At 37.9% G+C, this 115,343-nt stretch carries 78 protein-coding genes (1 of these 78 running past the window's edge); 48 read left to right on the top strand and 30 right to left on the bottom strand.

Translation table 11 applies throughout. From position 1 onward, the window contains the following. Positions 1–1,183, top strand: the 3' portion of a protein-coding gene (sstT, locus tag C0T34_RS07835; RefSeq protein WP_098941179.1) for a serine/threonine transporter SstT. The gene continues 71 nt to the left of window position 1, outside the view; 1,183 of the gene's 1,254 nt are visible here — the last part of the coding sequence; its start codon lies beyond the left edge, outside the window; the stop codon is at positions 1,181–1,183. Positions 1,184–1,297: 114 nt separating this feature from the next. Here sstT and C0T34_RS07830 read toward each other — a convergent pair whose 3' ends face one another. Beyond that, positions 1,298–3,316 carry an NADPH-dependent 2,4-dienoyl-CoA reductase gene (locus tag C0T34_RS07830; protein ID WP_109849980.1) on the bottom strand — a complete coding sequence of 673 codons (2,019 nt, stop codon included), beginning with the start codon at positions 3,314–3,316 and terminating at the stop codon, positions 1,298–1,300. Positions 3,317–3,585: 269 nt separating this feature from the next. On the opposite strand from C0T34_RS07830, the gene C0T34_RS07825 reads away from it, so the two are divergent. Then, complete coding sequence (locus tag C0T34_RS07825; RefSeq protein ID WP_109849979.1) at positions 3,586–4,002, top strand: DoxX family protein; 417 nt, start codon at positions 3,586–3,588, stop codon at positions 4,000–4,002. Positions 4,003–4,152: 150 nt separating this feature from the next. Here the strand turns inward: C0T34_RS07825 and C0T34_RS07820 are convergent, their stop codons facing one another. The 5 genes from C0T34_RS07820 to C0T34_RS07800 all read right to left on the bottom strand — a co-directional run bounded on the left by C0T34_RS07820 (position 4,153) and on the right by C0T34_RS07800 (position 13,131). Then, the gene (locus tag C0T34_RS07820; RefSeq protein ID WP_109849978.1) at positions 4,153–6,951 is read right to left on the bottom strand and encodes an insulinase family protein; all 2,799 of its coding nucleotides are present in this window, start codon (positions 6,949–6,951) and stop codon (positions 4,153–4,155) included. Beyond that, positions 6,941–8,650, bottom strand: coding sequence for an ABC transporter ATP-binding protein/permease (locus C0T34_RS07815; protein ID WP_109849977.1), 1,710 nt, complete (start codon positions 8,648–8,650; stop codon positions 6,941–6,943). The genes C0T34_RS07820 and C0T34_RS07815 overlap by 11 nt, the downstream gene beginning before the upstream one ends. 63 nt (positions 8,651–8,713) lie before the next feature. Continuing rightward, positions 8,714–11,461, bottom strand: coding sequence for a TonB-dependent receptor (locus tag C0T34_RS07810; protein ID WP_109849976.1), 2,748 nt, complete (start codon positions 11,459–11,461; stop codon positions 8,714–8,716). 103 nt (positions 11,462–11,564) lie between these two features. Next, complete coding sequence (locus tag C0T34_RS07805; RefSeq protein ID WP_231039449.1) at positions 11,565–12,593, bottom strand: FecR domain-containing protein; 1,029 nt, start codon at positions 12,591–12,593, stop codon at positions 11,565–11,567. Continuing rightward, entirely contained in the window at positions 12,583–13,131 is a 549-nt protein-coding gene (locus tag C0T34_RS07800; RefSeq protein WP_109849975.1) for an RNA polymerase sigma factor, read from the bottom strand. The genes C0T34_RS07805 and C0T34_RS07800 overlap by 11 nt, the downstream gene beginning before the upstream one ends. 171 nt (positions 13,132–13,302) lie before the next feature. Here C0T34_RS07800 and C0T34_RS07795 point away from each other — a divergent pair, with 171 nt between their 5' ends. Further along, entirely contained in the window at positions 13,303–14,100 is a 798-nt protein-coding gene (locus C0T34_RS07795; protein ID WP_075671363.1) for an energy transducer TonB, read from the top strand. Between the two features lie 89 nt (positions 14,101–14,189). Here the strand turns inward: C0T34_RS07795 and ettA are convergent, their stop codons facing one another. Continuing rightward, positions 14,190–15,857 (bottom strand): energy-dependent translational throttle protein EttA, encoded by a 1,668-nt coding sequence (gene ettA, locus C0T34_RS07790; protein ID WP_109849974.1) that lies wholly within the window; start codon positions 15,855–15,857, stop codon positions 14,190–14,192. Positions 15,858–16,198: 341 nt separating this feature from the next. Between ettA and sltY the strand changes: the two genes are divergently transcribed. After that, the gene (gene sltY, locus C0T34_RS07785; protein ID WP_098941171.1) at positions 16,199–18,118 is read left to right on the top strand and encodes a murein transglycosylase; all 1,920 of its coding nucleotides are present in this window, start codon (positions 16,199–16,201) and stop codon (positions 18,116–18,118) included. A gap of 101 nt (positions 18,119–18,219) precedes the next feature. Continuing rightward, positions 18,220–18,531 carry a trp operon repressor gene (trpR, locus tag C0T34_RS07780; RefSeq protein ID WP_075671359.1) on the top strand — a complete coding sequence of 104 codons (312 nt, stop codon included), beginning with the start codon at positions 18,220–18,222 and terminating at the stop codon, positions 18,529–18,531. Positions 18,532–18,653: 122 nt separating this feature from the next. On the opposite strand, the gene yjjX is transcribed toward trpR, so the two are convergent. Beyond that, positions 18,654–19,190 carry an inosine/xanthosine triphosphatase gene (gene yjjX, locus C0T34_RS07775; RefSeq protein ID WP_098941170.1) on the bottom strand — a complete coding sequence of 179 codons (537 nt, stop codon included), beginning with the start codon at positions 19,188–19,190 and terminating at the stop codon, positions 18,654–18,656. Positions 19,191–19,241: 51 nt separating this feature from the next. On the opposite strand from yjjX, the gene gpmB reads away from it, so the two are divergent. Further along, on the top strand, positions 19,242–19,889 hold the full coding sequence (gpmB, locus tag C0T34_RS07770; protein ID WP_088493770.1) for a 2,3-diphosphoglycerate-dependent phosphoglycerate mutase GpmB: 648 nt from the start codon (positions 19,242–19,244) through the stop codon (positions 19,887–19,889). 43 nt (positions 19,890–19,932) lie between these two features. Here gpmB and robA read toward each other — a convergent pair whose 3' ends face one another. Further along, positions 19,933–20,841 (bottom strand): MDR efflux pump AcrAB transcriptional activator RobA, encoded by a 909-nt coding sequence (gene robA / locus C0T34_RS07765; RefSeq protein ID WP_109849973.1) that lies wholly within the window; start codon positions 20,839–20,841, stop codon positions 19,933–19,935. 203 nt (positions 20,842–21,044) lie between these two features. Here robA and creA point away from each other — a divergent pair, with 203 nt between their 5' ends. After that, on the top strand, positions 21,045–21,521 hold the full coding sequence (gene creA / locus C0T34_RS07760; RefSeq protein WP_023580951.1) for a protein CreA: 477 nt from the start codon (positions 21,045–21,047) through the stop codon (positions 21,519–21,521). 211 nt (positions 21,522–21,732) lie between these two features. Here creA and arcA read toward each other — a convergent pair whose 3' ends face one another. Continuing rightward, complete coding sequence (gene arcA, locus C0T34_RS07755; RefSeq protein WP_006535263.1) at positions 21,733–22,449, bottom strand: two-component system response regulator ArcA; 717 nt, start codon at positions 22,447–22,449, stop codon at positions 21,733–21,735. Between the two features lie 806 nt (positions 22,450–23,255). Here arcA and thrA point away from each other — a divergent pair. From thrA to C0T34_RS07735, 4 genes are all read left to right on the top strand, one after another. Then, on the top strand, positions 23,256–25,715 hold the full coding sequence (gene thrA / locus C0T34_RS07750; protein WP_098941168.1) for a bifunctional aspartate kinase/homoserine dehydrogenase I: 2,460 nt from the start codon (positions 23,256–23,258) through the stop codon (positions 25,713–25,715). Next, complete coding sequence (thrB, locus tag C0T34_RS07745) at positions 25,697–26,647, top strand: homoserine kinase (RefSeq protein WP_109849972.1); 951 nt, start codon at positions 25,697–25,699, stop codon at positions 26,645–26,647. Before thrA ends, thrB begins: the two co-directional genes overlap by 19 nt. A gap of 3 nt (positions 26,648–26,650) precedes the next feature. Continuing rightward, positions 26,651–27,943, top strand: a complete 1,293-nt coding sequence (gene thrC / locus C0T34_RS07740) for a threonine synthase (RefSeq protein ID WP_109849971.1) — start codon at positions 26,651–26,653, stop codon at positions 27,941–27,943. Between the two features lie 163 nt (positions 27,944–28,106). Continuing rightward, the gene (locus C0T34_RS07735; protein ID WP_109849970.1) at positions 28,107–36,296 is read left to right on the top strand and encodes an RTX toxin; all 8,190 of its coding nucleotides are present in this window, start codon (positions 28,107–28,109) and stop codon (positions 36,294–36,296) included. A 62-nt stretch (positions 36,297–36,358) separates the two neighbouring features. Here the strand turns inward: C0T34_RS07735 and yaaA are convergent, their stop codons facing one another. Further along, on the bottom strand, positions 36,359–37,141 hold the full coding sequence (yaaA, locus tag C0T34_RS07730; protein WP_109849969.1) for a peroxide stress protein YaaA: 783 nt from the start codon (positions 37,139–37,141) through the stop codon (positions 36,359–36,361). A gap of 304 nt (positions 37,142–37,445) precedes the next feature. On the opposite strand from yaaA, the gene tal reads away from it, so the two are divergent. The 5 genes from tal (at position 37,446) to dnaJ (ending at position 44,022) form a co-directional block, all read left to right on the top strand. Then, a complete protein-coding gene (tal, locus tag C0T34_RS07725; RefSeq protein ID WP_098941163.1) occupies positions 37,446–38,399 on the top strand; it encodes a transaldolase in 954 nt (317 codons plus the stop codon). Positions 38,400–38,582: 183 nt separating this feature from the next. Continuing rightward, on the top strand, positions 38,583–39,566 hold the full coding sequence (locus C0T34_RS07720) for an SEL1-like repeat protein (RefSeq protein WP_109849968.1): 984 nt from the start codon (positions 38,583–38,585) through the stop codon (positions 39,564–39,566). A gap of 214 nt (positions 39,567–39,780) precedes the next feature. Then, on the top strand, positions 39,781–40,368 hold the full coding sequence (gene mog, locus C0T34_RS07715) for a molybdopterin adenylyltransferase (RefSeq protein WP_088493762.1): 588 nt from the start codon (positions 39,781–39,783) through the stop codon (positions 40,366–40,368). Between the two features lie 483 nt (positions 40,369–40,851). Further along, positions 40,852–42,777, top strand: coding sequence for a molecular chaperone DnaK (gene dnaK / locus C0T34_RS07710; protein ID WP_098941161.1), 1,926 nt, complete (start codon positions 40,852–40,854; stop codon positions 42,775–42,777). 105 nt (positions 42,778–42,882) lie between these two features. Then, the gene (gene dnaJ / locus C0T34_RS07705) at positions 42,883–44,022 is read left to right on the top strand and encodes a molecular chaperone DnaJ (protein ID WP_109849967.1); all 1,140 of its coding nucleotides are present in this window, start codon (positions 42,883–42,885) and stop codon (positions 44,020–44,022) included. A 76-nt stretch (positions 44,023–44,098) separates the two neighbouring features. Here the strand turns inward: dnaJ and C0T34_RS07700 are convergent, their stop codons facing one another. Then, a complete protein-coding gene (locus C0T34_RS07700) occupies positions 44,099–44,944 on the bottom strand; it encodes a DMT family transporter (protein ID WP_109849966.1) in 846 nt (281 codons plus the stop codon). A 440-nt stretch (positions 44,945–45,384) separates the two neighbouring features. On the opposite strand from C0T34_RS07700, the gene nhaA reads away from it, so the two are divergent. After that, positions 45,385–46,563, top strand: a complete 1,179-nt coding sequence (gene nhaA, locus C0T34_RS07695) for a Na+/H+ antiporter NhaA (RefSeq protein WP_098941159.1) — start codon at positions 45,385–45,387, stop codon at positions 46,561–46,563. A 190-nt stretch (positions 46,564–46,753) separates the two neighbouring features. Continuing rightward, positions 46,754–47,674, top strand: a complete 921-nt coding sequence (nhaR, locus tag C0T34_RS07690; RefSeq protein WP_098941158.1) for a transcriptional activator NhaR — start codon at positions 46,754–46,756, stop codon at positions 47,672–47,674. Between the two features lie 72 nt (positions 47,675–47,746). Here the strand turns inward: nhaR and rpsT are convergent, their stop codons facing one another. Then, complete coding sequence (gene rpsT, locus C0T34_RS07685; protein ID WP_004248964.1) at positions 47,747–48,007, bottom strand: 30S ribosomal protein S20; 261 nt, start codon at positions 48,005–48,007, stop codon at positions 47,747–47,749. 431 nt (positions 48,008–48,438) lie between these two features. On the opposite strand from rpsT, the gene ribF reads away from it, so the two are divergent. From ribF to carB, 8 genes are all read left to right on the top strand, one after another. Then, complete coding sequence (ribF, locus tag C0T34_RS07675; protein WP_109849965.1) at positions 48,439–49,380, top strand: bifunctional riboflavin kinase/FAD synthetase; 942 nt, start codon at positions 48,439–48,441, stop codon at positions 49,378–49,380. Between the two features lie 29 nt (positions 49,381–49,409). Next, on the top strand, positions 49,410–52,220 hold the full coding sequence (ileS, locus tag C0T34_RS07670; protein WP_109849964.1) for an isoleucine--tRNA ligase: 2,811 nt from the start codon (positions 49,410–49,412) through the stop codon (positions 52,218–52,220). A 3-nt stretch (positions 52,221–52,223) separates the two neighbouring features. Beyond that, positions 52,224–52,739, top strand: a complete 516-nt coding sequence (gene lspA, locus C0T34_RS07665) for a signal peptidase II (RefSeq protein ID WP_098941155.1) — start codon at positions 52,224–52,226, stop codon at positions 52,737–52,739. Between the two features lie 69 nt (positions 52,740–52,808). After that, on the top strand, positions 52,809–53,279 hold the full coding sequence (gene fkpB, locus C0T34_RS07660; protein WP_098941154.1) for an FKBP-type peptidyl-prolyl cis-trans isomerase: 471 nt from the start codon (positions 52,809–52,811) through the stop codon (positions 53,277–53,279). After that, positions 53,260–54,213, top strand: a complete 954-nt coding sequence (ispH, locus tag C0T34_RS07655) for a 4-hydroxy-3-methylbut-2-enyl diphosphate reductase (RefSeq protein ID WP_098941153.1) — start codon at positions 53,260–53,262, stop codon at positions 54,211–54,213. The genes fkpB and ispH overlap by 20 nt, the downstream gene beginning before the upstream one ends. Positions 54,214–54,438: 225 nt before the next feature. Next, complete coding sequence (dapB, locus tag C0T34_RS07650) at positions 54,439–55,260, top strand: 4-hydroxy-tetrahydrodipicolinate reductase (protein ID WP_109849963.1); 822 nt, start codon at positions 54,439–54,441, stop codon at positions 55,258–55,260. Positions 55,261–55,694: 434 nt separating this feature from the next. Continuing rightward, entirely contained in the window at positions 55,695–56,858 is a 1,164-nt protein-coding gene (gene carA / locus C0T34_RS07645; protein ID WP_098941151.1) for a glutamine-hydrolyzing carbamoyl-phosphate synthase small subunit, read from the top strand. 17 nt (positions 56,859–56,875) lie between these two features. Further along, positions 56,876–60,103, top strand: a complete 3,228-nt coding sequence (gene carB / locus C0T34_RS07640) for a carbamoyl-phosphate synthase large subunit (protein ID WP_098941150.1) — start codon at positions 56,876–56,878, stop codon at positions 60,101–60,103. Between the two features lie 148 nt (positions 60,104–60,251). On the opposite strand, the gene C0T34_RS07635 is transcribed toward carB, so the two are convergent. The 3 genes from C0T34_RS07635 to C0T34_RS07625 all read right to left on the bottom strand — a co-directional run bounded on the left by C0T34_RS07635 (position 60,252) and on the right by C0T34_RS07625 (position 69,552). Then, positions 60,252–67,328, bottom strand: a complete 7,077-nt coding sequence (locus C0T34_RS07635; protein ID WP_109849962.1) for an Ig-like domain-containing protein — start codon at positions 67,326–67,328, stop codon at positions 60,252–60,254. A gap of 208 nt (positions 67,329–67,536) precedes the next feature. Then, on the bottom strand, positions 67,537–68,367 hold the full coding sequence (dkgA, locus tag C0T34_RS07630; RefSeq protein ID WP_109849961.1) for a 2,5-didehydrogluconate reductase DkgA: 831 nt from the start codon (positions 68,365–68,367) through the stop codon (positions 67,537–67,539). Positions 68,368–68,394: 27 nt separating this feature from the next. Continuing rightward, positions 68,395–69,552, bottom strand: a complete 1,158-nt coding sequence (locus C0T34_RS07625; protein WP_109849960.1) for an iron-containing alcohol dehydrogenase — start codon at positions 69,550–69,552, stop codon at positions 68,395–68,397. 179 nt (positions 69,553–69,731) lie between these two features. Here C0T34_RS07625 and C0T34_RS07620 point away from each other — a divergent pair, with 179 nt between their 5' ends. Further along, complete coding sequence (locus C0T34_RS07620) at positions 69,732–70,514, top strand: class I SAM-dependent methyltransferase (RefSeq protein ID WP_098941147.1); 783 nt, start codon at positions 69,732–69,734, stop codon at positions 70,512–70,514. Between the two features lie 167 nt (positions 70,515–70,681). Here the strand turns inward: C0T34_RS07620 and C0T34_RS07615 are convergent, their stop codons facing one another. Next, entirely contained in the window at positions 70,682–71,350 is a 669-nt protein-coding gene (locus C0T34_RS07615; protein WP_109849959.1) for a DedA family protein, read from the bottom strand. Positions 71,351–71,475: 125 nt separating this feature from the next. After that, entirely contained in the window at positions 71,476–72,666 is a 1,191-nt protein-coding gene (gene metC, locus C0T34_RS07610; protein WP_098941145.1) for a cystathionine beta-lyase, read from the bottom strand. A 329-nt stretch (positions 72,667–72,995) separates the two neighbouring features. On the opposite strand from metC, the gene exbB reads away from it, so the two are divergent. The 14 genes from exbB to yedF all read left to right on the top strand — a co-directional run bounded on the left by exbB (position 72,996) and on the right by yedF (position 87,744). After that, entirely contained in the window at positions 72,996–74,015 is a 1,020-nt protein-coding gene (gene exbB, locus C0T34_RS07605; protein WP_109849958.1) for a tonB-system energizer ExbB, read from the top strand. A gap of 6 nt (positions 74,016–74,021) precedes the next feature. Then, the gene (exbD, locus tag C0T34_RS07600; RefSeq protein WP_075674386.1) at positions 74,022–74,450 is read left to right on the top strand and encodes a TonB system transport protein ExbD; all 429 of its coding nucleotides are present in this window, start codon (positions 74,022–74,024) and stop codon (positions 74,448–74,450) included. A 1,944-nt stretch (positions 74,451–76,394) separates the two neighbouring features. After that, a complete protein-coding gene (hybO, locus tag C0T34_RS07595) occupies positions 76,395–77,519 on the top strand; it encodes a hydrogenase 2 small subunit (RefSeq protein ID WP_109397119.1) in 1,125 nt (374 codons plus the stop codon). Continuing rightward, positions 77,516–78,529: a hydrogenase 2 operon protein HybA gene (gene hybA / locus C0T34_RS07590; RefSeq protein WP_036911746.1), complete on the top strand. Its 1,014-nt coding sequence runs from the start codon at positions 77,516–77,518 to the stop codon at positions 78,527–78,529. Before hybO ends, hybA begins: the two co-directional genes overlap by 4 nt. Continuing rightward, entirely contained in the window at positions 78,516–79,697 is a 1,182-nt protein-coding gene (hybB, locus tag C0T34_RS07585; RefSeq protein ID WP_075674247.1) for a Ni/Fe-hydrogenase cytochrome b subunit, read from the top strand. The genes hybA and hybB overlap by 14 nt, the downstream gene beginning before the upstream one ends. Then, positions 79,694–81,397 (top strand): hydrogenase 2 large subunit, encoded by a 1,704-nt coding sequence (gene hybC, locus C0T34_RS07580; RefSeq protein WP_064718974.1) that lies wholly within the window; start codon positions 79,694–79,696, stop codon positions 81,395–81,397. Before hybB ends, hybC begins: the two co-directional genes overlap by 4 nt. Continuing rightward, positions 81,397–81,885: a HyaD/HybD family hydrogenase maturation endopeptidase gene (locus C0T34_RS07575; protein ID WP_006535184.1), complete on the top strand. Its 489-nt coding sequence runs from the start codon at positions 81,397–81,399 to the stop codon at positions 81,883–81,885. The genes hybC and C0T34_RS07575 overlap by 1 nt, the downstream gene beginning before the upstream one ends. After that, a complete protein-coding gene (gene hybE / locus C0T34_RS07570) occupies positions 81,882–82,376 on the top strand; it encodes a hydrogenase-2 assembly chaperone (RefSeq protein WP_075674245.1) in 495 nt (164 codons plus the stop codon). The genes C0T34_RS07575 and hybE overlap by 4 nt, the downstream gene beginning before the upstream one ends. Before the next feature lie 62 nt (positions 82,377–82,438). Continuing rightward, on the top strand, positions 82,439–83,674 hold the full coding sequence (gene hypB / locus C0T34_RS07565) for a hydrogenase nickel incorporation protein HypB (protein WP_098941142.1): 1,236 nt from the start codon (positions 82,439–82,441) through the stop codon (positions 83,672–83,674). After that, complete coding sequence (gene hybG, locus C0T34_RS07560; RefSeq protein ID WP_006535180.1) at positions 83,665–83,931, top strand: hydrogenase maturation factor HybG; 267 nt, start codon at positions 83,665–83,667, stop codon at positions 83,929–83,931. The genes hypB and hybG overlap by 10 nt, the downstream gene beginning before the upstream one ends. Continuing rightward, the gene (hypD, locus tag C0T34_RS07555) at positions 83,918–85,054 is read left to right on the top strand and encodes a hydrogenase formation protein HypD (protein ID WP_098941140.1); all 1,137 of its coding nucleotides are present in this window, start codon (positions 83,918–83,920) and stop codon (positions 85,052–85,054) included. The genes hybG and hypD overlap by 14 nt, the downstream gene beginning before the upstream one ends. Beyond that, positions 85,051–86,070 carry a hydrogenase expression/formation protein HypE gene (gene hypE, locus C0T34_RS07550; protein ID WP_098941139.1) on the top strand — a complete coding sequence of 340 codons (1,020 nt, stop codon included), beginning with the start codon at positions 85,051–85,053 and terminating at the stop codon, positions 86,068–86,070. Before hypD ends, hypE begins: the two co-directional genes overlap by 4 nt. 208 nt (positions 86,071–86,278) lie before the next feature. Then, entirely contained in the window at positions 86,279–87,505 is a 1,227-nt protein-coding gene (gene yedE / locus C0T34_RS07545) for a selenium metabolism membrane protein YedE/FdhT (RefSeq protein ID WP_098941138.1), read from the top strand. Beyond that, positions 87,502–87,744: a sulfurtransferase-like selenium metabolism protein YedF gene (gene yedF, locus C0T34_RS07540; RefSeq protein ID WP_006535172.1), complete on the top strand. Its 243-nt coding sequence runs from the start codon at positions 87,502–87,504 to the stop codon at positions 87,742–87,744. The genes yedE and yedF overlap by 4 nt, the downstream gene beginning before the upstream one ends. A gap of 66 nt (positions 87,745–87,810) precedes the next feature. On the opposite strand, the gene rdgC is transcribed toward yedF, so the two are convergent. Next, positions 87,811–88,719, bottom strand: coding sequence for a recombination-associated protein RdgC (rdgC, locus tag C0T34_RS07535; RefSeq protein WP_109849957.1), 909 nt, complete (start codon positions 88,717–88,719; stop codon positions 87,811–87,813). Positions 88,720–90,047: 1,328 nt separating this feature from the next. Here rdgC and C0T34_RS07530 point away from each other — a divergent pair. The 4 genes from C0T34_RS07530 (at position 90,048) to C0T34_RS07515 (ending at position 95,792) form a co-directional block, all read left to right on the top strand. Beyond that, complete coding sequence (locus C0T34_RS07530) at positions 90,048–91,247, top strand: porin (protein WP_223672539.1); 1,200 nt, start codon at positions 90,048–90,050, stop codon at positions 91,245–91,247. Between the two features lie 83 nt (positions 91,248–91,330). Next, entirely contained in the window at positions 91,331–93,286 is a 1,956-nt protein-coding gene (locus tag C0T34_RS07525; RefSeq protein ID WP_098941137.1) for a bifunctional 2',3'-cyclic-nucleotide 2'-phosphodiesterase/3'-nucleotidase, read from the top strand. Positions 93,287–93,373: 87 nt separating this feature from the next. Then, positions 93,374–94,150 (top strand): ribonuclease, encoded by a 777-nt coding sequence (locus C0T34_RS07520; RefSeq protein WP_069368615.1) that lies wholly within the window; start codon positions 93,374–93,376, stop codon positions 94,148–94,150. Between the two features lie 19 nt (positions 94,151–94,169). Continuing rightward, complete coding sequence (locus tag C0T34_RS07515) at positions 94,170–95,792, top strand: bifunctional metallophosphatase/5'-nucleotidase (protein ID WP_098941136.1); 1,623 nt, start codon at positions 94,170–94,172, stop codon at positions 95,790–95,792. A 264-nt stretch (positions 95,793–96,056) separates the two neighbouring features. On the opposite strand, the gene C0T34_RS07510 is transcribed toward C0T34_RS07515, so the two are convergent. From C0T34_RS07510 to sbcD, 3 genes are all read right to left on the bottom strand, one after another. Next, the gene (locus C0T34_RS07510) at positions 96,057–96,656 is read right to left on the bottom strand and encodes a nitroreductase family protein (RefSeq protein WP_072069426.1); all 600 of its coding nucleotides are present in this window, start codon (positions 96,654–96,656) and stop codon (positions 96,057–96,059) included. A gap of 131 nt (positions 96,657–96,787) precedes the next feature. Then, complete coding sequence (locus C0T34_RS07505) at positions 96,788–100,516, bottom strand: AAA family ATPase (protein ID WP_109849956.1); 3,729 nt, start codon at positions 100,514–100,516, stop codon at positions 96,788–96,790. Next, positions 100,516–101,745, bottom strand: coding sequence for an exonuclease subunit SbcD (gene sbcD, locus C0T34_RS07500; RefSeq protein ID WP_098941134.1), 1,230 nt, complete (start codon positions 101,743–101,745; stop codon positions 100,516–100,518). The genes C0T34_RS07505 and sbcD overlap by 1 nt, the downstream gene beginning before the upstream one ends. Positions 101,746–101,966: 221 nt before the next feature. Here sbcD and phoB point away from each other — a divergent pair, with 221 nt between their 5' ends. The 3 genes from phoB (at position 101,967) to brnQ (ending at position 105,802) form a co-directional block, all read left to right on the top strand. Next, positions 101,967–102,656 (top strand): phosphate regulon transcriptional regulator PhoB, encoded by a 690-nt coding sequence (phoB, locus tag C0T34_RS07495; RefSeq protein ID WP_098941133.1) that lies wholly within the window; start codon positions 101,967–101,969, stop codon positions 102,654–102,656. A 23-nt stretch (positions 102,657–102,679) separates the two neighbouring features. Further along, on the top strand, positions 102,680–103,981 hold the full coding sequence (phoR, locus tag C0T34_RS07490) for a phosphate regulon sensor histidine kinase PhoR (protein ID WP_098941132.1): 1,302 nt from the start codon (positions 102,680–102,682) through the stop codon (positions 103,979–103,981). A gap of 477 nt (positions 103,982–104,458) precedes the next feature. After that, positions 104,459–105,802: a branched-chain amino acid transport system II carrier protein gene (gene brnQ / locus C0T34_RS07485; protein WP_109849955.1), complete on the top strand. Its 1,344-nt coding sequence runs from the start codon at positions 104,459–104,461 to the stop codon at positions 105,800–105,802. 69 nt (positions 105,803–105,871) lie between these two features. On the opposite strand, the gene ydhT is transcribed toward brnQ, so the two are convergent. From ydhT to C0T34_RS07445, 8 genes are all read right to left on the bottom strand, one after another. Beyond that, positions 105,872–106,843, bottom strand: coding sequence for a protein YdhT (ydhT, locus tag C0T34_RS07480; RefSeq protein WP_109849954.1), 972 nt, complete (start codon positions 106,841–106,843; stop codon positions 105,872–105,874). 25 nt (positions 106,844–106,868) lie between these two features. Next, entirely contained in the window at positions 106,869–107,666 is a 798-nt protein-coding gene (phsC, locus tag C0T34_RS07475) for a thiosulfate reductase cytochrome B subunit (protein WP_088493716.1), read from the bottom strand. After that, positions 107,663–108,334, bottom strand: a complete 672-nt coding sequence (locus C0T34_RS07470; protein WP_098941129.1) for a 4Fe-4S dicluster domain-containing protein — start codon at positions 108,332–108,334, stop codon at positions 107,663–107,665. The genes phsC and C0T34_RS07470 overlap by 4 nt, the downstream gene beginning before the upstream one ends. Positions 108,335–108,400: 66 nt before the next feature. Beyond that, the gene (locus tag C0T34_RS07465) at positions 108,401–109,114 is read right to left on the bottom strand and encodes a YdhW family putative oxidoreductase system protein (protein WP_231040178.1); all 714 of its coding nucleotides are present in this window, start codon (positions 109,112–109,114) and stop codon (positions 108,401–108,403) included. 22 nt (positions 109,115–109,136) lie between these two features. After that, positions 109,137–111,239, bottom strand: a complete 2,103-nt coding sequence (locus C0T34_RS07460) for an aldehyde ferredoxin oxidoreductase (protein WP_109849953.1) — start codon at positions 111,237–111,239, stop codon at positions 109,137–109,139. Between the two features lie 52 nt (positions 111,240–111,291). Continuing rightward, on the bottom strand, positions 111,292–111,921 hold the full coding sequence (locus C0T34_RS07455; protein WP_006535141.1) for a ferredoxin-like protein: 630 nt from the start codon (positions 111,919–111,921) through the stop codon (positions 111,292–111,294). A gap of 611 nt (positions 111,922–112,532) precedes the next feature. Continuing rightward, complete coding sequence (ggt, locus tag C0T34_RS07450) at positions 112,533–114,293, bottom strand: gamma-glutamyltransferase (RefSeq protein WP_109849952.1); 1,761 nt, start codon at positions 114,291–114,293, stop codon at positions 112,533–112,535. A gap of 297 nt (positions 114,294–114,590) precedes the next feature. After that, positions 114,591–115,193, bottom strand: coding sequence for a peroxiredoxin C (locus C0T34_RS07445; protein ID WP_072069413.1), 603 nt, complete (start codon positions 115,191–115,193; stop codon positions 114,591–114,593). Positions 115,194–115,343: the final 150 nt, after the last annotated feature.

The raw sequence follows: 115,343 nt of genomic DNA, 5'->3' as shown, positions 1-115,343 counted from the left end.
TTTAGTCGCAGGGATCTTACTTGCTTGGTTAGCGCCAGAAGCTGCTAAGATGATGAGCTTACTAGGTACCCTATTTATTAGTGCACTGAAAGCTGTAGCACCTATCTTAGTATGGGTACTGGTTATGGCTTCGATTGCTAATCACCGTCAAGGGCAAAAATCGAATATTCGCCCAGTATTAATTTTATATCTGCTAGCAACGTTCTTTGCTGCGTTAACCGCAGTTGTTGCAAGCTTTATGTTCCCATCCGTTTTAACGCTGGTTGTTAATGAATCACAACTGTCACCACCTGAAAATATTGCTGAAGTTCTTAAAGGCGTATTAATTAATGTGGTTGCAAACCCTGTTGATGCACTTATCAATGGTAACTATATGGGTATTCTAGCGTGGTCTATTGGGCTGGGCTTAGCATTACGCCACGCAAGTGATACCACTAAGGCCTTAACGCAAGATCTAGCTGATGCAGTAACAAACGTAGTACGTGTTGTTATTCGCTTAGCGCCTATCGGTATTTTTGGTTTAGTGTCGTCAACTATCGCAACAACAGGCTTTGAAGTTTTAGCGGGTTATTTACAGGTTTTGGTTGTACTGATTGGCTGTATGCTATTTGTTGCTTTAGTCGTGAATCCGTTGATTGTATTTTGGAAAATTCGTAGTAATCCATATCCATTAGTATGGGCATGTCTGCGTGAAAGTGGTGTAACTGCCTTCTTTACACGTAGCTCAGCAGCAAACATCCCTGTGAATATGGCAATGTGTCGTCGTATGAATTTAAACGAAGATACTTATTCTGTTTCAATTCCATTAGGTGCAACCATCAATATGGGTGGTGCGGCAATTACTATCACTATTTTGACATTAGCCGCAGTAAATACATTGGGTATGCCTGTTGATGTGCCAACTGCATTGTTATTAAGCCTTGTTGCTGCAATTTGTGCTTGTGGTGCATCGGGTGTTGCTGGGGGGTCTTTACTGTTAATTCCACTGGCTTGTAGCATGTTTGGTATTAGCAATGATATCGCTATGCAAGTAGTTGCAGTAGGTGTGATGATTGGTGTGTTACAAGATTCAGCAGAAACGGCACTTAACTCATCAACAGACGTTCTCTTTACTGCAACAGTCTGTATTGCTGAAGATAATCGTATTTCAGATAACCCATTAACTGAAAAAAATAATGGGTAAAAAGGGTAGGTAGTAAGACAGGAAGATGTTGTAAAAATAATAATCAATAATAAAAAATAGAACCCCACATTTATGTGGGGTTTCTTTTTGTCATTTTATCATCATGTTAACGGTTTAAATGGCAAGTGCTAGCTCAGTTCCTTGTCTAATAGCGCGTTTTGCATCTAATGTACTGGCATCTTTTGCTCCACCAATAAGATGAACTGTTTTGTTTTCTTTTTCTAAGGGGACAAATAAAGGGTGATAAGCGCGTTGTCCTGTACACAATATAATATTATCAGCCATAAGAAGTTGTTGTTTTCCATCTTGTTCAATAACAAGACCTTCTGGCGTAATTTTTTGATAATGACAATGTGTTAAGAATTTAACGCCTTTTTTCTCTAATGTTAGTCTGTGTATCCAACCTGTTGTTTTGCCCAAACTTAAACCTATCTTTCCAGCTTTACGCTGTGTCATCACAATATGTTTGGTATTGTCTTTAAGGTGATTAGTGGGCTTGATACCACCACGAGATGAAAGCGTCGGATCAATGCCCCATTCTTTATTAAAAGCACAAGGGCTTAGGCTACTGCATTGCCCTTTTTGCGTAAGATAAAGGCCAGTATCAAAGCCAATACCTCCGCTACCAATAATTACTACATTTTTACCTACAGGTTGATGGTGCTTTAAAACGTCCAAATAAGTTTTAACAATCGTATTATCTCGGCCCTCTATATCAGGAAGGTGCGGAGTAACACCACTGGCTAAAATAACCTCGTCAAAGTTTTTAAGGTGATGAGGAGTGGCTTCGGTATTATTTTTAACAATGACGCCCGTAAGTTGTAATTGCCGTTTAAAGTAACGCAGGGTTTCTTGAAACTCTTCTTTTCCGGGAATTTGGCTAGCAATGTTCAGTTGCCCACCAATAATATCTTCTTTTTCAAATAGTGTGACATGATGACCACGTTTCGCAGCGGTTACCGCAAAAGATAATCCTGCAGGCCCAGCACCAACAACCGCTAACTTTTTAGGTTGTTGGGTTGGGATAACCAGAAGTTCGGTTTCTCGGCAAGCAAAAGGGTTAACCAAACAAGAGGCGGTTTGACCTGAAAATATTTCATCAAGACATGCTTGATTACAAGCAATACAAGTATTGATTTCATCTTCACGTCCTTGTTGTGCTTTAAGTACGAATTCAGGATCAGCAAGAAAAGGGCGAGCCATTGAAACCATATCAGCACAGCCTTCAGCTAAAATAGCTTCTGCGGTTTGTGGTGTATTAATACGATTTGATGTAATAAGAGGGATATTCACTTTTCCCATTAATTCGCGTGTTACATTCGCAAATTGGCCTCTTGGCACCATAGTGGCAATGGTCGGAATTCGGGCTTCATGCCAACCGATCCCTGTATTGATCATTGTCGCACCCGCTTTCTCTACGGCTTTGGCAAGATAAAGCACTTCAGAAGCATCCGAGCCATCTTTAATTAAATCCAACATAGAAAGACGGTAAATAATAATAAACTGCTCACCAACTGCTTTTTTTATGCCTTCAAGAATACGTAAAGCGAAACGACAACGATTTTCAATATTTCCACCCCATTGATCGTTTCGCTGATTAGTATGGCTGACTAAAAACTGATTAATTAAATAGCCTTCAGATCCCATTATCTCAACACCATCATAGCCCGCCTTTTGGGCTAATTGAGCACAGTGAATGTAGTCATCGATAGTTTTTTCGATTTGTTCATGACTTATTTCTGTGGGCATAAAAGGGGTTATTGGAGATTGAATAGCAGAAGGGGCAACTAAGTTTGGTTGGTAACTATAACGACCTGTATGCAAGATCTGTAAAGCAATTTTACCACCTTGTTGATGTACTGCATCCGTAACAAGTTGATGAGTCGTTAATTGGTTTTCAGACATCAATGTCGCAGCATGAGGCAATAAGACACCTTGTTTATTGGGAGAGATCCCTCCAGTTACTATTAATGCAACACCAGCAGCCGCACGTTGGGCATAAAACTGTGCAAGTTTTGGGGCATCATTCGGATTTTCTTCAAGCCCAGTATGCATAGAGCCCATAAGAATACGGTTTTTAAGTACAGTAAACCCTAAATCAAGTGGCGAAAATAGATGAGGATAATGTGCCATCAGATACCCTTTTTAGACTGGTCAGATGAGATATCTATAGCATAACGAGAAGTGAGTGATTAAGAGTTCATTATGTTAACAAGTTGTGATCTTAATCATGGAAAAGGTGAATAGCACGTTATAAAGCAATAATAATCTAAGTGATTACTTAATGAGAACAAATAGTGATAATAAAAATCACACTCATTCATAATATTTCATCATATAATGTAGTGTACCTATTAATACGTATTAAAAACACACATCACTATTTTCAATTTGGAGACGTTATGATTAATAAATTTAATCAACTTGTTGACTGTTCTGACTTGGGTAAACTTGTATTACGTGTTTCTCTTGGCGTTTTAATGTTATTACATGGACTTCATAAAATGGAATCGGGTGGATTAGCCGGTATTCAGGGGATGTTGGCTAATTTTAATCTACCCGCCTTTATTGCTTACGGTACCGTGATTGGGGAAGTGGTTGCACCTATCTTACTGATTATCGGTCTATTTACTCGTGTATCAGCACTTGTTTTAGCAGGTACAATGTTTGTTGCTATCTTGATGGTTCACTCTGGTGATTTATTTGCATTAAACCCTAAAACAGGGGGATGGGCACCAGAAAGCGCTGGTTTTTACCTATTTGCTGCGATAGCGGTAATGTTTTTAGGTAGTGGTCGTTTTGCAGTTAAAAAAGATTAATAAATTTAATAGTCAATAAAATTGAATATTATTGCTGTAACTTGATTAAAATAGATGAATAAACGCCCAGATCTCACGCTATATGCAGTCTCGATCTGGGCGTTTTATTTTAAGTGATTTTATGGCTTATCGGTTTAACCTAAGTCATTTTTATTTTTGAGTTGCTGGCGTTAACTTAAAGACCTTTTCATTTTCACCTAACCACAGGCGAGCAACTTGGTTTATATCGTTAACACTTAATGTTTTTATAATGGCAGGATCAGTGAGTAAACGCTGATACTGTTGGTCATCCGTTGCTACTTGAGCAAGAGCCTCAGTCCAATAACTTGCACTGTCGTTCAGCTGTGAATTTTCAGTTAGCCAGATATTTTTAGCCTCTTGTAACTCTTTCTCTGTAATACCTGACTGCTTAACTTCATTCACGACTTTACGGGCGAGAGCGATTAATTCATCTGCGCGCTCAGGTGATGCTGTAAAATTTAAACGACCGGTATAGTAGCTTGTAGGCACTTTCGTTAACATTTCAGAGAACCCAAGTGAATAAATTCCGCCTGCTCTTTCACGTAGGTTGAGTCTTAAACGTTGACTGATCACGGTATCCAGTAAATTTAGCGTAAGTACTTGTTGTTGTGACCATTGAGCTGGTGCTGCATATTGAATACTTACCATACTCTTATCACTGCTTGCGATAGGGTATGTTTTGCTAAATGAAGTCAGCTTTGGATTAATGGCAGGATCTGCCCAGAATAGACGTTGTTCAGAGCGTGTCGGAAGACTTGCAACCCAGCGTTCAATCAGAGGTTTTACCTGATTAATATTGACAGGGCCACTGATAACTAATGTCATATCAGCAGGTTGTCCTAAGATCATTTGGTTTGTTTGCTGTAATTGTTGAGCAGTAAACTGTTTCCAAGCACCTTGCGGAGAAACCACTAAGCGATCGCCATTTTGATAGCTTTCTTTATTGATATTATCCAAGAAAGTGCGTTCAACGGGTGTTTTTGAAATACCTAATACCATGGCTTGCTTCTGTTGCTCTAACTTTTCACCATTAAACTGTGGAGACGTAATTTTTAGATGCATTAAGGTTAGCAAGGTTTCTAGTTCATCAATTGGCGCTTCGCCACGGAAACCATGGAATAACAATTCACTGTAAGGGCGCAAACTAATTTGGTGTTGCTTAGTAAATAGCGCTAACTCACGCGCATTATAATTACCGTATCCACTCACTTCAGGTAATTTTAATGCCCATTGTACCATGCCTAAGCTTTGATTTGTTTCAAGCGAAGAGCCGCCCGGAATACGCAGTGAAACTTGAATATTATCTTTGAGATAACTGTCATTTTTCACAATCACTTTTACATTATTGCTCAGTGTCCATTCTTGTGTTTTTTCAATCGGAAGTGATTGCGTTGAAACAACTGAACCTGTGAGATCAGGTTTAATATCGAGTACAACAGCTTGAGTTTTTAGGGTAAATGCTCCCGGGTTTGATTGTCTAATTTCTTGCCAACGTTGCGTAGCTTTAGTTGCATTAAATAAATTAGCATCATTATCAGGGCCAATCACCGCAACTCGTGGTGATGATTGTTTTAGATATTGAGAAAAATAAGCTGACAATGTTTCAGGGGTCACTTTATTGATTAATTGATAGCTTAAATTCAGTGCCTGTTTTTTCGTTTGAATTGGCATATCCAATTCAATAGCTGTTGTGATTTGGTTGGCCAAATAATCGTGCTCATAACGCTCTTCACCCGCAGCTTGTTGGCTTAGGCGCTTTAGCATTGCGTTACGGGCATTATCTAGCTCTTCTTGAGTCACTGGAACAGAGGCGAGGCGTTGAACTTCTGTAAATAAGATATCTAGTGCGCCTTGGTAATCATTACCTTTAGGGTGCGCAATCATCAATTGTTGTGAACGACGAGAGTCTAACATTGCGCCTTGTGCATTAGCGCTAATAGAAGCCATTAAGCCATTATCAACAATAGTGGAAAAACGTTGATTTAAAATTGATAGCCATAATGAATCCATTAAATCTTCATATTGACCTTGGCGACTATTTAAAGGTGCTGGCAAAGTACGTTGCAAGGTGAACTGTAAAATACGCGAACCTTGCTCTTTGTCGAAAATTGTTTTGACCAGTAGATCTTTATGATCAATAAAATTGTGCCAAGAAGGATCATCAATTCCTTTATTTTCGCTATTTTTAGCGTTAAACAGCTGCTTAATATCAGCAATAGCGTCGCCCTGATTAAAGTTACCAACCAGTACTAATGCCATTCTTTCTGGTTGATACCAAGTATCGTAATAGCGTTTTGCATCTTTCACATCGCCATGTTTAACGATTTCTAAATCGCCAATAGGATCACGGTCTAGATAACGGCTACCGTAATAACGCAATTCTTCTAACTGGCGGTTAATACGAAAACCGATACCTTGGCGTAAACGCCACTCTTCAACAATAACCGGACGCTCTTTATCAAACTCAATAGGGTCAAATGTCATTTCAAATGCCCAGTCAGATAAGATCTTTAACCCCGTTTTAATTTGGATCGGGTTTGCATTCGGTAATGACAGTTTATAAGTCGTCGCATTTAAACTTGTCGCGGCATTAACATGGCTGCCTAATTTCATGCCAAGGCTTTCAAGTTGTTTAAAGCCCGTTGTTCCCGGAAAATGAGTTGTACCTTTAAATGCCATATGTTCAGTAAAGTGTGAAAAACCGAGCTGTTTTTCATCTTCTTGAACAGAACCACTTTTTACCAAAAGACGCATTTCAACACCGGTTTGTGGGCGTTGCAGTAAGTAGACGTCTAAACCATTATATAGGGTAAAATGGCGAACATCAGGCCGTAGTAATAGCGTACTTTTGTCATTTTGATTAGGGGTGCTTGCCGCACACCCTAAAAGTGAAAGACTGACTGAAACAATCAGTAATTTACGATACATATTCGGTAACTCCAGCAGGTTGAGAGGAGGACACGGTAGGGGCTTTGAGTGAAATCACATTATCTGCAATCACATGTGTAAAGCGCTGGTGGCTGACTAACGCAATACCCGCGGTTGGCAGATGTTGTTTTAGTAACTGCAACATGTTTAATGCATTTTGTTCATCAAGTGCAGAGGTGGTTTCATCTAATAAAATAAGATCAGGTTTATTGAGCAATAAACGAGCAAAAATAAGACGTTGTTGCTCACCGCCTGATAGACGTGTTGTCCAATCCGTTTCAAGTGAAAGTTGATTTTTTATTTTGTCTAAACCCACCAAATGAAGTGCTTCTTCATACTCTTTAGTGGAGAATTGATTAGGCTGACGAGGATAAGCGAGCAAACTGTCTAAACGAGCAAAAGGCAGATACATACGCTGTGGGATCCAACACACATTTGGTGAACGTTGAATTTCCCCTTTAAAATAAGGCCAATGCCCACTTAGTGCTCTAAGCAGTGTTGATTTACCTAAACCAGAGCAACCTTCAATAACGGTTAACTCACCGGCTTTTACAGAGAAGTTAATATCTTGGATTAACAGGCTGTCATCTTGCATAAACAGAGAAAGATTAGCTTTTAATTTAGTCTGTTTATCGTTTAAATCAGCGACTTCTGGTTCATGATCGTGCTCTAAAAGCACCACAAAATTATAAAGACGTGTCACTGTTGCTTGCCATGCGGCAATCTCTTTATACGAGAAAATAAACCAGCTTAATGCACCTGCAACACTAGAGAATGCTTGTCTCAATTGCATTAACCCCCCTAGCATTAATTCGCCAGCAAGGAATTTAGGTAAGGCAAAAATAATCGGTGCCATTGCAGTGGCTTGTTGATAGCCGACAGTGAAGAATGCAAGATTTCTCTCGTAGCGGATAAGGTTATTCCAGTTACGAATAACCCCTAAGAAGCGGTCCATTAATTCGTTGCGATCACTGATTTCACCACGCTGACCTGCAATCGCATCGCCATGTTGTTTACGGGTGATGAGAGCAGTACGGTAATCAGCCTCTTTGCGCTGTTTATCCATATTAATTTTACGCAAGGGTGAGCCAATAAACTGCGTAATGGTTATCCCGATAATGGTATAGATAATACAAGCCCAGAACATATACCCTGGAATTGTCCACTCGCTACCCCCTAATGTGAAAGAGATAGCGCCAGACAGTGACCAAAGAATAGTGGCAAAAGAGATAAGCGTGAGTAACGAGTGCAAAAATGTGACAGTTAAACGCATTGTTGATTCGATCAGTAAACGAATATCTTCTGCAATACGCTGATCGGGGTTATCAGGCTCTTGAGATGTCAGCCTTAACATATAGTGTTTACTGTTTTTTGATAACCAGCGATCGAGCACTTGTTCAGTCATGCCTTCGCGCCAGCGAATAACCATTTTTTGGCGTAAGAAATCGCCCATTACTACGACAGTAATTAATCCTGCAATAATAATGACAAATTGTTGAAGAAGCTTGTAGAGCGCTTGTCCATCAAGTTGTTGTAATGCGTTATAGAAGCTACCATTCCATTCATTCATTTTGACGTTAAACCAGACGGATGACAGGGTTAAGGTCAAAGAGACTATCAATAGAAACCAGCAGTAAAGAGCGGCACGCCGCCCCCAAAAAGGTGAAACTAAATAGAAAAATTGTTTTATTGTTTTCATTGCTTATTGGTCATATTTTTATTGTATATCGACTTGGTTGCTCACATTAACTTCGTCAATTTATTAATAGTCGTAGCTAACTTGTAACCAGAACTGACGACCTGGTTCATACGATTTGTAATCTTTATCTTGATAAGTGAAGTAGTCAGTCACATTTTTAGTGTTAAGGACGTTATTCACTTCAACAGAGATACCTACACCATAAGCAAATTCAGGTTTCCAACCCAATTTTGTATCCCAAGAAAAGCGACTACTGTAATTACGTTTTTTGTATTCGAATAATGGGCCATATTCACTTGGTCTTGGGGAGCCATTATTGGCTTTCTCTGCTTGTGAACGAGCGCCATTCCATTGAAGACGGTTATACCAAGTCAAATCCAAATCATCCCAAACACTGGTAAGTTCAGCGGTAATTTTTAATGGTGAGTTAAAATTGCCTGAAGGTAAGTCTTTGGCATTGATGATTTTTCCGCCATACCATACTTTGTCGTAGTTCATCCCTTGTGAACTAGGATCGAAGTTGGCATAACCAGAGTCTTTAGGCGTATTTGTTTTACTTTTTTGCCAGCTAATAGAGGCATTAAAAATATGATCGGCGTGTGCTAATTCCCAAGGCTGACTGTTTCTCACAGAAAGCGTTAAGGTATCGTGAGTACTGCGTCCATTATTATTAAAATGGCGAATTCTTATTTTATCTTTGTCATTTGGATATTTGGTGTCACTACGAACTTCATCACGCCCTTCACGATGAACGTATTGTAAACGCCAAGTGGTTGATGCAATTTCTTGTTGCAAGCCTAGTGTCAGCTCATCGTTATAAGGTGTTTTTAGTGAATCAACACCTTCAAAGTCGGTGCGGTTTTCCCAATCGCTTGGATTATCGTTATCACAAGAGAAGTAGCAGTGTTGTAAGCCTGCGTTTTGTGCACCATAAAGCGCATAAGTCAGCATTGAACGACCATAATAACGGTTTACACCACCAATAATTAAGGTATTCCCTGTACCCCAAATATCATAAGTACCACTTAAACGTGGAGAGATATTATTTTTTTGAACAAAATCATCTCTATCTAAACGAATGCCCGGACGTAATGTCAGGCGTTTATATTGAATATTATCATCAACATAAATCGCATAGTTGGTATATGAAGCATCATGTGTACCGGCTAAGAAACGGGTTGTTTGTTGTAATGAACCCATCCACTCATCGCCCCATGTAGAGCCAGTATAGGTGTGGTTGTAATAGGTTTTGTCCCGAATATAAGAGCCTTTAGTACGACTAACTTCAAACCCTGTTGTTGGCTGATGGCTAACTGAGCCCCATTCAATTGGGTTAAATCGCAGGATACTTTTAGCATTGTAGGTTTCTTGTTTGCTCTTCAAATCGCCTTGACCACCACTGCTTATCTGCTGTGGGTTTTGCCAATCGGTATAGTCTTTTATGGTGACGAAGTAGTCTTGATCATTAGAACGCTTGTCTTCAAGATTTTGATAACCTGCAGTTAATTCTAATGAACCAAGATCAAGCTGATGCTTATAAAGTGCAGTAAAACTTAAACCATTATGCTCATTATCATAGCCTGAGTTATAGACTGAACCTGAGAATAAATAGCTTTTGTATCGTGCAATATTTGTTGATAAATCAAAGGTTTGTTTTTCTGAAATATCCCACGAATATTTAATAAAATAGTTATCTGAAGTGCGGGTCTGGTCACGATAGTGTGGCGTTTGTTCGACTTGTTCTAACTGGCCATCTGGCGTAAGGATAATTCCGCCCTCAGCACTAATCATCATCGGAATTGTTGATTCACGACGTGATGCAGAGAAAATTAACCCCGTATTGTCAGTTAGACTCGTTTCAAACCAACCACCAAAGTTTTGTTTATCGTATTTTTTCTGGAAGCGAGCAGGGTTACTGAAATCATTATTGGCTGTATCAAAATTCAGTTTTGGATCAGTAAAAATATTGTTCCAGCTTGAGCGCGTTGTGCGGTAATAGGCATTGGCATGAGTTTCGCCTGACCAGCGACGGCTTTGTACTTCGACAGTCCCGCCAGTAAAACCACCAAACTCAACAGGAATATTATTATCGTAAACTGCGACGCTATCAATTAATCGACTATCAAGATACATACCTTGTTCGTCACTGCTAACACGGGTGTTGGTTTCACCATTACCTGAGTTCGCTGGGTCAAAGTCATTATTAAAGCTGACGCCATCAAGCTTATAGGAGTTTTGATAACTGCTAGAGCCATGAATAGAAATGCGTGAAGGTTTAATTTCACCCTGATTCATTGATGTGCTGTCATTATTGGAAAATTGAACAGCAGGGTTACTTTTCAGTAAGTCAGTTACGTTTCCATCACCGGTATTACGCTGTTTTATCTCTTCTGCGGTGATGTATTGTGGTGCGGAAACGACATCGGTAGCTGGGTGATAAGTACTACCAACACCTGTGACTTTAACTTCAGGAATAACAATCGCGTTAGTTGTGGCGAGAGGACGAATAACAAATCCACTTCCTTGTGGAATAATTTCTAACCCACTACCAATTAAGACTTTTTGTAATGCAGTTTGGGTTTCAAATTGACCTGAAAGTGCTGGAGCACGCAGGTTTTTAACCGAATTTGCATCAAATAAAATTTGTACTTGCCCTTGTTTTGCAATGGCACTTAATGAATCAGCCAAAGACTGTTCTGGTAAAGCCACTGAAACGGTAGATGCATAAGCGCAAGGTGCGACAATAGTGGTACTTATTAGCAACGCTAGCAGAGACCTCTTAAGGGTCCCTTTTTTGTTATTCATTTTCATTTCACCAATCCCATTCACTAACTTAATAATTGTTGTTACTAGGGAAGAGGGTGAAATGAGAATTATCCTCACCTGTAAAAAAGAATATTTTTCATGTTTCTTTTTACTTGTTGATAATTAACGCATTATTTTTATCAGTAAAAACGACATTAACCGGCAATATAAGTGGAATTGCGGTAATAAAGTCTTTGGCATCATTAATGTTAGCTATTCCCGAGACTTTCATGTTGGCAATTTCGGGTGAGGAAATTTGAATATTGATATCAAGATAAGGTTTGAGTTTGGCTATCACTTCATTTAATGGACGCTCAAAGAAATGCAGTTGGCCAAAACGCCAACTTCCCACGGAATCAATGTTGACTGAAGAGATAACAAAATTGTCATTTGCTAATGTGCTGGTGGCTTGAGAGCCTGCATACAAATAGGCTGGGGACGATTTTGGTGTTGCTTTTACTTCAACAATCCCTTCATGGACAGCAACGTTAATTTGGTGGTTATCATAGCGACTAACTTCAAATTCAGTGCCGACAACTTTAATTAATCGAGTATCTGCATGAACATAAAAGGGGCGATAATGATTTGATTTGACCTTGAAATAGGCTTGTCCTTTATCTAACCATAGCTGTCTTTCTGCTTGCACATAAGCCACTCTTACCTGTGTGTTTCTGTCTAAATAGACTTTAGAGCCATCAGCTAAGGTCATTTCTTTCGGTAAGTCGCTGGTTGCAAGCGTCATATTATCCATCAGTAATGCAGGTAAATGACTATAAGGAAGATATAAAACAGTGAGTAAACAAAGAGTAGCAGTGGTGTGGATCACTGGACGCCAAGGAGAGCGTTTTTTCTTTTCAACTGTGGCTATTGTTGGTCGTGGTAATGCATCGCATTGACGCCAGATCCTCGCAATATCTTGATACGCTTGCCGGTTTACATCATTTTCTATCCATATTTTAAATGCTTGGCGTTGTTTGGGCGTCATCCTTTGGCTGTGTTGTCGGGTGAACCAAAGGGCTGCTTGCTCATCAGTCGATTCATTGAGTAATTCATCATTAGTCTCCAAAAAAAGGGAGTCTAGCTCCTCATCTGTGTGAGGTTTAGTTTCCGGTATATTTTTCTCCGGCTTACTCATCATTCGTGCATTTCTCCTGTCCTGCATCGACATATCTTTTGCAATGTAATAGGGCAGCAGCAATATGTTTTTCCACCATGCTGATTGAGATTTCCATTTGCTCTGCAATTTCGCTTTGTGATAGTCCATCAAAACGATAAAGAACAAATGCTTCTCGACGGCGTGGAGGTAATGTTTCAATTGCTTCGCTAAGTAGATCTAAACGCTGTTGATGCTCAAGGACATATCCCGGATCAAGCTCAGTAGTATAATTTTGAGCGGCGTCATCTAGTTCATAATCATCCTGATAGATATCTTTTTGCTTTTGATTTTTTCTCCAATGGTCAATCAAAACGTGGTTCGCTATTTTAAACAGAAAAGCACGCTGTTCTTGTACAGGTGTTTGTTCTTTTCTGTTTAGCCATAGTGTAAACACATCTTGAGACAAATCATCTGCATCATGGTAATTACCCGTACGTTTGTAGAAAAAACGCACAAGTTGTCCATAGGTTGATTGATAGGCACAACTAATTTTTTGTGCCAATGATTTATCGCTAGCCATAATCTCTGGTGTCTAAAAAAGAGTGAAATAATAAGCTCTTACTGCTTCTCATGCGAACAAGTTATGATAATTATCAAGCTAATTTTTTATTGTATTATTAATAATAAGCAATATCATTTGTGTTTGTATTATGCCTATAATTCATCAGAAAGAAAATCAGAGGCAAGAATTATGAGTAGTATGTCGGCGACTTTTTCACGCCGTGGATCATTTTCTATTGGTGGGTTCACTGCCAGTATTTTATTTCATGCAACGTTAGTTGTTGTCGCTATTGGCTGGATAACATCTAAAGATGAACGCCATGGCGTTTTACCACCCGCAATGACAATGGATTTAGGTATCTATCAATTAGCTCAGGCAGAAACAAAAGATGTTCCTGTTGGGCCTGAGAAAGTGATGTCTGTTCCTGAGCCTGCAGAGACAGAGCCTGAACCTATCAAAGAAGTATTGGATTTACCTAAAATGCCAGTTGTAGCGCAAGGCACTTATGAGCGCATTCCAGAAAAACCGAAAGTAAAGCCAGTGGTTAAACCTAAACCGGTTGCAGTAAAAGTCCCTGATGATCTTCCTGTCTCAGAAGCGCCATCAGATGTAACAAGCGCACCAGTTTCAGGCTCTAATACAAGCAGTAGTGCTCAGTTTAATAGTTTATCTTCCTCTTCTGTAAGTGGACAGATAGGATGGGAAAGCTTGATCCATAGCCATATTAATGCCTATAAACGCTATCCTCGAACAGCACTGCGCTTTAAAGCAACGGGCGTGACACAAGTTTCTATTGTGTTAAATGCAAAAGGTGAGTTATTAGATGTGAAAGTGGAAACATCATCAGGTAATCGCATTCTTGATAAAGAGGCTTTAAATACAATTAAACGCGCTTCGCCATTTCCCGCACCTGAAAGCTATCGTTTAGAAAATGGTAATGTTTCGTTTACTGCGCCTTTAAGTTTTGATTATAAACAGAACAGTTAACCAAAACGTTATGTGCTAGATCTGAAAATATAAAAAAAGCAGAGAATAATCTCTGCTTTTTTATTATCGAATACCGTAAATAAATTCGATTATTTACTCATACGTTTGTACTTCATGCGACGAGGCTGAATAGCATCGTTACCTAATGTACGTTTTTTGTATTCTTCATATTCGGTAAAGTTACCTTCGAAGAATTCTACTTTACCTTCATCTTGGTAATCGATGATATGTGTGGCAATACGGTCAAGGAACCAACGGTCATGGGAAATAACCATCGCACAACCTGGGAACTCTAACAGGGCATTTTCTAATGCACGTAAAGTTTCAACGTCGAGGTCGTTGGTTGGTTCATCGAGCAGTAACATGTTACCGCCAACTTGTAGCAGTTTAGCAAGGTGTAAACGACCACGCTCACCACCAGATAGTTCGCCAACACGTTTACCTTGGTCAACGCCTTTAAAGTTAAAGCGGCCAACATAGGCACGGCTTGGAATTTCAAAGTTACCAATACGCATAATGTCTTGGCCACCTGACACTTCTTCCCAAACCGTTTTACTGTCGTCCATACTATCGCGGAACTGATCAACTGATGCCAGTTTAACAGTATCACCAAGTGTTAAGGTGCCTGAATCAGGTTGTTCTTGACCTGAGATCATACGAAATAGTGTTGATTTACCCGCACCGTTAGGGCCGATAATACCGACAATAGCTCCTTTAGGAATAGAGAAGCTTAAATCATCAATCAGAACGCGATCACCATAGGATTTTGTTAGGTTATTAATTTCTAACACTTTATCCCCTAAACGTGGTCCAGGTGGAATAAAGAGTTCGCTGGTTTCATTACGTTTTTGATAATCAACGCTATTCAGTTCTTCAAAGCGAGCCAGACGAGCCTTACCTTTTGCTTGACGACCTTTAGGGTTTTGGCGGATCCACTCAAGTTCTTTCTGAATAGATTTATGGCGAGCCACTTCGGTTGCTGCTTCTTGCTCAAGGCGTGCGTCTTTTTGCTCTAACCATGAAGAGTAGTTACCTTCCCACGGAATACCTTCACCGCGGTCAAGTTCTAAGATCCAACCTGCTACGTTATCAAGGAAGTAACGGTCGTGCGTGATCGCCACAACGGTGCCTTCATAATCGTGTAAGAAGCGTTCTAACCAAGCCACAGATTCTGCGTCTAAGTGGTTAGTGGGTTCATCTAATAACAGCATATCTGGTTTTTCTAACAGAAGACGACAGATAGCAACACGACGGCGTTCACCCCCTGAAAGTTTCTCAATTTTAGCGTCCCATTCAGGTAAACGCAGTGCTTCTGCTGCACGCTCTAATTGGTTTTCAAGGTTATGACCATCATGAGATTGAATAATCGCTTCTAGTTGACCTTGTTCTTTTGCTAATTTATCGAAATCAGCATCAGGATCGGCATAAGCCGCATAAACTTCATCAAGGCGGTTTAATGCGTTTTTCAGTTCGCTGACGGCTTCTTCAACGGCTTCACGTACGGTATGTTCAGGGTTTAATTTTGGTTCTTGTGGTAAGTAACCAATTTTAATACCTGGTTGTGGACGTGCTTCACCTTCGATATCAGTATCAATACCTGCCATGATGCGTAGTAATGTTGATTTACCGGCACCATTAAGACCAAGCACACCAATTTTCGCGCCCGGGAAGAAGCTGAGTGAAATGTTTTTAAGGATATGTCGCTTAGGTGGGACAATTTTCCCGACACGCAACATACTATAAACGTATTGAGCCACTATAATTACCCTTTGATTATAAAAGAGATTTTATCTGAGGTGCCACTTTTTGCGCTAAAAACAAATTTTTTGTGATTAAGCCGCGTGTTTATGGCACCAAAATGAACAATAGCAAAGTCAATGTCAGTATTTGCCAAAGACCCGAAAATGATGAAAGTCGCCAGTATACCCGATTTATAAAAGAAAACCTTAGTCAAAAGAGAGGTTTTTATCTACCTTTCGTACTTCCTCTGAAAGTAATGAAAATTTCTCTTAAAGAGGGGAACTTACATTGTTAATGATTATCATATTAGCTAATGTATTCAGTCTTTGGTGGTTCTATTTGAAGTGGGAGAAATTACGTGGTGAAGCAAACATGGTCATTAGCAGTAGCAATAGGCGCATTGTGTTTTTCTACATGGGCACAAGCGGATTCATTAAGTGAACAACGTGTTCGTTATCAAGAAATTAAAGCTGCATGGGATCTTAAAAAAACAGATGAAGTAGAAAAATTACTCCCAACATTGCAAAGTTACCCACTTTATCCCTATTTGGAATACCGTCAAATTACGGACAATCTTGATGTGATTGCACCAGCTGTAGTCACTGAATTTGTAGCTAAATATCCTACATTGCCACCAGCAAAAGCACTTCCCTCTCTATTTGTAAATGAATTGGCAAAACGCCAAGAGTGGCAAAACTTACTGACTTTTAGCCCAAATCCACCTAACCCTAAAGCTGCAAGATGTAATTATTATTATGCAAAATGGGCAACAGGCGATATTCAAACCGCGTGGGTAGGTGCTAAAGAAGCATGGCTAAATGGCACCTCAATGCCATCAAGTTGCGATGCTCTTTTTGATGAATGGCAAAAGGCGAATCAATTAACTCCAGAACTAGTGTTAGAGCGAATTAACTTAGCGATTAAAAATGGTAATACGGGACTTGCTGCTTACTTGGCACGGCGTCTTCCTCAGAATTATCAAACCATTAGCGATGCTTTGGTTGAATTACAAGACTATCCAAACTTAGTGGGGCGCTATGCAACCGCTCTTTCACCAACAGATTTTTCTCGCTCAATCATACAATCTGCATTTTCTCGTTGGGCAAGAAAAGACGCAGATGCTGCTCGAGCACAAATTGATAATATTGCACATGCTCAAAAAATGACGGCGAGTGAACGTCAGCTAATGCGCGATACTGTGGCGTGGCAATATATGCCTTATGCGACACCAGAGCAGGTAAAATGGCGTGATAGCGTTATTCAAGACACTGCATCTGATACATTGCGTGAGCGTCGAGTACGACTAGCATTAAGCCAAAACCAACCAGCTGAATTGGCATTGTGGTTAGAAAGACTCTCACCTGAAAGTAAAAATAAGGAAGAGTGGCGTTATTGGCGTGCAATGGTGTTGCAATCACAAGGTAAAAACAGTGAAGCACAAGCTATTTTAGAAGCGCTGACACAAAATCGTGGTTTTTACCCCATGGTTGCAGCGACCAAATTAGGTAAGCCTTATGTGATGGTGATAGATAAGGCACCCAGTGTTTCACCAAGTATTCCTAATCAGCCAGAAGTACAGCGCGTTCGTGAGCTAATGTATTGGCAAATGGACAACTTAGCGCGATCAGAGTGGGCAAACTATGTTGCTTCACAGCCTGCGCAAATACAGTCTGAATTAGCGCGTTATGCGTATGAGCAAAAATGGGCTGATTTAGCAGTACAGGCCACGATCACAGGTAAAATGTGGGATCATCTAGAAGAACGTTTCCCTCTTGCTTGGAAAAATGAGTTTGAGCAATACACGAAAGATAAATCGATAGACCGCAATTATGCGATGGCAATTGCTCGTCAAGAAAGTGCCTGGAACCCACAAGCACGCTCTTCAGCGGGTGCAACAGGTTTAATGCAGGTAATGCCAAAAACGGCTGAGTTTACGGTAAAACAGGCGGGTATTACGGGCTATGTTAGTAGTGCGCAGTTAACAAATCCTGTGAAGAATATTGAGATTGGTACAGCTTATCTTGATTCTGTCTATCAACGTTTTAACCAGAACCGTATTTTAGCAAGTGCTGCGTATAATGCAGGGCCTGCGCGCGTTGATCGTTGGTTATCTGATGCAAATGGTCAATTAGATGCGATAGCGTTTGTTGAAAGTATCCCTTTTGCTGAAACGCGAGGTTATGTCAAAAATGTACTCTCTTTTGCAGTTTTCTATAGCTACTTTGCGGGTGAACAGCAGCCTGTACTGACTCAAAATGAGTGGAATAGTCGTTATTAAGAGATAATAGCGCGGATTTATCGTCGGAGCCTCTTTGTACATTAGCAAAGTATGTTATATTGTGTACTAGTTAATGAGTGTGGCAAAAAGAGGTTCCCACGATGCAAGATCCTGCATTATCACCTGAAGAGAATGAGCACTGGCTAAGATTTGTTGCGTTATTACAACATGCTTTTGAGCAAGATGTGCAATTTCCTATTTTACAACTTTTAATGACACCTGATGAACGTAGTGCTTTGGCAACGCGAGTCCGTATTGTGCAAGAGCTAATGCGAGGCGATTTAAGTCAACGTGAGTTAAAAGAAGAGTTAGGCGTTGGTATTGCCACCATCACTAGAGGCTCTAATAGTTTAAAAACAGCGCCACATGACGTGAAATTATGGCTTGAAAAAGAGCTAATGACAAAAAAATAGTCGCGTTGTTATGATGTGAACTAGAGTAATAAAAAAGCCATTTAATTATTTGATTAAATGGCTTTTTTTGTTTCTTATTTATCTAAAAGCTGATTTATCTAAAAAACGTATCAGATTAATTATTAATCTTCTTTTTGATTAAGTTCTTTATAGATATCATGAGTGACGGGCACTAATGCCAGCACTAATGCTTGTTGATACACAGAAGTACGACTAAGTAGGCCATCAGTAAAATAACCAATCGCACCACCGCGCTGTTTAATATTATCAATCTTTGTTAAGAAAGCCATTTCATCGCCAAGCTCGCGACCTTCACGGATCCCTTTTAAGATCTGTTCTGGTAGCATAAGGCTTGCAGAGCGTGATTCTCCACGAATTTGAGCATGTTCAACAACAATCCAAGCAAAGGTCATATCATCTTCAATACCGGCTTCGACGCCAACCCAAAAATCAGCTTCAGGGCGAACTTGACGAGCCGCCATCACACGTTGACGTGCGCCAGTTCTCGTTTCTGTATTTCCGATAGGTTGCTGTGGAACACGACTATCGACATTAATATCTTCAATATCAAAGGTATCTTTACCGAATACTTGCTCAAAGGCGAGTTTTATCGCGTTGATTTTTGCTGGATTCGTAGTGGCTGCAATGACATGATACATAATGAATTAATCATCCTTTGAAAAATTAGAGCAGTATAACGGAAAAAATGTATGTTACAGGTCTATCTTGTTCGCCACGGTGAAACTGAATGGAACGTGGCGAGACGTATTCAAGGGCAATCTGATAGCCCACTAACTGCAAATGGTGTGCGTCAAGCACAGCAAGTTGCTGAAAAAGTAAAATCAGCAGGCATTACCCACATTATCTCAAGCGATCTTGGCCGCACTCGTCAAACGGCAGAAATCATTGCACAAGCTTGTGGCTGTGAAGTGATAACTGACCCACGTTTACGTGAACTCAATATGGGCGTTCTTGAACAGCGAGAGATCGCAACATTAAAGACACAAGAAGAGGCTTGGCGCAAGAGTTTGATTGATGGTACACCTGATGGGCGAATTCCCCAAGGAGAATCAATGGCAGAATTAGCAAGTCGTATGCAGGCTGCGCTAAATCAATGTCTAGATTTACCCGAAAATAGCCGTCCTCTCTTAGTCAGTCATGGTATTGCTTTAGGGTGCTTACTGAGCACAGTGTTGGGATTACCTGCATATGCAGAACGTCGTTTAAGATTGCGTAATTGCTCGATTTCACGCGTTGACTATCAAAATAGCCCTTGGCTTGCCAATGGTTGGGTGATTGAAACGGCAGGTGATGTAAGTCATCTTACTGATACTGCACTAGATGAAGTTCAGCGCTAAAAAATAAAAGCTCTCTTTTTCATATCACAAAGAGAGCTTTTTATTATGCGGTTACATCTTCACGTTTAATGGGAATGTAATATTCAAAACGTTCGATATGATCTTGTGGTTCAGTCACCATCTCATTGCTGTAACGCACATTTTTAAGATAGTATTTTTCAACGTCATAGCCTTTACGGCGTGTTAATCCCATATTGGGTAAACAGACACCATAAATTAGGAATAAAAACTCCTGCATTGCGCCTCGTTTTGCCTCACCTTCAAAATCAAAGCGAATATAATCACCGCCAGCGAGAGAGACTTCATTTGCTGCATCATCATCAATAAACGTTGCGTAATCTGGCTCAACGGCAGTTGTATAAAGTACGCGTTGTTCGTCTTCATGCTCATCGCTATGTTGGGCGTGATGAAGCCCATACACTTGATGAGGAACGGCGCTTATCTTACTCATATAGTAGCGCCAGAAGGTTTGACGCATGTTAGAGCAGGCTTCAGCCCATTGCTCAAGGGTATGGCTACAAGTTTGCTCAATACCAATTAATTTCTTCTCAGATAGTGTTACGAATTCCCATTTAGGTAAATTTTGAGGATCTAAGGTAATTGGTGGACAAATTCCTACCGCACACCATTCATCAGAACGGCGATAAAGAGCGGGTGTTCTATCAAATTGCTTTTTAAAAGCGCGGGTAAAAGTCTGTTGAGAATCAAAACGATATTGCAAAGCAATGTCTAAAATAGGGCGGCTCGTTAAACGTAATGCAACGGCTGCTCGGGATAGGCGCCTTGAACGAATATAAGAACCAATCGCTTGTCCTGTAACTTCTTTAAACATGCGTTGTAGATGCCACTTGGAGTAACCTGCTTTAGTTGCGACATTATCGAGGGATAATGGCTTATCTAGGTTACTATCAAGCCAAGCGAGCAAATCACGTATGATGTTGGTTTGATCCATACATCTCCCTTAGTCATATTCGTTTATTTATTGCTGTAGATGGTAAATAGCCTGAACATCTATAACAAGTTATATTGTTAGACAATCGTAAAATATAGTCTTTTTCATCGACTAATGTACACAAATTCTTCTATCAGTTAGTAATGGATTGTTTTATTCTAGACGGAATTATTTTTTCATCTTTTCAATGGAACAAGGTAAATATGTTAAATTTCAAAAAGATGCTAGCAGTATCTATCTTACTCCCTTTTTCTTTGATGGCAAAAGCAGAAGAAATTGGCTACGTGGATACGGTATTTAAGTTTTTTGGCGCTAACCATAAAATTGTGATTGAAGCATTTGATGATCCTGAAGTTAAAAATGTCACATGTTATTTAAGCCGAGCAAAAACTGGGGGCATTTCAGGAAGTTTAGGTCTTGCTGAAGATACTGCTGATGCAGCTATCTCTTGCCAGCAAGTAGGGCCTATTGAACTAAGTGAAAAGGTTATTAAAGGTAAAAATAATGGCGATGTTGTTTTCCAGAAAAGAACATCACTTGTATTTAAAAAGCTTCAAGTTGTACGTTTTTACGATAAACAGCGTCACGCTCTGGTTTACCTGACTTACTCAGATAAAGTCATTGATGGTTCGCCAAAAAATGCGATTAGTGCAGTACCTATTATGCCGTGGAAAGAGTGATTTTTATTTGCTAAAGAAATTAATGGTTAATAAAATTAATACGAATAAGGTTTAAAAGTTTTTTTAAAAATAAGTTATATTTTTTTTCAAAACAATTGCTGAGATCAATTTTCACCTTTTGTGATTTTATTAACCCTTCTTTAGATAAAAGAAAACCCCCGAATATCATTCAGGGGTTTTTTATTAGTTAAGTGTTTGAGGTTGGATCAAATCACTCGTCTAAATCACCACAGAAGCGATAACCTTCACCATGAATTGTTGCAATGATTTCTGGTGTATCTGGTGTTGATTCAAAATGCTTACGAATACGACGGATGGTTACGTCAACAGTACGATCATGAGGCTTCAGTTCACGGCCTGTCATTTTCTTCAGTAATTCTGCACGAGTTTGGATTTTTCCTGGGTTCTCGCAGAAATGTAGCATCGCACGAAATTCACTGCGTGGTAATTTATATTGTTCACCAGCAGGGCTGATTAGTGAGCGACTGTTAATATCAAGCTCCCAACCATTGAATTTATAGCTTTCAACTAAACGACGTTCTTCTGTGCCATTAACTAAATTCATGGTACGTGACAGTAAGTTACGTGCACGAATCGTTAATTCACGAGGGTTAAATGGTTTAGTAATGTAATCATCGGCACCAATTTCTAGACCTAAGATTTTATCTACTTCATTATCACGACCTGTTAGGAACATTAATGCAACACTTGCCTGTTCACGTAATTCACGAGCAAGTAATAGCCCATTTTTACCAGGAAGATTAATGTCCATAATGACCAGATTAATATCATGATCAGATAGAACATTGTGCATTTCGTTGCCATCAGTGGCTTCGTGTACTATATACCCTTCAGCTTCGAATATGCTTTTCAGGGTATTACGAGTAACAACTTCGTCTTCAACAATCAGAATGTGCGGGGTTTGCATATTTGCTACCTAAAATTACCAAAAATAGAAAAAGGGAATCTGTGTTTAACTTCTGTGTGCATTTGTGTGGTTATTCATTTTTGTTATTAGCACGTAAAAACTAGACCCAGATTGAAATTCGATAAATAACCATCACGTTATTACAAAACTTGCAATTTTAATCGACAATGAACGCTAAAATCAGAATGCAAAACGCCCATAGTCTATTAACAGCAATATAACACCAGTTGTATTAAATACCATCTAAAAAGCTAACTTTTGTTGACACATATCAAAATCAAGATAACAGCTTAACCTTGATTTCAATAGTTAACTATATAATTTGATTTATGTAATGTAAAAGAAAAATATATGTTAAATATAGTGGGGTTTATTTTTTTTTCCAGTTTTGTTACACAATTTAAACTAGCATAAAATACCTTATTCCTTATAAAAGTACAAATCCCCAAATAACCCTAAAATGGTAGCTTTATTTTCTTTGTTTATCCCTTTGTGATAGCAATATCTATACTACAATAGAGGTAAGGATCGAATATATTTCATTTAAGTTGAGTTTATTTTTCGGTGAAAAAAAAGAAAAAATTTGACATCTCTCTCGCTTTGCTTTAACCAGTATATAGTCAAACTAATTTTGAGACAGACAGGATAGTTATGCGTATTTACAGCCCAGCTAAAATGACAATTATTACCACCACCACCGGAATCTTATATTGCGGGGCGGGCTGTCGCATATAAAAAACGAAAATCGAAAAAGCCCGCATTGAGAAATGCGGGTTTTTTTTTGGGTGAAAAATCAGGAGAGCTGTATGCGAGTGTTAAAATTTGGGGGAACTTCAGTTGCCAACGCAGAGCGTGTGCTGAATGTTGCTGATATTGCTGAGAAAAAAAGAGAGCAGGGACAAGTCGCTCTTGTATTATCAGCACCAGCCAAGATAACTAACTACTTGGTTGCAATGATTGAAAAAACGGCAGAAGGCGAAGATCCTCTCACTCAAGTACGAGAAGCCGAGCAAATTTTTGCCAACTTATTACAAGGTCTAAGAGAAAAACAGCCTGGTTTTGATTATGAACGCTTAAAAGACAAAGTTGAGCGTGAATTTGCAGAGATCAAACATATTCTTCATGGGATCTCTTTATTAGGACAATGCCCTGATAGCATCAATGCAGCGATGATTTGTCGTGGTGAAAAGCTTTCTATCGCCATTATGGAATCTGTTTTACAGGCTCGTGGCTACAATGTCACTGTAATCGATCCAGTCAAAAATTTGCTCGCGCAAGGTCATTATTTAGAATCTACTGTTGATATTCCTGAATCTACACGCCGCATCTTAGAACTCAATATCGCAAAAGACGATATGATTTTAATGGCAGGTTTTACTGCGGGTAATGAGAAAAATGAACTCGTGGTATTAGGCCGTAATGGTTCTGACTACTCCGCTGCTGTATTAGCTGCTTGCTTACGTGCAGAGTGTTGTGAAATTTGGACAGATGTTGACGGTGTTTATACTTGTGATCCTCGTTTAGTGCCTGATGCTCGCCTGTTAAAAGGCATGTCATATCAAGAAGCGATGGAACTCTCTTACTTTGGTGCTAAAGTACTTCACCCTCGTACAATTGCACCTATCGCCCAATTCCAAATTCCTTGTTTAATAAAAAACACAGGCAATCCAGATGCTCCGGGTACATTAATTGGTGATGGTCAAAAAGACGATAGTACACCCGTTAAAGGGATCACCAACCTTAATAATATGGCGATGATCAACGTATCAGGCCCCGGTATGAAAGGTATGGTGGGAATGGCTGCTCGTGTATTCTCTGTTATGTCGAGAGCGGGTATTTCTGTTGTCCTGATTACACAATCTTCTTCTGAATACAGCATCAGCTTTTGTGTGCCACAAAAAGAACTTATTAGAGCGCAAAAAGCATTATCAGATGAATTTTATTTAGAATTAAAAGATGGTGTACTAGATCCATTAGATATCATGGAAAACGTCGCTATCATCTCTGTTGTCGGTGATGGTATGCGTACTTTAAAAGGGATTTCAGCGCGCTTCTTCTCTGCATTAACTCGTGGCAATATTAATATTGTAGCTATTGCACAAGGTTCTTCAGAACGCTCAATTTCAGCCGTTATTGCTAATGATTCAGCAACCAATGCTGTGCGTTTGTGCCATCAAATGCTTTTCAACACCAATCAAATTGTTGAAGTCTTTATTGTTGGTGTTGGTGGTGTCGGCAGCGCGTTAATTGAACAGATCCATCGCCAACAAGCATGGTTGAAAAATAAGCATATCGATCTTCGAGTATGTGGCATTGCTAACTCAAGAGCCATGCTGACAGATATGCAAGGTATTGATTTAAATAATTGGCAACAAGCTTTAAAAGAAGCCAAAGAGCCTTTTAGCTTTAGCCAACTTATTCGTTTAGAAAAAGAGTACCACTTCTTAAATCCAGTGATCGTTGATTGCACATCAAACGAAGAAATTGCGCAACAATACGCAAATTTCTTACAAAATGGCTTTAACGTGGTTACACCAAACAAAAAAGCGAATACGTTGTCGATGGATTATTACTATCAAATTCGACAGGCTGCGGAAGCTTCACGCCGTAAGTTCTTATATGACACTAACGTAGGTGCAGGTTTACCTGTTATTGAGAACTTACAAAACTTGCTAAATGCAGGCGATGAGTTAGTTCAATTTAATGGTATTCTTTCAGGATCATTATCTTACATTTTTGGTCAATTAGATGAAGGTAAAAGCTTATCTGAAGCAACTCTTTCAGCAAAAGATAAAGGCTTTACTGAGCCAGATCCTCGTGATGACCTTTCAGGTATGGATGTTGCGCGTAAACTGCTTATTTTAGCGCGTGAAGCGGGTTATAAATTAGAACTAAGTGATATCGATGTAGAGCCTGTACTGCCTGTTTCATTTGATAGCTCAGGTGATGTAGCAAGCTTCTTAAATCGTTTACCTCAAGTTGATGTTGAATTTGATGCTAAAGTCGAAGAAGCACAAAAAGCAGGTAAGGTATTACGTTATGTTGGCATCATCAATGAAGGTAAATGCCAAGTTAAGATAATGGCAGTTGATGCAAATGATCCTCTGTTTAAAGTGAAAAATGGTGAAAATGCTTTAGCCTTTTACACTCGCTACTATCAACCTATTCCATTGGTATTACGTGGATATGGTGCTGGTAATGATGTTACTGCTGCTGGGGTATTTGCAGATGTATTACGTACCTTATCATGGAAATTGGGAGTTTAAGCGTGGTTAAAGTTTATGCACCAGCATCAATAGGCAACGTGAGTGTCGGATTCGATGTCCTTGGCGTGGCAGTTTCACCTATTGATGGGCAATTACTGGGTGACTGTGTCACCGTTGAAGCGGCTTCGGCATTTACACTTGAAAGTAAAGGGCACTTTGTTAGCAAATTACCTTCAGATCCTAAGCAAAATATTGTGTATCAATGTTGGCAGTTGTTTTGTGAGAAGTTAGGCAAAGAACTTCCTGTTGCAATGACACTTGAGAAAAATATGCCAATTGGTTCTGGTTTAGGATCAAGTGCTTGTTCTGTTGTTGCGGCATTGGTTGCGCTTAATGAATTTGCTCAAAAGCCTTTTGGTGAAAGGCAATTGTTGCTGATGATGGGGGAGCTTGAAGGACGTATTTCAGGTAGTGTTCACTATGATAATGTTGCGCCTTGTTATTTAGGTGGGTTACAACTTATTTTGGAACAGAATGGCACTATTTGTCAGTCTGTACCAACTTTTGATGATTGGTATTGGGTTATGGCATATCCAGGGATTAAGGTTTCTACGGCAGAAGCTAGAGCGATTTTACCAAAACAATACTCTAAAGCTGACATTATTAACCACGGTCGTTATTTATCTGGCTTTATTCATGCTTGTCATACTCAGCAATCAGGATTAGCCGCTAATTTGATGCAAGATGTGATTGCTGAGCCTTATCGCACTCAACTTCTTCCTGGGTTTGAAAAAGCCAGAGAGGCTTCACAGAAGAAAGGCGCATTAGCTTGTGGCATTTCAGGCTCAGGGCCTACTATTTTTACGATTAGTGATTCGTTAGAAATCGCACAAGAGATGGCCGAATGGCTGAAACAAAACTACGTACAAAACAGTGAAGGCTTTGTACATATCTGCCGTATAGATACGCGTGGCGCAAGACAGATAGGGTAAGTCATGAAATTATATAATTTGAAAGATAATCAAGAGCAAGTCAGTTTTGCTCAAGCAGTAAAACAAGGTTTGGGTAAACAGCAAGGGCTCTTTTTTCCACAAGACTTACCTTCGTTTTCTAAAGCTGAAATTGATGAATTATTAGCACTTGATTTTGCAACACGTAGTAGCCGTATTTTAACGGCCTTTATTGGTGATGAAATTCCTGCTGATATATTAGTAAAACGTATTAGCACAGCATTTACATTCCCAGCACCAGTAACTCAAGTTGAAGATGATGTGAGTTGTTTAGAGCTTTTCCATGGCCCAACACTGGCATTTAAAGACTTTGGTGGTCGCTTTATGGCGCAAATGTTGTCAGAAGTTGCTGGCAACCAACCAGTGACTATTTTAACGGCAACATCAGGTGACACGGGGGCCGCTGTTGCTCATGCTTTCTATAAATTAGAAAATGTACAAGTTGTTATTCTTTATCCTGAAGGCAAAATTAGCCCGTTACAGGAAAAACTGTTCTGTACATTAGGTGAAAATATTCACACTGTTGCAATTAAAGATGACTTTGATGCTTGCCAATCATTAGTAAAACAAGCTTTTGATGATGAGTTCTTAAAGAAAACAATGTATTTGAACTCAGCAAACTCTATTAATATCAGCCGATTACTTGCTCAAATTTGTTATTACTTTGAAGCAGTTGCTCAAATTCCAGCTGAAAAACATGAACAGTTAGTGATTTCAGTGCCAAGCGGTAACTTTGGTGATTTAACGGCTGGTTTATTGGCTAAATCAATGGGATTACCGGTTAAGCGTTTTATTGCAGCAACTAACGTGAATGACACTGTTCCTCGCTATTTAGATAATGGTAAATGGGAGCCTCATCGTACTGTTGCAACACTTTCTAATGCAATGGACGTTAGCCAGCCAAATAACTGGCCACGTATTGAAGAATTGTATCGCCGTAAAGGTTGGGATCTTTCTGATCTTGCTCATGGTTCAGTGAGTGATGAAACAACAGAAGAAACAGTACGTGAACTTGCGAAGAAAGGCTATATTTCAGAACCACACGCTGCAATTGCATATCGTTTACTGCGCGATGAACTTCAAGACGGTGAATATGGTTTATTTTTAGGAACGGCTCATCCAGCGAAGTTTAAAGAAAGCGTTGAACGTATTTTAGGTGGTGAATTACCATTACCTAAAGAGCTTGCTGAGCGTGCAGATAAAGAGTTACTCTCACATTTCTTATCTGCTGATTTTGCTCAATTACGTGCATTTTTACTTGAACGAGCACCCAAATAATAACCGTATTAAATAATTAGATATGTATTTAATTAAATAGCTCAACAAAATGTTGGGCTATTTTTTTATCTAAAATAGGAAAATCAGTATTTAAAAAAGATAAAAATAAATTTATATATTTTATTTCCAGTAGGCAAATTAATTAGAAATAAGGAAATTAAATATGAATGGATTCAAAGAAGTAACGTTTAAAGATAATATTAATAGTATTGTATTGAAAATAGAAAATCATATAAAAGAAAATAGGTCTGAATTATTTTTCAAGATAAATTCTATAAAAAGAATATTAACTGAGAATTATATTTCTATTTTTATTTCTAAAAATGAATATGCTGCAAATGAATTCTTAGAAAAAATAGATAATAATTTTTTGCTGTACTATAAAAATGATTTTACGAAAGATATTGATTTTATTAGGAAAGAAATCAATTCAAGTATAGAAACCTTGTTTTTTAATAGTGCTAAATTAGCAAGTAGAGAACCCAGTAAAATTCAAAAAGAACGATTGAAACTATTAATTCAGAATAATTTATCTGGTGATTACTATTTGGAGTTTGAAAATAATAAGTTATTTATACAAATAGATAGTGAAAATAATGATTTTAAAATTATTAATTTTGATGGATATGCTAAATTTTTTTATAATAAAAATGAATTAATAAATAAAATTTATAATCTTATAAGTGATAATAGTAATAGTGATTTTTTATATTATCGTTTTTATAATAGGAAAGAATATGTTAGCTACTTTAATAATACGGAAAGTTGGAAGGTAAATAATAAAGATATTATTAGGGAGATAATTAATGACATTAAGAAAAAGAAACAAATAAGTGTTAATGAATACATTTCTATTGAACTAAATGAAAGTTATTCATATAAAAATATTTTTATTATCAGAGATAAATTAGAAAATACAGAAAAGGTATTACATATTTATGTTGGTGATATAGAAGAAGCATTTACAATTGCAAAATCTAAATATAATCAGATAATAGAAAGTGGAGAACATTTACTTTACAAAGTGGGTACGGGTTGGTTCATTACTAAAATAAAAAATAATATTATAAAAAAGTTCTCACAATATATTGATTTATTAAAACCTTTAGAAAGAGTAATGAGCAGAGTTAATTTAATTACTTCAACAGAAACTAATTATGATTTTAGCCATATTCATAATTTAGCTGGATTATGTTATGGATTGAGTTTAAATTATTTAGTTGAAGTTAGAAATGGCGGTTTAGAAGGAGGTAATAAATACTTATTCTGGTTAAAAGAAAATATACGTTCTTATCAAAGTGAAAAAGAAACTATAGTTGATAAACTTGATTCTATTTTATTTAGTAGTATACAAGAGTATGAAGTATTAAATCTAATCAAAGAAATAAAAAATATTATATTTTCTCAACATTTCCAAATGGAAAGATTAAATAAAAAAGTACAATATTTTATTTTTGATTCAATAAAATCAATTGAATATAGCCAAATATTAGAGAGTCGAGGATTAAAAGGATCACATGTAGAAAAAATAGTATTTGATAAAAATAAAATTAATGAATACTTAGAATATATTATGAAAAATAATGATGACTATTACGCTATTATTGGGTTTAAAGATCATGCTATTGCTATTTCATATAAAAAATACTCTGAAAATAATTATAAATTTTCTTTGTTTGATTCTAATAGTGAATTGTTAGAATATTCTAGTATTAAACCTATAAATGAAGTATTAGAGAATAAAATGGATTTTTATGGTCCACATGAAGTTAATAATGAAAAATATATTATTTTCGATGAATATAAAAAAAGTGAAATTTCAAATTACCAAAGTGTTTGGGATTATAATAATACAGAGATAAATAAAGGTATTGCTGAAAATATAAAGAAAATAGGTTTTTCATTGCCTTTCAATGACAACATTACAGGACGCATTATTCATTATAATGAGCAGCGAGATCTTATTGTTGAGCTTAACAGAGATAACAAAATTATAGAAGTTATTGTAAAAGATTCAAATGTCGATGAAGGGATTTATTTAATAAAAAATTACCTTTCTCAGATAATAAAAAACGATAAAGCCAGTAAGATTATCTTAAATAAAAGCGATAATGGTGATATTAGTATTCAAGAAGCTACATTTGATTCTTTTCAAGAAATAAGGAAAGATAAGGGTTATATTGAATTTAATGATATATATTACAGTGAGTTGATTAAGATTAATAGTTATTTATTAAAAGGAAATAAAACAAAATTATTAAATGAAATAACTTCTTTAATTGATGTATTAAAAGGAAATATATACTTTGACAAATTAGTAGCAAGTTTTTCTCTTATTAACAAAATAGAGAATTTTAATAAAGAGAATAAAAATATATCAATTGTTAATGTATTAAATAAAGTAAAAGAAAAATTAGAGAATAAACTATTTTATGATGAATTAATCTATGGAAAAGATAATTTAATTGTATTATCTGAAAAAAATAGTTCAGTTGCTGCCAAATTTTATCAATTAATGATTAATGAAATTAATGAAGGGAAAAAGGGTATCAGTAATTTTATTTATAATAATATTATTGAAAGCCCTTATTTATTATTAGATAAAAATAGAAGTGCAGGTATAGATGGGTATGATTATACTATTGAATTTAAAGGAGATTATCAGTACTTGAATGAGGTAATTAAAGGGATTGATATTTCGGAATTAAAAAATACATTACTAATTGAAGATAGAAATAAGTTACATTTAAAAGAGAACTATAAAAAATTATCAGAATATAAAGATCATGAAAATATAAATAAACTACTCGTTTTTATTGAAAATAAAATAGACTTGAAAAGAAAAGAGCATTTAAGTTCTTATCATGATTTGTATTTTGACTTTTTTGCAAATCAGCAATTTACAAATAAAATGATTACTCACGAAATAGCCCAGTTAGAGGATTATTTTCTTAGTAACTATCGTGAAAAAAATTATGATTATCATCCAAATAATTTCTACCTTAATGAAGATGATCCTAGTGCTCTTTTAGATAAATCATTAAATAAAAATAAGAATGAGATAGATTGTAGCTATTTATTATTTGATGATAGCAAGGAAAATTTTAATTTTCTATTTTCTGAGAATGCAATATTTACTGATAAAATGATAGACAATATTATTGCTGATAATATAGATTCATTTTATCAAGATGATATTACAAATTATTTTTATAATGGTATTAAAAGTGAAGAGTTAGCCTTTTATTTAAAGAATAAACCAGAAATAAATAATTTTATAGACTATTGTCTAAAAAATAGAATACGAATTACAGTTGTAGGAAATAGTGATAAATGCTTTTTTAATCAAGATGCTATTAGACAGAAAAATGAAGTGGAAAAATTACATGATATCATTTTAAAAAATCAATTTTTTAATGAAAAAACAATTGTTTTTGCTAAAAAAGAGAAGTTATTAAGTTATCAATATGGTGATTTTTTTATTGAGGGTATTGCTCAGCGACTCAATATACCTATTTATCAAGTAATTGATAATAGATTATCTCTATCAAAGGATAGCGTAATTGTTAAACCTTTTATCGAACGAAAATATATAGATAAACCTTTACTTGCAAATATAGCGTTATCAGATGTAATTACTTCTGTGATGGAATATAATAATATAAAACCTATTTCATTTAATGAAAAAATAAAAGAAGAAAGTAAAAAGTTAACTAAGGAATTATACCAATTCGTTTCTGAAAAATATCCTAATTATCGCAATAATAAAGAGTTTAAACTAGGCTACAAAAAAGATATTAGAACTGTTATTTATGACTGTTCAGATAAAATAACAGTATCAGACATCTTTGATTATATTAAAATTAATCATTATGATATTAATATTTTTCAACTCGGTTCTATCATTAATAAAGTTGATAATATGAATGTCAAACAGCATAGGCAAAAACTAAAGGAACTTAGTGATAAACTTATCAATAATGATATTTCAATAAATAATGCATACAAAAAATATCAATATGAGTTATCTGCTTTTTTTAACGTTTCAGGTAAAACAAAAATAGAGAATAAGTTAACACAAATAATACATGATCCATTGATTAATAAAAAATTTAATCAATATTTAATGGGGGAAATAACATATCAGCAATGGCAATCGTTGGATTCCTTATCAGAAGGAGCACTGACATTAGCTGAAAAAGCAAATAAAACAATTGAAGTGGTTCATGCAATTTATGATAACCCAACCTTGATAAGAAAACTAAGCCTATTTTCAAAGAGTTTACTTAATTCATTTTTCGATGGGAATAAAAAAGGTATTTTATATCGAGTATTACTTGATAATATTTCTACATTTAAAAGCTATAAAAATTTAATTGATAAACTTCAACGTATTATCTATATAGAGACTAATAAAAAGGGACTTAAAGTATCTTCACCAGCTGAAGCACTTAATAAAGTAAGTACTTTAAATATCTTGGATTTCTTCGATAGTAGGAGTAATATTACCTCTAATAAAAATAAAGAAATAGTAAAAATAAATGACATACCTTTTGATAAAAAATTATTAATTAGTCTCGGTGCGAAAATAAACAATAAAAATATAGATTCGATTTCATTAAATACGCTGACTAAATGGAAAGAAAAATTAATATTTGATCCTCATCATCTTAATGATTATTTTTTTTCACTCTCTGGTAGTGAAGAAGATAAGAAAATCATTTCACTTTTTAGAACCTTATTAAATAATAAAAAAAACAAAATTAAGCATCTACTTTCTAATGATACAAGTAGAATTGACTATTTAATGGCATCTAAAAGACTCTCTGAAATCATTAAACTAGGTAGTAAAAATTATGATATTAATGATTGGAGTACGTTGAGGAAAAATTCGTTAAATATTCCTCGGCATATGAAAATAATTAGTAAAATTGGCTACGCTAATATTACGTTTGGTATGTGGCAATCAATCAACGCTACATTTATGCTTGCCGAACAGCTCAATGACCCATTATTAGCCGCAAAAGAACGTAAAGAGATCATTAATAATCTAGTCATTATGTGGTCTGAAATGGCTTACAATGGCCTTTCTGAAATGATTGAAATTACTTTAGCTAAAGGGTTACTAAAATATAGACATAACCCATTGGAATACGTCAATAAAATAAGCACAAGAATTAGCATTGGGCTTAATGTGCTTTCTATTGGATTCGATATTTATAATGCTTACGACAACTTTAGCCGAATTTCAGTTGGTACAAATGAAAAACAACGCATCGATTATATTGTCAATGGCTCTTTAGCGGTTGTTTCGGGATTGGTTACATTAGGTGTTTCTATTGCGATGCTTGCAGGCTCTACTGTTGCTGGCCCTGTTGGTATTGTTGCTGGCGCGGTTATAGCTTTAGCAACCTCAATTTATAATGCGGCAAGACTTATCGAAGAAGCAAAAACAAAAGTTCATTTTATACCTCTAGAAGAGCTTAATAATGGATTTTATGCCTTTTTAATGGGTGATCTTATTCCTGATAAAAAAAATGAAATTATTTATTTAGAAACAGAAACACAATTAGAAGCAATGATTGATAAAAAAGCGATCAGTTATCTTGAGGAAATAAAAAAACAATCTTATCTTAGTCGTTATTTTTACACTAATGAAAAACAAATTTATCAAGAATATTATTATTATAAAGTTGTACCCAATCTAATGGGGAAAACATTAGATTCAATTTTAAATCCTTTGGGGGAATATATTTCTCAACGAATATCATTAAATATAAATCAAGAAGAAGCAGAAAAAATAGCTTCGCTTTCTTATCATTTACGTGCAGAAAAGACAGAGTATAAATATTATCTTCCTAAAGAAGCTATTGCTACGAATGAAACGCTTATTTTTGATATGGATTTTTATGTTGATGAATTAAAACGTTATAATCTAGATATTATTTCTGATGATGACTCTCCTATTTTTGATAATATTGTTGATGGTGATTTTATTAGAAAAATAAAAACAACAAGAGAAAATAGTATCCTGCTATTTGGTGAAAATAAAGTAATGGAAAATTTAACTAAATCCAATCAGGATAGGAAATATTATTCATCTGGTTGGGACGAGAACGAAGATTTTTATTTTAATACTCATAATGGTGATGATATTATTGTTGCTCCTTCTAACGTTAAAAATAATTTTGATATCTATAATGGAACTAAGAGGCTAAGTGGAGGAAATAAAGATGATGTATTTAATTTATTTACCTCAGAATCTCCACTTTATGCAAGTCGTTTTTATGGTAGAGAAGGAAACGATACTCTTCGTATTATAAAAACGACAAGTAAATATCAAGGATATGAGGTTAATTTATTAGATAACTACATCAAATTTACGCATTCAGAAGAACAAACAAACAGTCAAAATTTTCATTCAAAGCTTTTTCTGTATCAAGAAAATGACTATCTTTATTCAAAGCAATTAACTGATTCTATGCCTAATATTGTATTACAAGATCAGCACGTTATTGCTTATTTAGATAGTGTTGAAAATGTTATAGGAAGTGAAGTGGGTAATGATGTTATTTATGGAAATCAAGAGGATAATTACTTAGATGGTGTTGGTGGTGCTGATTTATTATATGGATTAGGCGGAAATGATACTTTGGTTTTACAAGAGGGATATGCAGAAGGTGGTGATGGAAATGATAACTATCTTATATTAAGAGCTTCTTTAGAAAATAATTATAATATTCAATTTGAAACGATTATTAATGAAAAAAATGATGAACAATCTAGTGTTGTAAGACTAAATTATTATTTTGATGAAATATCTTCTATCTATCGTCAAGGAAAAGATATTGTTTTTTATATTAAAGTGAATGATGGTAATAAATATAATGAATCGATTTATCATTTAATGACGCTGAGAAATGTGTATAGTAGCAAAGAAAATAATTTATTAGCTCATCGATATACTTTGACAACAATGGATGGTTTTATATTAACGGCAAACGAAAGTAAAACTATTGAAAATGATGTGTTATATGATTTTAGTTATTTAGATAAATATAATAATACTGAAGAAAATCTTCAATCATTATATCTTAATGACAACAGTAGTTTTTTATCGCTTTCATACTCGAATAAAACTAAAAAAATTAGCTTATCACCACAACTAAAATATAGTGGATTTTCTTCGGGAAAAAATTTACGGTTTGGTCTTCAGGGTAATTTTCAAGATAATTATTATTTTGGCATTACAAAAAATTCGCTTGTTACACTCAGCTCAGGTAATGACAGTTATCAAATTGAAACATTTTTAGCTTCCGACAAAAGTGACAAAATTAATATTTTATTCCCTGACAATAGTGAAAAACTATCTCATCATGATACCAGTCATTTCTTTTTATCTGATGTGAGCGGTTTTGATTTAGTGTTTTATAATAATGTTCTATCACATCGTTATCATCCAGATATTCACTTAAAGCTTGTTTTTGAACCCCCTCATATTAATGCTATTTGGGGATCAGGAATGCAGATTCGCTTTATTGATAAAGATAATACAGTTTTCACTCTTCCTACAAAAGAGAGTCGGCAACGTTTACTTGTTCCTATTACAGATCTGAATTTAACGATAACAGCAGAAGATGATGTGCTTATGATCCCTGAATCACTTACCTTAAATAGAGAGACATTGTCTACATATTCTCTTTCTCACTCGCCATTTTATTCGCTTGCCTCTCAAAAACAATCAAATCAGGCGGTTGATTTATTATCCATAATTGAGCCAATGGAAGGGAATGATATTGTTGTTAATCGTAATAAAAATAGTTCGGTGATTAATGGTGGAAAGGGGGATGATCATATTGTCGTTAACCACGGACATCATATTTTAATTGCAGGGGAGGGAAATGATAACCTCAATGCTGGAAGCGGAAATGACTTATTAATTTCAGAATTTGGTGATGACTATTTAAGTGGTGGCGTGGGCCATAATGTTTATATTGTGAACAAGCGCCATGGTGAAGTAACTATTTATGATGAAGGGAGCAGTAGCCACCTTTTTATTTCAGGATTATCAGAACACGATAAGCTTATTGCTTCTCAAGTAGATGATGATATGCAGTATAAAACGCAGGATAATCAGTTTGTTTTAACTGTAAAGAGACCACAAGATGAAGCAGATAAAACGGTTTCTATTATTGAGAAACAAAGTGTACTTTCAGCGCAATCTCTTGCTGCAATTATTCAAGAAATGGCACAGTTTAATGAGCAAGAATTAACAATAATGCAAGGTAGTGAATTTACTTCACCATCAGCATGGTCGCCATTACCCGTGGTAGTAAAGTATTGGGAATATTAACAATTAAAAAATAGCCCTTATTCAAGGGCTATTTCATCATTGATCGTTTCATCAAACGATATCTATTTAGCCATAGATTCTGTACGTTTAAATACTAGGGTATTGCCCTCTGATTCTGCTGAATTAAACTGATAGTCTTCAAGATCAAACTCTTTAAGTTGTGCTTTGTTGGTCAGTTTTTCTTGAATAATAAAACGGCTCATTAATCCACGAGCTTTTTTAGCGTAGAAACTGATAACTTTATATTTGCCATTTTTTTCATCAAGGAAGACAGGCTTAACAATTTCAGCATTGAGTTTCTTCGGGTTAACTGATTTAAAATACTCATCAGATGCTAAATTAATAAGAATATTATCACCTTGTTGTTCAAGTGCTTTGTTTAACGCTTCTGTAATGGTATTTCCCCAAAATTGGTATAAATCGCTTCCTTTATTATTTTTTAGCTTTATTCCCATTTCAAGGCGATAAGGTTGCATTAAATCAAGAGGGCGAAGCACACCATATAAGCCAGAAAGCATACGTAAATGCTGTTGTGCAAATTGAAAATCATCTTCAGAAAAAAGTTCAGCTTGCATTCCGGTATAAACATCACCTTTAAATGCCAAAATAGCTTGGCGTGCATTCTCTGGTGTGAAATTAGGTTGCCATTCACCAAAACGAGCAGCATTTAATCCTGCGAGTTTATCGCTTATTTTCATTAAGCTAGCGATGTCGCTGGACGATAATTTTCGACATTCTTCGATAAGTTGTTGGGAATATTTTAGCAATTCAGGTTGGGTGAAGTGCGTTGTTGCTAAAGGCGATTCGAAATCCAGTGTTTTTGCTGGTGAAATGGTGATTAGCATAATTCCCTCGATACGTTATTTGAATGTTGACCAAATATAGCAAATTCTTTCGATTAAAGACTAAATTATAGTAATAGGAAAAAACAATGGTTTCTCGTATTTGTCGTAAAATTCGACAATTTAAACGATTCAGCCTGTGATTATCTTCTGTTTTTTTCCGCTTTTGTTTTGCGAAAACGTTTGGCATTCAAATAATTGCTTTGTATGAATCTAAGCGTCTTGTAGTGTGAGCAGTCCATGTTATTATCAATAGATATCCGCAGGTGACTGCAAACAGATTTACCTAGTAGATGAGATAAACAAAATGACCAACAAATTGACTTCTTTGCGTAAGCTGACAACTGTTGTTGCTGACACTGGTGACATCGCAGCAATGAAACTGTATCAGCCACAAGACGCAACTACCAACCCATCTTTAATTTTAAATGCAGCTCAAATTCCTGAATATCGTAAATTAATTGATGAAGCGATTGAATGGGCTCGTTCACAAAGCGATTCTCGTGAACAACAAATCGTTGATGCTTGCGACAAACTGGCAGTAAATATCGGTTTAGAAATTTTAAAACTGATCCCTGGTCGTATTTCAACAGAAGTTGATGCACGTCTTTCTTACGACACACAAGCGTGTATCGAAAAAGCACGTCATCTAATGAAACTTTATAATGATGCCGGTATCAGTAACGACCGTATTCTTATCAAATTAGCATCTACTTGGCAGGGTATCCGTGCTGCAGAGCAATTAGAAAAAGAAGGTATCAACTGTAACCTGACTTTACTGTTCTCTTTCGCTCAAGCGCGTGCATGTGCTGAAGCAGGTGTTTACCTGATTTCTCCATTTGTTGGTCGTATCATGGATTGGTATAAAGCCAATACAGATAAAAAAGAATTTGCTCCTGCTGAAGATCCAGGTGTGATTTCTGTTACTGAAATCTATAACTATTACAAACAACACGGTTATAACACTGTTGTTATGGGCGCAAGCTTCCGTAATATCGGTGAGATTTTAGAATTAGCTGGTTGTGATCGTCTGACTATTGCTCCAGCACTGTTAAAAGAATTATCAGAAGCTGAAGGTGAAGTTGAACATAAATTATCTTACAAAGGCGAAGTGAAAGCGCGTCCAGAAGCTATCACTGAAGCTCAATTCTATTGGGATCACAATGCTGACCCAATGGCAGTAGATAAATTATCTGACGGTATTCGTAAATTTGCTGTCGATCAGGAAAAATTAGAGAAAATGATTGCGGATTTATTATAATTCGTCGTTAAATTCTTATAAAAATCTTAAATACCCATCTTATACAGGTGGGTATTTTCATTTTTTTTCTCTCAAAATAACATTTAAGTAAATTTTAAGATTAAATTGATTGGAATATATTATTTATCTGGTAATAATTATAAAAATATATTATTAAAATACTCTATTTATTATTGGTGAATTATGAAAAAGATTGTCTTGGCAACGGTACTTGCATCGTTATTTTTTAGTGGCGTTGCAATGGCAGAAAGCAAAACCGCATTCTCTTTGCCTGCAATTGAAAAAAGTGCTGAAAGTGGAAATTCAGCATCTCAGTATCAATTGGGCATAAAATATGAGAACGGCGAAGGTGTTGAGCAGGATGCACAAAAAGCACTGGAGTGGTATACCAAAGCGGCAGAGCAAGGTCACGCTGAAGCACAGTTAAATTTAGCACTTATGTATGACATGAGTGATGATATCGACCGTGATGCAGAAAAAGCAGTTTATTGGTATAACAAAGCGGCTGTTCAAGGTGTCTCTTTAGCCCAATACAATCTTGCTGTTTCTTACGATGATGGTGATGGCGTAGAGCAAGATCATGAGAAAGCAGTGTATTGGTATACTAAAGCCGGTGATCAAGGTGATAGTGATGCACAATACAACCTTGGTATCTCTTATGATGAAGGTATCGGTGTAGCACAAGATCATGAAAAAGCAGTAGTTTGGTATACCAAAGCAGCAGAACAAGGCCATGCTGACGCACAATATAACCTTGCTGTTTCTTATGATGACGGTGAAGGTGTAGAACGTAATGGTACTAAAGCAGTTTTCTGGTATACCAAAGCAGCAAACCAAGGTAATCGTGATGCGCAAAATAACTTAGGCGTAATGTACGATGAAGGTGATGGCGTTGCTAAAGACGCGCGTAAAGCGGTTGAATGGTATAGAAAATCAGCTGTGCAAGGTAATGGTCTGGCACAAAATAACTTAGCTTTAAACTATTACTATGGTAAAGGCGTTAAACGCGATCTGAAAGAAGCTTATGCATGGTTCTCTGTTGCTGTTGAAAATGGCGATGGTGATGAAGCTATGTTAAAACGTACTGCTCGTGCATTAAATGCAGCACAATTAGCTGAAGCAAAAAAATTGGCAGCTTCTTATATTGCTAAATATATTGATGAGTAATATTATTCAAGATTAAAGAAAGGGAGCTTATGCTCCCTTTCTTATTTTTAGTTAAAGCTAAATAAAAATAAATTGTTATCATTTCTTTATTATCTCTTCTCAATAATCAAATATTAAATATCAGTAATATATTGAGATTCCTTTTAATTCTCTTGTGTTCTCATGGTAATATCTGCGCGCAAGTTAGATGGTTATTGATTAATTGAGGTTTGATATGAACGAATTACGCATAGGGTTAGTTTCTGTTTCTGATCGCGCATCAAGTGGGGTTTATGAAGATAAAGGCTTACCTGCTTTAGAAGCTTGGCTAAAAGCTGCATTAACAACGCCTTTTCATATCGAATCACGTTTAATTCCTGACGAACAACTCATGATTGAACAAACACTGTGTGAGCTTGTTGATGAAGTTGGCTGTCATCTAGTGTTAACAACAGGGGGAACCGGGCCTGCTCGCCGTGATGTCACTCCTGATGCTACATTGGCTATTGCAGACAGAGAAATGCCCGGCTTTGGTGAACAAATGCGCCAAATTAGTCTGAAATTTGTGCCTACGGCTATTTTATCTCGCCAAGTTGGTGTTATCCGTAACCAAGCGTTAATTCTAAATCTGCCGGGGCAACCTAAAGCCATAGCAGAAACACTGGAAGGGTTAAAAGATAATGACGGCAATGTAATTGTTAGTGGTATTTTTGCTAGTGTACCATACTGTATTCAACTGCTTGATGGCCCTTATGTCGAAACAAATGAAGCTATTGTTGCTGCTTTTAGACCTAAATCAGCACGCCGTTCTACTTCAGCATAAATAATGTAAGAGGTTATTTTTGTCATCACACTTCTGGCTAGGAAATGTTCTGACCCAGTTTAGATAATGCAAAGGTAACCTTATATTTATTTGATATTTTTATTATAAAAATTAAAAAATGTTATTTTTCAATTGATTATAAACTTATTTTAAGCCTAGTCTTAAAAAAATATTTCAGATAAATCATAATGCTATTTGCAGATTCTCTAACATTATGAAAAATAACAGTTTTTGTTCCTTTTTTTATTCTCAGACACAAATTTTTCGCATTTTTCGCATTTTTTTTCATTATTCCCCTTGATGAATGTATTTATGACCCCATCTTCTTTTCAACTGCAATTACCACTATTGAGTTGCGTTGATTTTATATCCGCTTCGAGATGATGTTGTTAAGTCTATTAATTTGTGACTTGAAAAATGAATATTCATCCGCATATAGATTGGTAGTCAAATTGATAAAGAATTCTCTTTGGAGGCGTTTAAATGGGTAAAATTATTGGTATTGACCTGGGTACAACTAACTCTTGTGTTGCTGTAATGGATGGCAAAAATGCCCGGGTTATCGAAAACAGTGAGGGCGATCGTACTACTCCTTCAATCGTTGCTTATGCACAAGATGGTGAAATCTTAGTTGGTCAACCTGCAAAACGTCAGGCTGTGACTAACCCACAAAATACTTTATTTGCCATCAAACGTTTAATTGGTCGTCGTTTTGAAGATGATGAAGTTCAGCGTGACGTCGCTATCATGCCTTACAAAATTGTAAAAGCTGATAACGGTGATGCTTGGATTGAAGAACGTAATGAAAAAATGGCTCCACCACAAGTATCTGCTGAAGTACTGAAAAAAATGAAGAAAACAGCAGAAGACTATTTAGGTGAAGCTGTTACTGAAGCAGTTATTACTGTTCCTGCTTACTTTAACGATGCTCAACGTCAAGCAACTAAAGATGCGGGTCGTATCGCAGGTCTTGAAGTTAAACGTATTATTAACGAACCAACAGCGGCTGCTCTGGCTTACGGTTTAGATCGTGAAGTGGGCAACCGTACTATCGCAGTTTACGACTTAGGTGGTGGTACATTCGATATCTCTATCATCGAAATTGATGAAGTCGATGGTGAAAAAACCTATGAAGTTCTGTCAACCAATGGTGATACTCACTTAGGTGGTGAAGACTTTGATAGCCGTTTAATTAACTACTTAGTTGATGAATTTAAGAAAGAGCAAGGCATTGATCTGCGTAACGATCCATTAGCAATGCAACGTCTGAAAGAAGCAGCAGAAAAAGCGAAAATTGAATTATCTTCTGCACAACAAACAGATGTTAACTTGCCATATGTCACTGCAGATGCGACTGGCCCTAAACACTTAAATATCAAAGTTACTCGTGCAAAACTGGAATCTTTAGTAGAAGATTTAGTTAAACGTTCAATGGAACCAGTACGTGTTGCATTAGAAGATGCTGGTCTGAAAGTTAGCGAAATTAACGATGTCATTCTGGTTGGTGGTCAAACTCGTATGCCAATGGTTCAAAAAACCGTTGCTGATTTCTTTGGTAAAGAGCCACGTAAAGACGTTAACCCAGATGAAGCTGTTGCAATGGGTGCGGCTGTTCAAGGTGGTGTATTAGCAGGTGATGTTAAAGACGTTCTGTTACTTGACGTAACACCACTGTCTTTAGGTATCGAAACAATGGGGGGTGTAATGACTTCCCTGATCGGAAAAAATACCACAATCCCAACTAAACATAGCCAAGTGTTCTCTACCGCAGAAGATAACCAATCTGCTGTAACTATTCACGTATTACAGGGTGAACGTAAACGTGCAAGTGATAACAAATCACTGGGTCAGTTTAACTTAGATGGTATTCAAGCAGCACCACGCGGTATGCCACAAATCGAAGTTACTTTTGATATCGATGCTGATGGTATTCTGCATGTATCAGCGAAAGATAAAAACAGTGGCCGTGAGCAAAATATCACAATCAAAGCTTCTTCTGGTTTAAATGAAGATGAAATCCAAAAAATGGTTCGTGATGCAGAAGCAAACGCAGAAGCTGACCGTAAGTTTGAAGAATTAGTACAAACTCGTAACCAAGCTGACCAATTAGTTCACGGTACTCGTAAACAAATTGAAGAAGCGGGCGATAAATTACCAGCGAACGATAAAGAAGCTATCGAAAAAGCGGTAAGCGAGTTAGAAATTGCTTCTAAAGGCGAAGATAAAGACGCTATTGAAGCAAAAATTAAAACATTAGTTGAAGCTTCTGAAAAACTGCTAGAAATCGCACAACAACAAGCTCAAGCTGGCGCAGCAGGTAATACTGCAGGTGCTGATGCAAGTGCAAAGAAAGATGACGACGTTGTCGATGCAGAATTTGAAGAAGTTGACGGCAAAGACAAGAAATAATGCCCTTAACGGGCCGCGGTAACTCACCTGTGAATAGTTACTGATACCGAACACGGGCGTCGAGGAAACTCAACGCCCGTGTGCTTATGTCAAGGGTAATCTAGAATGGCGAAAAGAGATTTTTACGAAGTACTCGGTTTAAGTAAAACTGCCGACGAAAAAGAAATTAAACGTGCATATAAGCGTTTAGCAATGAAATATCACCCAGACCGAAATCAAGGTGATAAAGAGTCAGAAGCAAAATTCAAAGAAATCAAAGAAGCCTATGAGATCTTAAGTGATACTCAAAAGCGTGCTGCTTATGATCAATATGGTCATGCGGCATTTGAACAAGGTGGGTTTGGTGGTCAAGGTGGTGGCGGCTTCGGTGGTGGCGCTGACTTTGGTGATATCTTTGGTGATGTATTTGGCGATATTTTTGGTGGTGGTCGCCGTCAACAACGCGCAGCGCGTGGTTCTGACTTACAATACAACATGGATCTAACGCTTGAAGAAGCAGTTCGTGGTGTTGCTAAAGAAATTCGTATACCTACACTAGAAACATGTGACAAATGCCATGGTAGCGGTGCTAAAGAAGGCACATCAGCAGAAACATGTTCTACTTGTCATGGTGCTGGTCAGGTTCATTTACGTCAAGGTTTCTTCACTGTACAGCAGGCATGCCCAACTTGTCATGGTCGCGGTAAAGTGATTAAAGAGCCTTGCTCTAAATGTCATGGTGATGGTCGTGTTGAACGCTCTAAAACGCTGTCTGTCAAAATTCCAGCCGGTGTTGATACAGGCGACCGTATTCGCTTAAGCGGCGAAGGTGAAGCCGGTGAAAACGGTGCACCAGCAGGCGATTTATACGTACAGGTTCATGTTCGCCAGCATCATATTTTTGAACGTGATGGCAATAACCTTTACTGTGAAGTCCCTATTAACTTCGCTATTGCTGCTTTGGGCGGTGAAATTGAAGTCCCGACACTTGACGGCCGTGTGAAACTTAAAATTCCAGCAGAAACACAAACTGGTAAAATGTTCCGCATGAAAGGCAAAGGTGTTAAATCAGTACGCAGTAGCAGTATTGGTGACTTAATGTGTCGCGTTGTAGTTGAAACACCTGTTAAACTCAATGAGAAACAAAAAGAGTTAATGCAACAACTGGGTGAATCATTCGGTGGCAAGAGTGGAGAGAAAAACACTCCTCGCTCTAAAAGTTTCTTAGATGGCGTGAAAAAATTCTTTGATGATTTAACCAAATAATTTTTCTTATCACCTTCAAAAAAGCCTGATGATAAAGACTGTCATCAGGCTTTTTTATTTGAAGGGTATTTCATATTTATCCTATCTTGATAGCAACAATACCCGCTAAAATCACTAAACACGCCAATAGCTGTTTACGGTTAAATTGCTCTTTTAACAGATAGACAGATAAGATCATGGCAAATAACACGCTGGTTTCTCTTAAAGCAGCCACAAGTACGATTGAAGCATGACTCATTGCCCATATCACAATGCCATAGCTTACCAATTGCATGATCCCCCCCCAAAATGCGGGTTTCCAATAATCTTTTATTTTGGCTTTTAAATGTTGACGATAACGCAGCCAAGCAAGTAAATACATTGCAACACCATTTAAAAAGAAGAGCCATAAAATATAAGCAAAAGGTGTTTCACCTACACGAGAGCCATTACCATCAGATAGGGTATAGCTTGCGGTAAATAATGCGGTAAGCAGCGCAAAAAAGAGTGCATCTTTACGTAAATTAAACTCTGCTATTTTCCTACTGCGTGAGATAAGGATAATACCTAAAATGATAAATAAAATACCTAGCAAGCCAGCTATTGGTAGTGTTTCATGGAAGAGAAAGAAGCCAAGAAAAGCGGTCATTAATGGTGCACTACCGCGAGAGATAGGATAAACCTGATTAAAATCAGCCAAGGTATAACAACGGCTTAAAGAGAGTGTATAACCAACATGGAATAAAACAGAAAGGGCAAGCCATTTCCATGCACCAACATCAGGTAGCCCAACCCAAAACAGGGCAGGTAGTGTTACAACACCAGAAAAGAAAGTCAGTAACGAGATCCCTAAAAATCGATCACTGCCTACTTTAACCAATGCGTTCCAACATGCATGAAAGATAGCGGCAAATAAAACGGCAATAAAAACAGTAATCGACATATTGCTAGAAACCTTAATATAGAAAGATTAATTTTTTATAAAACAATAGCACAGTGGTTAAAGAGTGAATACGTCACTATTTTTTATCATCTGAGATCATTTAAAGCGTGAGGAAACAGAGCTAGATTATTTTCAGTAATGAAAATTGATACGTTTGAGCTATTTTATTGATTGTGGGTAATTATCAAAAAAGAGGCTTGTTTTTACTGATTTATAAAAAATAATCTTTTTATTCAATATGTTGATTTTAATTATTTAAATTATTCCACTTTTTATATCATTGAGGGAACATGTTGATAAATTGATATTATTTATCCTGTTTTTCTTGATATTTCTTTAATTAATCGAATAATCCGAGTTATTATCCATAAATAATCTGTTTTTTACGAATCCATGATTAGCATATTATTAACAAGATTAGAGATTTCGAGGTTAATATTATGACGGCAATTATTAGACAATTTTTGAGATTAGAGGCATCAGGCGGTATTCTTCTGATTATTGCTGCTATTATCGCATTGATTATGGCGAATACACCTCTAAGTGCTTTGTATAATGAGTTTTTATCTATTCCTATTATGATCAAATTCGGTGCATTCGAACTTGATAAGCCATTATTACTTTGGGTAAACGATGCCTTAATGGCGATCTTTTTCTTAGTGGTAGGATTAGAAGTTAAACGTGAATTAAAAGAAGGTTCTTTGGCTCAGCGTGATAGAGCTATTTTCCCTGCGATAGCCGCAGTGGGGGGCATGTTAGCTCCGGCATTGGTTTATTTGATGTTCAATAGTACTGATGCCATTGGACAGCAGGGGTGGGCAATTCCAGCTGCAACAGACATTGCTTTTGCATTGGGCGTCATGGCGCTACTTGGTAAGCGTGTTCCTGTTGAGTTAAAAGTCTTCTTATTAGCATTAGCTATTATTGATGACTTAGGTGTAATCGTTATTATTGCGCTCTTTTATTCAAAGAGTATTGCACTAATACCTCTTGCTTTGGCGGGTTTGATAGTGATTGCTCTGGGGGTCATGAACTGGCGTAAAGTGGGTAATACGGCTGCTTATTTAATTCTTGGGTTCATCTTATGGGTATGTATTTTAAAATCAGGTATTCATGCAACGATTGCAGGTGTGATTGTTGGATTTCTTATCCCATTAAGAAATAAAGAAGGGGATTCTCCTTCTGAAGAATTAGAACATGTGTTGCACCCTTGGGTTGCCTATTTTATTTTACCGCTGTTCGCATTTAGTAACGCAGGGGTTTCTTTAAATGGCGTAACGCTTGATGGCATGTTGTCTGCCTTACCGTTAGGTATCGCGTTAGGTCTATTTTTAGGTAAGCCGATTGGAATTTTCCTCTTTAGTTGGGTTTCGGTAAAACTAGGCATTGCAAAATTACCAGATGCGATTAATCTTAAACAAATATTTGCAGTGTCTGTGCTATGTGGTATCGGTTTTACTATGTCTATCTTTATCGCAGGATTAGCATTCGATGGTGCGGATGAAACTTATAATACCTACGCTAAGCTTGGTATTTTAGTAGGTTCAACGGTAGCCGCTGTTGTGGGATATTTGTTGCTTCGCTCAGTTTTGCCGAAGTTAAAAACGAAGTCAATATAGGGAAATTTATTACGGATTTGAGTTTCTCAACACAATAAATACCGAGCTATATATTTAAACCTACGGTGCAATACAATGTATTGTGCCGTAGGTGTTTTTATGAGGATTGGATGCAAGGAAAGCCAATCGCAAACTAATGCGTTATTACATAGTCTGTGTTTGAAGCACAGGAGTTGAAAGGAAGATAACTATGCGGGTGTCACATCTCAATTTTAACCATCTTTATTATTTTTGGCATGTGTGTAAAGAAGGCTCTGTTGTGGGTGCAGCGCAAGCGCTGTATCTGACGCCTCAGACAATTACAGGGCAAATTAAAGCATTAGAAGAAAGATTAGGTGGCAAGCTATTTAAACGCCAAGGAAGGGGGCTAGTTCCTTCAGAGCTGGGGCAGCTCATTTTTCGTTATGCCGATAAAATGTTTATGCTCAGCCAAGAAATGCTGGATATCGTCAACTACAGTCGTGAATCGAACTTGTTGTTTGATGTTGGTGTTGCGGATGCATTATCTAAACAATTAGTCAGTCGAGTATTAGAAACGGCCGTCATTGATAATGAGCAAATCCACCTGCGCTGTTTTGAATCGACTCATGAACTATTACTCGAACAATTAAGTCAGCATAAGCTGGATATGATCCTATCCGATTGCCCTGTGGATTCGTCACAACAAGAAGGTCTGTTCTCTGTAAAGCTTGGCGAATGTAATATGAGCTTTTTTTGCAGTCATCCTCTTCCTGAAAAACCGTTTCCTGAATGTTTAGAAGAGCGAAAGCTCCTCATTCCTGGCCGTCGATATATGTTAGGTCGCCATTTATTAACATGGATACGTAACAAAAATCTTCAAGTGGAAATACTGGGTGAATTTGATGATGCGGCATTAATGAAAGCATTTGGCCTAAATTATAATGCTATCTTTGTAGCGCCGTCACTGTATACCGATGAAACTTTTGCTCATAGTAATATCGAAGAGATTGGGATGCTTGATACGGTAAAAGAAGAGTACTACGCGATTTTTGCAGAGCGAATGATCCAACATCCAGCCGTTCAACGTGTTTGTAATACTGACTTTTCAGAACTCTTTAATGGAGACAAGAAGAGTGTTGCAAACCCATAAGTGGGTTGTGATTAAAAAGCAGAAAATAAAAAACCGGCATAAGCCGGTTTTTTATAACACAAGAAAGCAATATTACATTGCTTTGATTTGTGCTTGCAGATTAGCTTTATGACGAGCAGCTTTATTCTTGTGAATTAAGCCTTTAGTTGCCTGACGGTCAACAATTGGTTGCATGTCATTAAATGCTTTTTGTGCTGCTTCTTTATCACCTGAAGCAACTGCTGCGTATACTTTTTTGATGTAAGTACGCATCATAGAACGACGGCTTGCGTTGTGCTGACGACGCTTTTCAGACTGAACCGCACGTTTCTTAGCTGATTTGATATTAGCCAAGTTCCAACTCCCAAATATATTCTAGCGAGGACAAATACAAAGGTGAAGGAATATGCCTTTTCAACCTAAGTTTGTCAATGGATTTATACAAAATTAGCGTCGTTGTACGCGACACTTGTTTCGTTGTGATGGCGCAAGATTTTATCAGTTAAGACGGGTAGAATACAGTCTTTTGAGTGAAAAAATCATCAAAATCGTGTATATGAGTAATAAATAATAGATTCTAATAGGATCTATGCTGGATTTTATGCGATTTTATAACCAAGAAGTGAGTGATAGTCCATTTTTTGTTTGATGTGAGCAATCAAATTTAAGAATAACAGTGAATCGACTTGTCGAGATATTACTCATCAATAAACATTGATATATTGGGTTACTCTCAAGCCTTTGACAAGGTATAATCCAATAATTTCCACGGTATTGAGCCAGTTATGGAGCTAATTCGCGGTATACAAAATATTAGAGCGCTACACCACGGTTGCGTTCTGACAATTGGGAATTTTGATGGTGTCCATAGAGGCCATCAGGCATTATTGAAACATTTGAAGCAAGAAGCGTCACAAAGAGGATTACCTACTGTTGTGATGACATTTGAGCCTCAGCCACTTGAGTTCTTTTTACCAGAAAAGGCACCAGCACGTCTGACTCGCTTAAGAGATAAGATAAAGTATTTGGCTGAATGTGATATTGATTACCTTTTGTGTGTCAAATTTGATAAACAATTTGCAGCACAAACCCCAGAAGAGTTTGTTTCATCACTATTGGTGAATAAATTAGGGGTGAAGTTTCTTGCTATTGGCGATGATTTTCGCTTTGGCAAAAATCGTGAAGGTGATTTTCACTTTTTACAACAAGCCGGTGCAATATATGGATTTGAAGTCGCTAATACTGAAAGTTATTGCGATAAAGGATTGCGTATCAGTAGCACTGCAGTACGAGAAGCGTTACTCAATGATGATTTAGTCCTTGCTGAATCACTACTGGGACACCCTTACAGTGTTTGTGGGCGTGTTGTTCATGGTAATGAATTAGGTAGAACTATTGGTTTTCCGACAGCCAATATTCCTATGAAACGCTTAGTTGCACCCGTTAAAGGCGTTTATGCCGTTGATGTCTATTTATCAGATAATCAATCACCTTTACCCGGTGTGGCAAATATCGGAAGTCGTCCTACTGTACAAGGGAAGGGCGTACAATTAGAAGTTCATTTAATCGACGTTAATATGGATTTATATGGACGTCGTATTGATGTTGTGTTACGAAAGAAATTACGTAATGAACAGCGATTTGCATCATTGGATGCATTAAAGCAGCAAATCGCAGATGATGTGGCTACTGCTAGGGATTTTTTATCGCAGCGGTCGGAGTCATAAACTAGCGGAAAATTGGAACTGAGAATCGAATGAGTGACTATAAAAATACCCTGAACTTACCAGAAACAGGGTTCCCTATGCGCGGGGATTTAGCAAAGCGCGAGCCAGAGATGTTATCACGTTGGTACAAAGAAGGTTTGTATCAAGCAATTCGTCAGGCTAAAAGTGGTAAGAAAACATTTATTTTGCACGATGGCCCTCCATACGCCAACGGCAATATTCATATTGGTCACTCAGTAAACAAAATTCTCAAAGATATTATTATTAAATCCAAAGGGCTGTCAGGCTTTGATTCTCCGTACATTCCAGGATGGGATTGTCACGGATTACCTATCGAACTAAAAGTTGAACAAATCGTAGGTAAACCAGGAGAGAAAATATCGGCAGCGCAATTCCGCGAGGAATGTCGTAAATACGCTTACGAGCAAATCGAAGCACAGAAAAAAGATTTTATTCGTTTAGGTGTTCTAGGAGATTGGGAAAAACCTTATCTTACAATGGACTATAAAACCGAAGCGAATACTATCCGTGCATTAGCGCGTATTATCGCAAATGGACACCTGTTAAAAGGGGCTAAACCTGTTCACTGGTGTACAGCGTGTGGCTCATCATTGGCAGAAGCTGAAGTTGAATATTACGACAAAACTTCACCTTCCATTGATGTGCGTTTCACTGCCGTTGATCCAAGTGCAGTTGCCGCAAAATTCCATGCAACAACGGATAAGCCAGTTTCTTTGGTTATCTGGACAACAACGCCTTGGACATTACCCGCTAACCGCGCTATCGCATTAAATGCAGAATTTAATTATGCCTTAGTCTCTTTTAACGATGAATGCGTGATTTTAGCTGCTGATCTTGTTGAAGGCGTAATGAAGCGTATTGGTGTAACGAGCTGGACTGTTTTAGGCGAATGTAAAGGTGTTGATTTAGAGCTACTACGCTTTAATCATCCGTTTATGGGCTTTGATGTACCTGCAATTTTAGGTGATCACGTTACGTTAGAAGCGGGTACAGGTGCTGTTCATACTGCACCAGGTCACGGCCCTGATGACTTTGTTGTTGGTCAAAAATACGGCTTAGAAGTTGCAAACCCAGTTGGACCAAATGGTTGCTACTTAGCAGGTACTTATCCAACATTAGATGGCGTTTTTGTTTTTAAAGCGAATGATGTCATTGTTGAACTGCTAAAAGAGAAAGGCGCTCTGTTACATCATGAAGCCTTACAACATAGCTATCCTTGTTGTTGGAGACATAAAACGCCTGTTATTTTCCGTGCGACACCACAATGGTTTATTGGCATGGATAAAAACGGGTTACGTCAACAATCATTAAAAGAGATCAAAGGTGTTAAATGGATACCTGATTGGGGCCAAGCACGTATTGAATCAATGGTTGAAAACCGCCCTGACTGGTGTATTTCTCGTCAACGTACTTGGGGTACGCCAATGTCTCTGTTTGTTCATAAAGAGACTCAAGAGCCGCATCCTCGTACTTTAGAGTTGATGGAAGAAGTTGCAAAACGTGTTGAAGTGAGCGGCATTCAAGCATGGTGGGATTTAGATATCCGTGAAGTGCTGGGTGATGAAGCTGATGATTACATGAAAACGCCAGATACACTGGATGTTTGGTTCGATTCAGGGTCAACCCACTCAACAGTTGTTGACGATCGTCCAGAATTCCACGGCAATTCAGCAGACATGTATTTGGAAGGCTCTGACCAACACCGTGGTTGGTTTATGTCTTCACTGATGATCTCGACTGCAATCAAAGGCAAAGCGCCGTACCGTGAAGTTTTAACACACGGTTTTACCGTAGATGGACAAGGCCGTAAAATGTCTAAATCTATCGGTAACACAGTCAGTCCTCAAGATGTAATGGATAAACTGGGTGCTGATATCCTACGTTTATGGGTTGCATCAACAGACTACACTGGTGAAATCGCTGTATCTGATGAGATCTTAAAACGTTCTGCAGATACTTATCGTCGTATTCGTAATACCGCACGTTTCTTCTTAGCGAACTTAAATGGTTTTGATCCTGCAAAACACCAAGTTAAGCCTGAAGAGATGGTGACACTTGATCGCTGGGCAGTAGGTCGTGCGAAAGCCGCACAAGCGGATATTCTAAAACACTATGAAAATTACGATTTCCATAATGTTATTCAGCGCTTAATGCAGTTCTGCTCAGTGGAAATGGGGTCTTTCTACTTAGATATCATCAAAGACAGACAGTACACTGCGAAAAGTGATAGCGTTGCTCGCCGTAGTTGCCAAACTGCGTTATTCCATATCAGTGAAGCATTAGTTCGTTGGATGGCGCCAGTTATGTCATTCACAGCAGATGAGATCTGGAATGAGTTACCGGGTGAACGCGCAAAATATGTCTTAACTGAAGAATGGTATACCGATTTATTTGGCTTAGATACATCAGAAACTTTAAATGATGACTACTGGGCTGAATTACTTGCCGTTCGTGGTGAAGTCAACAAAGTATTAGAGCAAGCTCGTACAGATAAACAACTGCGTGGCTCTTTAGAAGCATCAGTAACTCTGTATGCGGATAAAGCTTTGGCGGATAAGTTAAATGCGTTAGGTAACGAACTGCGTTTTGTTTTATTAACTTCTCAAGCGAAAGTGGCAGATATTAATGAAGCACCAGAAACAGCATTAGCTTCTGATATGGCAGGTTTAAAAATCTCCTTTAACAAAGCAGATGGTGAAAAATGCCCTCGTTGCTGGCATTATGCGACAGATATCGGTCAAGTAGCGGAACACGCTGAATTGTGCGGACGCTGTGTTACTAACGTAGCCGGTAACGGTGAAGAACGTAAGTTTGCTTAATTAATGAAGAAAACACTTTGCTCTACAGGTTTACGCTGGCTATGGCTGGCCGTCGCCGTAGTGGTGTTGGATTTAGGAACGAAACAGTATTTCATGCAGACATTTCGTCTGTATGAATCTGTTGCTGTGATGCCTTTTTTCAATTTCACTTACGCCCATAACTATGGTGCTGCCTTTAGCTTTTTAGCAGATAAAGGGGGATGGCAACGTTGGTTTTTTGCACTGATTGCATTGGCAATCTGCATTACGTTATTGGTAATGATGTATAAAAACAAAGCGAGTGCCAAACTAAGTAACGTTGCTTATGCGCTAATTATTGGCGGAGCATTGGGTAATCTCTCTGATCGTCTGATCCATGGGTTTGTTATCGATTTCCTTGATATTTATATCGGAGATTGGCACTGGCCTACCTTTAATATTGCTGATATGGGGATTTGTATCGGTGCAGGGCTTATTATTATTGAGAGCTTTTTCCCTGATAAAAATGTCAGTCCTCAAGATGCAAAAAAGCAAAAGTAATCAGACAAGAAGTTAACTAAAATAACCCCTGCCTTATGGCGGGGGTTACGCTTAATAGAAGGTATTAGTATGGTTATGCAGGTACTCAACGACAGCGCAGTGTTGCTGAATTTCACTTTAAAGTTAGCAGATGGCTCTGTTGCTGAATCTACACAAGCGCATGGTAAACCCGCTCTTTTTCGTTTAGGTGATGAAAGTTTATCGCCAGCCTTAGAAGCTGAATTATTGGGATTATCAACGGGAGATAAAAAAATCTTTACGCTTGCGGGTGAACATCTTTTTGGTAAATACAATCCTGACTTGATCCAATACTTTATGCCTTCTGACTTTGCAGAGTCTGGTGTCCCAGAAGCAGGCACTATCATGTTATTTACAGCAATGAATGGCAGTGAAATGCCGGGCATTGTTAGAGATGTCACTGAGGATTCTGTGACGGTTGATTTTAATCATCCGTTAGCGTCAGAAGAGGTGACATTTGATATTGAAGTCGTCGGCATCAATCCTGAGGAGGAAACAACACATGCAAATACTGCTGGCTAACCCACGAGGTTTTTGTGCGGGTGTTGACCGAGCTATCAGCATTGTTGACCGTGCTCTGGAAATCTATGGTGCACCTATTTATGTTCGTCATGAAGTCGTTCATAACCGTTATGTCGTTAACGATTTACGTGAACGTGGCGCTATCTTTATTGAAGAAATTTCAGAAGTTCCTGATAACGCGATTTTAATTTTTTCTGCTCATGGTGTTTCTCAAGCTATTCGCCAAGAAGCTCGTTCACGTAATTTAACCATGCTTTATGATGCAACATGTCCATTAGTCACTAAAGTTCATATGGAAGTGGCAAGAGCAAGTCGTAAAGGCAAAGAAGCGATTTTAATAGGCCATGCGGGACATCCTGAAGTTGAAGGCACAATGGGGCAATACAATAACCCTGAAGGGGGAATGTATTTAGTTGAGTCACCTGCTGATGTTTGGAAATTAGAAGTAAAAGATGAAGATAATCTTTGCTTTATGACTCAAACAACGCTTTCTGTTGATGATACATCTGAAGTGATTGATGCTTTAAATGCACGCTTCCCAAAAATTATTGGGCCTCGTAAAGATGATATCTGCTATGCAACAACCAATCGCCAAGAAGCTGCAAGAGAACTTGCAGAAAAAGCAGATGTTGTATTTGTAGTTGGCTCTAAAAACTCATCGAACTCTAATCGTTTAGCGGAGCTTGCACAGCGAGCAGGTAAGCCTTCTTATCTTATCGATAGCTTTGAAGATATTGATGAGTCATGGGTTGCTAATGCAAATATTGTTGGCGTTACCGCAGGGGCTTCAGCGCCAGATATTTTAGTTCAACAAGTATTAGAACGTTTAAAAACCTTTGGTGCTGATGAAGTGATCGAATTATCAGGGCGTGAAGAAAATATCGTTTTTGAAGTCCCTAAAGAGCTTCGTTTAGATTATAAAGTTATCGAATAAGACAATCTAGAAAGCGTGATTTTTAAAAGCAGAGTTTAAATCTCTGCTTTTTTTATACCTAAAGTTAAATGAATAATCATGCTGTTCATCTCTTTTACTGATAATAACTACGGTTTTGTGTGTTTTTCTTATCTCGAACGTTAAATGCTGGCATCAAGTGAGTGACATCGTTAATCTGTAAACAATAAATAGAAATAATAAGTATCGTTAAGGAGAAATTTAGTTATGTCTGCAAAAGAACTTCGTCTTGCTGTCGTTGGTGCTGGTGGTCGCATGGGGCGCCAATTAATTCAGGCAATTTCTCAACAAGAAGGAACTGTTTTAGGTGCTGCTTTTGAGCGTACTAATTCTTCATTGATTGGCGCTGATGCCGGAGAATTAGCGGGTATCGGGCATATCGGTATCACAATCACAGATAATTTATTGGCTCAAGCGGGTGAATTTGATGTATTAATTGATTTTACACGTCCTGAAGGAACACTTTCTCATATTGCATTTTGTGTAGAGCAGAAAAAAGGCATGATCATTGGTACAACGGGCTTTGATGATGAAGGTAAAAAAGCCATAGATGATGCAGCGAAAATCATCCCGATCGTGTTTGCCGCTAACTTTAGTGTTGGTGTTAATTTAGTGCTTAAATTACTTGAAAAAGCAGCTAAAGTGATGGGATCTTACGCTGATATTGAAATCGTAGAAGCTCACCATCGTCATAAAGTTGATGCGCCATCAGGTACTGCATTGGCAATGGGAGAGTCTATTGCAGATGCGTTAGGTCGTGATCTTAAACAGTGCGCAGTTTATGAGCGAGTAGGGCACACAGGAGAGCGTGATCCTCAAAGTATCGGATTCGCTACTATTCGTGCAGGCGATATTGTGGGAGAACATACTGCCATTTTTGCTGATATCGGTGAGCGAGTAGAGATAAGCCATAAGGCTTCTAGTCGAATGACATTTGCAAATGGCGCTATTAAGGCATCTATTTGGTTAAGTGATAAAAAACCTGGTCTTTATAATATGAAAGATGTGCTTTCATTGGAAGATTTGTAATTTATAAGAAATATAATTCATTGAAAACTCATAATTATTTTTATATTTATGAGTTTTTTATTTTATTCATGGTGTTTTTTGATTATTTATCTTATTTTTATTTGTTATCTCTATTTTTTATTCGTTTTAACCTACCAAAAAGCATCAAATCCTTATTTTTAGCCTTTTTTCTTTGGTTTTTAAGTTATCTTGGTAAGCAAACGGTTAAATTTGTAAGATTGATTATATAAATTGTCACTTGGTTAACTAAATTGCTAATGAATGATATTTTTTAAATTAAAAAGGTGTTTTTTCTAGACATCTGCCTATTCGATCTTTAGAATGCGCCCAATTTGCCAAAAATTTGCCCAATTTTATGTTTTTGGCATTGATTTAGAGTCTTAAATCTGAATTAATATGCATGAAATGTGATTTATTATTCTCTGGAGGGCGTTTTGATTAGAAAAGCTATACTGGTTCTAGAAGATGGGACCGAATTCCACGGTAAGTCGATTGGCGCAGAAGGCGCCGCTATCGGTGAAGTCGTTTTTAATACTTCAATGACCGGTTATCAAGAAATACTAACCGACCCTTCTTACTCCCAACAAATTGTTACTCTCACTTATCCCCACATTGGCAACACCGGCGTTAATCGTTCAGACGAAGAATCAGAAACCATCCATGCTCAAGGCTTAATTATTCGCGACTTGCCATTAGTGATGAGCAACTATCGTGCGCAAGAAACGTTATCTGATTATCTTAAACGCCAAAATATCGTCGCTATTGCGGACATTGATACACGTAAGTTAACTCGTTTGTTGAGAGAAAAAGGCGCGCAAAACGGTTGTATCATCGCAGGTGAACATCTTGATACCAAACTTGCTCTTGAAAAATCCAAGGCCTTTCCTGGCTTAAAGGGAATGGATTTAGCCAAAACAGTAACTGTCAAACAGCCTTACCAATGGACTCAAGGAAGTTGGACGTTAGAAAATGAATTACCAGCAGCTAAATTAGCGACTGAATTGCCACTGCATATTGTGGCGTATGATTTCGGTGTGAAACGTAATATTTTACGTATGCTGGTAGATAGAGGGTGTCGAGTCACCATTGTACCAGCACAAACGCCAGCGCAAGATGTTTTAGCCCTTTCTCCTGATGGTATTTTTCTTTCCAATGGCCCCGGGGATCCAGAGCCCTGTGATTATGCTATTAATGCCATTCAAACTTTTTTAACCACTGATATTCCAGTATTTGGTATTTGCTTAGGGCATCAATTACTCGCATTAGCTAGCGGTGCTAAAACCATCAAAATGAAATTTGGTCACCATGGTGGTAATCATCCTGTCAAAGATCTAGATAAAAATACTGTGATGATCACAGCGCAAAATCATGGGTTTGCTGTTGATGAAACATCACTTCCAGCCAATTTACGTGTGACACATAAATCTCTGTTTGATGGTTCTTTACAAGGTATTCATCGTACAGACAAACCAGCATTCAGTTTCCAAGGCCACCCAGAAGCTAGCCCGGGGCCACATGATGCCGCACCTCTTTTTGATCACTTTATCGAGCTTATCGCGCAATATCGTCAAAACCTGCAATCAGTGACAACAAAATAAATCAGGAGCGAAAGAAAATGGCTAAAAGAACAGATATAAAAACAATCCTGATTTTAGGTGCTGGGCCGATTGTTATCGGGCAAGCGTGTGAATTTGATTATTCAGGCGCTCAAGCATGTAAAGCCCTACGTGAAGAGGGGTATCGAGTTGTTTTGGTAAATTCAAATCCTGCAACCATTATGACCGATCCTGAAATGGCCGATGCAACGTACATCGAGCCTATTCACTGGCAAGTTGTGAGAAAAATTATTGAAAAAGAGCGCCCTGATGCGGTATTACCAACAATGGGCGGGCAAACAGCACTGAACTGCGCTTTAGAATTAGAGCGCCAAGGTGTTTTAGCTGAGTTTGGTGTCACCATGATTGGTGCAACAGCTGATGCAATTGATAAAGCAGAAGATAGACAACGCTTTGATAAAGCGATGAAAAAAATCGGTTTAGATACTGCGCGTTCAGGTATTGCACATAACCTCGATGAAGCTTTTGCTGTTGCTGAACAAGTTGGTTTCCCTTGTATTATTCGCCCTTCATTCACGATGGGGGGAACAGGTGGCGGTATTGCCTATAATCGTGAAGAATTTGAAGAAATCTGTATCCGAGGTTTAGATCTATCGCCGACTAATGAATTGTTAATTGATGAATCACTCATTGGTTGGAAAGAGTATGAAATGGAAGTTGTGCGTGATAAAAACGACAACTGCATTATCGTCTGCTCTATCGAAAACTTTGATGCAATGGGAATTCATACGGGGGATTCCATTACTGTCGCGCCAGCACAAACTCTTACCGACAAAGAATATCAAATTATGCGTAATGCCTCGATGGCGGTATTACGTGAGATAGGTGTTGAAACTGGCGGTTCTAACGTTCAGTTTGCCGTTGATCCAAAAACAGGACGCTTGATTGTCATCGAAATGAATCCTCGTGTTTCGCGTTCATCTGCGCTTGCCTCTAAAGCAACAGGTTTCCCAATTGCAAAGGTTGCTGCAAAATTAGCGGTAGGTTATACCCTTGATGAGCTGATGAATGATATTACTGGTGGGAGAACACCAGCCTCTTTCGAACCATCCATTGATTATGTTGTGACAAAAATCCCTCGCTTTAACTTTGAAAAATTTGCAGGAACAAATGACAGATTAACAACACAAATGAAATCTGTTGGCGAAGTGATGGCAATTGGTAGAACACAACAAGAGTCCTTGCAAAAAGCATTACGAGGCCTCGAAGTTGGGGCGACAGGTTTTGATCCTAAAGTCGATTTAGACGACCCTGAAGCATTAACGAAAATTCGCCGTGAGCTAAAAGAAGCTGGTTCAGACAGAATTTGGTATATCGCAGATGCTTTCCGCGCAGGACTATCCGTTGATGGTGTATTTAATCTCACCAATATTGATCGCTGGTTTTTAGTTCAAATTGAAGAAATCGTGCGTCTTGAAGAAAAAGTTAGTGAAGTCGGTATAAAAGGGTTAAGCGCTGATTTCTTGCGTCAGTTAAAACGTAAAGGCTTTGCTGATGCACGCTTAGCTAAAATACTTAACGTAAAAGAGCACGCCATTCGCCAATTACGTGAGCAATATCAACTCCATCCTGTCTATAAACGCGTTGATACTTGTGCGGCAGAATTTGCTACTGATACGGCTTATATGTACTCGACTTATGAAGAAGAGTGCGAGGCAAATCCACATCAAGATAAACCTAAAGTGATGATCTTAGGTGGTGGGCCAAATCGTATAGGGCAAGGGATTGAATTTGATTATTGCTGTGTTCATGCGGCTCTTGCGTTGCGTGAAGACGGTTATGAAACCATCATGGTGAACTGTAACCCTGAAACGGTTTCAACGGATTATGACACCTCTGACAGACTCTATTTTGAACCTGTTACGTTAGAAGATGTGCTTGAAATTGTACGTATCGAAAAACCGAAAGGGGTGATCGTGCAATATGGTGGGCAGACACCATTAAAATTAGCCCGAGCGTTAGAATCAGAAGGTGTACCAGTGATTGGGACAACACCAGATGCGATTGATAAAGCAGAAGATCGTGAACGTTTCCAAAAAGCGGTTGATAAATTAGGGCTTAAACAGCCTGAAAATGCCACTGTAACCGCGTTAGAAGAAGCGGTAGAAAAAGCACAATTGATTGGGTATCCGCTGGTGGTTCGTCCTTCTTATGTACTTGGTGGACGCGCAATGGAAATTGTTTATGACGAAGTTGATTTACGTCGCTATTTCCAAACTGCAGTCAGTGTGTCAAATGATGCACCTGTCTTATTAGACCGTTTCCTTGATGATGCGATTGAAGTCGATATTGATGCGATTTGTGACGGTAAACAAGTCGTGATTGGTGGCATTATGGAGCATATCGAACAAGCGGGTGTTCACTCTGGTGACTCGGCTTGCTCCTTGCCTGCTTATACCTTAAGCAAAGAAATTCAAGATGTGATGCGTAAACAAGTCCGTGAGCTTGCTTTTGAATTAGGTGTAAAAGGATTGATGAATGTACAATTCGCGGTGAAAGGTGATGATGTTTATCTTATTGAAGTCAATCCTCGTGCCGCTCGTACCGTACCTTTTGTGTCAAAAGCCACTGGCGTACCATTAGCGAAAGTCGCCGCGCGTGTCATGATTGGTCAAAGCCTTGAAGAGCAGGGGGTAACAAAAGAAGTTATCCCCCCTTATTATTCTGTAAAAGAAGTGGTTTTACCTTTCAATAAGTTTGCGGGTGTTGATCCTATTTTAGGACCTGAAATGCGTTCAACAGGCGAAGTGATGGGCGTTGGAACAACCTTTGCTCAAGCCTTTGCTAAAGCGATGTTAGGTAGCAGCTCTACCATGAAGAAAAAAGGTAGAGCACTTCTTTCTGTGCGCGAAGGTGATAAAAAGCGTGTTGTTGATTTGGCGACGAAATTGCTAAAAAGTGGATTTGAATTAGATGCTACACATGGTACAGCCATTGTATTAGGTGAAGCGGGAATAAATCCACGCTTAGTCAATAAAGTTCATGAAGGTCGACCACATATTGAAGATAGAATTAAAAATGGTGAATACGACTATATTGTTAATACCACATCTGGTCGTCAAGCCATTGAAGATTCTAAAATTATTCGTCGCAGTGCATTGAGATATAAAGTCCATTATGACACGACGTTAAATGGTGGATTTGCAACAACACTGTCATTAACGGCGGAGCCGACGGCGAGTGTTATTTCAGTTCAAGAAATGCATGAAACGATAAATAAAGCTTAAGTTTATTTGTTGTCGTAATAATGATCCCGAATATAAGGAAACTTGTATTCGGGATTTTTTCTATTACTATTCAAAAAAGAAAATTTCATGGAAAAAAAACCACATTATTATTAAAAATAATGTGGCTTGAGTCTAATTTATTTGTTTATTAATGGGCGCCACTAAAGCCATTCCAGTTAAAATCATTGGTTACTTCTTGTTTATTTCCATATACATCTATAGTCAGTTTAAATATACCATAACCTGAGTCTGTAATCTTACATTCTTTATCAATAGCATATTGTGATGATGTTGCCTTAAATTCATAATTATTCAACGATGTTTTATTCAAGGTAAAATCATCTGGATAAACTACGTTTTGATTAATTACTCCATGTGATAGATTCGATGAATTTAACGTTATACTATCTATTTTCGCAGTTAACTTGATTGGATAAAGTAAATTTTTAGTATCACCCTTAAATTCAACTCTAGGTATTACCGTAAAGTGTATCGCGCTTGTTCCCATCGCATCTTGGCAAGATGATGTTGAACTGCCACTATCTGTATATAAAAATTGAGAATTAAGATGAATTAAAAATAAATTTGCAGCCGTTTGTGCAGAAATAGATTTAACCGCAATGTTATATTCTTTAGGATAAGATTTATTATTTGAATCAAATGTGATCACTTTTAATTTCAAATTTTGTGGCTTATTAATATAAGATTCACCTGGAGAGAAAATAACAGGAGTAGATATATTGTTTTTAGGGCTATAATTTTGTCTTTCCTCTAATTGAATCAAATTATTTTTTTCATCATACAGCTCAAAGTTAATAGCGTGAGGTGTTTCTGATGAACTCCAATTAACAGTAATTTCATTATCTGAGATGTAAACAGGTTGCCAAGATAAATTGTTAGTATTTGAAGCAATCGTCTCTCTACCGGCAGACTTAAATTTTAGTGAGTCAATCGTAACATAAGGTGCAGGTTTTACCGTAATATTATAACTATTATGGTTATCATGATAATAAACATCATCTTTAATTGATAATGTGAGTGTGGCTTTTCCGATACCTAAGTGGGTGATCGCACCTTTCGGAGTCACTTCTACAGCTTTTGGATTACTACTACTCCAAATAGCATTAGTACCAATAGGCAGTAGAGGAGTAGGTACCTGAGCAGCCAATACGCCACTAGACAATGCATCAACAATTAATGTTTCATCTGAATTTTTAAACTGATAATTTATTGTGCCTTTATCTTGTGTGTAATTAATGACTGTACTTGATGACTTAAATTGTTCTGTTGCTTGAGATAATACGGTAATCTTTGTATCACCTGGTTTTATTGGTGTAATTTTTCCTTGTTCATCGACTGCTATTATAGCTTGTTTGTAATTGACAAATTGTTTAGGTGGTGGGTTGTTTGTGGCATCTTTATTGGTATATAAAAGCATCACTTGTTGTGTAATATTATCATTCCAAATTGAGCTTAATTGAGATTCTTTGGCGACTAATCCGACATCCGCTTTCTCAATCACCAAAGGATAACTACTTTGAGCCGGTTGATATTGATCATTACCTGATGTTTGTAGAGTGATAACAGCAGTACCTGCTTTTTTCATCGAAATATTACCGGTCGCCGTATCAATAGAGGCAATGGTTGGATCGGAACTAGACCACATCACATTAATATTATTTGGTAATCCTTTATAACCTAGTGCGCTGATAGGTGCTGAAGCGTAGGTCTCTCGCTGGATTTGTTTGTCGAAAACAATATCTGGTTTAGGGATGGTTACTTTAATAGTCAGTGGTTTTGCAATGGTTAATCCTTCCGCTTCAGCCGTTAAAATAATATCTATTTTAACATTAGAAGTAAGATTGGTTTGATATTTACCATTTCCTAATGAATTTAGTGGGTTATCACTAAGATTAGGCTTACCATTGGTTGTTTTTATCGAAACTTTTTTGCCATCAATAGTATTACCGTATTTATCTAGTAAATTTACAGTGAGTAGAGCGCTATCTTTATTATCTCCCCCTATTGATTGACGATTGCTACTAAAAGTTGATTTATTGGCATCGATATCGGCAGGGTTTACAGTGACATCTTGAATTGGCTTATGATTATTTAAATCAAGATAAGCACTCATTTTTAAGATACCCGCAGCGGTACTAGTGACTTTTGTTCTAGCGATACCATTTGTATCTGTATAGGTACTAAAGTCATAGTCATTAGCTAAACCTTGTAACTTCCAAGACACAATAACGTTAGGCAGTATATTGTCATTGGCATCGACAATGGTTGCTTGATAATTAACGCCTTTATCGCCAGCAATCATGCTTGCTCTATCGACATTGACAGATTTTATTTGCCAGGTTGTTGCATCTGCACGCAGTTGTAAGGTTTTTTGTTTTTTGAAATCAACGCCATTAACTTTAACACTTAATTGTGCCGTACCTGATTTCGTGCCTGTAGCTTCAATTTCATAATGGCCCGAAGAAGTCTGTTTAGCAGGGCTAAAGTGAATGGTTGGATTATTAGATATTCCCTCAACTTGCTGGTCTGGCAGAATATTGCCGCCTTTATCTTTAATCGTTAAAGTGAGTAATGCTTTATCTGTACCATTGGCGATGATTGTTGCGGGAATTAAGTTGATTTCTGAACTATTTTCATCAACATCATCAGCAACAAAGTTTATATCAGGGGAAGGGTAACTACCTGAAATTAATACTGCATTAACTTTAGCGATACCAGCTGGATTACGTGTTAATTCAACGTCAGCAATACCTTTGCTATCTGTAAATGTCAGCGGTTTAGCAAGTAAACTCTCTTTATCGGTTGTCCATGTTACGCTAACACCACTATTAACGGGATTATCATTTTTATCGCTAATATAAGCGTGATAAGTGATGGTGTCACCTGCATGAGGTTGTGTGTTACTTATCACAAATTTATCAACTTTGGCTGTCTGGTTATTAGGTAGAACCGTCAATTGTGCAGTTTGTTTAAGTGCCACTGAATTTATTTTGGTGCTGATTGTTGTTTGACCTGCTTTCAACGCACTAACTTGTGCTTGATAAACCCCCGTTGAGATTTCATTAAATGCTGTTGTGGTTGTGGTTAAATCAGCAGTGTAGTTAACGTTGATTTGGTTCTCTAGTCCTGTTAATAAATTATCGTATTTATCTTTTAGCGTTAACGTAATTTGAGAACGACCTATTTCAGAAATAATGGTATTAGGGATAAGTGATAATTGAGATTTATCAGCAGAAACCACATCAGTGTTAAAGTTAATCAGATGGTCAGCATCAAGGGATTGTTGACTATCGAGCATCGCTGTAACTTGTGCTGCGCCCGCTTGTGTACTACTTAAGGTAATTTCTGCAATCCCATTTTTATCTGTTTTGCTGATAGGTAACGAAAGTTTGCCTAGTGAGGTTAACCAACCCACAGCAATACCTTCCATGCTTGGATTGCCTTGTTTATCAACAATTTTTGCACGAATGATGACTTTATCAGTACCATTAGCGGTGACATCAAAAGGGGCGATAACATTAACCGCATTGATCATGGCATTTTGTTTATCAGCAATAAAACCAAGAGGTTGAGTTAAATTAAAACGGTTACTTGCATTGGCATATTGGGCGCTAATAAGACTAATACCTTCTTGCCTACCGTTAATCGTAGTCTGATAAACGCCAGTATCGATTTCTTTGATTGCGCTAAATTTGATGGTGGTGTTATCACCAGAAAATACAATAAATTTATCTTGTCTTGGAACAGGATTACCAAATTTATCTTTTAGAGTAATTGTCCCTGTTGCGAAGGAATTGCCATTTGCCACGATAGATTGAGGATCAATCGAAAATGTACTTTGTGATGCATTAACTTGGCCAGCAATAAAATTAAGGTCTTGTGTAGTACTTTTGTTGTTTTCCAATGTTGCCGTAACAGTTGTTGGGTGTGCTTCCGTCCCTTTTATCACAACTTGTACATCACCATTATCATCAGTTTTTACCATATTCTCACTCAACACATTATGGGTTGAATTCCAGAATACAGATTGTTTTATTAATGGATTATTTTCAGCATCTGTAATATGCGCCATTAAGGTAATCGTATCGTTATTGTCTGCAACCGCTTCTGTTTTGTTATTTACAGTGGTTAAGACAATATTGGCGCTATTTGGATCGGCAATAGCGGTTAATGTAACTTGTGCTTTTTCTTTATTTGAAAGAGTGGCACTAATTTCTGTCACACCTGCTTTTTGGGTTCGAATTTGATTGGTTGTCTGTCCTTGATTATCAGTCACACTCTTTTGTTTATCGAGTGTGGTTGAGGCACTAGATTGCCATTCAACGGTGACGTTAGGTAATTTATTACCAAATTTATCTTTTACCACTGCGGTGAGTATTGCTTGCTCTTTATTGTCTGCAATTAATTCTGTCTTATTGGTGGTTAAAGAGATTAAACCTTGTTGATTATTGGCTATAAAAGTAATGGGTAGCGCATCTAATGATTCATTGCTGAGTCTAGCCGTGACAATAACATCAAAGGCTTGAGTACTAGTCACTGTCGTTTGAGCAATACCTTGGTTATTTGTTGTTGAAACTTCATTAATAGAAACAATATGTTGATCACGATTAGTAGACCAAATGATTTTCGCATTCGGTAAAATGTTATGATTCTTATCTTCAACGACAGCGGTAAATGTTACGGCTGTTTTACCATCAGCAATATAAGGTGGTGCTGATGGTGTTACGGAAATAATTTTACCGTTGGATAGGTCGGCAATAAACTGCGTTGTCTTCTGTGTTGAAATATTATTGACCTGCGCGATTACAGTGACTATGCCTGATATTTTGCTGGTCATCGTCGTTGATGCATTACCTTGATTATCCGTCAGTAACTCAGTTTTTTTGAGTAGCGCTTGATTATCAGCAGATAATTGAATTTTGGCATTAGGGACAGGGTTGTCGTTTTTATCAATGATATTTAGAGCAATTAATTTTTCGTCTGTCCCGTTAGCAAACGAGTTGTTTGGATTAATGGTGAATGTATTTATTCTTGCTGAGTTAATATCGGCAATAAAATCAACATTAGTCGAATAGGTAATATCTTTAACACTGACATTTATAATGCTTTTACCAATATGCATATTAGTGATTGGAACAATAATTTTACCTTCAGCGTCTGTGTTCGCTTGGTTAATAATCGTTGCACCATTATCAGCAGTAAAAGACACGGGATAGTTAGGAATTCTATTAGCATTAATGTCTGTTACGATAACTTGAATTTTATTTTGGCTTTTACCATCGGCTGGTACGTGATTTTTAATTACAGTTAATCCACCTTTAGCAATAATGGCGGAATGTGTATCAGCAACAAAAGTCACTTGAGCTTGATTAAAAGAGTTATCTCTAAATTTTGGCGTTAATGTCACGATCTCAGGAGTACTTCCAGCGGTGATTGTGACTTGATATTTTCCTGTATCAATTCGACTGAAACTTGAAACCCGACTATTGCCTGCGGGATCATCAGATTGAACATCTAATGAAAGTTCTTTTACATCGATATCAACTGGAAGCTTATCATTATCAAGAATTGATAAAGTCAAATTTTGTGCAGAATGATTGTCGGCAGGTAGTTGTGTTGTTTTTGGCGTAAATTGACTATTTTGTGTATTAATTGCAGACTGATCAACAGTGATTTTACTCTGTACTGGATCAGAACGATTACCTTGTTCATCAATTGCAACGGCGCTTACTGTGTAGCTATTTTTTTCAGATGAACCTGCAATATGGCGAGGAAGAATAATTGAGTAGCTAAGATTATTATTATGTTGGATCTTACCACCATTGGCGATTAAGCGACTCGCAGACCATTCAATCTGTTTAACGGGATATTTAGAGCGAATTTGCACACCTAAATCTTTTTCTTCTTTTGCGTAGCCATTAATTGTCGGTGTGATAGACAGGAATACTAAGGTTTTCTTTTTGTATTCAAGAACAATATCATTGTTCCTATTTACGAAATCATAGCGATTTCCTGACATTAAACGTGTTGCACGGACATTATCTGGATTAAGTTGTGAAGAGAGGGATTCTCCAAGGCGATATTGGATATTTACATCAAACTTATCATCACTATTATCATTTAAACCAAAGCGACGTTCAGCACCGAAGGTAATTAAAGGCACTGGCGTATAAGTGAGTCCAGCCGTATAAGCGTGAGGATTTTCTTGGCGATTATCTTTGCCAAATAAACCGACTTCTTTTCCGTAATATTGTTCAAAAATAAGCTTTGCGCCTAATTGTGGATAAGCCGGTAAGTAACCTTCTGTTCGGATATCCCAACCATTAGCAGGGCGCTCATTATAATCCATAACATCGTCAGAAGTTCTCCAGTTAGATAGACGATGGTAGTGATTGGCACTTAACTTAAAATAGTCTCGCCATACTTCAGCACCCACACCCAAACGGCTGTGATATCGGCTTAAATCGTAGTCATAAAAAGCATTAAAACCCACCATAAATTTGTCAGTAAAATACCGATAACCAATACCTTGATTTAACTGACTTCGAGAGTCTTTACGGTGATAACTGGTTTGAGAAAAAACTAAATTCTTTTCACTATCATAGAGTGGGATAAGAAGATCCGCAGAGCTTCCTTCTAAGGTGAATTTTTTATCTGTTGAAAGTGAAACTTGGGCATGACCAAATTGATTTAACCATTGTTCTATTTGTTGATTAGCTTTGCTTGATATTTGGCTTATTGCATATTGTGTTGCGTCAGTATCTTTATTTAACAAAGATGAGTTAGTAACAATAATTTGTGCAAGCTCTTGCACGTTTGTGGTTGGAATAGACGTGTCTTGATGGTTATTTAGCCATTTTTTTGTCGATAAAGGCTTATTAGGTATATTAAGCGTAATACCTTCTTTTATTTTTAATTTACCGACTAAAGAGACATAATCAGGATTCGCTTCAATAAGCCTAAATAATTTTATATTAAATTTTTTCGCAATAGATTCAGGCGTGTCATCTTTTTGAACCTGATAAATGTTTCTTTTTTGTACCAAATTAATAGTTTGTTTTTCTTGGACATTCTCTTTTGCGAAAACGTTGGCAGGGAGCGTTGCCGAGATGGGAAATGCTAATTGAATAAAGATATTAAACCAAGCAACTTTCTTTGTAATAGAAGAAAGTTGAGGTGTTAGTCCACTTTTAAATTTTATCATTTTTAAACTCACCGTAATAAATAATGATGAGATTCTCGTATTTATATATGTATTAGATATCAGAAAGTGAACGTGAATTAATTAATTTATAAATATATAAAAAAATCAGATCAAAAAATAAAAATGGGCGTAAAAGAGAGTGGAATATTTTGTTATAGAAAGGTCATAGAAAATTAATTCTATTGACCTTTTAATTGAGGAGCAGAAATTAAATATCGACAAAAATGTCAGGATCAGGACCTAAACGTTTTCTCTGTTCAAGAACGGTAATTTCAGCTACCTCTTCTTTTTCTAATTTAAAATCAAAAATATGGAAGTTTTCTTCAATACGAGAAGGTGTAACTGATTTTGGAATAACCACAAGTCCACTGTCTAAATGCCAGCGTAAAACAATTTGTGCTGGGGTTTTATGGTATTTTTCAGCCAGTTTTTGAATAATAGGTTGATTAAAGACGCCTTCACCACCTTGTGCTAATGGGCTCCAAGATTCGGTGACAATATTATGAGTTGTGTTCCAGGCTCTTAACGGTGCTTGCTGCATTAAAGGATGAATTTCAATCTGATTAATCACAGGAGTTACACCTGTTTCTGTAATGATGCGTTCCAGATGTTCTTCTTTAAAATTACAGACACCTATGCTTTTTACCAATCCTTCTTTTTGCAAAATTATCATTTGTTTCCAAGCTTCAACATAAAGCTCTCGTGAAGGTACAGGCCAATGCATTAAATAGAGATCAATATAATCAAGTTGCAAACGCTGGAGACTTTCTAAGACGGCACCACGAGCATGAGTCTGATCGTTATTCCATAATTTCGTTGTGATAAAAAGTTCATCACGGGGAACAGTGATCTGTTTTAACGCTTTGCCTACACCTTCTTCATTATGATAAATCGCTGCCGTATCAAAAAGGCGATAGCCTGTATCAAGTGCGTGATGAATAGCTTTAACAACTTGATGATTATCTGCTTTCCAAACACCAAGACCAAGTTGTGGGATGGCATTTCCATCAGATAATTTGATCAGTTTAGGTTTATCCATTTCTATCTCCAGAGTCGCAAAAAGTACTTAGAGTGCCGCTGTATAAATACGTTGACTGACTTCTAATGTGATATCTTGATGCTCACCCAGTGCAATTTGTCCATGCTCTTCCAACTTTCGCACTAATGCAGGAATATCTTCTTCACCGATTTTGAAATCAGCCAGTCGAGTTCTAAGTCCCATTAATTCAAAGAATTTTCGAGTTTCATTAATCGCAGTTTCAATTTTAAAAGCATCTGAACCTTGGTTTATACCCCAAACTTTTTGTGCATATTGGATTAACTTGCCATATTTAGCCTGACGTTTTTCATTTAATAATGCAGGTAAAACGATGGCGAGAGTTTGTGCATGATCAAGTCCGTGTAAAGCCGTGAGTTCGTGACCTAATGCATGCGTAGCCCAATCTTGAGGAACACCAACACCAAGGATACCATTTAACGCTTGTGATGCTGTCCACATTATATTAGCACGGATATCATAGTCTGTAGGTGACGTCAGCGCTTTTGGCCCTTGATCAATCAAAATACGTAAAAGGCCTTCTGCATATTCATCTTGTACACGAGCATTCACTGGATAAGTGAGATATTGCTCTAATATATGAATAAAAGCATCAACAACACCGTTGGCAGTTTGTCTTGGAGGTAAAGAATAAGTGGTTGTTGGATCTAGAATAGCGCAATGAGGGTAAATATGAGGGCTGGCAAAGCTTTGTTTATCCATTGTCTGTTTTTTGCTGATAACAGAGAAACTGTTGGTTTCTGTTCCTGTTGCTGGAAGTGTTAATACACAGCTTAACGGTATTGCTTTTTCGACCACTTTACCGCGACTGGTTACGATTTCCCAAGGTTCACCGTGATAAGGTATTGCCGCTGCAATAAATTTTGTGCCATCAATAACGGAACCGCCACCCACTGCTAATAAATACGTGATACCGTGATATTTGGCATAAGAAACTGCTTTCATGAGTGTTTCATAAGATGGGTTTGGTTCAATGCCGCTAAACTCATGAATTTGATAGCCTGGAAGTGCGGTATAAATCTGGTCTAATACGCCGTTGCGCTTAATGCTACCACCACCATAAGTCAGTAGAATTCTTTCATTTTTTCCAATTTCAGAACGAAGTTTATCTATTTGTCCTTGACCAAAATGAAGGCGAGTGGGCGAGTAATAAGTAAAGTTTTGCATTTTGTTTCCACCTTAATTCGATGTTCTGAAGTATGACAATTAATCAGGAAAAAGTTTTCCATTGTGCCTAGACTAGATAGTCTGACATACCTATAACTACAAGGTTGTAGAAATAAGAGATGAATTATTTCTCTTAGTGACTACAGCAATTCAATTGTAGTTAATTTATAAGGAGTAGTATGGAAAGTCATTATTTAACATTAAACCAAGAGCATTGGGATAAACAAGCCGCAATGGAAAATCAGTGGTCTAAGCCTGTGAGCGATGAAGAAATTATCGCGGCAAAGCAAGGTGACTGGAAAGTACATTTAACACCAAGCCCTGTAAAAAGCGAATGGTTAGGGGATATTAAAGGTAAAAAAATACTCTGTTTAGCTTCTGCTGGTGGGCAACAAGCGCCTATCTTGGCGGCTGCGGGTGGCATTGTGACTGTGTTTGATTTATCAGAAGGTCAATTAGACAAAGATCGCCAATTGGCACAAAAGCATCAGCTAGATTTGGTAACAGCACAGGGGGATATGGCGGATTTAACCGCATTTGCTGATGAATGCTTTGATATTATTTTTCACCCTATTTCAAATCTGTATGTACCGGATGTAAATCCTGTTTGGCAAGAGTGTTACCGTGTTTTGAAAAAAGGCGGTGTACTAATGGCGAGCTTTTATAATCCTGTTGTATTTGTTGATGATAGAGATCCTCAATTACGTTCACAGGGATTAATGAGACCAATTTATCGCTTACCTTATAGCGATCAAGGCTCATTACCTTCGGATATTCTGCAAGAAAAAGTCGCAAGAGGTGATGGACTGGTTTTTGGACACTCTTTGACTGATCTTATTGGAGGGCAATTAACAGCGGGTTTTTTATTACAGGATTTTGTTGAAGATTTTGCTCCTCATGCTCGTTTCTTAGTTGATAGTTATATTCCAACGTTTCTTGCGTCAAAAGCCATTAAGCTTTAAAAAATAGAGCTAGGAAGAATATGATTGTGATTAATATAAATCAGATTTTAGTCAGATATTAATTGATATGGAGATAAGACAATGAACAACTGAACTTTTATTGCAGTATCAGATAATACATAAAACACGCCATTATTCTTGATCTAAATAATGGCGTGTTTTTGTAATTACTTACTGCTGGCACTATTTTTACGATGGCGAATATACATCACAATCGAGCCAATTAAACCTGCGCTTAAAAGCAATACTGGTAATGTCATCAAAATATTCATAACAAGTGTTTCATGCTTTTGTACAAATGGAATAAGGTTTAGCACATAGCCTAAAGAAACAATAATCCCTACCCATAAGAAGCCACTTAACCAGTTAAATATTTGAAAGCGACGTTGTTTTAATTCAGATAAACCTGCCAAGGTAGGTAATAATGTACGTACGAATCCAATAAAACGACCCAGTAATAGCGCATATAAACCTTGGCGATGGAAGAGATCATTTGCCTTATGGTGATATTGCTCTGGTAATTGAGCCATCCAACGTTTAACTATCTTCGTATCACTTAGCCATCGACCTTGTAAAAAGCCGAGCCAACTCCCAATACTAGCGGCAGTGCCTAATATAATGATAGTCGGGAAAAAGTGTAAAACACCTTTTGCAATTAAGGCACCGCAAAGAATAAGCAGTGTATCTCCTGGTAAAAATGCGGCGGGTAATACCCCGTTTTCCAGCATAATAATAACAAAAAGAACAATATAGATAACCCACAGCACATTAGGATTAGCCAACACCATATAATCGTGTTGCAAGAGTGCGTGAATTATCTCTTTTAATGTACCCATTAGCGAACTCGCATTAAAAAAGGACTTTATGTTCGCTATTCTAACGCAAAATAAAGAGAACAGTTTGATTTAATCCCTGTGGAGCCACAGGGATAGGTTATTTTTAATAAAAAATTCATTCTTGATTAAGAAATACGTAAAAACGCCTGTTCTAGATCTTCAATAAGGTCATCTACATTTTCTAATCCAATATGAATGCGAAATAGTGTTCCGGTAAATGTTGGCTGAGTTTCATATTGGCGCATCGCTTTAATATCATTGGGTTGATAACCTAAAATTAAAGATTCAAATCCTCCCCATGAAAATGCCATCTTAAATAATGAGAAGTTATCTAAGAAATGTGCAAATTCTTCAGGCGTTAAGATTTTCTTTAAACTAAAAGAGAATAAGCCGTTACTACCTGAGAAATCACGTTGAAAATATTCATGTCCTAGACAAGAAGCTAATGCAGGGTGATAAACATTATCAACTAAAGGGTGTTGTTTTAACCAGCGAGCGACTTCTAATGCACTTTGTTCGTGTTGCTTCATTCTTACAGGCAGCGTTCTTAATCCTCTCGCTGTCATATAAGCCGTATCAGGATCAACACATTGACCTAATAAATAGGTATTCTCTCGTAACTGCTCCCAACAGCGTTCATTAGCCACAGCAAAACCTAACATGCCATCAGAGTGACCATTAATATATTTTGTGGCAGATTGAATTGAAATATCAACACCTAATGTCAGTGGTTTAAGCAGTAGCCCTGCCGCCCAAGTGTTATCAATCATAATAATGATTTCAGGGTTATATTGGCGAACTGAATTGACTATTCCTTGTAGGTCGTGAATTTCCATCGTGATTGAGCCCGGAGATTCAAGAAAAACAATTTTTGTTTCAGGACGTAGCAATTGGCTGATCTCTTTGCCGATTAAAGGATCAAAGTAGGTCGTTGTGACTGAGAATTTACGTAAGATCTGATCACAAAAATTTTGTGTCGGATCGTAGGCAGAACCTGTAACAAGAATATGAGAGCCTTGCTCAACAAATGCGAGTATAGATTGTGTAATCGCCGCTGCACCTGAAGGAAATAGTGCGCAGCCTACGCCTTGCTCTAACTCAGTTAATGCTTCTTGTAAGGCAAAATGGGTGGTTGTGCCTCGGCGGCCATAAAAAAGCGTACCTTTTGCTCGTTTTTTTGTTGCTTCACGTTTTTGTGCAACGGAATCAAAAATAACGGATGATGTTCGTTGTATAATTGGATTTACTGCGCCTTGAGAATATTTTTTAGCTCGACCAGAAAGGAGGAGTGAGGTTTCTTGTTTTTTTAGCGTCATCCTTAATACCTTCTTTTAATTGATGGTGTGTTTATCTCAAGTTAATTCATTTTTGGGATAAGTACAAAAGGCTTGCAGGGTAGTTGATAAAATTTCACGTTACGTGAAATAACGATAATTTGTCTTAAAAATCGACAAATGAAAAAAAAATAGCCAAATAGTAATGATAATTACTATCAAAATGCTTCATGTTTGATATCATTTGAGCGTTTTCTCTTTCCTGATGGCAAACAGGATGATTATAAGCGAACGATTTTGGGTAAGTAGTGGCGTAACGATGTCATTACTGAATAAATAAATAGATAAAAAAGAGAGTAAAAGGCCAACTGATGCGTAATTTGACAGCTTCTATTCTATTGGCAATCGGTCTGACAGGCTCTGCTTTTGCGGATACGACTCCTGCCACACCAACTGAACAGCCAACTACTGCTGCCGTTTCTTCAACAGCTTCTACACAGGGAACAGCTACACCGACAACAGTCACACCAGCAACTGCTACTACGACCACAACAACGGGTAATGAAGTGAAAGCAGTAGGTACTGAAACAGCTAAGCCAGAAGGTGAAAATACACCTGTAACAACGGCTGAGAATTCAGAAAATGTCCCTTTAGCAACAGAAAATACATCATCAGAAGTACAACCTGAAATGGTTGCTGGTGGTGGATTTGCTGAAGATTTATCTGTAATGGGTATGTACCGTAATGCAGACTTAGTCGTTAAGAGTGTCATGATTGGCTTACTGTTAGCCTCTATTGTCACTTGGGCACTATTTTTCGCGAAAGGAAGCTATTTGATTTCACTGCGTCGTCGCTTAAGAAATGAGACTGTTCAGTTAGTTGAAGCTAAATCGCTTAACGATGCGTTAGCGATTAGCAAAAAATTTGGTAATAAAAGTGCAACCGCTGATTTCTTTAATGATGCAGAATTAGAGCGTACTTACTCTCAAGAAAGTAAAGTGGCTTCAGGTATTAAAGAGCGTGTTGAAATGCGAATGGAACGTCGCGTTGCAGCCATTATCCGTGAATTAGGTCGCGGTAATGGTTATTTAGCCACAATTGGTGCAATTTCTCCTTTTATCGGTCTTTTTGGTACGGTTTGGGGGATCATGAATAGCTTTATCGGTATTGCTCATTCTCAAACGACAAACCTTGCCGTTGTTGCTCCAGGTATTGCCGAAGCGCTATTAGCAACTGCTATTGGTCTGATTGCGGCAATTCCAGCGGTTATTATCTATAACATTTTTGCTCGTATGATAGCGGGTTATCGTGGTGAAATTGGTGATATCGCAACAGGTGTGGTGACATTAGTCAGCCGTGATTTAGATATCGAAAACAGCAAAGCAAGGTAATGAATTATGGCAATGCGTCTTGGTGATGATTCAGGTGATGATAATGAATTGCATGATATCAATGTGACGCCTTTTATTGATGTCATGTTGGTTCTGCTTATTATCTTTATGGTGGCGGCACCTTTAGCTACTGTTGATATAAAAGTAAATTTACCCGCTTCAAGTGCAAAACCACAACCTCGCCCTGAAAAGCCTGTTTATTTAACGATTAAGTCGGATAAACAAATTTTCATTGGTGAAGAGATGGTTACTCATGAAACGATGGCGAATGTGTTAGATACCATGACACAAGCAAACAAAGAGACAACAATCTTTTTCCAAGCGGATAAAACGGTTGATTACGAAACGTTAATGTCGGCCATGGATTCGCTAAGAAAAGCGGGTTATCTCAAAGTTGGACTCGTGGGAATGGAAACGGTCTCTACAGGCGGTTAAAATTTAGCAAATAAGCTATTTATCTAAGTATTATTACGCTATTTTAAAAGCACTTTATTTGTCGTCGTGAAATGATGAATAAAGTGCTTTTTTATTGTATAGAAGAAACAGAGTTTATATTTTTACCATTTTTAGTGGTTATCGATATTATTAATAAATTGAGTTAGAATAAAATTTAACTTTAGTATTAAATAATATTAATAATAGATAGATTAAATTACAGAATAAATAATTAACTAAGTTTATTGAGTAATAGTTGGCTGAATCAATTAATGCTAAGTAGATACTATTATTTGAACTCTCTTAACATTAATATTCATTAACTCTCCATTTTTTTTCATTTTTAGATTTGTTGAAATCAACTTTTTAAAGTTAAGTTTTTCTATAACCTTGTGATTTATAATGTCTTTATGTCAATTTCATTTAAGTGTAAAAAAACTTGCGCAAAAAATCTTATTGGATATAATGCATTCACGTTACAAATTGAAATATTCTGTAACGTGTTAAAACGCCTAATTTATTTATTATCTAAGTTATCCACATTTGGGTACTTATTTTTTTATTGCACCAGGTAGACCGTTGTTTTCAGTCATTCCAATTTCAGGTAAGTAGATTTTATTTACTTATTCAAATCACTTCTTATCCTTGATAAGCAGTGAGTAAAATAAAGCGTGAAAGGCAGAGAACTACACATAGCATTTTATTATTTTAATAAATTTAGAAGCCATAACATTTCGGTGTTATGGCTTTTTTATTTTGATTGTTATATCCGTTGTTCTTATTATTTTATCGTTCCTATCGTTCCTATCGTTCCTATCGTTCCTATCGTTCCTATCGTTCCTATCGTTCCTATCGCTTCTAAATCAAGATCTTCAGAGTCTGTGCTTTGTTGTGTACCATTTTTGCGCTTACTTCCACTTTATTGCTGGCTATCAGAGAGGAAAAACACAAATAGTTAACAAAGCATTTTTCAAATTTTTAGATTTCTGACCACTTCTTTTATCTATTCTCACAAAAAAAAGAAATAGACTCTATTTGGGGATTATTTATCGATAAATTGTGTTTTTTTTATCCACAAAAACAACAGGGATTTAACATTAAATTTTATTTACGTTAATTTCGTTATAAATTCGATATGTTATAAAATAACCGAATGAAATTATTGCCATTATGTACTGATTAGTAATTATTAATGATCTTATTTTTGATTGTTGTCACATATCGATATGTACTTAATTTTATAGCGATTTTATGCTAAGGGATCTTCTTATTCCAAAAACGAATATACTTATAACTATATGAAAAATGATAAGAAAAACAGGTTGGTTTTTGGCTATAAAATAAACACTATCATGATGATTAAAAATTAATAACAAAAGAAGGGTTGCTAAATGGGTAATGAAAATAAGCTGAAATTAAATATATTAATGTAATCATTTCTTGTTTATGAAATGCAATTTTTAACATTATTTGTGATGTAATATAAAGGTTGATAATATGAAAAAAAGAGTCATCATTATAATTAAAAAATATATTAGAACTTATTTTTAATAATTTTAATTAGAAATTAGAAATAATGAATTATTAATTTTGTATTATTTTAAATATATTGTCTTATAATTTGTTTGTTTTTTGTATTTTATATAAGTTATTGATTAATATGTATTTAAAATATCACCCTTGCCATATTATTAGGATAATGATAATTATTTCTATTTGCTTTATCATTATTAAATAGAGTTTTAATAAATTTAAAATGACGAAATATATAAAAAATAGGCATTAAACCTTATATTGCTGAAACGTTTTTACTCACATAAAGGAATAATTTATTTTTTAATGAATTATCGCTTGATAATGATCAAGTCATTATTGTGTCGGAGTGTTAAAAAGGCGGTGTTTTAAAATTATTCCAATTAAAAATCATCATATCAGGAGAGATATATGGCCTTGGGGAATAATGTTTTTTCCCATCATGGTATTAACCGACGCGATTTTATGAAATTGTGTGCTGCGCTGTCAGCTACCATGGGATTAAGCGGCAAAGCTGCCGCAGAAATGTCAGAAGCAATGGCATCACCTGAACGTCCACCCGTTATTTGGATTGGTGCTCAGGAGTGTACTGGGTGTACGGAGTCTTTATTACGAGCAACTCACCCGACTCTGGAAAACCTCGTTCTTGATGTTATCGCACTCGAATATCACGAAGTGCTTTCTGCAGCTTTTGGTGATCAAGCTGAAGAAAATAAACACAATGCGATGGAGAAATATAAAGGTAAGTACGTCCTCGTTGTTGACGGTTCAATCCCAGACAAAGATGGCGGTGTTTACTGTATGGTTGCAGGAAAACCAATTATTGAGCATATCAAAGAAGCCGCTGAAGGGGCTGCTGCGATTATTGCGATTGGTTCATGTTCCGCATGGGGCGGTGTACCTGCTACTGGGGGTAACCCAACTGGCGCTAAATCACTGGAAGCTATTTTACCGGGTAAAACCGTTATCAATATTCCAGGATGCCCACCAAACCCACATAACTTCTTAGCAACTGTTGCACATATTATTACTTTCAATAAATTGCCTAAGTTAGATAGCAAAAACAGACCGCTTTTTGCTTATGAGCGTTTAATTCACGAAAACTGTGAACGTCGTCCTCATTTCGATGCGGGTCGTTTTGCTAAAGAATTTGGTGATGAAGGTCATCGTCAAGGCTGGTGTTTATACCATTTAGGCTGTAAAGGCCCTGAAACTTATGGTAACTGCCCAACATTAGAATTCTGCGATGTCGGTGGTGGGATCTGGCCTGTCGGTATCGGTCACCCTTGCTATGGTTGTAACGAAGAAGGTATCGGTTTTACTAAAGGTATTTTCCAATTAGCGAACGTTTACCAGCCAACACCAAAAGCACAAGTACCTGATGTTAATGCAAAAGAAGGTGGTGGTGTTTCTTATGGTGCTGCTGGCTTACTGGGTGCTGTCGTGGGTGCAGTTGCGGGTGTCAGTGTCATGGCTGTGCGTCAATTAGGTCGTGACAAGAATGCCACAGGAGCCTCACAGGAGGATAAACGGTGAATAGGCGTCATTTCTTTAAGCTGGCATCAGGTGGGGTTCTCCTTGCGGGAATGGCACCCACTGCGAGTCATGCTGCGGCGCAGAACCGTCCCCCAATTCCTGGGTCTCTCGGTATGCTCTACGACTCTACACTGTGTGTAGGCTGTCAAGCATGTGTCACAAAATGTCAGGAAATTAATCACCCGGAGCCAATGGAGCGTGGTGATACTTACGCTAATGGTGATCCGATTTGGTCAAACAATGACAAATTAAGTCCTTACACAAATAATATTATTCAAATTTGGCGTGATGGTACTGGTGAAAATAAAGACCAACTGGAAAACGGTTATGCCTTTATTAAGAAACAATGTATGCATTGTGTTGATGCAAACTGCGTTTCTGTTTGTCCTGTTTCTGCGTTAACCAAAGATCCAAAAACCGGTATTGTCCATTATCACGCGGATATCTGTACAGGTTGTCGTTACTGTATGGTGGGATGCCCTTATAACATTCCAAAATACGATTATGATGATCCATTTGGTAAGCTCTATAAATGTGAGCTTTGTAACCAAAAAGGTGTTGAGCGTTTAGATAAAGGCTTATTACCAGGCTGTGTTGAAGTTTGTCCTACTGGTGCAGTTATTTTCGGTACACGCGAAGAGTTGCTAGAAGAAGCAAAACGTCGTTTAGCGAAAAAAGCGGGTGAAGAATATCATTACCCACGTCAAACCATTAGTGGTGGCGATACTTATCTACATAAAATTCCTGAATATCAAGATCATATCTATGGTGAGTTTGAAGGTGGCGGTACGCAAGTCATGGTACTTTCTGCGGTTCCTTTCGACAATTTAGGAATGCCAGAAGTGGCACCATTATCAACGGGTGCGCGTTCTGAACATATTCAACATACGCTTTATAAAGGCATGGTATTACCAATAGCAGCCCTTGCAGGGATCACCTATTTGGTTAACCGTAATAGTAAAAAACAAGAGCAGGAACACCACAAGGAGGATAACGATGTCGAGTCATGATCCTCGTCCACTTGGCGGTAAGTTATTTACTCTAGCAGTAAGAGTATTTTTACCGCTTGCTGTGCTCGGTTTTATTCTTATTGGTAAGCGTTTGGTATTAGGTCTGGGCGATGTCTCTGACCTGAATGGGGGATATCCTTGGGGTATTTGGATTGCCTTTGACTTATTGATAGGAACAGGCTTTGCATGTGGTGGTTGGGCACTTGCATGGGCTGTTTATGTCTTTAATAAAGGGGAATTTCACCCATTAGTGCGTCCTGCATTGTTAGCGAGCTTGTTCGGCTATTCATTAGGTGGTTTATCCATCGCTATTGATATTGGTCGTTATTGGAACATGCCTCACTTCTTTATGCCGCAATACTTTAACGTTAACTCAGTGTTGTTTGAAACAGCGACCTGTATGACCATCTATATTATGGTGATGGCATTAGAATTCTTACCTGCGTTATTAGAACGTTTAGGTTGGAAAGTGTCGTTGAAACGTCTTAATAAAGCGATGTTCTTTATTATTGGTCTTGGTGCTTTACTGCCAACCATGCACCAATCTTCAATGGGATCATTAATGATTTCAGCGGGTTGGAAAGTACATCCACTGTGGCAATCTTATGAGATGTTACCGCTGTTTTCTCTGTTAACTGCTTTCCTCCTCGGTTTTACTATCGTTATTTTTGAAGGTTCTTTGCTAAAAGCAAGCCGCACCATGAACGATGATGAAACACCACTGTTTACCAAGTTAACACGCGTGATCGAAGTGTTACTGATTGCATTCTTGGTATGCCGTTGGGGCGAGGTCATTTGGAACGGTAAACTGAGTTATATCGGAAATGGGGATATGTTCTCGTGGTTATTCATTGCTGAAACTGCATTGTTATTACTTCCTCTTATTTTGATGCATTTAAATAATAACCGCCGTAGTCCAAAAATGCTGTTTGTTTGTGCTGTATTTATCTTAATTGGCGCAGCAATGTGGCGTATGAACTACTCTTTAGTTGCTTACAATCCAGGCAATGGTTACCACTATTTCCCAACAGCAAGCGAATTGCTGATTTCTATTGGTTTCGTTGCATTTGAAGTAACTGCTTACATTCTTATTATCCGTTTATTGCCGGTTTTACCTGCACAAACAGATTCAAATATACAATTAAAAAAGGCTGAGGTTAAATCATGAGCCAACGCATTACTATTGATCCTATTACCCGTATTGAAGGGCATTTACGCGTCGATTGTGAAATTGATAACGGAAAAGTTGTTAAGGCTTGGTCTTCCGGTACCATGTGGCGCGGAATGGAGGAGATCCTAAAAGGAAGCGATCCTCGTGATGCATGGATTATCGTGCAACGTATCTGTGGTGTTTGTACGACAGTTCACGCAATTGCCTCAGTACGTGCTGTTGAAGATGCCTTAGGTATGGATATTCCTGTCAATGCGCAGTATATCCGTAACATTATTTTGGCTTCGCATATTCTTCATGACCATATCGTCCACTTCTATCAGCTTTCTGCGATGGACTGGGTTGATATTACTTCAGCGTTACAAGCCGATCCTGAAAAAGCGTCAGCGATGCTAAAAGGCGTTTCTCAGTGGCAATTGAACTCTGCTGAAGAATTCAGAAAGGTTCAGAAGAAAATTCAAGGTCTGGTTGACAGCGGTCAGTTAGGTATTTTCGCTAATGGCTACTGGGGTCACTCAGCCATGAAATTACCACCAGAAGTTAACCTGATTGCTGTTGCTCACTATTTGCAAGCACTTGAATGTCAGCGTGATGCCAACCGTATCGTTGCGGTTCTTGGTGGTAAAACACCACACATTCAAAACTTGGCAGTAGGTGGTGTTGCTAACCCAATTAACCTCGATGCACCAAGTGTTCTTAACTTAGAACGTCTAATGTATGTGAAGCACTTTATCGATAATCTTGGCGATTTTATTGAACAAGTTTATAAAGTCGATACTGCGATTTTTGCTGCTTATTATCCAGAGTGGCTAAAAATTGGTAAAGGTGCGAACTACTATTTATCTGTACCTGAATTACCTATTAACGGTAATAACACTGAGTTTTTATTGTCTGGTGGTTATATGGAAGGCGTTGATTTCTCAACGTATCGTCCAATTAAAGACTGGAAAGATGAAAACCTGAAAGACGGTATCGAAGAAAGTGGTAAACACGCATGGTATGAAGATGATGAACCATTAAAACCGTGGGAAGGTTTGACTCGTCCTAAATATACAGGTTGGGATGAGAACGAAAAATACTCATGGGTTAAATCACCTACATTCTATGGCAAACCTGTCGAAGTGGGTACGTTAGCATGGTTAGTATGTGGTTTAGCAGGTAAGCATGAAGGGACTGTTAAACACTATAACGAAATCAATGGGATATACACTAAATTAACGGGTGAAACGCTGGTTAATGAGCAGTTAGAGTCAACTTGGGGACGTATAATTGGACGTACTGTTCATGCGTGTGTGTTACAAGATTCTCTAAACTTCTTGTGGCAATCACTGGTTGATAATATTGGCCGTGGCGATACTGCTGCCTTTATTAAACCAGAGTTTGAACCAGGTAAAGAGTACCGAGGTGTGGGTTTTGAAGAAGCCTCTCGCGGTATGTTATCTCACTGGATCGTGTTTAAAGACGGTAAAATCACTAACTATCAGGCAGTTGTTCCATCAACATGGAATGCGGGTCCTCGTAACTTTAATGATGAACCGGGTCCTTATGAGTTATCACTTGTTGGTACACCTGTTGCTGATCCGAAAAAACCATTAGAAGTGGTAAGAACAATCCACTCCTTTGACCCATGTATGGCGTGTGCTGTACATATGGTTGATTTAACAGGTAAAGAACTAAGTAAGGTGAAGGTATTATAATGCGAACTCTCGTCTTAGGTATTGGTAATTTATTACTAAGCGATGAAGGCATTGGTGTTCGTATAGTAGAAGCGCTCGAAGAGCGCTTCTCTTTACCAGAGAACGTCGATGTTATTGATGGTGGCACATCAGGTATGGAAATTTTGCAAGATATCGCTGCAAGAGACCTCCTGATTGTTGCCGATGCGGTAAGAAGTAATCATGAACCGGGCAGTATTTTTGTGTTACATGATGATGATGTTCCCGCACTTTTTACACAGAAGATCTCGCCTCATCAGCTAGGTTTATCTGATGTATTAATGGCACTGCGTATGACAGATGAATTTCCACGTAAACTAATTTTAGTGGGAATTGAACCTGCATCGTTAGAGCCAAGCATGTCGCTGTCTGACATTGGTGAGAAATCAATGGAAATTGCACTAGAACATGTGGTGAATATTTTGCGTGAATACGGCATTTCTGTCACACCTAAAGAGGTAACAGCATGAGTGAATTAAGCTGGGATATCATAGGATATGATGAACCGCCTGTTGAGCAACTTGAAACACGGTTTAGTGAAATTGCTGAAAAAGAGATGAAAGGGCTTCCTTTTTATCGCGAAGGTGTTCCTGTAAAAGCAGGAGGCTTTACCTTATTTGAAAATCAGTGGATTGGTGCTGTTCTTACGCCTTGGATGCTAGAACTGGTTGTCTTCCCGGGGCCTTCACAAGAATGGCCACATCGAAAAGTCGGTGATCGCATAGGGTTAGAATTACCTTGTGGTCAGATTAAATTCGTTGTGGGTGAGCTTGCGGGGGGGATGCAGTATCTTGCTTGTTCATTAATGTCGCCACTTGATAGACATTTAGCAGCGGAACATGCTGTTGAGTTGGTTGAAAATAGTGTAAAAATGGCTCTTTCTCTTCCTGTTCAGACACAATCCGTAGCAGAAGTTGATTTAAGTCGTCGTTCTCTCTTCCGTGGTCAGTTAAGATCATAGTATAGAAATTTTACGCGACACTGAGTCACATTCTTCTTATTGAATAGTACAGGAGTCAGAATATGTGTAGCACTTGCGGTTGTGGCGAAGGCAATGTCAGAATTGAAGGCGTAGAGCCTCATTCACATGAGCACCACCATCATCACTCTCATGACCATGATCATCACGACCACGGTCATCATCATGATCACAGCCATCATGGGCATGATCACCATCATGAACACAATGCTACTCCAGCGAATACTGTTCATAAATATATTGATAAGTCTGAACAAAAGCATAAGCATAACTACGAAACACATGGTCAGCCTATCATCGTTCATCACCACTATTACCATAACAGTGGTGATGTTCATCTCCATTTTCATAACGATACACAGCTAAACGAAACCCCTGTTTTCCATGAACATCATCATGGACATGACGATCATCATGAACACGATCATTCACACAGTCACGATCACGACCATGCTCATGATCATAGCCATGAGCACTCTCATCATCATTCTCACAGCCACGATCATGCACATGGTCATGACCATGACCACGACCATGAAAACGAAGAGCAATTTAGCCCGGTGATTGAAAATCAGAATATGCATTATGGCCAAGGTGAAGCAGGAACACATGCTCCCGGAATTAGCCAAAAGCGTATGCTGAAAATTGAAATGGATGTACTGGATAAAAATAACCGCATTGCCGTTCATAACCGTGAACATTTTGAACAACAAAATGTGTTGGCATTGAATTTAGTTTCAAGTCCAGGCTCTGGTAAAACGACACTGTTAACACAAACATTAAAACAATTAGCGCAACGTGTACCTTGTGCGGTGATCGAAGGCGATCAGCAAACCACTAATGATGCGGATCGTATTCGTGAAACAGGTGTGCCAGCGATCCAAGTAAATACAGGCAAAGGTTGTCACCTTGATGCACAAATGGTGCATGATGCGACACACCAATTAGGCTTACAGGATAACAGCGTTCTCTTTATTGAAAACGTGGGTAACTTAGTTTGTCCTGCCAGTTTTGATCTGGGTGAAAAACATAAAGTTGCTATTCTTTCTGTCACTGAAGGTGAAGATAAGCCTCTGAAATATCCGCATATGTTTGCTGCAGCTGATTTAATGATTATCAACAAAATTGATTTAGTGCCACATTTGAATATTGACGTTCAAGCCTGCATTGGATCAGCTCGCCGTGTTAATCCAAATATCGAAATCATTGCGTTATCAGCAACAACGGGTGAAGGCATGGAAGAGTGGTTAGCTTGGTTGGAGAGTCGTTTATGTGCTTAGGTGTTCCAGCTAAGATTGTTGAGGTGGGCGAAGACGTCCACCAACTCGCTTATGCCGAGGTCAGTGGCGTCAAACGTGCGGTTAATATTTCAATGGTATGTGAAGGCGAACCTAGTGAATTATTAGGAAAATGGGTACTTATTCATGTGGGATTTGCCATGAGTATTCTTGATGAGCAAGAAGCACAAGATACTCTTGATGCATTACAGCATGTCTATGGTGTGACCCTCGAAGAGGCTGATGATGCAGTACGTTGATGAATTTCGTGATCCCGAACTTGCGAAAGCTTTACTAGCCCAAATTCGTGAAACTATCTCACAATGGCCTCACCCTATTAAACGTCCATTACAAATCATGGAAGTGTGCGGTGGGCATACACATGCCATTTTTAAATTTGGTTTAGACCGCTTATTACCAGAAGAAATTGAATTTGTTCACGGGCCGGGTTGTCCTGTTTGTGTATTACCGATGGGGAGAATTGATGCATGTTTAGAAATCGCAGCCCGTTCTGACGTAATTTTCTGTACTTTTGGGGATGCAATGCGAGTACCGGGTCGTAATGGCTCAATGCTTGATGCACGTCGTCGTGGTAGTGATATTCGTATTGTCTATTCACCACTCGATTCACTCAAAATTGCACAAGATAATCCAGACAAACAAGTTGTCTTCTTTGGTTTAGGTTTTGAAACGACGATGCCAAGTACAGCAATGACGCTACAACAAGCGAAATTGCGCGGGCTTAAAAACTTTTCTCTGTTTTGCCAGCATATTACTATCGTACCTACTTTACGTTGCCTACTAGAGCAAGATGATGTTCGCATTGACGGCTTTATTGCACCGGGGCACGTCAGTATGGTGATTGGTTGTACGCCATATCAACCGCTATGTGACGAATTTGAAAAGCCTTTTGTGGTAACAGGATTTGAACCATTAGACTTATTACAAGCTATACTGATGGTCATTAAACAACTTAAAGCAAAAGCAGAAAATACAGATTATGTTTTAAGTATTGAAAACCAATATAGTCGCATTGTACCGAATGAAGGTAATAAGTTGGCTCAAAAAGCACTTAGCGAAGTGTTTATGTTAAAAGAAACCAGTGAATGGCGCGGGTTGGGTGAGATCCCAATGTCAGGTATTCAATTAACACCAGCTTATTCTGAGTTTGATGCTGAGTTACGTTTTACACCTGCACCACAGAAAGTGGCAGATAATCCACAATCTCGCTGTGGCGATGTATTAACTGGACGATGCAAACCTTCCGATTGCCCACTCTTTGGTAAAAGTTGTACACCAGAAACGGCATTGGGTGCCTTAATGGTATCATCCGAAGGTGCATGTGCGGCTTATTATCAGTATCGCCGTGAAGGTAATATATGAAACAACCTGATGAAATCACCTTAGCCCAAGGAAATGGTGGGCAAGGTATGCAACAGCTTATCGAAGGACTGTTTTTAAAAGCGTTCGATAACCCATTATTAAATGAAAAAGAAGACCAAGCGCGGATCGCGTTAAATGAGTTAACCACTCTTGGCGATCGTCTTGCATTTAGTACCGACAGCTATGTCATCGATCCCATTATTTTCCCTGGTGGAAATATTGGTAAATTATCTGTTTGTGGTACGGCTAACGATCTTTCTGTTGGTGGCGCGGTTCCTCGTTACCTTTCATGTGGTTTTATTCTTGAAGAAGGGCTTCCATTTGAAACTCTAGAAACCCTTGTGATGGCGATGGCGAAAGCAGCTACGCAAGCAGGAATACAGATTGTCACAGGGGATACGAAAGTCGTTCCTCGTGGTGCTGCGGATAAGATCTTTATCAATACTGCGGGTATTGGCGTTATTCCAACTGCAATTAATTGGGCGGCTAGCAATATCAAAGCGGGCGATAAGATCTTAGTGAGTGGTACTATTGGTGATCACGGTGCAACAATCCTGAATCTGCGTGAAAATTTAGGATTAGAAGCGGATCTACAAAGTGACTGTGCTGTTCTTGAGCCAATGATTGCACCTTTACGTCAAATTAAAGGAATTCGCGCTTTACGTGATGCAACACGAGGCGGAGTGACCGCAATTTTACATGAATTTGCTCAAGCCAGTGGTTGTGGCATGAATGTGCATGAAAGCAAATTACCAATGAAACAATCTGTTCGTGGCGTTTGTGAATTATTAGGGCTTGAAGCACTAAATTTTGCTAACGAAGGAAAAATTGTTTTAGTGGTATCACCAGAAGCTGAAGCTGAAGTACTTGAAGCGTTACATCAACATACTTTAGGTAAAGACGCTTGTACTATTGGTGAAGTTACCGAGGATAATTATATTCGGTTAACAGGAATTTTTGGGACTAGCCGTATTCTTGACTTACCCTATAACGAACCATTACCTCGTATTTGCTAATCACTTATTACCCACTTATAGATTGAATGATCACAAGATTTATAAGTGGGATAAGTTACCTATCTGTTACAAAAAATTTGTTATAACGCAAATTTCTCTCATTTATCTGAATACTGACTCTTTGATAAAAAAATTATTGGAGTAACATGTTCGGCCAATCCTACTGCGTGGAGAGGGTCTCTCGTAGAGGTAAGCTCTAGGAAAAAACATGTCTTGGTCAGAATTTAAATCTCAATACCTGATCCGTTTTTGGAAGCCTCTTCCAGCTGTTATCGCGGCAGGTATCTTATCAACTTACTACTTTGGTTTAACCGGCACATTCTGGGCTGTCACGGGTGAATTTACTCGTTGGGGCGGTCACGTTATGCAATGGTTTGGTGCTCACCCTGAAGAATGGGGTTATTTTAAAATCATCGGTCTTGAAGGTACGCCATTAACGCGTATTGATGGCGTGATGATTATCGGGATGTTTGGAGGTTGTATTATGGCAGCTCTTTGGGCCAACAACGTCAAACTTCGTCATCCTCAGCATAAAATTCGTATTCTTCAAGCTGTTTTAGGTGGGATCATCGCTGGTTTTGGTGCTCGTCTAGCAATGGGGTGTAACCTTGCTGCTTTCTTTACTGGCATTCCTCAGTTCTCGTTACATGCATGGTTTTTTGCTGTTGCAACGGCAATCGGCTCTTACTTTGGTGCCAAATTATCATTGATGCCTCTGTTTCGTATTCCGGTAAAACTGCAAAAAGTCAGTCAAGCTTCACCTATCACTCAAGATAAACAACGTGCGAAACGCCGCTTTAGATTGGGAATAGTGATCTTTTTTGCCATGATTGCGTGGTCTTTAATTATTCTCTTTGATTCACCAAAACTGGGTTTCGCGATGTTAGGCGGTATTGGTTTTGGTATTTTAATTGAACGTGCGCAAATCTGTTTTACTTCTGCTTTCCGTGACTTATGGATAACAGGCAGAACCCATATGGCAAAAGCGATTATCATTGGTATGGCGGTGAGTGCGATTGGGATCTTCAGTTATGTTCAGTTAGGTGCAGCACCTAAAATTATGTGGGCAGGCCCGAATGCTGTCATTGGTGGCTTACTCTTTGGTTTCGGTATTGTACTCGCTGGTGGATGTGAAACAGGTTGGATGTATCGTGCCGTTGAAGGCCAAATTCACTTTTGGTGGGTTGGGCTTGGTAACGTAATTGGTTCAACATTACTGGCTTATTATTGGGATGATTTTGCTTCAGTGATCGCAACAGATTATGACAAGATTAATTTACTTGATACCTTTGGCCCTGTGGGGGGATTAGGTGTGACGTATCTGATGCTTGGTCTGTCATTTGTATTATTACTTTGGTGGGAAAAACATTTTTTCCGTAAAAAAGCCCAACAAGCACAATCTATTTCAACGCAGATTAATAAGGAAATCGCATGAGCCAGAAAGACACCATTATTCCTGATTATCGTTTAGATATGGTCGGTGAACCTTGTCCTTATCCTGCGGTGGCAACGCTTGAAGCTATGCCATCACTGAAAAAAGGCGAAATATTAGAAGTGGTGAGTGATTGCCCTCAATCAATCAACAATATTCCGCTTGATGCGAAAAATTACGGTTATACCGTGTTAGATATTCAACAAGATGGTCCGACTATCCGTTATTTAATTCAAAAATAAATTTTTATTAAATAAAAAACAGCCTATTTAGGTAAAATGATAGGCTGTTTTTTTAATAAGATGGTGTTACTCTGCTTCGCCACCGAGGACTTCGGTGACGCGTTCAATTAAGGCGCTTAATTCACCGGTCATTAAAACAAAGTCGGCATCAAAACGTTGGGCAAAATCGGCTTTATCGATATCGTCATTTTGTTCACGTAAAGTTTCACTAAATTTAATGCGTTTGATAGAACCATCATCACAAAGCATAAATTGTAGACGATCTTCCCAATCTACAGAAAGTTTGGTGACAAATTTACCCGCTTCAATATGTGTCGCAATTTCGTCAGAAACTAATTCTTGTTTCTTACAACGAATAACGCCACCTTCATCTAACACCGCTTTTAGCTCTGCTTCATCCATTAAGGTAAAGCCTGCAGGGAGCTCTCCAGAGCGTACCCATTCTGTCATTTTTAACTCAACCGATTCATTAAAGTTCAATGGAACAACTGGTAGTGAACCTAAGGTTTTACGTAGCAAGGCTAAGTTATCTTCGGCACGCTTTGCACTGCCTGAATCAACAATGACTAGCTGTTTTTCTAAATTTAGCCAAATAAAAGTTTGTGATAATTTACTAAATGCGCGAGGAAGCAGAGTATGCACTACTTCATCTTTTAAGGTGGCTTTCTCTGTTTTTTTCAGTTTACGGCCTTGTTCACCTTCAAGTTTTTCAACTTTGTCTTGTAGTGCTTGCTTAATGACTGTCGCAGGTAAGATTTTGTCTTCTTTTCGTGCGCACATCATGACTTGTTTACCGGTTACATGGATAAGTGCTTCACCACGATCGCCCATTGGCGAAACCCAACCTGTTCGAGTCATATCTTGGCTACTACAAGGTGTGAATGCCAATGAAGCAAGCTGTTGTTCTAACTCATCCATTGACAGTGCTATCTCTTTATTTAAGCGATAGACCAAAATATTTTTAAACCACAGCATCTGACATTCCCCTTAATCATTATTTACCGCAATATGATACTGAATGTTTAGGGTATCTAAAAGGTAATATCCCTTAAAAGAAAATCAATACTGAGTTATTTAATAAAAAGATAAAAAAAGCTGAAACGAATAATTAGTAAATCTACTATATGATAATGAGTTCTATTCTTATTTGGGTTAGATTAATTAAGAATATTGATAATGAAATAACATGATTTTTAGCACAAATCATCATGTGACAATAATCACATAATTTTGTTTTTATACTGTTTTTTGTTTACAAACTGAAATCACTTTCAGATTTATCCCTGCATTAATTTACAAAACAAAAATATTCCTGACATTCTCATGTGATAATTATCACAAAATTAGGAAAATGTGTGAGGGTGTTTTTCACAATCATTGGAGTGATTTTGATCACAAATTTTGATATTTATTTTTCAAATATCGATAAAAGAGCACTGTTGGGCTTTTTATATTAACAACGGTAATAATTTAGATTTTGTAATGTTTCATTGGTTTTTGTTGTTACTTGTACGTATTGATTAGATATTGTGATTGAATGGTATTCTTATGCTTCTCTTTTTGATATTTGCAGATAATTATTCTTTTTATGATAGCGTGCTACTCGTTATCACCAGTTAAATTGTATTTAAATTCGACTTCGCCTTTATTTAAATAAGAAATAAATATAAAGATAAAAAATTATTAATTAGGAATAACAATATTCAAATCTTTAGTGTTATTTATTTAGTGGTTAAAAATAATACTTCCTTTTAAATATATTAAATAGGGAGATAAATTTTTTATTAGCAAAAAAAAGAGTCTTATAAAGAAATGAAATATAAAAGAAAAATCCAAAAGTGCTATTTTTAAAAAGTTGATTAAGTTCAAAAAACACGTATCTTTACCTTTAATTGTGATGCCTATCACTTGGGTATGTAACCATGAAAATGCACATTGGTGTAATTGTGGGCTACATCACGAAAGTAGGGCTTTTTTTTGAGTAACATGCCATCGAAAACTCAACAACCTATTTCTTTTCCTAACAGAAATAAAAGCAATGCCCTTATTTAAATATAATGAGGATATTATTTTTGTGTCTTATTGGTGATTACGTCTGTGTCAAGGAAATTAAAACCTTTAAGAAGATTTTGTAGAGTCATAATTAGTAGCTATAAAAATTATCAATTGTGAGAGCGATTTTCTTTTTCGAAATTCGTGGCAGAGATCTTTTGCCTGAATCTCAGGTCAACTATATACGGCGGTATTATTTTTGACCTTAAAGAAAATCATAAAACTATAGAAAATAGATGGGTATTTTAATCATGAAAAGCTTGAAGCCTCTAGCAGCACTGGTTGGTTTGTTGGTTCTTTCTGGATCTGCAAACGCAGTAAACGTGTATAACGATAAAGGTACACGTTTTGATGTAAACGGTCAGTTCCGTTTAAAAACACAAGTGACTAGCCAAAATCATGAAATGAAAATGACGGATGACGGTAGCCGTATCGGTTTCTTCGGTTCACACGAACTGACTAACGATATCAAAGTATTTGGTAAATTAGAGTGGGGTTCAGACACTCAAAAAACTAACAGTGACAACCCTAAATCAAACTTTGAAATGTACAACCGTGTGGGTTATGTGGGTTTCTCTCACCGTGATTATGGTCAAATCCAATTTGGTCGTACCTATATTCCGATCGACTGGGTTAAAAAATCAAGCTATGGCTACGGTAACACTGGTGTATTCTACTTTAGCGATGTATTGGGTCGTTCAGTCGGTTATTCCGGTGGTGAAACGAGCGTTAATGGTAAATATGTAAATACTAACGGTGTTGGTAAAAACAACTTTATGACCCGTTTACCACAAACTATCTTTATTGAAACTAATCGTTACGAAGGTTTCAAATTAGCGGGTACAGTGACGGGTAAAACAGGTGATGATGGTCGTCGTGTTGCAGGTGATATTACACGAGCTTATTCATTAGTTGGTTTCTATAAATCAACATTCGGCTTAGAATTTGATGCAGGTTATTCTGCTGCTAAAGGTGAAGCAAACAATTCAGGTCCAAATAAAGATAAAACACCTGAAAACAGTATTTTAGCTTTTGGTGCAGAATACTTCTTCCCAGGCCGTGAATTTTCTATTGGTTTAGATTATGGTCAATCTCGTGGTAAAAACCCAGGTTTAGCCCTCTATGAAAATCAATTTAAAAACCCACGTGGTTGGAACTCAGTTAAAGGCGATTGGAAAGCAGATTTATATGGTGTTGGTGTGAAATGGCACTGGGATCGTATCGAAAGTGGTATGTATGCGGGTTACTACCTGCGTGATGGTGATGCAAACACGTTCAACTACAAAAAAGAAACCTATACTGTGGGTGTAGATAAACGTTTTGCAGTATCTAAATATAACAACTTACGTTTATTCGCTGAAATGGCATACGATGATGCTCGCAGTGATAACGTGAAGTATGAAGATAAAAAACAATATATCTTCGAAACAGGTATGCGTCTGTACTTCTAGTCCTTTCAAAGTGACTGTTTGACAGAAGTAACGAAAGGAGAGCCATTTTGCTCTCCTGTTAACCAATATATAAGGGGTGTGTAATGGTTAAGAATGTGTTGAAAATTTCAACATTAGCAATGTTTGTCGCATTCAACGTAAATGCTGCGACAGTCGATCTTCGTATTATGGAGACGTCTGATGTTCACAGTAACTTAATCGACTTTGACTACTTCAAAGACAAACCAACAGAACAGTTTGGTTATGTCCGTACTGCTAATTTAATTAAAGCAGCAAAAGCTGAAGCAACCAATGCGATTTTAGTTGATAACGGCGACTTGATCCAAGGTAGCCCGCTGGCTGACTATCAAGCAGCTAAAGGCTTAGAAAAAGGCGAATCTCATCCAGCTCACCAGCTGATGAATACCATGGGCTACACAGTAGGTAACTTTGGTAACCATGAATTTAACTATGGTTTAGATTACCTAAAAAAAGCCATTGCTGGTGCTAAATTCCCTTACATCAACGCCAACGTGATGGATGCGAAAACAGGCAAAAACTATTTCACACCTTATATCATTGTTGATACACCAGTAAAAGATCGTGATGGTAAAGAACACACTATCAAGATTGGTTATATCGGCTTCGTACCACCACAGATCTTAATCTGGGATAAAGCCAATCTGGATGGTAAGGTCGTTGTAAACGATATTACAGAAACAGCGAAGAAATTCGTCCCTCAAATGAAAAAAGAGGGTGCTGACCTGATTGTGGCCATTCCTCACTCTGGTTTCGCGTCAGAGCCGTACAAAGCAATGGCGGAAAACTCTGTTTATTATTTAAGCGAAGTTGAAGGCATCAATGCAATCATGTTTGGTCACGCTCACGGCGTATTCCCAAGCAAAGAATTTGAAGGCATTAAAGGCGTAGATACAGCGAAAGGTACCGTAAACGGTGTTCCTGCTGTTATGCCAGGCCAATGGGGTGATCACTTAGGTGTCGTTGATATGGTTATCAATAACGACAGCGGTAAATGGGTGATGACCGAAGCAACAGGTGAAGCGCGTCCTATCTTTGATAAAGCAAACAAAAAAGCATTAGTTGAACGTGATGCTGAATTAGCTCAAATCATCGAAAAAGCACACCAAGGTACCCGTGATTTCGTGGGTAAACACATTGGTAAAGCTTCTGCTAACATGTACAGTTTCTTAGCATTAGTACAAAGTGATCCAACTGTACAAATCGTTAATGATGCACAAGTTGATTACACCAAACACTTTATTCAAGGTGATCCGAACTTAGACGGTTTACCAGTATTAGGTGCAGCTGCGCCATTTAAAGCGGGCGGTCGTAAAAATGCACCAGCAGACTTCGTAGAAGTTGAAAAAGGTGACTTAACATTCCGTAACGCGGCAGACTTATATCTGTATCCAAACACATTAGTGGTCGTTAAAGCGACCGGTGCTGATGTTGTTGAGTGGTTAGAATGTTCAGCAGGTATGTGGAACCAAGTTGATCCTAATTCAACTAAACCACAAGAACTGATCAACTGGGATGGTTTCCGTACTTATAACTTCGACACCATTAGCGGTGTGAACTATAAAGTTGACTTAACTCAACCAGCTAAATATGACGTTGATTGCCAAGTAGTTAACAAAGATGCGAATCGTATCAAAGAAGTGACTTACGAAGGCAAACCAATCGATCCTAAAGCAACATTCCTGATCGCAACAAATAACTACCGTGGATACGGCGGTAAATTTGCGGGTACAGGTGAAGCGAATATTGCGTTTGCATCTCCAGATGAAAACCGTGCAATTTTAGCTTCTTACATTGCTAAGCAAACTAAAGAAAAAGGCGAAGTTGCAACTAAAGCCGCTAACAACTGGTCATTCTTACCGATTAAGACTGATAAAGCGTTAGATGTGCGTTTTGAAACTTCTCCAAGTGAAAAAGCGGCTGCATTTATTAAAGATTTTGCTCAGTATCCAATGACCTTCGTGGAAAATGACGAAATCGGTTTTGCAATTTACAAAATCGATTTAACTGAGAAGAAATAAGCAATTAAACCTGTCCGTTCAGGGCAGGTTTTTCTTACCTTTTTTGAACCAAGAGAGTAGATTTTTATTGCTCTTTAAGGGGATTTTATGCGTTTTATGAAGCTATTACCTGCTGCTTTTGCTTTAGTGCTAGCAGGATGTGCAACGCAAGCACCTGAAATTACAGAACCATTAAAACCTCAAGCTAAATTAGTTGAAGGCGTATCTTGTATTTTACCTGATGCTCCAACGGCACCTTACGACTACATTGCTTCTAATGATCGCTATGGTCAAAACAGCACTGCATCAACAGATTACTTTAAGTTAGCGATTAACTACTCACCGGCTTTTTGTGATTATAAAAGTAATAATATTAAACGTTTAAATAACGATAATGAAAAAGATCGTGCAAAACGTGAGTACGATAAATTTGAAATCCAGTGTTTCTCTGATAACAAATTTGGCTGGATTGTTCATGGGCTGTGGGCTGAAACCTGTGATGGTAAATCATGGGAAGAGTGCCGCGATTGGAAAGACATACGCAAGCATCCTCGTTTATGTAAAGGCGATTTACCACCTTTAGAATACTCTGCTATTAAACCTTATCTGTGTGATTCTCCAGGTATCGATCTGTTACAAGGTGAATGGGAAAAACACGGTGTGTGTGCGTTTGATACACCAGATGCATTCTTTGGTAAACAAAAAGAGTTGTATGAAGCGTTAGTATTACCAGAAGGCCGTCCTTCAAACAGTGCATTGATTAAGTTCTTAAAAGAACACAATCCATCACTGAAGGACAAAGAAATTCAAATTAATCGAGATGAATTCTATATCTGTTATAGCAAGGATTTCGAAGTAATTGATTGTCCGAAACGTGAATTTTGATCTTAGGGATAAATTTTAAATGAACCATAAATATAAACTCGTTGCACTTGCTGTAAGCTCAGTCTTATTAGCAGGTTGTGCAAAGAACTATGACGAAGCTAATGTTGTTGATGTGCGTGTTATCGCAATGAACGACTTCCACGGTGCGCTAAAAGCGCCAGGTCCAAACAAACCTGGTGGTATTGAGCACATGGCTACGTTAATTAAAGAAATGAAGAAAGATAACCCAAACAACATCGTTGTTGCGGCGGGTGATATGGTTGGTGCAAGCCCACTGTTATCTTCAATGTTCCATGATGAGCCTTCAATCGAAGCATTATCATTAGCAGGCTTAGAAGCAACTTCAGTGGGTAACCACGAATTTGATAAAGGCATGGGCGAGTTACTGCGTAAACAAAACGGTGGTTGCCACCCAGTAACGGGTTGCCAAGGCCCAACTGAGTTTAAAGGCGCAGATTTCCAATACTTAGCGGCTAACGTTATTGTTAACGAAACTGGCAAAACATTATTCCCAGAATACGTTATTAAAGAATTCAACGGTATTCCTGTTGCATTCATCGGTTTAACTTTAGAAGGTACTGCGGCTATCGTAACCCCTAAAGGAACTGAAGGCTTAAGCTTCCACAATGAAGCAAAAACAATTAACGCATTAGTGCCTCAGTTAAAAGCCAAAGGCGTTCAAGCAATTGGTGTTCTGATCCACGAAGGTGCTGCACAGCGTCGTGATGGTGGTCCAGTTAATATCAACGCATGTAATGGTATTACAGGTAAAGTGCTGGGTGTTGTTGAACAATTAGATCCAGCTATCGACTTCGTTGTGACTGGTCATACTCACCAAGCTTACAACTGTACTATCAACGGTAAATCAGTGACATCGGCACAGTCTAATGGTGCAATGTTAACGCGTATCGACCTGAAATTAGATAAAACAACGAAAGATGTTGTTGATATCGAAGCTCGTAACATTTGGGTTGATAACCGTAAATACGAAAAAGATCCAGCAGTTACTAAACTGTTAGAAGCTTACGAAAAAATTGCTACCCCATTAGCTAACCGTATTATCGGTAAGTTAGAAGGTAACCTGAATAAGCAAACGAATGACGCGGGTGAATCTGCACTGGGTCAAGTGATTGCTGATGCGCATTTATATACTGCAAAACCAAAAGATATGGGTGGCGCACAAATCGCATTTATGAACAGCGGTGGTATTCGTGCTGATATGACAGGTGGTGACGTTTCTTATAACGCAATCTACACTGTACAGCCATTCTCTAACGTACTGTTAACTCAAACGTTAACTGGTGAACAAATCAAACGCCTATTAGAACAACAATGGGATCGTTCACGTCCACAAGTGTTAGCTGTTTCAGGCAACTTCCAATATACATGGGATAGCAAAGCCTCTAATGGTAACCGTGTTATCGTCGAATCAATGAAAATTGATGGCAAACCAGTAGATATGAAAGCGAATTACCGTGTTGTTGCTAACGAATACTTAGCAACAGGTGGTAGTAACTTCTCTGTACTGAAAGAAGGTAAAGATCCAGTTTACAGCGTGCCAGATGTTGATGCAGTCGTGAAATACTTTGCTGAGCAGTCTCCAATTGCTCAACCAAAAGCAAATAACATCACACGTAAATAACGTATTTTCATACGCCTTGTGAAAATCGCACCTTTTACTTTAGTAGAAGATGCGTAAATAAATAAAGAGAGCAAAGTGTTGAACACAAAGGGTCCATCCCTACCTTTGTATTCATTGCGCACTTTGCTCTTTTTTTTATTAAAATAACTGTGAATGACTTAAATGAGAGATAAAAAAAAGCCCACAGTGGCTGTGGGCAAGGAATGAAAGTAGAAAAAGAGGGTATTATTGCTAGGGTCTTTTGTCAGATGTCTGTTCTAACACTTATTTGAAGATTTTAAAGCGTGAATCATCTTCCATATAATTCTTCTCGCCAGCCTCTTGTTCGATAGAACCAAAGACCATTTGAGCTCTTAATTTCCATGTTTTTGGCAGATCCCAAGTTGCATGAACTTCATCATCAATAATTGGGTTGTAGTGTTGTAATGAAGCACCTACGTTCTCTGCTGCTAATGCAGTCCAAACAGAAAGTTGCGCCATACCACTTGCTTGTTCTGACCATACAGGGAAGTTATCCGCATACAGTGGGAATTGCTCTTGAAGACCTTTTACAATATCGGTGTCTTCAAAATACAGAATTGAACCAGCACCTGCGGCGAAGCTATTAATTTTTGCTTCAGTTGCACTAAATGCTTCTGCGGGTACTAATTTTTTTAGTGTGTTTTTAACGATGTCCCACAGTTTTTGATGTTGTTCACCAAACAAAACAACAACACGAGATGTCTGCGAGTTAAATGCTGTTGGGCTCTCTTTAACCGCTTCTTTGATAATCGCAGTGACTCTGTCTTCGCTAATTGGAAGTTGATTACCTAAATGATAAATTGTTCTACGTTTTTTCATTAAATCAGTAAATGCGTTAGACATGATTGTCTCCTTGATAAATTTAAGCGCTTAAAGCGTGTCTTAGCTTGAGCTAATCTATGGACATACTATAGGGCTTAGCTGTGATTTATTGATATATAAAAAATTTAATCAGCTACGTCAAAATATTCGACCTAGTTTTTAACTACTTGATTTAGATTATGTTTATTTTCATATCTAAATTCAGGAGCAAGTTGGCTAATACCTAAGCCCCCAGCTTTCTTCACTTTAATTTGCACAGGAATACGTTCTTTCATGGCTTCTACGTGACTAATTACGCCAATAATTTTGCCGGATGCATTAAGGCTGTCGAGTGCATCTAATGCGATATCTAAGGTATCAGGATCTAATGTGCCAAAGCCTTCATCTAAAAATAGTGATTCAATTTGAGTCTTGTTACTGACCAAATCTGAAAGCGCTAAAGCGAGTGATAAACTGACTAAGAAACTTTCGCCACCAGAAAGCGTACGAGTATCCCGCAGTGCATCTGCTTGCCATGTATCTGCAATCTGTAATTCAAGGCTTGCTGGTGTTTTACGCTGTAAGAAATAACGCCCATGAAGCTTTTCTAAACGACGGTTAGCTAAATAAATCAGATGATCAAGCGTTAATCCTTGGGCGAAACGGCTGAATTTATCTCCTGATGCAGATCCCACTAATTCATTTAAATAACTCCAATCATCAAACTGAGATTGTTGTTTGGCAATATGAGTCAGTAGATCCTGTTGCTCTTTACGCTTTTCCTCGTCAGTACGCAGTTGTTCTTGAATACGAAATTTCGTTTCTTGTAATTGAGTAAATTGTGTTTCTAACACCAATAACTGAGCGGTAATTTGTTCGAGATCCTGTTGTGTTGCCAATATTGGCTGTTGTGATAAGTGCTGTTGATATACATTTTCTTGTGTATCTAAACGAGTTTTTTCTTGCAGAAGTTTATCAAGTCGTTGTTTTTGTTGTTCTTGTAAACGATTTCTTTCTTCAACCGATAGTAATGAGGCTAAAAACGCGTTTTCATCATCAAATGGACTGTTTTTTAATCTATTTTGATACTGTTCAAGGGTGGCTTGTGAGTGAACATGAAGCCGTTGTAGTGATTTTTCGTTTTCCTGATATTGGCCAATAAGCTGATTTAAACGGATTTCGAGTCGGTTTTTTTCTTCACTATATTGCTCAATTTGTTTTTGTAACAACTGACTTTGTTTATCCAACTCATTGCGAGCATCTTCGGTGGTTTGTGTGCCGAATAAAGCTTGGCGTTGTGTTTTTAGCTTTTCTTGTTGTTGATGTAGTTGTTGTAAATGGGCTAAAACAGCATCAAGTTCTTTTTGAACTTCAGCTAGATAGCGTTTTCTCTCTTCCTGCGTTAATAGCAATTCGCGGATTGTTTGTTGTAATTCGTGATGTGTTTTTAATGTCGATTGATATTGTTGGCTTTCTTCTTTACGCGCAATAAGCCATTGAATTTTATCTTCAGATGCCTGCAACTCATAACCTTGTTGTTTGACAAGAGATTGAATATCTTGCGCTAATTGGGTTTGTTGTTGAAGATATTGCGCTGTTTGTTGTTGTTTATTAAAAGCTTCTTTTTGTTGCTGAGTTAATTGATTTTGTTGATGAAGAATAGCTTGCTGTTGTTGATAAAAGTGTTCTTTGATATCAGATAACAGCTTGTATTCTTGCTGAATTTTGGCTTCTAATGCTTGGTAATTTACTCGTTTTTGCGTCAGTAAATTATCTTCTTTTTCAAGTGCTGCATCTAATTGAGTTAAAGCAGTTTCTTCGCAGTCAACACCCGGTAATGCGTGAGTTTGAGCTAAGGCTCGCCATTGCTGTTTTAATGACGCAATATCTTGTGTTAGTTGCTCAAGGTCGCTACTTAATTTTTCATTTTGAGCTTGATAGTTAGCACATTGTGTTTTTTGTTCTACTAACTCTATGGTTAATGCATGAACTTGTTGCATTAAAATATCTAATCGTGTTTTTGTTTCGTCTGGTTTTATTTCTTTATATTTTTCAACATAAGGATGTTCAGTTGAACCGCAAACAGGGCATGGATTGTCTTTAACTAAACGTTGTCTCTCTTCTTCGTATTCCGCTAATTTCCGAATTAAAAGATAATTGTCATTTAAATCTTTAAGGTGTTGCTCTTTCTCTTTTAAAACGAAGCCATTTCTGCTGATATTTTCAGTCAGTACAGCTATTTTTTGCTGGTTTTCTGAATGGTTTTTTTGGTACAGACGTTCAGTTTTGAGAGCACGCTGTAATTGAGCCTGTAATCCCATTATTTTTGCGAGCGCATTTCTTTGCTGAGAAATTTGTTGCAAGCGATGAGGAATATCTGCAATTGCATCTACTTTATTTTGTTGCTCAAGTTGCGTTTGTAATTCACTTAATTGTTGTTGCTGTAAATTAAGAGCGTGTTGTTGTGCTTCTAGTGTGCGTGTTGTTTTTTCGAGAGCAAGTTTAAGTAACAGCTCTTTTTCTTGTTCTGCTTTTTCACTTTTCTGACTAATTAGATATTTCTCTGCAATTTCATCATATTGTTCAAAATAGCGTTGCCACAAAGGTAAATTCTCAGCAAGTTGAGCATAAGCTGTATGCTGATTTAAATATTCACTTAATTCATTGAATTGTTTTTGTGATCCAGCTAATTGGATTTCTGTTAATTGTATTTTTTCCAGATATTCCGACTGTGTTTTTTCCAGTGTATTTTTTTGCTGTGTTTTTGCTGAAATATCTTGTTGTAGCAAGACTAACTGGTTATCTAATGGCGTCACTTCTTCACGAATAAGTTGTAATATTTGCTGTTTTTTCTCATCGTGTTGTTTAAATGTGTCACGAGCTTCCACTAGGCGCTGATTAATAGGTTGGCTTTGTTGTTCAATCAGCTGTTTTTCTGCTTTCAAGGTTGAGAGTTGTGACTCAATATAGGTTTGTTCTTTTAATAGACGATTTTTTTCATCATAAATCGGGCGGATCTTTTCAGCAGGTTCGCTATTTTCAAGACGTTGAATATCGGGCTTGGCAGCAACTAATGCTTCTTGTGCTAAGTTAACTCCGTTTTGTGCTAATAGTCTGTTTTTATTGATTTCAATGTCTTTTTCTTGCCACTGCTTTGCTACTTGATATTCCTGTTGTTCTTTTTGTAATAGTCTCTCTTTGGCAAAAAGATCTGTTTGCTCAGTTAATAAAGCTTGGCGAGCATTTTCATCTAATAACGCCATCATTTCGGCTTGTTGCTTTAGTGTTTTTAAGGCTTGTTCTTCTTCACGCCAATGCTTAAAGATCGATTGGGAAATATAGCGATAAATATCTGTGCCAGTCAGTTCTTCGAGTAATTCAGCGCGAGATTTATCATCTGCATTTAAAAAGGCCGCAAATTGTCCCTGAGAAAGCAACATAGACTTAGTGAAACGATCAAAATCAAGTCCCGTAATACTAATGATCATCTCTTTTACTTGGCTTATTTTGCTGGCTAAGATTTTGTCTTCGCCGCCCGTTGTATTTATTTTAACGAGTTCAGCCTGTGGTGCTTGAAGATTGCCATCTTCTTTATAATTGGCTCGGCGTTGTTCCCAAAATGCACGATAAGCCACACCTTTGACTTCAAATTCAACTTCGGTCAAGCATTCTGCGGTATGACGCGTCATTAATTCATTTTGTGATTGTGTGACTTTGTCTAATCGTGGAGTTCGATGATAAAGCGCTAAGCTAATCGCATCTAATAGTGTGGTTTTTCCTGCCCCAGTAGGGCCTGTGATAGCAAATAATCCGTTGCTAACAAAAGGCTCTTGGTCAAAGTTGATTTTCCACTCGCCTTTTAAAGAGTTAATATTTTTAAATCGCAGACTTAAGATTTTCATTATGCTTCGTTGTCCTCTTGTTCTGCCATTTCAACAGCTTGTTTAAACAATGTTGTTAACCGTGTTTTCGTTTCTTCTGAATCAAATTCATGCTGTTCTAAGCGTCTTTCAAAAACATCATAAACAGTTAATTCGGTCAGTGTTTCGTTCTCATTTTGCGTGAATGCTTGGCGCTGTTTTCTGGCTCTTCTTAATAAGATCACATCAAAAAGTGGATCGTTAGTTAGTTCTTGAACTCGGGTTTGTATATCACTGAGATAATCTTGTGTTGAAACTTCGATATCCAACCAAATAGTGGTATCTGTTTCACCGTATTGTTTTTTTAAATCATCAAGTTGTATGGCTATCTCTTTTAATGAGCCACTGATGGTGCGTAGCAACTGAAATTCAGGAATAGGTAATAGTGTGAGGTTAGTTAATTTGTCTTGCTCAAAATCGATAAGGTAGACGCTTTTTTGTTGTCCGCTTTCATCAAAACTTAAAGGAATAGGAGAGCCACTATAACGAATATGGCCCGATTTATTTACCACTTGAGGGCGATGAATATGGCCAAGAGCAATATAGTCAAATTCAGGAAATAGTGTTGCAGAGAAAGCCTCTAAAGTACCGATATAAATTTCACGTACAGAGTCCGTTACACTTGCACCAATGGTTGTAAGGTGACCTGTTGCAATAATTGGAATATTGACGTTTAGTTGCTTACGTAAATCGAGAGCCTCTTGATATTGAGCTTGATAATAATCAGCAATCGCTTCTTTTAGGGTATTTTGTTTTTCAGCACCTGATTGCCCACTTTTACTACTTATCATATCTCTAGGACGTAGATAAGGGATCGCACAAAGTAATGCTCCCGGAGTATTATCTTTTTTAGGAAGAATAAGCGGAGCTTGTGGGGTTTCAGCATGAACATTGGCAATAACCGTTGTATTTAAACATGCTAATAATGATTTAGATTCATTTAATGTCGCTACAGAATCGTGATTACCACCTAGAATGACGAGCTGGCATTGTGTATCTCGGATAGCAACAACAAAGCGGTTATAAAGCTCTCGGGCATAACTTGGGGGGGAGCCAGTATCAAAAATATCTCCTGCAACAATCAATGCATCAACTTGATAATGTTTAATTTGTGCTAACAACCAATCAAGAAACTGTTGATGTTCTTGAGCCCGAGTTTTAGTAAAAAAATATTGCCCTAAATGCCAGTCTGATGTGTGAATAATCCGCATTGCTATTCCTCTTTTTTATCTGATGAAGAGTATAGCGCACCTTACTTTTTTAGTGAAAACCCAACAATAAGCCTTCTTTTTGAGTGATATTTCACCGAAAAATGATTTATTTACCTTAACAACTGGGATCTATTTCAGTAATGTTAAGGTTAGTCATAAATCTGTCATAAAACGGCATCATAATCATTTTGACCCTCTATATACATTACACAGGATAGAGTATGGCAAGGCGTATTCTTGTTGTTGAAGATGAAACCGCAATTCGAGAGATGATCTGTTTTGTTTTGGAACAAAATGGTTTTCAGCCTATTGAAGCAGAAGACTATGATTCTGCATTGAGCTTTCTTATTGATCCTTACCCTGATCTGGTTTTATTAGATTGGATGATCCCTGGTGGATCAGGCTTGCAGGTAATAAAACAGATGAAGCGGGAAAGTAACACCCGTGATATTCCAATTATTATGCTAACGGCAAAAGGGGAAGAAGAAGATAAAGTTCAAGGGTTAGAAACGGGTGCTGATGATTACGTCATTAAGCCTTTCTCACCTAAAGAGCTTGTGGCTCGCGTGAAAGCAATTTTACGACGATTATCACCAATGTCTTCGGAGGATATTATTGAATTCAATGGATTAGGACTTGATCCTGTTTCTCATCGAGTAACGAGTCAAGATAAACCGATTGATATGGGACCTACCGAATTTAAACTCCTGCACTTTTTTATGACACATCCTGAACGCGTGTATAGCAGAGAACAACTGCTAAACTATGTTTGGGGAACGAATGTTTATGTCGAAGACCGTACTGTTGATGTGCATATTCGTCGTTTACGTAAAGCCATCGAAGAAGATGGCCATGACAGAATGATACAAACAGTACGTGGAACGGGATATCGTTTCTCTGCCCGTTTCTAAGTCAATATGGGAGTAATCGTCAGGTGTTAGAACGACTATCGTGGAAAGCCCTCGTTTGGGGGCTATGTCTATTTTGCTTACCTGCTTTTATATTATCACTTTTTATCGGGCATCTTCCTTGGTTGCTGGTGACATCGCTACTCAGTGCACTTGTGTGGCATGCCTATAACTTGCTGAAATTATCTAAATGGTTATGGTTAGATCGCTCAGTACTGCCTCCGGAAGGAAGAGGGGGATGGGAGCCTATTTTTTATGGTATTCGACAGACCCAACAACGTAATCGTAAACGACGCAGAGAATTAGGCGACTTAATTAAACGTTTTAGAAGTGGTGCTGAAAGCTTGCCCGATGCTGTTGTGATGATGACAAATGAAGGGAATATTTTTTGGTGTAATAGCCTAGCTCAACACTTACTCGGCTTTCGCTGGCCCGAAGATAACGGACAAAATATTTTTAACTTATTACGTTATCCTGATTTCTTACACTATTTTACTGCAGGTGATTTTAGTCGCTCTTTAACTATTTCACTTAATAATGGCTCTATCGTTGAGTTTCGAGTGATGCCATACAGCGAAGATCAGCGCTTGATGGTGGCACGTGATGTGACAGAAAAAAATAAACTAGAAAACTCACGACGTGACTTTTTTGCTAACGTTAGCCATGAGCTAAGAACACCACTCACTGTTATTCAAGGTTATCTTGAAATGATGGAAGAAAATAGTGTCGCGAAACCCGCAGAGCATAAGGCGATAGTGACGATGCAAGAGCAAGCTAAGCGCATGGATACGCTTGTTCAACAACTCTTACAACTTTCTCGTATCGAATCTGCGCCTCATATCGATTTAAACAAAATTGTTGATATTCCCGCTATTTTGGCTTTATTACAACAAGAAGCGGACTCATTGAGCCAAGGTCAACACCATATTATTTTTGATGTTGATAAGCAGTGGGCTGTCCGAGGTAATGAAGAGCAATTACGTAGTGCCGTTTCTAACTTAGTGTATAACGCCATTAATCACACTGAAGAAGGTACAACAATTAAAGTCAGTTGGAAGAAAGTTCCTCAAGGTATGTTATTTAGTGTCTCAGATAATGGTTCGGGGATCAGCGCAGAACACTTAACTCGTTTAACAGAGCGCTTTTATCGTGTTGATAAAGCCCGCTCTCGTCATTCTGGCGGTACTGGGTTAGGTTTGGCTATTGTGAAAAAATCACTGCTTCATCATCACTCTCAATTAAATATTGAAAGTAAAGTAGGTGTCGGGAGTACGTTCTCTTTTATCCTTCCTCAAACATTGCTTACCGCTAAAAAAACACACGAGTAGTCTGTCTTTTTTTAAAGCCTTTATTACTTGTCTTTAATCTGTGATAAAGGTTTTTTTGCCCCTTTCTTGATCTTTTTAATATCAATAAAAACTAATATCGTAGCGTTAAATTTTAATATTATTAATTAATGGTAACTTTAAATGATGTCAACACTCAATATTATTGGTGATAAAATGCACAAATCATATCATGTATATTCGATGATATATGACAGTTATAACTAGTGCCGAAAAATAGTTTAGATGATTATTCTGGTTTTAGGATTGGCTATTGCCTTTTTTCATTATAAAAGTTTTACTTGTGAGCAGTTATCGGCAATTTTTTCTATTTAGTACCTAATTGCTCTGCATGAAATGATTATATTTGGATATTCTCCTGAATAATGACGGTCTGAGCTTAAATAGATATTGTTGATTTTATGTTGCGCCATCTTGGCGTAATTTAACCATTATTGTAACTACATATTAACAAAACTTATGGCACATAGATTAACTTCCAGAGATATTCTGGCATTAGGGTTTATGACATTCGCCCTATTTGTTGGCGCTGGCAACATTATTTTTCCTCCAATGGTGGGGTTACAATCAGGCGAATTTGTTTGGACTGCCGCGATTGGCTTTTTGATCACTGGTGTGGGTTTACCTGTTTTAACGGTTGTTGCACTGGCAAAAGTCGGTGGTGGTATTGAGGCATTAAGCACACCTATTGGTAAATCAATGGGATTGTTATTAGCCATTGTTGCCTATCTTGCTGTTGGACCGCTTTTTGCAACCCCTCGTACGGCAACGGTTTCTTTTAAAGTGGGTATTGCTCCTTTAGTGGGTGATACAGAAATGTCATTGCTGATTTACAGCATTGTCTATTTCTTAATTGTTATTGGTATTTCGCTTTATCCAGGGAAATTGCTAGACAGTGTTGGTCATATTCTTGCACCAATTAAAATTCTGGCATTAGCGATATTAGGTATGGCTGCGGTATTTTGGCCTGCTGGTGGCGCTATTCCTGCGACTGAAGCTTATCGTGATATGGCGTTGACTCAGGGGTTTATTAACGGTTACCTCACCATGGATACATTGGGCGCTATGGTTTTTGGTATTGTTATTGTTAATGCAGCCCGCTCTCGCGGGATTGATAATTCATCACTGTTAACACGTTATACCATGTGGGCAGGAATTATTGCGGGTGTATTATTAACTGCGATTTATTTGAGTTTATTTAAATTAGGCTCTGGCAGTGGCAGTATCATTCCGGGTGCTCAAGATGGTGCAGATATTTTACATGCCTACGTTCAGTACACTTTTGGTAATTTTGGTAGCTTCTTTTTAGCTGTACTGATTTTCTTAGCCTGTATGGTGACTGCTGTTGGTTTAACCTGTGCCTGCGCAGAGTTTTTTAGCCGTTATTTGCCTATCTCTTATCGTGTATTAGTGTTGATTTTAGCAATATTTTCAGCCGTTGTTTCAAACTTAGGATTGAGCAAACTGATCGCGTTTTCTATTCCTGTACTGATAATGATTTATCCACCTTGTATTGTGATTATTTTAATGAGTTTCACATTACGTCTGTGGAATAACCCAAGCCGTATTATCGCGCCAGCAATGGCTGTTAGCTTATTTTTCGGTATTTTTGATGCAATAAAAGCGTCTGATTATCTGAAACATTTATTACCAGAATGGGCGACAAAACTGCCACTAAGTGAGCAAGGTTTAGCGTGGTTGATCCCAGTATTAGTGACGATTGTTGTGTGTGCTATTTACGATAGAGTCGCAGGCTCACAGAGTAAAAAAGTGATCCATACTGAAGCCATCAATAAGCAATAAAGTACATTGATTGCAAAAATAAAAAGGGAAACGAAAGTTTCCCTTTTTTAATAATATATATTTGAGGTATTAATTAACAGAAGTCGAGTTCTGTTTTATATGTGCAACAGGATGCTGATTTTCATCTAAATAGTAATGAACTCCGGCGATGATACCATCCTCACCTTCATAGAAGATTTTAAAGCGGGTACGATTGCCATCATGATAAGCAATAACTGCACTACCGCCTTTTCCTAAGCAGAACTGATGGAGATCACCTGTTGAGATACAAATACTGTCGTCGCCAGATACCGTGACTTTACAGTTATCACCTGTATTAATTGCCACAGAGTTATTTCCAGTAACATTGATTTGCGTTAAATCACCAGTATTAGTGACTTTGGCACGATCTTGAGAGGCTGTAATGAAATTACGCATACCGCTGTTTGCGATATGAACACCATTACCTGACGCATAAATTTTGACATCATTGCCACTATTACAAATGCGAGAGCGCCCACCTAAGCTACCGATGCGACACTGATTACCCGTATTACACACTTTTCCTGCAAAACCCGTATTCATTAATTGGTTGCTATAACCCGTATTAGAAATGCTATTTTCATCACCAGAAAAAGCCACGATGTTATTATTGCCACATAAAGCGAGGTCAGTGCTTAATTGCTGACTTTTTAAGATCAATTGATGCCATTCGGTAGAAAATTGAATATTTTCAGAGGTTGGCAAAGTGTTGTGGTAGGGCAGACGTTGTAATGTCACACCTTGCTGTTGTTCATTGCCGAGCAGGAACAAGATGTTTTCCATGACTTCTTGTTCCTGTTTGGCAAAGGATGCATCACTAAAATGACGTAAATAAATATATTGAATAAAGCTTTCTATCCACTGTGTACGGCGCTGTTTTATTAACTCACTATGAATAGCACTGTAAGTGCCTCCATCAGGAAAATAACGTAAAAACCAACGATAAAGCGAAGTTGAAACATGCAGTTGTCGTAAGTCTTCTTTTGTTAAACTAATATTTTCCTTTGAAGGGACTGACATATAAGCTCCTTAATCCATGTATTAATTAGTGTCTATGGTAACCGTCAACCATACTGCGAAATGTTTGGAATGGCGTTTTTCCTGTTGTACACAGATAAAGGTGACCAATGATAAAAAAGACACTACATACAGCTAATATTTGGTGCGCGATTAATAACCAAGCTTTAAACATTACAGCATCAGCAGGAATGAATGCTGGATTTTGAAGTAAAACACCAGTTATCAAAAGCAGTGGAACTAACGCATACATCACACCTAAATAAGCCATTTGTTGCAGTGGATTAAACTTAACATTGGGTGTTGCTGGGAAAGGATGACCTTCTCCTTTGATAATACCGTAGAGATAAAAGCGAGTTTGCATAAAGGCGCGTTGAAACCAGTTTTTGCCATCAATGCGGTAAAACTTGCCATTACCACCAACAAGATTAATAAGAACAAAGGACAACCAGCAAACCAAGAGTAGATAACCACAGATTTCATGCACACTGACTAATAACGCTGTATCGTGGGCTGAAAGTAGGGCGAAATGGTTGATGCCACCACTTAGAAGTAACAGAATAAATAAAGAGGCATTACTCCAGTGCCACAAACGAACAGCTTTAGAGTAAAGATAGAGTTTCTCTTCTTTATGCGATTCACCATGTGGTGTGGCAAAGCGATAACGTAAAAAACCATGCAGTGCGAGCACAAGTAGCATGCCAATAAATAATACGCCTGCAACAATTAGCCAAAGAGGTAAATAGTCGGGAGTATAGATTAAAACATACTCTTTTAGTGCGGCTTGGAACTGAGCACTGTCTGGCATTGTATTGACGATACTCATACTTTACCCTCCTCTTGAACATGAGGCCCTACACGACGATAAAGATGCGGTTTTCCTACACCATCAAGTTGATAAATATAGTAATCGTGTGTTTTGAGCCATTCTTGAATTTGAGGGCTGTCTTCTCTACCAAATAACAAGGCACTTTGCGGACAAGCACTCACACAAATCGGTGGGAAACCTTTTTGTAATCGAGACTCAAGACAAAAGTCACATTTATCAGCAACATGTGTCACAGGGTTAAGATAACGGACTTGGTATGGACATGCCGATATACAATAGCTACAACCAATACATTTCTCTTTATTAACACGAACGATGCCATTGGTTTCATCACGCCAAGAAGCACCTGTAGGGCAAACCGGAATACAAGGGGCATCTTCACATTGTTGGCAAGAGTGTCTAAAGAAATGATATTTATCGTTGTCTTCTTTGAGGCTTAATGGAATATGGGCAATATCCATTCGTGCCATACCATTGGGTACTTTATTTAATCGACGACATGCAGTGGCGCAGATATTACAGCCATTACAGAGCGTCTCATCGTGGATCATGGCATAGCGGATAGGTTTTTTTTCTGCAGTTGCCGCAAGCGCACTTCCTAGTGGCGCACTGAAAAAAATAACCGATCCCATACCTGCTACAAATTTACGGCGAGAAACACGCATTATTTTTGCTCCTCAGTCTGATGATGTTGTAATACCCACATCGAATTTCGTTGATAAGGCAGAACATTAAGGATTTGCATGTTGTTCTACCTCGATCCATTCAGTTAAGCCTCGTGCTTTGCCGTAACTCATTAACGTATTGCTAAAGAGATAAGGGGCATCGTTGGATGCTAAAATTTGCTGAATATCCTGAAAATCTGGGTGAGTTTTCATCAGTGTCAGTGCATCTTCAATCTCTGAAGCCGTGTATTTAAAGGGTTCAGACATCAACATGCTTTGTTTCAATGGTCGAGGATAGGTTTCGCATTCAAAACGAACCACACCTGCAATTGCTGTACAAATATCCGCATGGCGGTTTAATAATTGCAGTTGTGCGAAGTTATCTGACATAAATTCATCAGAGTAATAATAATCCTCGCCATTGAGACTTAAATGGGCGATATCAATAAACTCGTCGCTCTTTAACGCGGTTTCTAACTGCGCAATGTCCTCTTCAGTCAGAGAATAGGGCGCATCATACAGCGTTGAAATTGCTAATAGTTCACCTTCTTTTGAACATTGACGTATCGCATTCGCTAGATGTTGTTCGGCAGATAATTCTGCTACTTCCGCAACGGGTTCTTCTGCAATATCTGTTGAGGTGTTAGCACTACGTCCAACACCTGTTTCTGATAATGGCAGTAACCAACGGCGACGAGAGATATCAGGTTGCTCTAAAGCAATATCTGCATCATCAGCGATATCTTGTGGTATAGAAGCTGATGCATTTTGTTCTATCATCATGATCTCCTTCTTTTACCTATTAACTTGGTAATAAACCACGAGACGCTAAATCGTCTGCAACATCTTGTAATCCAAGGCGAACTAAAGTTTCTTTTGTTGGGCAACCTAACTGCGGATCCCAGCCCATTTCTTGATAGAACATGGTGAGAGAAAGCTGCATATCGACTCTGTCCATTTTGTCTGTACCTTCAGTAAAGACTGGAATATCAGGATCTTTATCGAATACCCATGAACAGATTTGGTCATGCTCATTACGCATATCCATAGTGTTCATTAATTTAACGGTATAAGCGCGGTGTAAAGTGAAGATACGCTCTGAGGCTAAATCCAGATCTTTAGAAGTGGTTGGTTCACCCGTGATAGCGGTAAAGAACTTGGCTTCCATTTCTAAGTCACCACGATAATTACGGCTCTTATGAGGAGAAACCGTCATCGGCCATACCCAGTTACATAAGGTGACCGCATCGTGTAAGCAACTACGTAAAATTGTCCACTTGGTATAAGCAATTTTGGCTTTATTGATTGGTGTATAGTTTTTGGTTTCATCAAAAGCGTCACCAGAGCCAAATAGCTCACCCGCAATCTCTTTTTGTAGTTTTAGAGGTAAACCACTGCCGATATAATTGATATGTGTATGTGTCATCGCATCGCGGTTAAACATACAGTTAACGATAGAACCCACTTGAGCTGATGCTTCATTTGCGTGGTGAATTGGGAAGCCCATTGGTGACCAGAGTTTATTTTTCTTATCAGCCCAATACTCTTCACCTAAATTCCAGCGTTGTGCAATGAGATAAGAGCCATCTGCAAGGTGGCTAAATTCACCTTTACGATGCGCTAAACGATAGTAAAAATCTTTAATAAATTCAGGATTGCCTTCTTCCAGTTTATCCCAAGGAATATCGTTATATTCTTCTTCAGAAAGTACACGCTTAAATACACCGTGGGTATAGCAATAAGTGAAGTCACGATGAAGCTGACCGTAGTTACACCAAAGTCCCATATCATCAAAAATATTAAGACCGACTAAGTTACCTACAACGTTACCATCCCCTTTTTTCTCAACATCTTTAGGGCCATTAGGGAAAATGGTTGTGTGAACGAAGTTAGCGACACAAGTGTTACCACCCGTTTGTGGTACTCCAAATTTTTTCGCTTGCGGCACATTGAGTTGAGCCATACAACGAATAGGGCAGGAGTGACAACCTCCCATCTTTACGGTGTATTCTTCAGCTTCTGGTCCTAAGTCAAAGGTTGATTTCATGGTTCTGAAACCAACAGTATTGATATCACCAGGAGGAATTTCGCCTGTTTCAATTGGGCCACCTTCAGCCGCTCCCCAATATAGTCCTTTGCGTGCAGTCCAACGAGAGCCTGGGTGTGAATATTCAGCCCATGATTGTGGCGTACTTGGTACAACGTGGTTGTTATTAGAGCCAATCAGTTGTGTCATCATGTAGTCGTTAAGTTCTTTTAACGCTTTACGGTCGGCAACGTTAACCCCACGGCTACCTTCGACGACAATGGCTTTTAATTTTTTAGAACCTAAGACGGCACCAACACCAGCACCACCACTGTGGTTACGGCTATTAATAATGCCAGATAAAGGTACAAGGTTTTCACCCGCAGGACCAATGGTCGCGACACAAGCTTCTGGGCTTGTTTGAGCACATAATTCTTCTGTGGTTTGACGAACACCTTTACCCCATAAGAAAGAGGCATCTTCAATAGAAACTTGGTCATCATCAATATGGATCCAAACGGGCTTATCTGATTTACCTTCAATAATCAGAGAGTCATAGCCTGCAAATTTCATCCATGCGGCAAAAAATCCACCCATATGAGCATCAACGACAAGATTGCCACGAGTAAAAGTGGAAAGAGAGGTGATATTGACGCGAGAGCTACAAGGTGCTCCAGATCCAGTTAGAGGCCCTACAGCGAAAACAACTTTATTTTCTTCATCAAAAGGTTTAACGCCGGGAGCAACCTCTTCGTACATAATTTTGTAACCAAAGCCCATTCCTCCAATTAAGGATTTATATTTGTTTGAGCTTTCACGAGTGATGGCACCGGTAGTTAAATTGATTCTTAGAATGTTTCCAGTCCAGCCGTTAATCATAATATTGCTTCCTAATCTAAATGTGGTTCAGTGATGTGATTGTCTGGATTTATTAAACAGTAATTTCTTTCCATTCAATGATTTGCAGAGCACCTGTTGGGCACGCTGATGCACATTCACCACATAAATTACATTTGCCGGATTTTTTAGTTTGCGGGTTGACGGTTGCCATCATCCACGGACAGGCTGTTGTACAGGCGGCACAACCAATACAACGACGTGTATCAACGACAATACAGCCGAACTCTTCTTGATAACGGATAGCTTTTACTGGGCAAACCTTCATACATTCGGGATCTTTACATTGGCGGCATGTATCCGTTGTAAAGTTTAAATCGCCATAAAGTCCACCACCGGAGCCAATACCTTTATCACCAAAATAAAAATGACGATGGATTTTTGTGCGCGAGAAGAATGAACCTACGCTTCCATCATTCCATGTTGTACATGCTGTTTCGCAGCGGTGGCATCCTGTGCAACGCGCTCTATTTGTAACTAAGACGCCTTTAGGTGTTGTGGTTAATTGAATTATTCCGCTATCTATTTCTTCTTGCTTACAACCTAAAAGAGAAAGCAATGCGGGTGCTATTGTGATCCCTGCAAGCCCTTTACCGGATATTCGCAGAAACTCTAGTCTTGATAGCCCAATATCTAATATTGGACGGTGATGTGTATCAGACATTAATATTTATCTCCGCTTAACTAATTTATATAAGAATTAAGTTGTGATGATAAATTCTTTATTTATCCGCTTGCCTTACCGTTATATAAAAAATACAATAACGATATAGTTAAGGGATATATTATAAGATTTAACTATTTTTATGATAAAAACACACTGTGACGAAATGTTAAATATTTGTATTTACAATGTGTTATCTCCATTTTTTACGTATTTTTATTATCCTCTTTGATAGTGTGGTTATTAAAAAATTTATTCTGTGATTGCTATCATAGAAATAAAAATAGAGAGTGTTATTAATTTTATTTAATTAAATGATTATTGTTTTTATCTGTAATTAAGAAAGAGAATAAATACCATTTATATATATTCTTTCATTGAAATTAAATTAAAAGTGATTTGCTCTTATATTCTATAAAATATTATTACTTTAATAATAATTTGATATTCAATATTAAATACATACATAATCAAAAATAGATATTGATTATTATTAATAGAATAAAATATGAATAAATTGTAAAACCATGACTAGATCATTTTTATAAAAAAAGAAACCTTATCTAATCAAGAGAAGGTTTCTTTTGTTGTTTTATTCGATGGCTTTATTGTTAGTAACCCACTGCTTTACCAGCTGGGCGACGAACATCATTTGATCCATAAAGATAACCTTCACGTACTGTACCAGAAACAGCGGAATCATTACCTGATGATGCTGGGATCACACCTTCTTCTCCTGGGAGTCCGACCATAATAAGTTCAGCCGCTCCCCATGGAGTTTGTTCTACCATTTTATATCCCATGGCAGAGAGTTTCTCTAAAGTGTCTTTTGATAATCCTCGTTGCTCATAATAAACCTCATCCGGTAACCATTGATGGTGAATGCGAGGGCTATTAACCGCTTCTTGTGGGGGCATTCCAAACTCAATGATATTCAGTGCCGTTTGTAAGGTGATCGAGATAATACGTGAACCTCCTGGCGATCCTAAAATAAGGAAAGGTTTGCCTTCTTTAGTCACAATCGTTGGGCTCATTGATGATAGTGGGCGTTTTAATGGCGCAATACTATTGCGTTCACCTTGCACTAAACCATAGAGATTTTTTTCACCAACTTTGGTTGTAAAATCATCCATCTCGTTGTTGAGGAAAAATCCAGTTCCCGGTGCGATGACTACGGCACCAAAGCGACCATTAATGGTGTAAGTGGTCGAAACTGCATTGCCGTCTTTATCCATTACTGAGTAGTGTGTTGTTTCAGGGCTTTCATGAGGAGCGATACCGGGTTGTACATTTTCTGATGGCGTGGCTTTATTCGGTTTGATTTGTTGGCGTATTTCTGTGGCATAAGCTTTATTTAATAACTTTTCTGTAGGATTTTTAATAAATTGGGGATCTCCAAGAAAAGTATTTCTGTCCATATAAGCATGACGCATTGCTTCTGTTAAAGTATGAACATATTCAGCTGAATTAAAGCCCATCGATTTGAGATCATAACCTTCCAAAATATTTAGCGTTTGGCAGATAGTAACTCCGCCTGAACTTGGTGGCGGTGCAGAAATAAATTCATAGCCTCGGTAAGTACAGGTGATAGGTTTGGTTTCTGTGATAGTAAAATTAGCAAAATCTTCTTGAGTTAACAGGCCATTATGTTGTTTCGAAGCTTCTTCAACTTTTTTAGGGATATCTCCTTGGTAAAATGCATCAGAACCTTGGTTTGCGATGAGTTCTAATGTATTAGCTAAATCAGTTTGAATTAGGCGATCACCGGGTTGCCACGGTGTTCCATCTGGTTTTAAGAAAATTTTTGCAGACTCAGGATCTTGTTTAAAACGCTCTGTTGTCGTTTCTAACACATCAGTATCAGCGCGGGTTAAAATATATCCTTCTCTTGCAAGCTTAATTGCAGGCGCCATGACATCTTGGCGTGAAAGCGTACCGTATTTCTCTAATGCTGAATTCAATCCTTTTACTGTTCCGGGTACTCCTGAAGCAAGATAACCATATAGGCTGGCATCTTTAATCAAATTTCCATCTTTATCTAAATACATATTTTTAGAAGCAGAAGAGGGAGCCGTTTCCCTAAAATTGATAAAAGTATTTGTACCATCAGCAAGGTGTATTGTCATAAAACCACCGCCACCAATATTACCACAACAAGCATTTACGACAGCTTGTGCATAACCGACAGCAACGGCAGCATCAATTGCGTTCCCCCCTTTTTGTAAAATGTCATTCCCGACTTGTGATGCGAGGTGTTGAGAGGAGACAACCATGCCATGTTGTGCTTCAACAGCAGGTTCATAGGCTGCATAAAGTGAATGTGAAAAAAGGGTAGTGAGTAATAACAGGTGCGTTTTTTTTATAGTAATCATTATTATCTCCATTAATAACAGGGAGTTATTTTGAATAGATACAAATATAGAGTTTTACGCTGTTATTAATATGAATTAACAATTGCGTAACAATAAGTATAGAGAGAGGTTATTGGTGATGAGAATTTTTTTTGATGTGATGATCACAAAATTATCTTTAAGCAGATAAACAATAAGCTTATGTATAACTAATAACAGTAATAAATAGAGTGGATAAGAAATGAAAAGATAAGTGTGGAATAAACAAAAAAAGCCTGTTTTCACAGGCTTTTAAAAATGTGTTAGCTTACTGAACTATTACAGTTTGCCAGAGTTTGCTTTCAGGTATTTAGCAACGCCGTCTGGAGATGCGCCCATACCTTCTTGACCTTTTTCCCACTGTGCAGGGCAAACTTCGCCGTGCTCTTCGTGGAATTGCAGTGCATCGACCATACGGATCATTTCGTCGATGTTACGGCCTAATGGTAGATCGTTAACCACTTGATGGCGAACAACACCTTCTTTGTCGATCAGGAATGAACCACGCAGTGCAACGCCTGCTTCTGGATGTTCGATGCCGTAAGCTTTGATGATGTCGTGTTTGATATCAGCAACCATTGGGTATTTAACTTCACCAATACCACCGTCATCAATAGGAGTTTTACGCCATGCGTTATGAACGAATTCTGAGTCCATAGAAACGCCGATGATTTCAACACCACGTTTTTTGAATTCTTCAAAACGGTGATCGAATGCAATCAGCTCTGAAGGGCAAACGAAAGTGAAATCCATTGGCCAGAAGAAAATAACGGCAGGTTTGCCTTTGATAAATGAATGCAGGTTGAAATCATTAACAATCTCACCATTACCTAAAACGGCAGCAGCTGTGAAATCAGGGGCTTTGCGAGTAACCAGAACCATAATGTACTCCTGTAAATTGAAAGAGTTTATACTCGTCATATTTCAAGTTGTAGCGTTGTTGACTGCGCTCATTCGCACTAGTCACATACTTTTGTATGCTCCCAGCGACTCATTCACTTGTCGCCTAGCTACACCTCGAACTATTTAGAG

The sequence above is a fragment of the Proteus sp. CA142267 genome (assembly GCF_003336825.1).
Lineage (GTDB): Bacteria > Pseudomonadota > Gammaproteobacteria > Enterobacterales > Enterobacteriaceae > Proteus > Proteus terrae.
This window is presented reverse-complemented; position numbering and strand designations above follow the sequence as displayed.

What these genes read in the sequence shown, in the direction of transcription:
- C0T34_RS07830 (WP_109849980.1), bottom strand. Translation starts at nt 3,316, where the DNA reads ATGGCACATTATCCTCATCTATTTTCGCCACTTGATTTAGGGTTTACT.
- C0T34_RS07825 (WP_109849979.1), top strand. Translation starts at nt 3,586, where the DNA reads ATGATTAATAAATTTAATCAACTTGTTGACTGTTCTGACTTGGGTAAA.
- C0T34_RS07820 (WP_109849978.1), bottom strand. Translation starts at nt 6,951, where the DNA reads ATGTATCGTAAATTACTGATTGTTTCAGTCAGTCTTTCACTTTTAGGG.
- C0T34_RS07815 (WP_109849977.1), bottom strand. Translation starts at nt 8,650, where the DNA reads ATGAAAACAATAAAACAATTTTTCTATTTAGTTTCACCTTTTTGGGGG.
- C0T34_RS07810 (WP_109849976.1), bottom strand. Translation starts at nt 11,461, where the DNA reads ATGAAAATGAATAACAAAAAAGGGACCCTTAAGAGGTCTCTGCTAGCG.
- C0T34_RS07805 (WP_231039449.1), bottom strand. Translation starts at nt 12,593, where the DNA reads ATGATGAGTAAGCCGGAGAAAAATATACCGGAAACTAAACCTCACACA.
- C0T34_RS07800 (WP_109849975.1), bottom strand. Translation starts at nt 13,131, where the DNA reads ATGGCTAGCGATAAATCATTGGCACAAAAAATTAGTTGTGCCTATCAA.
- C0T34_RS07795 (WP_075671363.1), top strand. Translation starts at nt 13,303, where the DNA reads ATGAGTAGTATGTCGGCGACTTTTTCACGCCGTGGATCATTTTCTATT.
- trpR (WP_075671359.1), top strand. Translation starts at nt 18,220, where the DNA reads ATGCAAGATCCTGCATTATCACCTGAAGAGAATGAGCACTGGCTAAGA.
- yjjX (WP_098941170.1), bottom strand. Translation starts at nt 19,190, where the DNA reads ATGTATCATGTCATTGCAGCCACTACGAATCCAGCAAAAATCAACGCG.
- gpmB (WP_088493770.1), top strand. Translation starts at nt 19,242, where the DNA reads ATGTTACAGGTCTATCTTGTTCGCCACGGTGAAACTGAATGGAACGTG.
- robA (WP_109849973.1), bottom strand. Translation starts at nt 20,841, where the DNA reads ATGGATCAAACCAACATCATACGTGATTTGCTCGCTTGGCTTGATAGT.
- creA (WP_023580951.1), top strand. Translation starts at nt 21,045, where the DNA reads ATGTTAAATTTCAAAAAGATGCTAGCAGTATCTATCTTACTCCCTTTT.
- arcA (WP_006535263.1), bottom strand. Translation starts at nt 22,449, where the DNA reads ATGCAAACCCCGCACATTCTGATTGTTGAAGACGAAGTTGTTACTCGT.
- thrA (WP_098941168.1), top strand. Translation starts at nt 23,256, where the DNA reads ATGCGAGTGTTAAAATTTGGGGGAACTTCAGTTGCCAACGCAGAGCGT.
- thrB (WP_109849972.1), top strand. Translation starts at nt 25,697, where the DNA reads ATGGAAATTGGGAGTTTAAGCGTGGTTAAAGTTTATGCACCAGCATCA.
- thrC (WP_109849971.1), top strand. Translation starts at nt 26,651, where the DNA reads ATGAAATTATATAATTTGAAAGATAATCAAGAGCAAGTCAGTTTTGCT.
- C0T34_RS07735 (WP_109849970.1), top strand. Translation starts at nt 28,107, where the DNA reads ATGAATGGATTCAAAGAAGTAACGTTTAAAGATAATATTAATAGTATT.
- yaaA (WP_109849969.1), bottom strand. Translation starts at nt 37,141, where the DNA reads ATGCTAATCACCATTTCACCAGCAAAAACACTGGATTTCGAATCGCCT.
- tal (WP_098941163.1), top strand. Translation starts at nt 37,446, where the DNA reads ATGACCAACAAATTGACTTCTTTGCGTAAGCTGACAACTGTTGTTGCT.
- C0T34_RS07720 (WP_109849968.1), top strand. Translation starts at nt 38,583, where the DNA reads ATGAAAAAGATTGTCTTGGCAACGGTACTTGCATCGTTATTTTTTAGT.
- mog (WP_088493762.1), top strand. Translation starts at nt 39,781, where the DNA reads ATGAACGAATTACGCATAGGGTTAGTTTCTGTTTCTGATCGCGCATCA.
- dnaK (WP_098941161.1), top strand. Translation starts at nt 40,852, where the DNA reads ATGGGTAAAATTATTGGTATTGACCTGGGTACAACTAACTCTTGTGTT.
- dnaJ (WP_109849967.1), top strand. Translation starts at nt 42,883, where the DNA reads ATGGCGAAAAGAGATTTTTACGAAGTACTCGGTTTAAGTAAAACTGCC.
- C0T34_RS07700 (WP_109849966.1), bottom strand. Translation starts at nt 44,944, where the DNA reads ATGTCGATTACTGTTTTTATTGCCGTTTTATTTGCCGCTATCTTTCAT.
- nhaA (WP_098941159.1), top strand. Translation starts at nt 45,385, where the DNA reads ATGACGGCAATTATTAGACAATTTTTGAGATTAGAGGCATCAGGCGGT.
- nhaR (WP_098941158.1), top strand. Translation starts at nt 46,754, where the DNA reads ATGCGGGTGTCACATCTCAATTTTAACCATCTTTATTATTTTTGGCAT.
- ribF (WP_109849965.1), top strand. Translation starts at nt 48,439, where the DNA reads ATGGAGCTAATTCGCGGTATACAAAATATTAGAGCGCTACACCACGGT.
- ileS (WP_109849964.1), top strand. Translation starts at nt 49,410, where the DNA reads ATGAGTGACTATAAAAATACCCTGAACTTACCAGAAACAGGGTTCCCT.
- lspA (WP_098941155.1), top strand. Translation starts at nt 52,224, where the DNA reads ATGAAGAAAACACTTTGCTCTACAGGTTTACGCTGGCTATGGCTGGCC.
- fkpB (WP_098941154.1), top strand. Translation starts at nt 52,809, where the DNA reads ATGGTTATGCAGGTACTCAACGACAGCGCAGTGTTGCTGAATTTCACT.
- ispH (WP_098941153.1), top strand. Translation starts at nt 53,260, where the DNA reads ATGCAAATACTGCTGGCTAACCCACGAGGTTTTTGTGCGGGTGTTGAC.
- dapB (WP_109849963.1), top strand. Translation starts at nt 54,439, where the DNA reads ATGTCTGCAAAAGAACTTCGTCTTGCTGTCGTTGGTGCTGGTGGTCGC.
- carB (WP_098941150.1), top strand. Translation starts at nt 56,876, where the DNA reads ATGGCTAAAAGAACAGATATAAAAACAATCCTGATTTTAGGTGCTGGG.
- C0T34_RS07635 (WP_109849962.1), bottom strand. Translation starts at nt 67,328, where the DNA reads ATGATAAAATTTAAAAGTGGACTAACACCTCAACTTTCTTCTATTACA.
- dkgA (WP_109849961.1), bottom strand. Translation starts at nt 68,367, where the DNA reads ATGGATAAACCTAAACTGATCAAATTATCTGATGGAAATGCCATCCCA.
- C0T34_RS07625 (WP_109849960.1), bottom strand. Translation starts at nt 69,552, where the DNA reads ATGCAAAACTTTACTTATTACTCGCCCACTCGCCTTCATTTTGGTCAA.
- C0T34_RS07620 (WP_098941147.1), top strand. Translation starts at nt 69,732, where the DNA reads ATGGAAAGTCATTATTTAACATTAAACCAAGAGCATTGGGATAAACAA.
- C0T34_RS07615 (WP_109849959.1), bottom strand. Translation starts at nt 71,350, where the DNA reads ATGGGTACATTAAAAGAGATAATTCACGCACTCTTGCAACACGATTAT.
- metC (WP_098941145.1), bottom strand. Translation starts at nt 72,666, where the DNA reads ATGACGCTAAAAAAACAAGAAACCTCACTCCTCCTTTCTGGTCGAGCT.
- exbB (WP_109849958.1), top strand. Translation starts at nt 72,996, where the DNA reads ATGCGTAATTTGACAGCTTCTATTCTATTGGCAATCGGTCTGACAGGC.
- exbD (WP_075674386.1), top strand. Translation starts at nt 74,022, where the DNA reads ATGGCAATGCGTCTTGGTGATGATTCAGGTGATGATAATGAATTGCAT.
- hybO (WP_109397119.1), top strand. Translation starts at nt 76,395, where the DNA reads ATGGCCTTGGGGAATAATGTTTTTTCCCATCATGGTATTAACCGACGC.
- hybB (WP_075674247.1), top strand. Translation starts at nt 78,516, where the DNA reads ATGTCGAGTCATGATCCTCGTCCACTTGGCGGTAAGTTATTTACTCTA.
- hybC (WP_064718974.1), top strand. Translation starts at nt 79,694, where the DNA reads ATGAGCCAACGCATTACTATTGATCCTATTACCCGTATTGAAGGGCAT.
- C0T34_RS07575 (WP_006535184.1), top strand. Translation starts at nt 81,397, where the DNA reads ATGCGAACTCTCGTCTTAGGTATTGGTAATTTATTACTAAGCGATGAA.
- hybE (WP_075674245.1), top strand. Translation starts at nt 81,882, where the DNA reads ATGAGTGAATTAAGCTGGGATATCATAGGATATGATGAACCGCCTGTT.
- hypB (WP_098941142.1), top strand. Translation starts at nt 82,439, where the DNA reads ATGTGTAGCACTTGCGGTTGTGGCGAAGGCAATGTCAGAATTGAAGGC.
- hybG (WP_006535180.1), top strand. Translation starts at nt 83,665, where the DNA reads ATGTGCTTAGGTGTTCCAGCTAAGATTGTTGAGGTGGGCGAAGACGTC.
- hypD (WP_098941140.1), top strand. Translation starts at nt 83,918, where the DNA reads ATGCAGTACGTTGATGAATTTCGTGATCCCGAACTTGCGAAAGCTTTA.
- hypE (WP_098941139.1), top strand. Translation starts at nt 85,051, where the DNA reads ATGAAACAACCTGATGAAATCACCTTAGCCCAAGGAAATGGTGGGCAA.
- yedE (WP_098941138.1), top strand. Translation starts at nt 86,279, where the DNA reads ATGTCTTGGTCAGAATTTAAATCTCAATACCTGATCCGTTTTTGGAAG.
- yedF (WP_006535172.1), top strand. Translation starts at nt 87,502, where the DNA reads ATGAGCCAGAAAGACACCATTATTCCTGATTATCGTTTAGATATGGTC.
- rdgC (WP_109849957.1), bottom strand. Translation starts at nt 88,719, where the DNA reads ATGCTGTGGTTTAAAAATATTTTGGTCTATCGCTTAAATAAAGAGATA.
- C0T34_RS07530 (WP_223672539.1), top strand. Translation starts at nt 90,048, where the DNA reads ATGAAAAGCTTGAAGCCTCTAGCAGCACTGGTTGGTTTGTTGGTTCTT.
- C0T34_RS07525 (WP_098941137.1), top strand. Translation starts at nt 91,331, where the DNA reads ATGGTTAAGAATGTGTTGAAAATTTCAACATTAGCAATGTTTGTCGCA.
- C0T34_RS07520 (WP_069368615.1), top strand. Translation starts at nt 93,374, where the DNA reads ATGCGTTTTATGAAGCTATTACCTGCTGCTTTTGCTTTAGTGCTAGCA.
- C0T34_RS07515 (WP_098941136.1), top strand. Translation starts at nt 94,170, where the DNA reads ATGAACCATAAATATAAACTCGTTGCACTTGCTGTAAGCTCAGTCTTA.
- C0T34_RS07510 (WP_072069426.1), bottom strand. Translation starts at nt 96,656, where the DNA reads ATGTCTAACGCATTTACTGATTTAATGAAAAAACGTAGAACAATTTAT.
- C0T34_RS07505 (WP_109849956.1), bottom strand. Translation starts at nt 100,516, where the DNA reads ATGAAAATCTTAAGTCTGCGATTTAAAAATATTAACTCTTTAAAAGGC.
- sbcD (WP_098941134.1), bottom strand. Translation starts at nt 101,745, where the DNA reads ATGCGGATTATTCACACATCAGACTGGCATTTAGGGCAATATTTTTTT.
- phoB (WP_098941133.1), top strand. Translation starts at nt 101,967, where the DNA reads ATGGCAAGGCGTATTCTTGTTGTTGAAGATGAAACCGCAATTCGAGAG.
- brnQ (WP_109849955.1), top strand. Translation starts at nt 104,459, where the DNA reads ATGGCACATAGATTAACTTCCAGAGATATTCTGGCATTAGGGTTTATG.
- ydhT (WP_109849954.1), bottom strand. Translation starts at nt 106,843, where the DNA reads ATGTCAGTCCCTTCAAAGGAAAATATTAGTTTAACAAAAGAAGACTTA.
- phsC (WP_088493716.1), bottom strand. Translation starts at nt 107,666, where the DNA reads ATGAGTATCGTCAATACAATGCCAGACAGTGCTCAGTTCCAAGCCGCA.
- C0T34_RS07470 (WP_098941129.1), bottom strand. Translation starts at nt 108,334, where the DNA reads ATGCGTGTTTCTCGCCGTAAATTTGTAGCAGGTATGGGATCGGTTATT.
- C0T34_RS07465 (WP_231040178.1), bottom strand. Translation starts at nt 109,114, where the DNA reads ATGATAGAACAAAATGCATCAGCTTCTATACCACAAGATATCGCTGAT.
- C0T34_RS07460 (WP_109849953.1), bottom strand. Translation starts at nt 111,239, where the DNA reads ATGATTAACGGCTGGACTGGAAACATTCTAAGAATCAATTTAACTACC.
- C0T34_RS07455 (WP_006535141.1), bottom strand. Translation starts at nt 111,921, where the DNA reads ATGTCTGATACACATCACCGTCCAATATTAGATATTGGGCTATCAAGA.
- ggt (WP_109849952.1), bottom strand. Translation starts at nt 114,293, where the DNA reads ATGATTACTATAAAAAAAACGCACCTGTTATTACTCACTACCCTTTTT.
- C0T34_RS07445 (WP_072069413.1), bottom strand. Translation starts at nt 115,193, where the DNA reads ATGGTTCTGGTTACTCGCAAAGCCCCTGATTTCACAGCTGCTGCCGTT.